This window comes from Mesorhizobium sp. WSM3859 (assembly GCF_002295065.1).
Classification (GTDB): Bacteria; Pseudomonadota; Alphaproteobacteria; order Rhizobiales; family Rhizobiaceae; genus Mesorhizobium.
The window spans coordinates 1-115,343 of the sequence record NZ_NSGG01000013.1 but is presented as its reverse complement, the minus strand read 5'-3'; the positions used below and the strand labels follow the sequence as shown (position 1 = coordinate 115,343).

The 115,343-nt window shown below is 64.2% G+C and carries 99 protein-coding genes, 1 tRNA gene, 1 pseudogene and 1 riboswitch (1 of these 102 running past the window's edge); of the genes and pseudogenes, 47 read left to right on the top strand and 54 right to left on the bottom strand.

Annotated elements, in window-relative coordinates; all coding sequences use genetic code 11:
- The 9 genes and pseudogenes from CK230_RS24260 to CK230_RS24220 all read right to left on the bottom strand — a co-directional run.
- On the bottom strand, nt 1-1,642 hold the 5' portion of the coding sequence (locus CK230_RS24260) for a YaiO family outer membrane beta-barrel protein (protein ID WP_095819663.1). Its footprint begins 110 nt before the window's first position; the window shows 1,642 of its 1,752 coding nt (coding positions 1-1,642); it begins with the start codon at nt 1,640-1,642; its stop codon lies off the left edge, out of view.
- Entirely contained in the window at nt 1,642-2,034 is a 393-nt protein-coding gene (locus CK230_RS24255; protein WP_095819662.1) for a response regulator, read from the bottom strand. Before CK230_RS24255 ends, CK230_RS24260 begins: the two co-directional genes overlap by 1 nt.
- Before the next feature lie 225 nt (nt 2,035-2,259).
- Complete coding sequence (locus CK230_RS24250; protein WP_095819758.1) at nt 2,260-2,652, bottom strand: response regulator; 393 nt, start codon at nt 2,650-2,652, stop codon at nt 2,260-2,262.
- Nucleotides 2,653-2,657: 5 nt separating this feature from the next.
- Nucleotides 2,658-5,096, bottom strand: coding sequence for an ATP-binding protein (locus tag CK230_RS24245; RefSeq protein ID WP_095819661.1), 2,439 nt, complete (start codon nt 5,094-5,096; stop codon nt 2,658-2,660).
- Nucleotides 5,097-5,344: 248 nt separating this feature from the next.
- A pseudogene (locus tag CK230_RS24240) lies at nt 5,345-5,473 on the bottom strand (short-chain fatty acyl-CoA regulator family protein); the annotation flags it as partial.
- A 69-nt stretch (nt 5,474-5,542) separates the two neighbouring features.
- Complete coding sequence (locus CK230_RS24235; RefSeq protein ID WP_095819659.1) at nt 5,543-6,643, bottom strand: alcohol dehydrogenase family protein; 1,101 nt, start codon at nt 6,641-6,643, stop codon at nt 5,543-5,545.
- A gap of 22 nt (nt 6,644-6,665) precedes the next feature.
- Nucleotides 6,666-8,045, bottom strand: a complete 1,380-nt coding sequence (locus CK230_RS24230; protein WP_095819658.1) for an aspartate aminotransferase family protein — start codon at nt 8,043-8,045, stop codon at nt 6,666-6,668.
- Nucleotides 8,046-8,081: 36 nt separating this feature from the next.
- A complete protein-coding gene (locus CK230_RS24225) occupies nt 8,082-9,575 on the bottom strand; it encodes an NAD-dependent succinate-semialdehyde dehydrogenase (protein ID WP_095819657.1) in 1,494 nt (497 codons plus the stop codon).
- A gap of 418 nt (nt 9,576-9,993) precedes the next feature.
- Nucleotides 9,994-10,485 (bottom strand): Lrp/AsnC family transcriptional regulator, encoded by a 492-nt coding sequence (locus CK230_RS24220; RefSeq protein WP_095819656.1) that lies wholly within the window; start codon nt 10,483-10,485, stop codon nt 9,994-9,996.
- A gap of 83 nt (nt 10,486-10,568) precedes the next feature.
- Here CK230_RS24220 and CK230_RS24215 point away from each other — a divergent pair, with 83 nt between their 5' ends.
- The 10 genes from CK230_RS24215 (at nt 10,569) to doeB (ending at nt 20,480) form a co-directional block, all read left to right on the top strand.
- On the top strand, nt 10,569-11,954 hold the full coding sequence (locus CK230_RS24215; RefSeq protein ID WP_095819655.1) for a PLP-dependent aminotransferase family protein: 1,386 nt from the start codon (nt 10,569-10,571) through the stop codon (nt 11,952-11,954).
- A gap of 136 nt (nt 11,955-12,090) precedes the next feature.
- Nucleotides 12,091-12,876: an ectoine/hydroxyectoine ABC transporter ATP-binding protein EhuA gene (gene ehuA / locus CK230_RS24210; RefSeq protein WP_095819654.1), complete on the top strand. Its 786-nt coding sequence runs from the start codon at nt 12,091-12,093 to the stop codon at nt 12,874-12,876.
- 75 nt (nt 12,877-12,951) lie between these two features.
- Nucleotides 12,952-13,803, top strand: coding sequence for an ectoine/hydroxyectoine ABC transporter substrate-binding protein EhuB (ehuB, locus tag CK230_RS24205; protein WP_095819653.1), 852 nt, complete (start codon nt 12,952-12,954; stop codon nt 13,801-13,803).
- Nucleotides 13,804-13,993: 190 nt separating this feature from the next.
- Entirely contained in the window at nt 13,994-14,653 is a 660-nt protein-coding gene (ehuC, locus tag CK230_RS24200; protein WP_095819652.1) for an ectoine/hydroxyectoine ABC transporter permease subunit EhuC, read from the top strand.
- Nucleotides 14,653-15,312: an ectoine/hydroxyectoine ABC transporter permease subunit EhuD gene (ehuD, locus tag CK230_RS24195; protein ID WP_095819651.1), complete on the top strand. Its 660-nt coding sequence runs from the start codon at nt 14,653-14,655 to the stop codon at nt 15,310-15,312. The genes ehuC and ehuD overlap by 1 nt, the downstream gene beginning before the upstream one ends.
- Before the next feature lie 5 nt (nt 15,313-15,317).
- Nucleotides 15,318-16,094, top strand: a complete 777-nt coding sequence (gene eutA / locus CK230_RS24190) for an ectoine utilization protein EutA (protein ID WP_095819757.1) — start codon at nt 15,318-15,320, stop codon at nt 16,092-16,094.
- Nucleotides 16,095-16,278: 184 nt separating this feature from the next.
- Entirely contained in the window at nt 16,279-17,271 is a 993-nt protein-coding gene (gene eutB, locus CK230_RS24185) for a hydroxyectoine utilization dehydratase EutB (protein ID WP_095819650.1), read from the top strand.
- Nucleotides 17,268-18,260, top strand: coding sequence for a cyclodeaminase (locus CK230_RS24180; RefSeq protein WP_095819649.1), 993 nt, complete (start codon nt 17,268-17,270; stop codon nt 18,258-18,260). Before eutB ends, CK230_RS24180 begins: the two co-directional genes overlap by 4 nt.
- 36 nt (nt 18,261-18,296) lie before the next feature.
- On the top strand, nt 18,297-19,475 hold the full coding sequence (gene doeA, locus CK230_RS24175) for an ectoine hydrolase DoeA (RefSeq protein ID WP_095819648.1): 1,179 nt from the start codon (nt 18,297-18,299) through the stop codon (nt 19,473-19,475).
- A gap of 3 nt (nt 19,476-19,478) precedes the next feature.
- Nucleotides 19,479-20,480 carry a N(2)-acetyl-L-2,4-diaminobutanoate deacetylase DoeB gene (gene doeB, locus CK230_RS24170; protein ID WP_095819647.1) on the top strand — a complete coding sequence of 334 codons (1,002 nt, stop codon included), beginning with the start codon at nt 19,479-19,481 and terminating at the stop codon, nt 20,478-20,480.
- Here doeB and CK230_RS24165 read toward each other — a convergent pair whose 3' ends face one another.
- From CK230_RS24165 to cyoA, 7 genes are read right to left on the bottom strand one after another with little or no spacing between them, the layout of a single operon-like run.
- Complete coding sequence (locus tag CK230_RS24165; protein ID WP_176480191.1) at nt 20,481-21,014, bottom strand: response regulator transcription factor; 534 nt, start codon at nt 21,012-21,014, stop codon at nt 20,481-20,483.
- Nucleotides 21,004-22,353, bottom strand: coding sequence for an ATP-binding protein (locus tag CK230_RS24160; RefSeq protein WP_095819645.1), 1,350 nt, complete (start codon nt 22,351-22,353; stop codon nt 21,004-21,006). The genes CK230_RS24165 and CK230_RS24160 overlap by 11 nt, the downstream gene beginning before the upstream one ends.
- Nucleotides 22,350-23,156, bottom strand: coding sequence for an SURF1 family protein (locus CK230_RS24155; protein ID WP_095819644.1), 807 nt, complete (start codon nt 23,154-23,156; stop codon nt 22,350-22,352). Before CK230_RS24155 ends, CK230_RS24160 begins: the two co-directional genes overlap by 4 nt.
- A complete protein-coding gene (gene cyoD, locus CK230_RS24150) occupies nt 23,153-23,527 on the bottom strand; it encodes a cytochrome o ubiquinol oxidase subunit IV (protein ID WP_095819643.1) in 375 nt (124 codons plus the stop codon). The genes CK230_RS24155 and cyoD overlap by 4 nt, the downstream gene beginning before the upstream one ends.
- The gene (gene cyoC / locus CK230_RS24145) at nt 23,524-24,150 is read right to left on the bottom strand and encodes a cytochrome o ubiquinol oxidase subunit III (protein WP_167498534.1); all 627 of its coding nucleotides are present in this window, start codon (nt 24,148-24,150) and stop codon (nt 23,524-23,526) included. Before cyoC ends, cyoD begins: the two co-directional genes overlap by 4 nt.
- A 2-nt stretch (nt 24,151-24,152) precedes the next feature.
- Nucleotides 24,153-26,159 (bottom strand): cytochrome o ubiquinol oxidase subunit I, encoded by a 2,007-nt coding sequence (cyoB, locus tag CK230_RS24140; RefSeq protein ID WP_095819641.1) that lies wholly within the window; start codon nt 26,157-26,159, stop codon nt 24,153-24,155.
- Between the two features lie 10 nt (nt 26,160-26,169).
- The gene (gene cyoA / locus CK230_RS24135) at nt 26,170-27,351 is read right to left on the bottom strand and encodes a ubiquinol oxidase subunit II (protein ID WP_095819640.1); all 1,182 of its coding nucleotides are present in this window, start codon (nt 27,349-27,351) and stop codon (nt 26,170-26,172) included.
- A gap of 212 nt (nt 27,352-27,563) precedes the next feature.
- Between cyoA and CK230_RS24130 the strand changes: the two genes are divergently transcribed.
- Nucleotides 27,564-28,877, top strand: coding sequence for an MFS transporter (locus CK230_RS24130; RefSeq protein ID WP_095819639.1), 1,314 nt, complete (start codon nt 27,564-27,566; stop codon nt 28,875-28,877).
- Between the two features lie 136 nt (nt 28,878-29,013).
- Here the strand turns inward: CK230_RS24130 and CK230_RS24125 are convergent, their stop codons facing one another.
- On the bottom strand, nt 29,014-30,033 hold the full coding sequence (locus tag CK230_RS24125; RefSeq protein WP_141246081.1) for an NAD-dependent epimerase: 1,020 nt from the start codon (nt 30,031-30,033) through the stop codon (nt 29,014-29,016).
- Nucleotides 30,034-30,408: 375 nt separating this feature from the next.
- Between CK230_RS24125 and CK230_RS24115 the strand changes: the two genes are divergently transcribed.
- From CK230_RS24115 to CK230_RS24105, 3 genes are all read left to right on the top strand, one after another.
- A complete protein-coding gene (locus CK230_RS24115) occupies nt 30,409-30,849 on the top strand; it encodes a hypothetical protein (protein WP_095819637.1) in 441 nt (146 codons plus the stop codon).
- Between the two features lie 131 nt (nt 30,850-30,980).
- Complete coding sequence (locus CK230_RS24110) at nt 30,981-31,466, top strand: hypothetical protein (protein WP_245430043.1); 486 nt, start codon at nt 30,981-30,983, stop codon at nt 31,464-31,466.
- 90 nt (nt 31,467-31,556) lie between these two features.
- On the top strand, nt 31,557-32,321 hold the full coding sequence (locus CK230_RS24105) for a pseudouridine synthase (protein WP_095819636.1): 765 nt from the start codon (nt 31,557-31,559) through the stop codon (nt 32,319-32,321).
- A gap of 171 nt (nt 32,322-32,492) precedes the next feature.
- On the opposite strand, the gene CK230_RS24100 is transcribed toward CK230_RS24105, so the two are convergent.
- Together CK230_RS24100 and CK230_RS24095 are read right to left on the bottom strand one after the other, a co-directional pair.
- Nucleotides 32,493-33,074, bottom strand: coding sequence for a histidine phosphatase family protein (locus tag CK230_RS24100; RefSeq protein WP_095819635.1), 582 nt, complete (start codon nt 33,072-33,074; stop codon nt 32,493-32,495).
- 130 nt (nt 33,075-33,204) lie between these two features.
- On the bottom strand, nt 33,205-34,542 hold the full coding sequence (locus CK230_RS24095; protein ID WP_095819634.1) for a dicarboxylate/amino acid:cation symporter: 1,338 nt from the start codon (nt 34,540-34,542) through the stop codon (nt 33,205-33,207).
- Between the two features lie 237 nt (nt 34,543-34,779).
- Here CK230_RS24095 and CK230_RS24090 point away from each other — a divergent pair, with 237 nt between their 5' ends.
- The 3 genes from CK230_RS24090 to CK230_RS24080 all read left to right on the top strand — a co-directional run bounded on the left by CK230_RS24090 (nt 34,780) and on the right by CK230_RS24080 (nt 38,504).
- The gene (locus tag CK230_RS24090; RefSeq protein WP_095819754.1) at nt 34,780-36,645 is read left to right on the top strand and encodes an ATP-binding protein; all 1,866 of its coding nucleotides are present in this window, start codon (nt 34,780-34,782) and stop codon (nt 36,643-36,645) included.
- A complete protein-coding gene (locus CK230_RS24085; RefSeq protein ID WP_095819633.1) occupies nt 36,642-37,997 on the top strand; it encodes a sigma-54 dependent transcriptional regulator in 1,356 nt (451 codons plus the stop codon). Before CK230_RS24090 ends, CK230_RS24085 begins: the two co-directional genes overlap by 4 nt.
- Before the next feature lie 159 nt (nt 37,998-38,156).
- Complete coding sequence (locus CK230_RS24080) at nt 38,157-38,504, top strand: hypothetical protein (protein ID WP_245430042.1); 348 nt, start codon at nt 38,157-38,159, stop codon at nt 38,502-38,504.
- Here CK230_RS24080 and ggt read toward each other — a convergent pair.
- Both ggt and CK230_RS24070 read right to left on the bottom strand, forming a co-directional pair.
- The gene (ggt, locus tag CK230_RS24075; RefSeq protein ID WP_095819632.1) at nt 38,501-40,240 is read right to left on the bottom strand and encodes a gamma-glutamyltransferase; all 1,740 of its coding nucleotides are present in this window, start codon (nt 40,238-40,240) and stop codon (nt 38,501-38,503) included. The two genes, CK230_RS24080 and ggt, sit on opposite strands and share 4 nt — an antisense overlap.
- Before the next feature lie 139 nt (nt 40,241-40,379).
- Complete coding sequence (locus tag CK230_RS24070) at nt 40,380-41,075, bottom strand: alpha/beta hydrolase (protein ID WP_095819631.1); 696 nt, start codon at nt 41,073-41,075, stop codon at nt 40,380-40,382.
- A gap of 107 nt (nt 41,076-41,182) precedes the next feature.
- Between CK230_RS24070 and CK230_RS24065 the strand changes: the two genes are divergently transcribed.
- Nucleotides 41,183-42,109: a LysR family transcriptional regulator gene (locus tag CK230_RS24065; protein WP_095819752.1), complete on the top strand. Its 927-nt coding sequence runs from the start codon at nt 41,183-41,185 to the stop codon at nt 42,107-42,109.
- A 182-nt stretch (nt 42,110-42,291) separates the two neighbouring features.
- Here the strand turns inward: CK230_RS24065 and rhaI are convergent, their stop codons facing one another.
- A complete protein-coding gene (rhaI, locus tag CK230_RS24060; RefSeq protein ID WP_095819630.1) occupies nt 42,292-43,584 on the bottom strand; it encodes an L-rhamnose catabolism isomerase in 1,293 nt (430 codons plus the stop codon).
- Nucleotides 43,585-43,672: 88 nt separating this feature from the next.
- The gene (locus CK230_RS24055; protein WP_095819629.1) at nt 43,673-45,775 is read right to left on the bottom strand and encodes a bifunctional rhamnulose-1-phosphate aldolase/short-chain dehydrogenase; all 2,103 of its coding nucleotides are present in this window, start codon (nt 45,773-45,775) and stop codon (nt 43,673-43,675) included.
- Between the two features lie 189 nt (nt 45,776-45,964).
- On the opposite strand from CK230_RS24055, the gene CK230_RS24050 reads away from it, so the two are divergent.
- The 7 genes from CK230_RS24050 to CK230_RS24020 all read left to right on the top strand — a co-directional run bounded on the left by CK230_RS24050 (nt 45,965) and on the right by CK230_RS24020 (nt 53,194).
- Entirely contained in the window at nt 45,965-46,774 is an 810-nt protein-coding gene (locus tag CK230_RS24050) for a DeoR/GlpR family DNA-binding transcription regulator (RefSeq protein WP_095819628.1), read from the top strand.
- A gap of 55 nt (nt 46,775-46,829) precedes the next feature.
- Nucleotides 46,830-47,825: a rhamnose ABC transporter substrate-binding protein gene (rhaS, locus tag CK230_RS24045; protein WP_042637283.1), complete on the top strand. Its 996-nt coding sequence runs from the start codon at nt 46,830-46,832 to the stop codon at nt 47,823-47,825.
- 180 nt (nt 47,826-48,005) lie between these two features.
- The gene (locus CK230_RS24040) at nt 48,006-49,547 is read left to right on the top strand and encodes a sugar ABC transporter ATP-binding protein (RefSeq protein WP_095819627.1); all 1,542 of its coding nucleotides are present in this window, start codon (nt 48,006-48,008) and stop codon (nt 49,545-49,547) included.
- The gene (locus CK230_RS24035) at nt 49,544-50,521 is read left to right on the top strand and encodes an ABC transporter permease (RefSeq protein WP_095819626.1); all 978 of its coding nucleotides are present in this window, start codon (nt 49,544-49,546) and stop codon (nt 50,519-50,521) included. The genes CK230_RS24040 and CK230_RS24035 overlap by 4 nt, the downstream gene beginning before the upstream one ends.
- Nucleotides 50,518-51,519, top strand: a complete 1,002-nt coding sequence (locus CK230_RS24030) for an ABC transporter permease (RefSeq protein ID WP_095819625.1) — start codon at nt 50,518-50,520, stop codon at nt 51,517-51,519. Before CK230_RS24035 ends, CK230_RS24030 begins: the two co-directional genes overlap by 4 nt.
- Nucleotides 51,519-51,833: an L-rhamnose mutarotase gene (rhaM, locus tag CK230_RS24025; RefSeq protein WP_176480190.1), complete on the top strand. Its 315-nt coding sequence runs from the start codon at nt 51,519-51,521 to the stop codon at nt 51,831-51,833. The genes CK230_RS24030 and rhaM overlap by 1 nt, the downstream gene beginning before the upstream one ends.
- Nucleotides 51,830-53,194, top strand: coding sequence for an FGGY-family carbohydrate kinase (locus tag CK230_RS24020; RefSeq protein ID WP_095819623.1), 1,365 nt, complete (start codon nt 51,830-51,832; stop codon nt 53,192-53,194). Before rhaM ends, CK230_RS24020 begins: the two co-directional genes overlap by 4 nt.
- 230 nt (nt 53,195-53,424) lie before the next feature.
- Here the strand turns inward: CK230_RS24020 and CK230_RS24010 are convergent, their stop codons facing one another.
- Both CK230_RS24010 and galE read right to left on the bottom strand, forming a co-directional pair.
- Nucleotides 53,425-54,681, bottom strand: a complete 1,257-nt coding sequence (locus CK230_RS24010) for a D-amino acid dehydrogenase (protein WP_095819621.1) — start codon at nt 54,679-54,681, stop codon at nt 53,425-53,427.
- A 100-nt stretch (nt 54,682-54,781) separates the two neighbouring features.
- On the bottom strand, nt 54,782-55,777 hold the full coding sequence (galE, locus tag CK230_RS24005; RefSeq protein ID WP_095819620.1) for a UDP-glucose 4-epimerase GalE: 996 nt from the start codon (nt 55,775-55,777) through the stop codon (nt 54,782-54,784).
- Nucleotides 55,778-56,114: 337 nt separating this feature from the next.
- On the opposite strand from galE, the gene hemA reads away from it, so the two are divergent.
- Nucleotides 56,115-57,392: a 5-aminolevulinate synthase gene (gene hemA / locus CK230_RS24000; protein ID WP_095819751.1), complete on the top strand. Its 1,278-nt coding sequence runs from the start codon at nt 56,115-56,117 to the stop codon at nt 57,390-57,392.
- A gap of 59 nt (nt 57,393-57,451) precedes the next feature.
- On the opposite strand, the gene CK230_RS23995 is transcribed toward hemA, so the two are convergent.
- Both CK230_RS23995 and mscL read right to left on the bottom strand, forming a co-directional pair.
- On the bottom strand, nt 57,452-58,618 hold the full coding sequence (locus CK230_RS23995; protein ID WP_095819619.1) for a pyridoxal phosphate-dependent aminotransferase: 1,167 nt from the start codon (nt 58,616-58,618) through the stop codon (nt 57,452-57,454).
- Nucleotides 58,619-58,719: 101 nt separating this feature from the next.
- Nucleotides 58,720-59,142, bottom strand: coding sequence for a large conductance mechanosensitive channel protein MscL (gene mscL / locus CK230_RS23990; RefSeq protein WP_095819618.1), 423 nt, complete (start codon nt 59,140-59,142; stop codon nt 58,720-58,722).
- Nucleotides 59,143-59,385: 243 nt separating this feature from the next.
- On the opposite strand from mscL, the gene CK230_RS23985 reads away from it, so the two are divergent.
- Nucleotides 59,386-62,871, top strand: a complete 3,486-nt coding sequence (locus tag CK230_RS23985; RefSeq protein WP_095819750.1) for a PAS domain-containing hybrid sensor histidine kinase/response regulator — start codon at nt 59,386-59,388, stop codon at nt 62,869-62,871.
- A gap of 15 nt (nt 62,872-62,886) precedes the next feature.
- Here CK230_RS23985 and CK230_RS23980 read toward each other — a convergent pair whose 3' ends face one another.
- The gene (locus CK230_RS23980; protein ID WP_095819617.1) at nt 62,887-63,522 is read right to left on the bottom strand and encodes a TetR family transcriptional regulator; all 636 of its coding nucleotides are present in this window, start codon (nt 63,520-63,522) and stop codon (nt 62,887-62,889) included.
- A gap of 84 nt (nt 63,523-63,606) precedes the next feature.
- Here CK230_RS23980 and CK230_RS23975 point away from each other — a divergent pair, with 84 nt between their 5' ends.
- Nucleotides 63,607-64,263 carry an O-methyltransferase gene (locus tag CK230_RS23975; protein WP_095819616.1) on the top strand — a complete coding sequence of 219 codons (657 nt, stop codon included), beginning with the start codon at nt 63,607-63,609 and terminating at the stop codon, nt 64,261-64,263.
- Between the two features lie 121 nt (nt 64,264-64,384).
- Nucleotides 64,385-65,641: an MFS transporter gene (locus CK230_RS23970; RefSeq protein ID WP_095819615.1), complete on the top strand. Its 1,257-nt coding sequence runs from the start codon at nt 64,385-64,387 to the stop codon at nt 65,639-65,641.
- A gap of 178 nt (nt 65,642-65,819) precedes the next feature.
- Here the strand turns inward: CK230_RS23970 and CK230_RS23965 are convergent, their stop codons facing one another.
- On the bottom strand, nt 65,820-66,479 hold the full coding sequence (locus tag CK230_RS23965) for a response regulator transcription factor (protein ID WP_095819749.1): 660 nt from the start codon (nt 66,477-66,479) through the stop codon (nt 65,820-65,822).
- 137 nt (nt 66,480-66,616) lie between these two features.
- The gene (locus tag CK230_RS23960; RefSeq protein ID WP_095819748.1) at nt 66,617-67,054 is read right to left on the bottom strand and encodes a hypothetical protein; all 438 of its coding nucleotides are present in this window, start codon (nt 67,052-67,054) and stop codon (nt 66,617-66,619) included.
- A 110-nt stretch (nt 67,055-67,164) separates the two neighbouring features.
- Here CK230_RS23960 and CK230_RS23955 point away from each other — a divergent pair, with 110 nt between their 5' ends.
- The 3 genes from CK230_RS23955 to CK230_RS23945 are packed head-to-tail and all read left to right on the top strand — an operon-like array spanning nt 67,165 to nt 69,574.
- Nucleotides 67,165-67,512 carry a DUF952 domain-containing protein gene (locus CK230_RS23955; protein ID WP_095819614.1) on the top strand — a complete coding sequence of 116 codons (348 nt, stop codon included), beginning with the start codon at nt 67,165-67,167 and terminating at the stop codon, nt 67,510-67,512.
- Nucleotides 67,509-68,582, top strand: coding sequence for a quinone-dependent dihydroorotate dehydrogenase (locus tag CK230_RS23950; protein WP_095819613.1), 1,074 nt, complete (start codon nt 67,509-67,511; stop codon nt 68,580-68,582). The genes CK230_RS23955 and CK230_RS23950 overlap by 4 nt, the downstream gene beginning before the upstream one ends.
- Nucleotides 68,583-68,611: 29 nt before the next feature.
- Complete coding sequence (locus CK230_RS23945) at nt 68,612-69,574, top strand: cysteine synthase family protein (RefSeq protein WP_095819612.1); 963 nt, start codon at nt 68,612-68,614, stop codon at nt 69,572-69,574.
- A 30-nt stretch (nt 69,575-69,604) separates the two neighbouring features.
- Here CK230_RS23945 and CK230_RS23940 read toward each other — a convergent pair whose 3' ends face one another.
- The gene (locus CK230_RS23940; protein WP_176480201.1) at nt 69,605-70,942 is read right to left on the bottom strand and encodes an MATE family efflux transporter; all 1,338 of its coding nucleotides are present in this window, start codon (nt 70,940-70,942) and stop codon (nt 69,605-69,607) included.
- A gap of 117 nt (nt 70,943-71,059) precedes the next feature.
- Between CK230_RS23940 and CK230_RS23935 the strand changes: the two genes are divergently transcribed.
- The gene (locus CK230_RS23935) at nt 71,060-72,013 is read left to right on the top strand and encodes a histone deacetylase (protein ID WP_095819611.1); all 954 of its coding nucleotides are present in this window, start codon (nt 71,060-71,062) and stop codon (nt 72,011-72,013) included.
- On the opposite strand, the gene CK230_RS23930 is transcribed toward CK230_RS23935, so the two are convergent.
- Nucleotides 71,998-72,264: a DUF6460 domain-containing protein gene (locus CK230_RS23930; protein ID WP_095819610.1), complete on the bottom strand. Its 267-nt coding sequence runs from the start codon at nt 72,262-72,264 to the stop codon at nt 71,998-72,000. The genes CK230_RS23935 and CK230_RS23930 overlap by 16 nt on opposite strands.
- Before the next feature lie 312 nt (nt 72,265-72,576).
- Between CK230_RS23930 and CK230_RS23925 the strand changes: the two genes are divergently transcribed.
- The gene (locus CK230_RS23925) at nt 72,577-74,457 is read left to right on the top strand and encodes an acyltransferase family protein (protein ID WP_095819609.1); all 1,881 of its coding nucleotides are present in this window, start codon (nt 72,577-72,579) and stop codon (nt 74,455-74,457) included.
- A 207-nt stretch (nt 74,458-74,664) separates the two neighbouring features.
- Nucleotides 74,665-74,738 (top strand) — tRNA-Gly (locus CK230_RS23920).
- 99 nt (nt 74,739-74,837) lie between these two features.
- On the opposite strand, the gene CK230_RS23915 is transcribed toward CK230_RS23920, so the two are convergent.
- Nucleotides 74,838-75,170, bottom strand: a complete 333-nt coding sequence (locus CK230_RS23915) for a protamine-2 (modular protein) (RefSeq protein ID WP_095819608.1) — start codon at nt 75,168-75,170, stop codon at nt 74,838-74,840.
- Nucleotides 75,171-75,275: 105 nt separating this feature from the next.
- The gene (locus CK230_RS23910) at nt 75,276-76,265 is read right to left on the bottom strand and encodes a LysR family transcriptional regulator (protein ID WP_095819607.1); all 990 of its coding nucleotides are present in this window, start codon (nt 76,263-76,265) and stop codon (nt 75,276-75,278) included.
- A gap of 291 nt (nt 76,266-76,556) precedes the next feature.
- Here CK230_RS23910 and chvE point away from each other — a divergent pair, with 291 nt between their 5' ends.
- The 5 genes from chvE (at nt 76,557) to CK230_RS23885 (ending at nt 82,296) form a co-directional block, all read left to right on the top strand.
- On the top strand, nt 76,557-77,627 hold the full coding sequence (chvE, locus tag CK230_RS23905) for a multiple monosaccharide ABC transporter substrate-binding protein (protein ID WP_095819606.1): 1,071 nt from the start codon (nt 76,557-76,559) through the stop codon (nt 77,625-77,627).
- A gap of 171 nt (nt 77,628-77,798) precedes the next feature.
- Nucleotides 77,799-79,334: a multiple monosaccharide ABC transporter ATP-binding protein gene (mmsA, locus tag CK230_RS23900; protein WP_095819605.1), complete on the top strand. Its 1,536-nt coding sequence runs from the start codon at nt 77,799-77,801 to the stop codon at nt 79,332-79,334.
- On the top strand, nt 79,331-80,623 hold the full coding sequence (mmsB, locus tag CK230_RS23895; RefSeq protein WP_095819604.1) for a multiple monosaccharide ABC transporter permease: 1,293 nt from the start codon (nt 79,331-79,333) through the stop codon (nt 80,621-80,623). Before mmsA ends, mmsB begins: the two co-directional genes overlap by 4 nt.
- Before the next feature lie 200 nt (nt 80,624-80,823).
- On the top strand, nt 80,824-81,819 hold the full coding sequence (gene araD1, locus CK230_RS23890) for an AraD1 family protein (protein ID WP_095819746.1): 996 nt from the start codon (nt 80,824-80,826) through the stop codon (nt 81,817-81,819).
- A 24-nt stretch (nt 81,820-81,843) separates the two neighbouring features.
- Nucleotides 81,844-82,296, top strand: coding sequence for a hypothetical protein (locus CK230_RS23885; RefSeq protein ID WP_095819603.1), 453 nt, complete (start codon nt 81,844-81,846; stop codon nt 82,294-82,296).
- Nucleotides 82,297-82,311: 15 nt separating this feature from the next.
- On the opposite strand, the gene CK230_RS23880 is transcribed toward CK230_RS23885, so the two are convergent.
- Nucleotides 82,312-83,406, bottom strand: a complete 1,095-nt coding sequence (locus tag CK230_RS23880) for a 2'-deoxycytidine 5'-triphosphate deaminase (protein ID WP_095819602.1) — start codon at nt 83,404-83,406, stop codon at nt 82,312-82,314.
- 116 nt (nt 83,407-83,522) lie between these two features.
- A riboswitch (SAM riboswitch) is annotated at nt 83,523-83,600 on the top strand.
- A 56-nt stretch (nt 83,601-83,656) separates the two neighbouring features.
- On the opposite strand from CK230_RS23880, the gene CK230_RS23875 reads away from it, so the two are divergent.
- Nucleotides 83,657-84,847, top strand: a complete 1,191-nt coding sequence (locus CK230_RS23875; RefSeq protein WP_095819601.1) for an O-succinylhomoserine sulfhydrylase — start codon at nt 83,657-83,659, stop codon at nt 84,845-84,847.
- A gap of 17 nt (nt 84,848-84,864) precedes the next feature.
- Here the strand turns inward: CK230_RS23875 and CK230_RS23870 are convergent, their stop codons facing one another.
- Complete coding sequence (locus CK230_RS23870) at nt 84,865-86,010, bottom strand: ceramide glucosyltransferase (protein ID WP_095819600.1); 1,146 nt, start codon at nt 86,008-86,010, stop codon at nt 84,865-84,867.
- Nucleotides 86,011-86,228: 218 nt separating this feature from the next.
- Here CK230_RS23870 and apaG point away from each other — a divergent pair, with 218 nt between their 5' ends.
- Nucleotides 86,229-86,621 carry a Co2+/Mg2+ efflux protein ApaG gene (gene apaG, locus CK230_RS23865; RefSeq protein ID WP_042641259.1) on the top strand — a complete coding sequence of 131 codons (393 nt, stop codon included), beginning with the start codon at nt 86,229-86,231 and terminating at the stop codon, nt 86,619-86,621.
- A gap of 200 nt (nt 86,622-86,821) precedes the next feature.
- On the opposite strand, the gene CK230_RS23860 is transcribed toward apaG, so the two are convergent.
- From CK230_RS23860 to CK230_RS23850, 3 genes are all read right to left on the bottom strand, one after another.
- Nucleotides 86,822-87,853 (bottom strand): Hsp33 family molecular chaperone, encoded by a 1,032-nt coding sequence (locus tag CK230_RS23860; RefSeq protein ID WP_095819599.1) that lies wholly within the window; start codon nt 87,851-87,853, stop codon nt 86,822-86,824.
- A gap of 123 nt (nt 87,854-87,976) precedes the next feature.
- Nucleotides 87,977-88,888, bottom strand: a complete 912-nt coding sequence (argF, locus tag CK230_RS23855) for an ornithine carbamoyltransferase (protein WP_095819598.1) — start codon at nt 88,886-88,888, stop codon at nt 87,977-87,979.
- Between the two features lie 16 nt (nt 88,889-88,904).
- Nucleotides 88,905-90,104, bottom strand: coding sequence for an aspartate aminotransferase family protein (locus tag CK230_RS23850; protein WP_095819597.1), 1,200 nt, complete (start codon nt 90,102-90,104; stop codon nt 88,905-88,907).
- Nucleotides 90,105-90,461: 357 nt separating this feature from the next.
- Between CK230_RS23850 and CK230_RS23845 the strand changes: the two genes are divergently transcribed.
- Nucleotides 90,462-90,980: a GcrA family cell cycle regulator gene (locus CK230_RS23845; protein WP_095819596.1), complete on the top strand. Its 519-nt coding sequence runs from the start codon at nt 90,462-90,464 to the stop codon at nt 90,978-90,980.
- Between the two features lie 142 nt (nt 90,981-91,122).
- Here the strand turns inward: CK230_RS23845 and CK230_RS23840 are convergent, their stop codons facing one another.
- The 3 genes from CK230_RS23840 to CK230_RS23830 all read right to left on the bottom strand — a co-directional run bounded on the left by CK230_RS23840 (nt 91,123) and on the right by CK230_RS23830 (nt 94,311).
- Nucleotides 91,123-92,127 (bottom strand): magnesium and cobalt transport protein CorA, encoded by a 1,005-nt coding sequence (locus tag CK230_RS23840; RefSeq protein WP_095819595.1) that lies wholly within the window; start codon nt 92,125-92,127, stop codon nt 91,123-91,125.
- A gap of 87 nt (nt 92,128-92,214) precedes the next feature.
- Complete coding sequence (phoU, locus tag CK230_RS23835) at nt 92,215-92,937, bottom strand: phosphate signaling complex protein PhoU (protein ID WP_095819594.1); 723 nt, start codon at nt 92,935-92,937, stop codon at nt 92,215-92,217.
- A gap of 108 nt (nt 92,938-93,045) precedes the next feature.
- Complete coding sequence (locus CK230_RS23830) at nt 93,046-94,311, bottom strand: ATP-binding protein (RefSeq protein WP_095819593.1); 1,266 nt, start codon at nt 94,309-94,311, stop codon at nt 93,046-93,048.
- Nucleotides 94,312-94,508: 197 nt separating this feature from the next.
- Between CK230_RS23830 and ppk2 the strand changes: the two genes are divergently transcribed.
- Entirely contained in the window at nt 94,509-95,414 is a 906-nt protein-coding gene (gene ppk2 / locus CK230_RS23825) for a polyphosphate kinase 2 (RefSeq protein ID WP_095819592.1), read from the top strand.
- A gap of 120 nt (nt 95,415-95,534) precedes the next feature.
- Here the strand turns inward: ppk2 and CK230_RS23820 are convergent, their stop codons facing one another.
- The 3 genes from CK230_RS23820 to CK230_RS23810 form a co-directional block, all read right to left on the bottom strand.
- A complete protein-coding gene (locus tag CK230_RS23820; protein WP_095819591.1) occupies nt 95,535-96,284 on the bottom strand; it encodes an enoyl-CoA hydratase-related protein in 750 nt (249 codons plus the stop codon).
- 10 nt (nt 96,285-96,294) lie between these two features.
- Nucleotides 96,295-96,933 (bottom strand): acyl-homoserine-lactone synthase, encoded by a 639-nt coding sequence (locus CK230_RS23815; protein ID WP_095819590.1) that lies wholly within the window; start codon nt 96,931-96,933, stop codon nt 96,295-96,297.
- 272 nt (nt 96,934-97,205) lie between these two features.
- Complete coding sequence (locus CK230_RS23810) at nt 97,206-97,937, bottom strand: LuxR family transcriptional regulator (RefSeq protein ID WP_095819589.1); 732 nt, start codon at nt 97,935-97,937, stop codon at nt 97,206-97,208.
- A 344-nt stretch (nt 97,938-98,281) separates the two neighbouring features.
- Between CK230_RS23810 and CK230_RS23805 the strand changes: the two genes are divergently transcribed.
- Entirely contained in the window at nt 98,282-99,037 is a 756-nt protein-coding gene (locus CK230_RS23805) for a transporter substrate-binding domain-containing protein (protein ID WP_095819745.1), read from the top strand.
- Between the two features lie 34 nt (nt 99,038-99,071).
- Here CK230_RS23805 and CK230_RS23800 read toward each other — a convergent pair whose 3' ends face one another.
- Nucleotides 99,072-99,485: a tellurite resistance TerB family protein gene (locus CK230_RS23800; protein ID WP_095819588.1), complete on the bottom strand. Its 414-nt coding sequence runs from the start codon at nt 99,483-99,485 to the stop codon at nt 99,072-99,074.
- Nucleotides 99,486-99,639: 154 nt separating this feature from the next.
- On the opposite strand from CK230_RS23800, the gene CK230_RS23795 reads away from it, so the two are divergent.
- Nucleotides 99,640-101,289: a lysine--tRNA ligase gene (locus CK230_RS23795; protein ID WP_095819587.1), complete on the top strand. Its 1,650-nt coding sequence runs from the start codon at nt 99,640-99,642 to the stop codon at nt 101,287-101,289.
- Here CK230_RS23795 and CK230_RS23790 read toward each other — a convergent pair.
- The 8 genes from CK230_RS23790 to CK230_RS23755 form a co-directional block, all read right to left on the bottom strand.
- A complete protein-coding gene (locus tag CK230_RS23790; RefSeq protein ID WP_245430040.1) occupies nt 101,252-102,148 on the bottom strand; it encodes a thermonuclease family protein in 897 nt (298 codons plus the stop codon). The genes CK230_RS23795 and CK230_RS23790 overlap by 38 nt on opposite strands.
- 10 nt (nt 102,149-102,158) lie before the next feature.
- Nucleotides 102,159-102,797, bottom strand: a complete 639-nt coding sequence (locus tag CK230_RS23785; RefSeq protein WP_095819586.1) for a helix-turn-helix transcriptional regulator — start codon at nt 102,795-102,797, stop codon at nt 102,159-102,161.
- A gap of 95 nt (nt 102,798-102,892) precedes the next feature.
- Nucleotides 102,893-103,435, bottom strand: a complete 543-nt coding sequence (locus CK230_RS23780; protein WP_095819585.1) for a thioesterase family protein — start codon at nt 103,433-103,435, stop codon at nt 102,893-102,895.
- Between the two features lie 9 nt (nt 103,436-103,444).
- The gene (locus CK230_RS23775) at nt 103,445-105,664 is read right to left on the bottom strand and encodes a 3-hydroxyacyl-CoA dehydrogenase NAD-binding domain-containing protein (RefSeq protein ID WP_095819584.1); all 2,220 of its coding nucleotides are present in this window, start codon (nt 105,662-105,664) and stop codon (nt 103,445-103,447) included.
- 12 nt (nt 105,665-105,676) lie between these two features.
- Nucleotides 105,677-106,885, bottom strand: a complete 1,209-nt coding sequence (locus CK230_RS23770; RefSeq protein ID WP_095819583.1) for an acetyl-CoA C-acetyltransferase — start codon at nt 106,883-106,885, stop codon at nt 105,677-105,679.
- A 33-nt stretch (nt 106,886-106,918) separates the two neighbouring features.
- Nucleotides 106,919-108,091, bottom strand: a complete 1,173-nt coding sequence (locus CK230_RS23765) for an acyl-CoA dehydrogenase family protein (RefSeq protein ID WP_095819582.1) — start codon at nt 108,089-108,091, stop codon at nt 106,919-106,921.
- Between the two features lie 52 nt (nt 108,092-108,143).
- The gene (locus CK230_RS23760) at nt 108,144-109,940 is read right to left on the bottom strand and encodes an acyl-CoA dehydrogenase (RefSeq protein ID WP_095819581.1); all 1,797 of its coding nucleotides are present in this window, start codon (nt 109,938-109,940) and stop codon (nt 108,144-108,146) included.
- A 240-nt stretch (nt 109,941-110,180) separates the two neighbouring features.
- A complete protein-coding gene (locus CK230_RS23755; protein ID WP_095819743.1) occupies nt 110,181-110,645 on the bottom strand; it encodes a MerR family DNA-binding transcriptional regulator in 465 nt (154 codons plus the stop codon).
- A gap of 463 nt (nt 110,646-111,108) precedes the next feature.
- Here CK230_RS23755 and CK230_RS23750 point away from each other — a divergent pair, with 463 nt between their 5' ends.
- Nucleotides 111,109-115,164, top strand: a complete 4,056-nt coding sequence (locus tag CK230_RS23750; RefSeq protein ID WP_095819580.1) for an SEL1-like repeat protein — start codon at nt 111,109-111,111, stop codon at nt 115,162-115,164.
- Nucleotides 115,165-115,343: the final 179 nt, after the last annotated feature.

The following is a 115,343-nucleotide window of genomic DNA, read 5'->3' as shown; positions in this document are numbered from 1 at the left end:
TGCCGCCGAAGACGGTGCGCGTCGGCACCAGCGCGCCGTCGTCGATCTCGGGAGCGTCGGCATAGCCGGCGAAGACGTTGAAGCGAGGCGTCACCGCAAGGTCGGCGCGGAGCACATAGCCGTCGGCGCGGGTGCCGATATCGTCCTCGGCATGCACCCAGCGGGCGGAGAGACCCAGGCGGCCGTCGAGGATATAGGCCTGCACCCAAGGCTGGATGCTGGTCACGCTTGTATCGGCGAAATTGTCGTAGCGGGTGTCGATGTTGAGCGAGAGCGGGCCGAACGCCTTTGCCGGCGTCACGACCTGCCAGGACGCGCCGGCGCCGATCGAATAGCGCGCCAGGAAGTCGGCATCCGGCGTCACTGCCGCGAGCGCATAGGCGGAGAAGGCCGGTGTGAAGGCCTGGTCGATGCGGCCTTCGATCTGGATATCGGTGCGGCCGAAGCGAGTCGCCACGCGGGTGTGGCCGGAAATCGTCGTGCGCGGCGACAGCCGGTAGGCAAGCCCGGCCGAACTGTCGGTCCAGTCGCCCAGCCCATTGGTGAGATCGCTGACCTCGCTGCCGAGGTCGAGCCGCCATTTGCGCGGTGGCGCGACGGCCAGCCTCTGCTCGATGTCGGCGGAGCCGGGCTCGATGGCCAGCGCCTGATGATAGGCCTGCCGCGCGGCCTCGTCGTCGCCCTCGGCCCGGCGCACATCGCCGATCCCCACCAGTGCCTCGGCATCGTTCGGCTCAACCGCCAGCGCGCGCTGGAATGACTGGGCGCCCCGCGTGTAGTCGCTCTCCAGCAGGGCGATCCTTCCGTCGAGATCGAGCGCCTCGACATTGTCAGGCGCGCTCGCCAGCACGCCGTCGATCAGCGCTCGGGCGCGCGGCGTATCGCCTTGCCAGATCGCCAGGCGCACCTTGCCCAGCCTGGCATCGAGAAGGCCGGGCTCGATGGCCAGCGCCCGGTCGAAGAAGTGCCCGGCTTCGTCGAAGCGCCGGCTGGAGCCGACGACAAGGCCAAGCGCGACCAGGATGTCGGTGTTTTTCGGCGACAGCTTCAGGGCGCGGCGATAGACCTTTTCCGCCTCGGGCAGCTTTCCTTCTGTCCGCAAGCGCCTGCCCTCTTCCATCAGGCCAAGAACGGGATCGGGCCGGCGATGCGGTTTCTTCACCGCCGCCGGTACTGCGGCAACCGCTTTAGGTTTGCTGACGGCTGCCTGCTTCGCCTTGCGGATGTTCTCGACAAGGGCTGCGGCGTCGGTATTGGCCGGATCGACCTTTGCGACGGTTTCGGCCAGCGGCAGCGCGACATCCAGATTACCGGAGCGGTATTCGACCTCGGCCATGCCGAAGGTGGCATCCCTGTAGTTCGGAGCCAGCGAAAGCGCCTTGGAAAAAGCATCGCGCGCCGCCGGAAGGTCGTTGCGGCCGAGCTCGGCGAAGCCCAGCTGGACCAGCGCGTCGGTATTGTCGGGTTTCAGCGCCAGCACACGCTTCAAGAGGTCGGCGGCCTCATCGAAATGCTGCGCTTGCCTCGCCTTGACGGCCGAGGCGTAGAGCTCGTCGACCGTCTGCGCCAGCGCCCCGCGCGGAACGGCGGCGACAGCCAGGATCAGGCATGCGGCGAAGCTGAGGCGCCGGCCACGCCGCATCAGCGCTTCCCGCTCTTGCGGGCGATGAGACGCGCCAGCCGGGCCAAAAGCTCCTCGGGAATGAACGGCTTCACCAGATAGTCGTCGGCGCCCTTGTCCAAGGCCGAGACAATGTCCTTTTGGGCCTTACGGGCAGTCAGCATGACGACCGGCGTATCGGACAAAGCCGGGTCGCCCTTGATGCGCGCCAGCACTTCAAGGCCGTCGGCCTTCGGCATCATCGCGTCGAGCACGACGACGTCGGGGGCGTCCTGCTGCGCCTTCTCCAGCGCCTCCGCCCCGTCGACCGCCTTGATGACCTCGTATCCCTTCGCCCTCAGCCTGAATTCCATCAGCTCGAGCAGCAACGGGTCATCATCGCAGATCAGAACTCTTGCCTTCGCTCCATCCACCAGTCCTGCTCCGGTTCCGTCGCCCCCCGGAGTGATCACCCATGGACCTGCATCCGCCAAATGCGTTCCATGCGAACGAGACCGCGCAAATCATAGATAAAGCCGATTCGCGCCAGTCGCATTTCGATGCAATCAGTAGATGAATATCGGCGCATGGTATAGGAGGGGTAAACACCAGGCAGGGGCTTGCCGACAGGCTTTTTGCCTCTGGCGGCGCTCTCCCGGCTAGGCCACCGGACCGCCGGCGCGCGAAGCAAGCAGCTTCTTCACGTCACCGGCAAGCGCCATTGGGTCGAAGGGCTTGGCGATGACGCCCACCGCGCCCATGGCGAGATAGCGTTCGACCTCATGCGTCTGGGTGCGCGCGGTGATGAACACCACGGGTATCGACGCCGTCGGCGGCGAAGCGGCCAGGCGCTTGAGCGTCTCCGGCCCGTCCATGTCCGGCATCATCACGTCGAGCAGAATGAGGTCGGGCCGCCATGCTGCCGCATCGACCAACGCCGCTGAGCCCGAAGCGCAGGACCGCACCTCGAACTCCGGCTCAAGCTCCAGCGACATCTGAGCGATTTCGCGGATGTCGTCCTCGTCGTCCACATAGAGGATTCTTGCCGGCATGAGGGTCACTCCTTGGCTTGCGCGCTGGCTCCCGCGCCGTCGAGGGCCGAAGCCAACATGTTCCTGACCAGCTTCGCGACGTCGATCTCCGACGCTTTGGTCTTGGTCATGATCGCCTGGACCCGATCCCCCAGCTTGTCGTCCAGTTCCGCCGCCGAGAACACGATGACCCCTGTTTCGAGCGGCAGATTGGCAAGCAGGTCCAGCCCCGATCCGTCTGGCAGCGCGATGTCCAGGATGACCAGATCGAAGCGATGGTTCGCGATCGCCTGCTGCGCGTCCTTCAGCGTTTTCGCCGAGGTGATCGAGACGCCGGAACCCAGCCCCTCCGACATCACCGCAAGCACACCCTCGTCGTCCTCGACATGCAGAATCCGCGGCTTCGGCTCGACCCGGCGGCCGGCGATCTTGGCGAGAGCGGCGTGAAGCCGTTTCGGATCCACCGGCTTCTCCAGCCAGTCGACGATGCCGATGGCGCTGCCGTTCAGCGAACGCCTGGCCTCATCCGCGACGGCCGAGATGACGATGACCGAAATGTCGGAATTCACCGGCGACGCCCTGATGTCGTGGAAGAGCTTGATGCCGGATTCCCCCGCCAGCTTGATGTCGAGCGTCAGCGCCACGTAATCGCGCGAGCCCAGCAGCGCCTTGGCGGTGTCGATGTCGGGGGCGACGTCGCTGGAAAAGCCTTCCGCGTCCAGAAGCGCCGCGATCACCGCGGCGACATCGGGCTCGTCCTCGCAGATCAGGACACGCAGGCGGCCATCGCGCTTGCGCGCCCGACGCTCGACAAAGACCGGTTTCGCCTCTTGCCTCTGCGCTTCGGCGAGGTCGACATGAAACGAAGTGCCCTTGCCTTCCTCTGTCTCGAAGGAAACGGCGCCACCCAGCTTCTCGACAATGGCCCTGACGATGCTCAAGCCGAGGCCGGTGCCGCCCTTCCTGCGGGTGCTGGACGCGTCGGCCTGCTCGAACTTGCCGAATATGCGGCTGCGGAACGCTTCGGGAATGCCCGCGCCCTGGTCGATCACGGAGATGCGCAGCATGCCGCTGTCGCGGCGCTGCAGCTTCACCATGACGGTGCCGCCGTGATCGGAGAACTTGATCGCGTTCGACAGGAGGTTCGCCATCACCTGGTGCAGGCGGTCCGGGTCGATATTGGCCTCGGCGCGCGGCGCATCGTCGACCAGGACGATGCGGATCCTGCTCTCGGCCATGTAGTTGGAACTGGCGGCGATGGCCTGCTCCAGGACGGGCCGCAGGGGCATCTGCTTGATCTTGAAGCTGATGACGCCCGATTCGATCTTCTCCATATCGAGGATGTCGTTGATGAGAAGAACCAGCCTTTCGCTGTTGTTGTGGGCGATGTTGACGAGATTGGCGGCCTTGGCCGGCAATTCGCCCACGACGCCGGCCGCGATCAGGCCGAGCGAGCCGCGGATCGACGTCAGCGGCGTGCGCAGCTCATGGCTGACCGTCGAGATGAAGTCGTTCTTGAGCTGGGCGTTCCGCTTCTGCTCGGTGATGTCGCGGTTATAGGTGATGACGCCGACGATCTTGCCGGTCTCGTCGCGGAAGGGGGCCTTCAAGGTGTAAAGCCAGCCCTGCCTGCCGTCCGGGAATTGCGTGGGCTGGTCGATGCGCAACGTCTGCCCGGCTTCAAGCGCACCCATTTCGTCCTGCCTGTAGCGCTCCGCCACGTCCTTGGGATAGAAATCGAAATCCGTCTTGCCGACGAGGTCCTCGACCGAGGCGGCGCTCACCATTTCGGCGGTGGCGGGATTGGCGGCGATGAAGCGGCCCTCGACATCCTTTATGTTCAGGCAATCCGGCAGCGCGCGAACCATGGCCCCGTAGATCATATTGGACATGGCGAGATCGCGCCGCCGCTGCTGCCGGTCCAGCAGCACGGCGATGATGAAGGTGCCGACGAAGCGGAACACGAGGGACGGGAGCGTGCTCTGCTGCGCCAGCCCGGCGAATTGCGCGGGAATGATCACGAGCACGATCAGCCCGGCGAGCGACACCGACACGCCGAGGCCGAGTATGTCGAACATGGTGCGCGAGCGGACCGCGACGATGTGGTGCCAGGCCAGGCCGACGACGGCGGTGATCAGAATGCCCATGACGCCGGCGGCCGCACCTTGCCCGCCGAGATAGAGCCGATAGGCGATGGAGCCGGCGGTGGCGATGACCATTGCCGGCCATCCGCCGAAGAACGCGGCAGCGCCAATAAAGGCGGCGCGCAGATCAATGACGAAGCCGGAGATCGACAGGGCGGTCGCCATGGACATGATGGAGCCCATGCACATGACCAGGCCGAGAAGCAGCGACTGTATCCGCCGCGGCAGACGCCCGGTGAAATCCGCCACAAGGTCCCAGGCGACGACCAGGATGGAGACAAGGGCAAGATTGGCGAGAAGTGAGTGCCAGATCTCGGTCATGACTTTCCGGCTCCTTTTTCAGACCAATACCGGCAAAACCTATCCGAGGTCTAAACGCCGCGCGCCTGCCTAATGCGTGTCGCCAGAAGTGTGCTGCGGTTCTGGGACAACGACATGCATCAAAACAAAGACTTAAAGCGCGTCGCCTGAATCCGGTTCAGCGCGACGCGCCTTAAGGCCTCCATGGGAGACCTCGGCTCACCAACGTGGTTAATCACCGTCCTTCTCTTCCGGCGCAGGTTCGGCGCCTACGTTATCGCGTATCGCAGGACGGTACGCATGTCGGGATCGGCGCGCAGGCGCCGCTTGAGCGGTGGCACGGCGCGCTGACCCCAATTCAACCGCTCGCAGATGCGGCAGGAGATGCCGATCGGCTGGAAGGCGACCCGACCAGGTTCGAGGGCGGCGCGATCGACGGCTGACCGTGCCGGGCGCTCCTTCCAGGGTCAGGCGCCACTCCACATTGCGTCCGGCACCACCACCAGCTTGCCGACGAAGTCCTTGCCCATGAAGTCGGTCTGGGCGCGGTGGAAGTCGGACAGCTTGTAGACGCCGCCGACCAGCGGCTTGATCTTCTTTTCCTCGATGTAGCGGACGATGCGGCGGAAGTCGGCACGCGTGCCCTGGCTGGAGCCGTGGAGCTCGAGTTGCTTCAGATACATGGTGCGAAGATCGAGCTGTACGACCGGGCCGGCGATCGCTCCTGCTGTTGTGTAGCGGCCCTCGGGCCGCAGGACGCGCAAAAGATCGTTGAAGATGGCGCCGCCGACGAGGTCGGCCACCACGTCGATGGGCTGGCCGCCGGTCGCTTCGTTGACGGCGGCGGGCAGGTCGGCCACGCCGCGCGTGATCACCTTCTCGGCGCCGATGTCGAGCACGGCCTGTTCCTTGCCCTTGCCGACGAGGGCATAGGGGATGGCGCCGCGCGCCCGTGCCAGTTGCACAATGCCCGAGCCGACGCCGCCCGAGGCGCCGGTGATCAGGACGCGCTCGCCCGCCTTCAGCTCCGCGCGTTCAAGCATCTGCTCGCCGGTAAGGTAGGCGCAGCAGAAAGTGGCGAGCTCGACATCCGTCAACCCGGTGTCGACGACATGCGCGTTCTCGGCCGGCAGCGCCTGGTACTCGGCATAACCGCCGTCGCGGCCATGGCCCATATAGTCGATGTCGGCCAGAGAATCGTCGTCGCGGTTGTAGATCGAGAAGTCGACCATGACGCGCTCACCGATGCGATTGGAGGACACGCCGTCGCCGACGGCGACGATGGTGCCAACGGTGTCGCTGCCCTGAATGCGCGGGAAGGTCAGCGTGTTGCCTTGCCGGCGCCAGGTCGACACGGCGGCCGCGTCTTCCTCCGTGCCATAGGCGCCCTGACGCACCCAGACATCGGTGTTGTTCATGCCGCAAGCGCTGACCTTGACCAGCACCTCGCCGGCGGCAGGTGCGGGCACTTTCACATCGGTGCGGTAGACGAGCTTCTCCAGGCCGCCATGGCCGGTAAGCTGCACGGCGGCCATGGTGGCGGGGATGGTTCTGGTCATGGCATTCATGTCGCTTCTCAGATGTCGCTTCTCAGATGCTGGCACACACGCCGTTCACCGCGTCGGCGGTCTTGGCGACGATGATGTCGGCCTCCTCACGCGTCAGGCAGAGCGGGGGCGCGAAGCCGAGGATGTCGCCCTGCGGCATGGCGCGGCCGATGACGCCGCTGGCGGCCAGCACGGTCGCGATCTGCGGCCCGACCTTCAGCGCCGGATCGAAGAAGACGCGGTCGTCGCGGTCCTTGACGAACTCGACTGCGGCCAGCATGCCGTCGCCGCGCACCTCGCCGACATTTTTGTGGCCGCCGACGGCCTTGGCGAGCTCTGCGCGAAAGTAAGCGCCGGTCTCGCCGGCGTTCTTCACCAGGTCCATCTCGTCGATCAGTTCGAGATTGGCCACACCCGCGGCAACGCAGATCGGGTGCGCCGAATAGGTCCAGCCGTGGCCAAGCGAGCCCAGCTTGTCGGAGCCCTTGACCAGCACCTGCCAGACCTTGTCGGAGACGATGACGCCGGAGAGCGGCGCGTAAGCCGAGGTCAGGCCCTTGGCGATGGTAATCAGGTCCGGCTTGATGCCGTAATGGTCGGAACCGAACATGGTGCCGAGACGGCCGAAACCAGTCACCACCTCGTCGGCGACGAGCAGCACGTCATATTTGTTCAGCACGGCCTGGATTTTTTGCCAGTAGCCGGCCGGCGGCGGCACGATGCCGCCGGTGCCGAGGATCGGCTCGCCGATGAAGGCCGCCACCGTGTCCGGGCCTTCGACGAGGATCATCTCCTCGAGCTTGTCGGCGCAATATTGCGAGAACTGCTCCTCGCTCATCGAACGGTCGGCGCGGCGGAAGTAATAGGGCGCCTCGGTGTGCAGGATCGGCGCGCGCGGCAGGTCGAAGGCGTTGTGGAACAGCTCCAGCCCGGTCAGCGAGCCGGTCATCACGCCTGAGCCGTGATAGCCGCGCCAGCGCGAGATGATCTTCTTCTTCTCCGGCCGTCCAAGGACGTTGTTGTAATACCAGATCAGCTTGATGTTGGTCTCGTTGGCATCGGAGCCGGAGAGGCCGAAATAGACACGGCTCATGCCCTTCGGCGCGCGGTCGATGATCATCTTGGCAAGCGTGATCGAGGCCTCGGTGCCGTGGCCCACATAGGCGTGGTAGTAGGCGAGGTTCTTCGCTTGGCTTGCGATGGCGTCGGCGATCTTCTGGCGGCCATAGCCGACATTGACGCAATAGAGGCCGGCGAAGGCGTCGATGCTCTTCCTGCCGGTGCTGTCCCACACGGTGACGCCTTCGCCGCCGGCCATGATCCTGGCTGGTGACTCACCCCGCGCGTGCGTGCCCATATGCGTCGAGGGATGGAAGAAGTGATCGCGGTCCCAGGCGGAGAGTTCGTTGGACTGTTCGAGCATTTTTTGACTCCTGACGAGAATGAGGGCCTGCGCAGCTTAGGCTACATCGAGGCAGAGGTATTTGAGATCGGTGAAAGCTTCGAGTCCGTGGCGCGAGCCCTCGCGGCCGATGCCGGACTGCTTGACGCCGCCGAACGGGATCGGCGCGCCGGTGATCTTGACCCGGTTGATCGCGACCATGCCGTAGTCGAGCGCGCGGCCCATGCGCGCTTGCCGGGCGCCGTTCTCGGTCACGACATAGGCGACGAGGCCATATTCGGTGGAATTGGCGCGGGCGACGACCTCCGCCTCGTCGTCGAACGGCGTGACGGCTGCGACCGGGCCGAAGGTCTCTTCGCGCATCATCAGTGTTTCATCCGGCACATCGACGAGCAGCGTCGGCTGGTAGAACAGCGGGCCGGCGGCGTGACGCTTGCCGCCGGTCAGGCAACGGGCGCCGTGGGCGAGCGCATCGGCCACCTGCTCCTCCACCTTCTTGAGCGCGCGCTCATGCATCAGCGGCCCGATCTCGGCGTCCGCGGATAGCCCATTGCCAACGCGAAGCTTCTCGATGCGGCGCGCGAAAGCGGCGCAGAAGCGGTCGTAGATCGGCCGCTGGACATAGATGCGATTGGCGGCGAGACAATCCTGGCCGGAGGTGGCGAATTTGGCGTCGAGCGCGATGGTCACCGCCTTCTCGACGTCGGCGTCGTCGAAGACGATCAGCGGCGCGTGGCCGCCGAGCTCCATCACCAGCCGCTTCATGGTCGCAGCACTTTGCGCGGCGATCAGCCGGCCGACCTCGGTCGAGCCGGTGAAGCTCATCGCGCGGACCCTGGCGTCGGCGCACATCGCGCCGACGATCGTTCTCGCATCGCCGGTGACGACGTTGAAGACGCCGGCCGGCAGCCCGGCGCGCTCGCCGAGCTCGGCCAGCGCCAGAGCCGAGAGCGGCGTTTCGGAGGATGGATGCGCCACCACCGTGCAGCCGGCCGCCAAAGCTGCCGCGGCCTTGCGCGTGAGCATGGCCGACGGGAAATTCCAAGGCGTGACGATGCCAACCACACCGAGCGGCTCGCGGCGCACCGACATCTCGGCATTCGGCAGATGGCTGGTGACGCTCTCGGCGTTGAGGCGTTTTGCCTCCTCGGCATACCACTCGACGAAGGAAGCTGCGTAGTCGATCTCGCCCAGCGATTCCTTCAGCGGCTTGCCTTGTTCCAGGGTCATCAGCAGCGCCAGATCGTCCTTGGCGGCGATGATCAGATCGAACCATTTTCTTAAGGTTTTCGAGCGCTCCTGCGGTAGCAGCGCCCGCCAGGCGGTGAACGCGCGGGACGCGGCATCGATCGCCTTCGTCGTCTGGGCGGCGTCGAGCGCTGCCACAAAGGCGACAGTGGCGCCGGTCGCCGTATCGGTGACTTCAAAACTTGCGGCCGCCTCGCTCGCCGTCCAGTGGCCGTCGACATAGGCAAGCGCGCGAAGCAGGCGGCGATCGGCAAGGCGGTCGAGCGCTTCATGGTGGTTGGTGCGGGCAAAATGCGCGGACATCAGTCAGGTCTCCGGGTGCCAAGGCGATAGGGAGAGACTAGTCGCGCGATCGAGACAAAGAGGCTGTTTCGGCAAGCTGATAGAGAGAGATTGTCTCTATTCGACCGCAGACGTGGATGATCTCTCTAGCTCGACCGCCGACGGATGCCGCTAAGCCGCGAAAATTGGCCGAGTCACCTGAACTTCGTCATCCACGGGCGTAGCGACGCGAAGCGGAGCGAAGACCCGAGGATCCATTCCGTTACCTTGGCCGAAGGGTGTAGCGGTGCAGAATTCTGCACCGTAGAGGAGCTTTGATGTCACGGAATGGATCCTCGGGTCTGCGCCGCGTCGCTTCGCTCCTTGCTTCGCCCGTGGATGACGATGGCAGGGGCGTTTTCGCCCCATCTGCGGCCACACGATGTCGCTCGCATTCCGACTAGGACTGCTCCGGCAGCAGATCGGCCACCGGCAGCACAGTCTCATCCTTGACCGTCTTGGTGACGATGTAGGTGAAGTAGCGGTCGATGCCGATCTCGCGTTCGAGCAGGCTGTCGACCAGCCGCTGATAGGCATCGATGTCGCGCGCCATCACCTTCAGCACGTAGTCGACGCCGCCGCCGACCGACCAGCAGGCGACGATCTCCGGGATATCGCGCACCACCCGCTCGAAGCGGTCGAAATCCGCCTGACGGTGATTGGCCAGGGTCACCTCCATCAGCACGGTCGCCACCGGCGCGATGGCGCGCATGGCGATCGCGGCGTGATAGCCGGACACGATGCCGGCCTTTTCCATCTTGCGCAGCCGCATCCAGCACGGCGTTGGCGACAGGCCGACCTTCTCGGCCAGCGCCAGCTTGGTGATGCGCCCGTCGCGCTGGATGGCGTCGAGAATCCTGAGATCAATCGGGTCGAGCTTCGCTGCCGCCATGCGGTATCCGCCTTTCGTTCAGGACACCATGACGATGCATTATTTCGATTGTCAATTGCACTGATTTCGATCTCTAATAAGTCATGACATTATGGCAGCCTGATCCTGCTCTCATCCGCCGCCCGGCCTATCTCTCGCTGGCCGATCAGTTCGCGCGCGCGATCCATGACGGGCGGCTGGCCAATGGCACGCGGTTGCCGACGCATCGCCGGCTGGCGGACGACCTGAAACTTTCGGTGCAGACCGTCAGCCGCGCCTATGAGGAATTGATCCGCCGCGGGTTGATTTCCGGCGAGGTCGGCCGCGGCAGCTTCGTGCAGACGCAGCGCCGCGAGCCGGAGCCGCCCTACATCCCGGAGCGGCTGGGCGAGGTTATCGACCTCTCCATCCTGAAGCCGGTCTGCGAGCCGATGCATCTGGAGAAGATGAAGCAGGCGCTGGGGTGGCTCGCCGAGAACCTGCCGTCGAGCTCGGCGCTGTCGTTCCGGCCGAACATGGTTTTCCCTCGTCACCGCGCGGTGGCGGTCGAGTGGCTGAAGCTGTGCGGGCTGGAAGCATCGCCACAGAACATCAACCTAACCAACGGCGCCACCGCCGGCATGACGGTGGCGCTGATGAGCGTGGCGCCGCCCGGCTCGACGGTCGCCACCGAGGCGATCGGCCACCACACGCTGGTGCCGTTGGCCCGCTATCTCGGCTTCAACCTCGAAGGCCTGCCAATCGACGGCAACGGGCTGATCCCAGAGGCGCTCGACGAGGCCTGCCGCCTCTCGGACATCCGCGCCGTGTTTTTGCAGCCGTCGGTGATCAACCCGACGGCGACATTGATGGACGCTACCCGCCGCGAGCAGATCGCGGCGGTCGCCCGCAAGCACGACATCGCCATCATCGAGAACGACGTGCTCGGGCCGCTGGTCGAAGGCCGGCCGCCGGCGGTCGCCGCCTTTGCGCCGGAGCGCACGCTCTACGTCACCTCGTTCACCAAGATCACCGTGCCCGGCCTGCGCATCGGTTATCTGGCGGTGCCGGACCGCTATGTGGCCGCCGTCGCCAACCGCCACCTCGTCTCGAACTGGATGGCGACGCCGATGGTGGCGGAGATCGCCACGCGCTGGGTGAATGACGGCACGGCGATGGAACTGGTCAACTGGCAGCGCCAGGCGTTGAGGCGGCGCCAGGAGATCGCGGCGGAAGTCCTGGCGGGGGTCGATTATCGCATGCACCGCGACGGGCTGCATCTGTGGCTCGAGCTGCCGGGCGACCGCGCCGAGGAGAGTTTTGTTTCGCAAGCGCGCCTGCGCGGCGTGGCGATCGCGCCGGGCACCTCGTTCCGCATCGCCGACACGCCGTGGCGCCCTGCGGTGCGGATCTCGCTCGGATCGACCACCGAGGGGGAACTGCGGGCGGGCCTGAGCGTTGTCGCCAAGCTATTGCTCGGCGATCCGGAGCATCTGCTGCTCGCGATCTGATGCACAAGCCGAGCGCAGATTGCCCTGAAATTGTGCCGCGCCGGAAATATTGTCATGATATTATTTTCCTAATTGACATGATTTGACGCGTTTCGCATCGTTAAGGGCATAGGCCTCTCCAGAACGGGGAAATGGATTGCCCGCACCCATCATCAAGGTCGATGCGATTTCGAAGAGCTTCGGCACCTTCAAGGTGCTGGACGGGTTGTCGATGCAGGTGATGCCGGGCGAGAAGCTGGCGCTGATCGGTCCGTCCGGCTCGGGCAAGACGACGATCCTGCGCATCCTGATGACGCTGGAGAAGATCGACGGCGGCCATATCCAGGTCGATGGCGAGCAGCTCTACCACATGGAGCGCAACGGCCAGCTGCTGCCGGCCGACGAGCGGCACCTGGCCAGGATGCGCCAGAAGATCGGCATGGTCTTCCAGCTCTTCAATCTCTTCCCGCACAAATGCGTCATCGACAATGTGACGCTGGCGCCGATGCTGACCAAGGGCGTTGCCCGCGCCGCCGCCGAAAAGCGGGCGATGGAGCTGCTCGACATGGTGGGCCTCGCCGACAAGGCGAAGGCGATGCCGGCGCAGCTCTCCGGCGGCCAGAAGCAGCGCGTGGCGATCGCGCGCGCCCTGGCGCTGTCGCCCAAGATCATGCTGTTCGATGAGGTCACCTCGGCGCTCGATCCGGAGCTGGTCGAAGAAGTGCTCAACGTCATGCGCAAGCTGGCGGCCGAGACCGACATGACGATGCTTCTGGTCACCCACGAGATGGGCTTCGCCCACGACTTCGCCGACCGCGTGCTGTTCTTCGACCGCGGCAGGATCGTCGAGGAAGGCAAGCCCGACGAGATTTTCCGCCATCCCAAACAGGAAAGAACGCAGAGCTTCCTGAAGAAGATCATCGCGGCCGGACATCGCGTCTGACCGCAATGTAAAGCGGGCGGCCAAAGGTCGTCCCGGACCGAACAAACCAATAACAGAAACAAGGAGTTGGGAACGATGAAGAAACTTGGCATTCTGGCTGGCGTCGCCGGCCTCGCAGTGAGCACGATGTTGCTCGCCTCCGGCGCGCGTTCGGCCGACGATGCAAAGCTGGAGCAGCTCAAGCAGCAGGGCTTTGCCCGCGTCGCCATCGCCAACGAGCCGCCCTATACGGCGGTGGCCGCCGACGGCAAGGTTTCGGGCGCGGCGCCTGACGTGGCGCGCGAGATCTTCAAGCGCCTCGGCGTCAACGACATCGTCGCTTCCATCTCCGAATATGGCGCCATGATCCCCGGCCTGCAGGCCGGCCGCTTCGACGTCGTCACCGCCGGCCTGTTCATGAAGCCGGAGCGCTGTGCGGCGGTGGCCTATTCCGAGCCGGTGCTGTGCGATGCCGAGGCGATGCTGGTGAAGAAGGGCAATCCGAAGGGCTTCAAGAGCTACGAGGATATCGCCAAGGACAGTTCCGCGACGATCGGCGCGCCGGGCGGCGGTACCGAAGAGAAGCTGGCGCTGAACGCCGGCGTGCCGCGCGACCGCGTCATCGTCGTGCCGGACGGCCAGAGCGGCCTGAAGATGGTGCAGGACGGCCGCATCGACGCCTATTCGCTGCCGGTTCTGTCGATCAATGACCTGGTCAAGAAGGCCAACGACCCGAACCTCGAAGTGATCGCACCGGTGCAGGGTGCCCCGGTTTATTGCGACGGCGCCGCCTTCAAGAAGGGCGACGAGGCGCTGCGCGACGCCTATGACGTCGAGCTCGCCAAGCTGAAGAAGTCCGGCGAGTTCGCCAAGATCATCGAGCCCTACGGCTTCTCCGCCAAGGCGGCGATGTCGACGACCCGCGAGAAGCTCTGCGCGGCGAAGTAGGCGCACTTTTTCCTTCTCCCCGTTCACGGGGAGAAGGTGTCACGAAGTGACGGATGAGGGGCGGCGATAGCATTTGCAAGGTTCGCGCTGCCCCTCATCTGCCTGCCGGCATCTTCTCCCCGTTGAACGGGGAGAAGGGGCTGTGGCGGCCGCCTCGCTTAACGGCAAACGTAAGGACACTTCTAGTTTCATGACCCAGTGGTCCGGCTATCTCGGCCTGATATTGCAGGGAGCGCTTGTCACCATCGAGCTGACGCTGATGGGGTCGGTGCTTGCGCTGATCATGGCCTTCCTTGCCGGCATGGGGCGCGTGTCGCGCTTCTTCATCGTGCGGGCGATCGCCACGGCCTATATCGAGTTCTTCCGCGGCACGTCGATCTTCGTGCAGCTGTTCTGGGCCTATTTCGTGCTGCCTTTCGCCGGCCTGTCGCTGACGCCGTTGCAGGCTGGCGTGCTGGCGCTGGGCTTGAATGTCGGCGCCTATGCGGCGGAAGTGGTGCGCGGCGCCATCCTGTCGGTCGGCCGCGAGCAATATGAGGCCTGCACGGCGCTCAATCTCGGCCGCTGGCAAGGCATGCGCCACGTCATCCTGCCGCAGGCGCTGCTCGTCATGCTGCCGACCTTCGGCAACAATGCCATCGAGTTGCTCAAGGCGACGTCGGTCGTGTCGCTGATCTCGCTCGCCGACTTGACCTTCCAGGCGCAGGTGGTGCGCTCGCAGACCGGCAGCACGCTGATGCCCTTCCTGTCCGTGCTGATCATCTATTTCGCGCTGGCGCTGATCATCTCCTGGCGCGTGCGCACGCTGGAGCGCCGCATGGCGCGCGGCCTTGATGGAGTGCGCGTCTGATGGACTGGGATTGGAACTTCGTCTGGGAGATCATGCCGACCCTGATCCAGGGCGTGAAGATCACCATCCTGGCGACCATTCTGGGCTCGATCCTGGCGGCGATCGTAGGACTGGCCATCGCGTTGGCGCGGCGCTCGGAGAACCGGATCGTCGCGCGCAGCATCGGCTGGTTCGCCGAATTCATCCGCGGCACGCCGCTGCTGGTGCAACTCTATTTCATCTTCTACGTGCTGCCCGATATCGGCATCCTGTTGCCGCCGCTGGTGGCTGGCGTGATCGGGCTTGGCCTACACTACGGCACCTACACGGCCGAGGTCTATCGCGCCGGCATCGACAACGTCCCGCGCGGCCAGTGGGAGGCGGCCAAGGCCTGCAATCTCAATGGCCGCCACACCTGGACGCATATCATCCTGCCGCAGGCGATCCCGCCGATGATCCCTGCCCTGGCCAATTATTTCATCGCCATGTTCAAGGAGACGCCGCTGCTTTCGGCGATCACGGTGCTGGAATTGATGAACCAGGCGAAGAGCGTCGCCAACACCTACTACCGCTATATCGAGCCGATGACGCTGGTCGGCGTCTTCTTCCTCGTCATCAGCCTCTGCTCCGTCGTGCTGTTGCGCTGGCTGGAGCATCGCTACGGCAGGATCGAAAGATGAAAGTCATGAAAGCATTGCCCGAGATCCGCCTCGAAACGGTGCGCCCCGCGCTTGACGCGCGCGCGCTGCAAAAGCGCGTCGGGCTGATAGCGCTTGCGACCGACCACACCAGCGAGGTCGACTTCCGCCGCATGGTGGCGAGCGAGCGGATCGGTGTCTATGTCGCGCGCATTCCCTACGCCAATCCGACGACGCCGGCGAATCTGCGCAAGATGCAGCCGTCGCTCTCGGCGGGCGCGGCGCTGATCCTCCCGGACGAGACGCTCGACGCCATCTGTTATTCCTGCACCTCGGCCTCCGTGGTGATCGGCGACGCCGAGATCGAAACAGCCATCCAGGCGGCCAAGCCCGGTGTGCCCGTGGTCACGCCGCCGATGGCCGGCATGCGCGGGCTCAATGCTTTTGGGGTGAAGCGCATCAGCATTCTCACCCCCTACACCGTCGAGACCAGCCGGCCGATGGCCGCCTATTTCGCGGCGCATGGCTTCGACATCCAGAGCTTCACCTGCCTCGGCTTCGAGGACGACCGCGAGATGGCGCGCATCACCCCCGCTTCCCTCGTCGAGATGGCGCGCAAGGTCACGCATCCACAGGCCGATGCGCTGTTCGTCTCCTGCACCGCGCTACGCGCCGCGCTCGCGGTGCCGAGCATGGAAGAGGCGATCGGGCGTCCGGTCGTCACCAGCAACCAGGCCAGCGCCTGGAACTGCCTGCGGCTCTGCGGCGACGAGACGCCGCGACCGGAGTTCGGCCGGCTGTGGACGAAGCCGCTGGCGCAGTAAAAATTATGTCCTGCGTACAAAAGCGACCCCTTCTGGCCTGCCGGCCATCTCCCCCTCAAGGGGGGAGATTAGCTGCTCTTACGCTTTCGCCAATCGTCGACGTTGCAGGAAGAGTGACAGTGTCGAAGCCGCGGATCTCCCCCCTTGAGGGGGAGATGGCCGGCAGGCCAGAAGGGGTCGCCCGATGACGCGCGCCATCGCCCTCGCGGACATCCGTGCCGCCCGCGAGCGTATCGCCAACAAGATCGAACGGACGCCAACCGTGTTGTCGCAAAGCCTGTCGGACCGCGCAGGCCACCCTGTTCACCTCAAGCTTGAGCACCACCAGACCACCGGCGCGTTCAAGCTGCGCGGCGCCTCCAACGCTATCGCCGCTTTGAGCCCCGAAGAAAAATCGCGCGGGGTCGTCGCCGCCTCGACCGGCAATCACGGCCGCGCGCTGGCGCATGCGGCGAAGCTCGAAGGCATGCGCGCGGTGATCTGCATGTCGAAGCTGGTGCCGAAGAACAAGCTCGATGCCATCCGCCGGCTCGGCGCGGATGTGCGCGTCGTCGGCGACAGCCAGGACGACGCCCAGCATGACGTCGACAGGCTGGTGGCGGAAGAAGGACTGGTCATGCTGCCGCCCTTCGACCATCCCGATATCGTCGCCGGGCAAGGCACGCTCGGGCTCGAAATCATGGAGCAGGTTCCGAACGCGGCATGCGTGCTGGTGCCGCTCTCCGGCGGCGGGCTCGCGGCCGGCGTGGCGGCGGCCGTCAAAGGCGTGAGCCCGGGCACCAAAATCATCGGCATCTCGATGGCGCGGGGCGCGGCTATGAAAGCCAGCCTCGACGCCGGCCGGCCGGTGCAGGTCGAGGAGTTGCCGACCTTGGCGGATTCGCTCGGCGGCGGTATCGGCCTCGACAACCGGCTGACCTTCGCCATGTGCCGCGAACTGCTCGACGATGTGATCCTCCTTTCCGAGGACGAGATCGCCGGCGGTATCCGCCATGCCTATGAGCAGGAGCGCGAGATCGTCGAGGGTGCCGGTGCGGTCGCCATCGGCGCGCTGCTTGCCGGGAAGGTCAAGACGAGCGGCCCGACTGTGCTCATCCTCTCCGGCCGCAACATCGACATGAGTCTGCACCGCCGCATCGTCTGCGGCGAATCCTCCGGAAGGGAGCGTGCCGCATGAGCCGGATGACCATTCTCACCGAAGCAGAACTGCGCAAGATCGTGACGCTCGACCTGGACGCCGTCGCCTGCGTCGAAAACGCTTTTCGCGCCCTGGCCACGCTGCCAGTGGCGATGCCGCCAATCTTGAGGCTCGACATCCACGAGCATCGCGGCGAGGTCGACGTGAAGTCGGCCTATGTGCCCGGCATAGAAGGCTTCGCCGTCAAGATAAGCTCCGGTTTCTTCGACAATCCGAAGCTCGGCCTGCCGAGCGGCGGCGGCATGATGGTGCTGCTTTCGGCAAAGACCGGCGTGGTCGAGGCTCTGCTGCTCGACAATGGCTATCTGACCGATGTGCGAACCGCCGCCGCCGGCGCGGTCGCGGCCAAGCATCTGTCGCGCGAAGACTCCAAGGTAGCGGCGATCCTCGGCGCCGGTTTGCAGGCAGGTTTGCAATTGGAAGCGCTGCGGCTCGTGCGGCCGATCGAACAGGCGCGCATCTGGGCGCGCGACGCCGCCAAGGCGGAGGCAACCGCCGCCCGCCTTGGCGAGAAGCTGGGCATTCTGGTGCGGGCCGAACCGGATGCGGCGAACGCGGCGGCTGGCGCCGACATCATCGTCACCACCACGCCTTCGACCGAACCGCTGATCAAGCCCGGCTTCGTTTCCGCCGGACAGCACATCACCGCCATGGGCTCGGATGCCGAGCACAAGAACGAGATCGCGCCGGCGATCCTGCGCATGGCCGATCTCTATGTCGCCGATAGCGCCAAGCAGACGCGGCGCTTGGGCGAACTGCACCACGCCATCGAGGCCGCTGTCTTTGCCGCCGACGCCGAGGTCACCGAACTCGGCCAGATCATTGCCGGCAGCAAGCCCGGCCGGCGCTCGGCCAGCGACATCACCATCGCCGACCTCACCGGCACCGGCGTGCAGGACACCGCGATCGCTACCTTGGCTCGCGACCGTGCGCGGGCGGCGAACGCCGGGGCGATTTTCGAAAGCTGATACCGGCCGTAAGGCCCAACAAACGAGGACAACAAAATGCAGCCAAATTTGAAATTCTCGCGGAGCGAATTTGCCGATCGCCTCGCCAAGACGCGCAAAGCCATGGAGGCCAAAGGGGTCGATCTGCTGATCGTCAGCGATCCCTCCAACATGGCCTGGCTGACGGGGTATGACGGCTGGTCCTTCTATGTGCATCAAGCGGTCATCGTGCCGCCCTCGGGCGAGCCGGTCTGGTACGGTCGTGGCCAGGATGCCAACGGCGCCAAGCGCACCGCTTATCTCGCGCATGACAACATCATCGGCTACGCGGACCACTATGTGCAGTCGACCGAGCGACACCCGATGGACTATCTCGCCAGCGTGCTGGCCGAGCGCGGCTGGGACAAGCTCAGAATCGGCGTCGAGATGGACAATTACTGGTTCTCGGCTGCCGCCTTCGCGGCGCTGCGGAAGCACCTGCCCAATGCCCGCTTCGCCGACGCCACCGCGCTGGTGAACTGGCAGCGCGCGGTGAAGAGCCCGACCGAGATCGAATATATGCGCAATGCCGCCCGCATCGTCGAGGCGATGCACCAGCGCATCGTCGACAAAATAGAGGTCGGCATGCGCAAATGCGATCTCGTCGCCGAGATCTACGATGCCGGCACGCGCGGCGTTGAGGGCATCGGCGGCGACTATCCGGCGATCGTGCCGCTGCTGCCTTCGGGTGCGGATGCCTCGGCGCCGCATCTCACCTGGGACGACAAGCCGATGAAGGTGAACGAGGGCACGTTCTTCGAGATCGCCGGCTGCTACAATCGTTATCATTGCCCGCTGTCGCGCACCGTGTTTCTCGGCAAGCCGACGCAGGCCTTTCTCGACGCCGAGAAGGCGACGCTGGAAGGCATGGAGGCCGGCCTCGCGGCGGCGAAGCCAGGCAACACCTGCGAGGACATCGCCAATGCCTTCTTCGCCGTCCTGAAGAAATACGGCATCGTCAAGGACAACCGCACCGGCTACCCAATCGGTATCTCCTATCCGCCGGACTGGGGCGAGCGCACCATGAGCCTGCGCCCCGGCGACCGCACCGAGCTCAAGCCCGGCATGACCTTCCATTTCATGACCGGGCTGTGGCTGGAGACGATGGGGCTGGAGATCACCGAGTCGATCCTGATCACCGACACCGGCGTCGAATGCCTGGCCAACGTGCCGCGCAAGCTCTTCGTGAAGGACTGAACAATGTCCGCTTTGCGTCCATCGCCGATAGCGCCGACCGTCGACTTCGAGCGCGACGGCGTCCAGCACGGTTTCTTGCGCCTGCCCTACAGCCGCGACGATTCCGCATGGGGCTCGGTGATGATCCCGGTCTGTGTCGTGCGCAACGGCAAAGGCTCGACGGCGTTGCTCACCGGCGGCAATCACGGCGACGAGTATGAGGGGCCATTGGCGCTCTACGAACTCGCCCGGACTCTCGATCCGAAAGACGTGTCCGGCACTGTGATCATCGTGCCGGCGATGAACTATCCGGCATTCCGGGCCGGCACACGCACCTCGCCGATCGACAAGGGCAACATGAACCGCTCCTTCCCCGGCCGCCCCGACGGCACGGTGACGGAGAAGATCGCCGACTATTTCCAGCGCGAATTGCTTCCCCGGGCGGACATCGTCTTCGACTTTCATTCCGGCGGCAAGACGCTGGACTTCGTGCCGTTCTGCGCGGCTCATACGCTGCCCGACAAGGCGCAGGAAAAAAAGGCCTTCGCCGCGGTCGAGGCTTTCTCGGCGCCGTTCTCGATGCACATGACCGAGATCGACGCCGTCGGCATGTACGACACGGCGGCCGAGGAGATGGGCAAGGTCTTCGTCACCACCGAGCTCGGCGGCGGCGGAACCTCTCGCGCCGAGACAGTGCGAATTGCCCGGCGCGGTATCCTCAACGTGCTTCGCCATGCCGGCATTGTGTCTGGTTCGGTCGAGAAGAGCAGAACCCAGTGGCTCGACATGCCGTCGGGCGATTGCTTCGCCTTCGCCGAGGAGGACGGCATGATCGAGACCATGGTCGATCTCTGCGAACCGGTGGAGGACGGCCAGGTGGTCGCGCGCATCCATCCGGTCGGCCGCACCGGCCAGGCGCCGCAGGAGATCAGGGCCCGGATGTCGGGGCTGCTCGCCGCGCGTCACTTCCCCGGCCTGGTCAAAGCGGGCGATTGCGTCTCGGTGCTGGCCGTGGCGGTCGGGTAGTCATTGCACCACGCGCTTCTCGAGCTTGCGGGCAAGTGTGCGCCGGTGCAGGCCGAGCCGGCGCGCGGTTTCGGAGATGTTGAAGCCGGTCTCGACCAGCGTCTCGTGGATAAGCTCCCATTCGAGGTTCTTGATCGAAGTGGGGCGGCCGGTGAGCGGCACCGAAACGTCGCCCTCGGCGCGGCCGAAGGCGGCTTCGATGTCGTCGGTGTTGGCGGGCTTGGCCAGATAATGGCACGCGCCGAGCTTGATCGCCTCGACCGCGGTGGCGATGCTGGCAAAGCCCGTAAGCACGACGATGCGCATCGACGGGTCACGGGCGCTGAGCAGCTTGACGCATTCGAGGCCCGATCCCGCTCCGAGCTTGAGATCGACGACAGCATAGGCCGGGACGGCTTTTTCAAGCGCGACAAGCAGCGCCTCACGGTCGTGGCAAACCACGACGTCATAGTCGCGCTTCTCAAACGAGCGTTTGAGCGTGCGCGCGAAAGTCACGTCGTCCTCGACGACGAACAGGGATCGATCAGGCTTCACGATCGCCTCCATCGGTCAGCGCCGCCAGCGGCAGCGAAAGGGTAACGCAGGCGCCCTCGCCAGTATTGCACGCCGAAACGTCGCCGCCGAGCTTGCGCACGACATTGAACACCAGGAAGAGGCCCAGGCCGCCGCCGGGGCGCCCCTTGCTCGACATATAGGGCTGACCGAGCCCTGCCAGAATATCCTTGTCGAAACCCGGTCCGCGATCCTTGACGGTGAACACCAGCTTCTCATCCTGCCGCTCGGCGGTAATGCCGACCCAATCGTGCGATGCTTCCAGCGCATTGTCGAGCACGTTGAAGATCACTTGCCGCAGCGCCGTGTCGGACACGATCGGCTCGTCCGGCTCGAAACCGTTGCTGAAGTCCAGCCTGGAAGGCTGGCGGCTGACGCGCCATTCCTGGACGAGGTCGTCGAGGAAGTGGCGGATCGTGGTGCGGATCGTGCCCTCGCCCCTTGCCTGCCCGGATGACATGAGGATGCCGGTGACGATGCTTTTGCAGCGCTCGATCTGCGCCTGCATCTCCGCCACGTCCTCGGAAAGCTCGCGGTTGCGCTTGACGCCCTGCATCTGGCGCCAGTCGGACAGGATGACCGATATGGTCGAGAGCGGTGTGCCCAGTTCATGCGCAGCACCTGAGGCCAGCAGACCCATGCGCACGATGTGGTCCTCCTCGGCCGAACGCTGGCGCAGGCCGGCGAGGTAGGCATCGCGTTCGCGCAGGTTGCGGTTGATGCGCGTCATGAAGATCACGATCAGCCCGGCCGCCAGCACGAAGCAGATGAACATGCCGCGCAGATGCAGCGCCAGAAGGTCGCTGCCGCCGTGATACGGGAGCGCGATCGGCTGGAAGACGAAGATGAGGAAGACGAAGCAGGCCGAGGCAGCCACGACCAGGATCCAGGTCGACCATGGCGCCAGCAGCGCCGCGCCCAGCGTGATCTGCAGCAGATAGAGCGATACGAACGGGTTCGAGGCGCCGCCGCTCAGGTAAAGCTGCGTGGTCAGCGCCGCCATGTCGAAGATCAGCGCGACGAAGAGCTGCGCGTTGCTAATGCGGCGATTGCCGCGCAGCGCCAGCAGGCTGAAGATGTTCAACCCGACAAGGAACAGCACCACGCCGGCCATCTCGGTGAGCGGCAGCGGGATGGCAAACCAGTATTGCGTCACCAGGATCGTCAGCACCTGCCCGGCCACCGCCAGCCAGCGCAAGTGGATGAGGAGCAGCAGGTTCTTCCTGTTCGTCACATCGGCGTTCGAGACGGCGCCCTGGCCGGCAAGAGGAGCCGCTGGGAACGGCTTCCCGTGATGAAGCCGCGCGATCGAAATGTTCATCTTGCCGCGTCCCGCTTCCGACGCCCGGCAAAAATCGGCCTGGCCATGGCGATCGCCAGCATCGCTGCCAGGGCAAACCAGGTCAGAGCATAGACGAGATGGCTATTGGGGAAGGTGACGACGGTGAGGCCGCCGCGCGGCCAGCCATCCGCGCCGGACGTCGCGGCATCGATGAAATAGGGCGCGACATCGGTCATGCCGCGCGCCTTGGCGATTGCCGCGACGTCGCGCGAATACCAGCGGTTGGCAGCCGGGTCATTGCTGCGCAGGAAACCGCCGCCGGGCTCGCTGATCCTCAGCAGCCCGTCAATCGTCTCAGGCGACCTCGGGGCGCCGCTCTCTTGTTGAAATTCGGCCTTGCGCTCCTGCGGGATGAAGCCGCGGTTGACGAGAACCGTCAAGTCATTGTCGCTGCTCATTGGCGTCAGCACCCAATAGCCGCCACCAAGCTCGGTCACCGCCTGCACCAGCGTGTTGGCGCCGCCGGAAAAACTGCCGGTGAGGCGTACATGGCGATATTCATAGCCGGCCGCGTCGATATCAGCCCATGTCGCGGGTCCTGGCGCATCGACGACCGGAGCATGGATGCGCTGGTCGACGCGGGCGATCAGGTCGAGCTTCCAGACCCGCCTTTCCAGCTGCCATATGCCGAGCCCGGCAAAGACCAAGACGCCGAGAAACCCGAGCAGCAGCAGGAACCATCGCGACGCCAGGCCGACACCCTGCGGCGATGCGACGAAGGAGCCGGCGCGGCCGGCGATGTCGTCCGCCCTTGTCCTCCCCGCGCCCGATACATGGCTCATGGCATCTGCTGCATCTCGTGGAGGCCTGGCATCATGTTGGCGTTGAGGTGGTACATCACCCAGAGCGAGCCGCTGAGCACGATGACGACGAGGACCACCGTGAAGATGAGCGCCAGCATCGACCAACCGCCTTCCGAGGCCGGGTTCATGTGCAGGAAGAAGATCATGTGCACCACGATCTGCACCACCGCGAAGGCCATGACGATGACGGCCGTGGCCTGCTTGTTGTCGATGGCGCCGGTCATGACCATCCAGAACGGGATGGCGGTCAGGATCACCGACAGGAAGAAACCGATCAGGTAGCCCTTCAGCGAGCCGTGCGCGGCGCCGCCATGTGCGTGGTCGTCACCGGCATGATCGTGAGCGCTCATCGCAACGTTCCCATCAGATAGACGAAGGTGAAGACGCCGATCCAGACGACGTCGAGGAAGTGCCAGAACATCGAAAGGCACATCAGCCGGCGGCGATTGGCCTCGATGAGGCCGTGTCGCGCGACCTGCACCATCAGCGTCACCATCCAGACGATGCCGAAGGTGACGTGCAGGCCGTGCGTGCCGACCAGGGTAAAGAAGGACGACAGGAAGGCGCTGCGCTGCGGCGTCGCTCCCTCATGAATCATATGCGCGAATTCGGAGAGCTCGATCGACAGGAAGGCGAGACCGAACAGCATGGTCACGGCAAGCCAGCCTTGTGTCGCGCCGACACGGCCCTTGTCCATGGTCAGCATGGCAAAGCCATAGGTGATCGAGGACAAGAGCAGCATGGTGGTGTTGACCGCCACCAGGCCGAGATCGAACAAGTCCTTCGGCGCCGGACCCGCCGCGTAATTGCCGCCGAGCACGCCAAAGGCCGCAAACAGCATGGCGAAGATCAGGCAATCACTCATCAGATAGAGCCAGAAGCCGAGCATGGTGCTACCGCCTTCGGCGTGCGCATGCTCCTCTTCCAGGTGGAAGACCGCTGCGGTATCAGCCGTGATCGCCGTGGATGCCATGCTCAAGCCCTAGCCCCCTCAGCGACGAGGAGCGCCGTCCTCGCCTCCTCCGTTTGCGCGACCTCGGCCGCCGGGATGTCGAAGTCGCGATGATAGTTGAAGGTGTGGCCGATCGCGGTGGCGATGAGGCTGACGAAGCTCAGCGCCGCCAGCCACCACATGTACCAGATCAGCCCGAAGCCGAGCGCGACGCTGAACACCGCCAGGATGACGCCGGTGCCGGTGTTCTTCGGCATGTGGATCGGCTTGAAGCCGGAGAGCGGACGCCGGTAGCCGGCCTTCTTCATGTCCCACCAGGCGTCGTTGTCGCGGATGATGGGGGTGAAGGCGAAATTGTAGGCCGGCGGCGGCGAGGAGGTCGACCATTCGAGCGTACGGCCGTCCCACGGATCGCCGGTGACGTCGACCAGCTCGGCGCGCTTGCGGATGGAGACGAAGATCTGGACCAGGAAGGCGGCGATGCCGCAGGCGATCAGCACCGCGCCGAAGGCGGCGATGACGAACCATATCTGCAGCGAGGGGTCGTCGAACACCCGCATGCGGCGCGTCACGCCCATCAGGCCGAGGATATAGAGCGGCATGAAGGCGAACCAGAAGCCGAGCACCCAGCACCAGAACGATACCTTGCCCCAGAACGGATCGAGCCTGAAGCCGAAGGCCTTGGGCCACCAGTAAGCGATGCCGGCGAACAGGCCGAACAGCACGCCGCCGATGATGACGTTGTGGAAATGCGCGATCAGGAACAGGCTGTTGTGCAGCACGAAGTCGGCCGGCGGCACCGCAAGCAGCACGCCGGTCATGCCGCCGACGACGAAGGTGAGCATGAAGGCCACCGTCCACATCATCGGCAGCTCGAAGCGGATACGGCCGCGATACATGGTGAACAGCCAGTTGAACATCTTCGCCCCGGTCGGGATCGAGATGATCATCGTGGTGATGCCGAAGAAGGAATTGACGCTGGCGCCGGAGCCCATGGTGAAGAAGTGATGCAGCCAAACCAGATAGGACAGGATGGTGATGACCACCGTGGCGTAGACCATGGACGTGTAGCCGAACAGGCGCTTGCCGGAGAAGGTCGAGGTGACCTCGGAGAAGACGCCGAACAGCGGCAGGATGAGGATGTAGACCTCCGGGTGACCCCATATCCAAATGAGGTTCACATACATCATCGGGTTGCCGCCGAAGTCATTGGTGAAGAAGTTGGTGCCGACATAGCGGTCGAGCGCGAGAAGCGTCAGCACCGCCGTCAGTACCGGGAAGGACGCCACGATCAGCACGTTGGTGCAAAGCGAGGTCCAGGTGAAGACGGGCATGCGCATCATCGTCATGCCGGGCGCGCGCATCTTGATGATGGTGCAGATCAGGTTGATGCCAGATAAGGTCGTGCCGACGCCGGCGACCTGCAGCGCCCATATGTAATAATCGACGCCTACATCGGGACTGTAGTTGATGCCCGAGAGCGGCGGATAGGCCAGCCAGCCGGTCCGGGCGAACTCGCCGACGAACAGCGAGGCCATCACCAGGATGGCGCCGCCCACCGTCATCCAGAAGCTGAAATTGTTGAGGAAGGGGAAGGAGACGTCGCGCGCGCCGATCTGAAGCGGCACGACGAAGTTCATCAGCCCGGTGACGAAGGGCATTGCCACGAAGAAGATCATGATCACGCCGTGGGCGGTGAAGATCTGGTCGTAGTGGTGGGCGTTGAGATAGCCTTCCGAACCGTTGAAGGCGATCGCCTGCTGCAGGCGCATCATGATGGCGTCGGAGAAGCCGCGCAAAAGCATGACGAGGCCGAGCACCATGTACATGACGCCGATCTTCTTATGGTCGACGCTGGTGAACCACTCGCGCCAGAGATAACCCCAGAGTTTGAAGTAGGTGACGGCGCCGAGGAGCGCCAAACCGCCGAGCGCCACGACGATGAAGGTGCCGACGACGATCGGCTCGTGCAGCGGCAGCGACTCCAGAGTGAGGCGGCCGAAGATGAATTTGGTCAGCGTCTCAGGCATCCGCCATTCCTCACAATTCGAAGCGCAGCAGGCCGAGCGACGGCGTTCCGGCGTCGGCGCGGCGGCTGCCGGCGCCGGGCGCGTGCAGGCCGACGCCGCGCAGCGGAGACAGGTCCCTGAGCGGCCAATCCCTGTCATCATCGTTACGGGCCGCGCGCGCGGCGGCGGCGGCCTCCTCGGCCGTGCAGATGCTTGCGACATAGGACGGATCGCTGCCGAACACCGCCCCGCGCCGGGCGACCTTGTCATATTGCAGCGGCAGGGTGTTGCGGACGCCGGCGAGCCCCAGGCCGCCCTTGGCGTCGATCGACATCATCTCGTTCATGCACATCTTGCCGGGCTCGACGCACAGATTGAGGATGGCGCCGAAGAGATCGGGATCGACGGAGGCATAATGGCGGACCGGCTCATTCTCGCTCGGCCGTTCGAGCTCGAGATAGCTTTCGCGGGTGAGCGCGGCCTGCGCGCTCTTGGTCTGATTTACCCAGTCGGCGAAGGCCTGGTCGGACAGGCCGTGGAAGGCAAAGCGCATGCCGGAGAAGCCGGCGCCGCTGTAGTTGGCCGAGAAGCCGGTATAGGTGCCCGGCCTGTTGACGACGGCGTGCAGCTTGGTCTCCATGGCAGGCATGGCGTAGATCTGCCCGGCAAGGGCCGGAATATAGAAGGAGTTCATCACCGTCGACGAGGTGATGCGGAAGTCGATCGGCTGGTTCACCGGCGCCGCCAGTTCGTTGACGGAGGCGATGCCGTAATCCGGATAGATGAAGAGCCACTTCCAATCCAGTGCGACGACCTCGACCTTGAGCGGCTTGTGGTTCTGCGTCACCGGCTGTCCCGGCTCGATCCGGTCGATGCGCCGGTAGGGGTCGAGCAGATGCGTGCCAAGCCAGGTGAGCGCGCCCAGACAGATGATGACGAGGAGGGGCGCCGCCCAGATCACCAGCTCCAGCTTGGTCGAATGGTCCCAGTCGGGCGTATAGGTCGCCGTGGTGCTGGATTGCCGGTAGCGCCAGGCAAAGAGCACGGTCAGCGCCATGACCGGCACGATGATCAGCAGCATCAAGAGGGTCGAAACGACGAGCAGGTCGCGCTGCTGCGCCGCCACGTCGCCCGCGGGCGCCAGCACCACCAGGTCGCAGCCGCTCAGCAGAACGGCCAGGGGGAACAGAAGCAAGGCTCCGGATCGTTTCATCAAATGCTGCTCTCGATGGTCCGGCGCAACTGGCCTATCATGTTGCAATGCGGTATCAACCAACGGCTACCGCTGACAAGCCCGAGACGACATTGGACAATTTGTCCAATGCCCAGTCGGCGCGGCTTTGGCGAAAGTGTGCAACGCACAATGGGATGACAATCATGGGATCACAATCGCGTCCCGCATCCAACTCGGTGGCGACGGAATAGATGGCTGAAACTTCGACTGCCGAAACTGACAGCAGACTGATCGGCTCGCATCACGGCCAGGTCAGCGCCGGCGATATCGCGGTCGGCGTGATCATCGGCCGGACGTCGGAATTCTTCGATTTCTTCGTCTATGCGATCGCTTCCGTGATCGTGTTCCCCAAGCTTGTCTTTCCGACGCATGACCCGCTAGTCGGGACGCTTTACTCTTTTGCCATTTTCGCGCTGGCCTTCATCGCGCGTCCGTTCGGCACGGTGCTGTTCATGGCGATCGACCGCGCCTATGGCCGCGGCGCCAAGCTGACCATCGCGCTTTTCCTGCTCGGCACCTCGACCGTCGCGATGGCGTTCCTGCCGTCCTATGACGACGTCGGCGCGGTCGCCGCCTGGCTGCTGGCGCTGACCCGGTTCCTGCAAGGCCTTGCGCTTGGCGGGACATGGGACGGATTACCCTCGCTGCTGGCGCTGAACGCGCCGCAGAACCGGCGCGGCATCTATGCGATGATCCCGCAACTCGGCGCGCCGATCGGGCTTATCGTGGCGAGCTCGCTGTTCGCCTTCTTCGTCGCCAACCTCTCGGCCGACGATTTCTTCAGCTGGGGCTGGCGCTATCCGTTCTTCGTCGCTTTCGCCATCAATGTCGTGGCGCTGTTTGCCAGGCTGCGCATCGTCGTCACGCCCGAATTCTCGAAGCTCTACGAGAGCGGGGACCTGCAGCCGACCCGCATCAGGGACATGATCAGCACGGAAGGCCGCAACGTCGTCGTCGGTGCCTTCGCGCCGCTGGCAAGCTTCGCACTGTTCCACATGGTAACGGTGTTTCCGCTGTCCTGGGTGTTCCTGTTCACCAATGAAGGGCCGGAGCGCTTCCTGGTGATCGAGGCGGTGAGCGCGCTGTTCGGCATCGCCGCGATCGTCGCCTCGGGGCCGCTGGCCGACCGCGTCGGGCGTCGCGCCCTGCTCGGCGGCGGCGCCGTCGCCATCGCCGCATTCAGCGGCTTTGCCCCGCAGCTCCTCAATGGCGGCACCATCGGCGAGACCGTGTTCATGGTGCTGGGCTTCATCCTGCTGGGCTTGAGCTTCGGACAATCCTCGGGCGTCGTCGCGTCAAGCTTCTCGCGCCAGCACCGCTATACCGGCTCGGCGGTGACGTCGGACCTCGCCTGGATGTTCGGCGCCGGCTTCGCGCCGCTTGCCGCGCTGCTGCTGGCCGGCACGTTCGGCCTCATCGCCGCCGGCGCCTATCTGCTTTCAGGCGCGGCCTGCACGCTGATCGCGCTGTGGATCGACAGGCAGGCCTCGACGACCGGCCGCTAGAGCGTTTCACCGTTTCACGGAAACGGCGAACCGCTCTATCTCTTTGTTTTTACGCAATTCCGGACGGAAAACCGCTCACACTTTTCCTGGAATTGCTCTGGTACCCGACCGCTAGCACATTGTGGCAGGCGCCCAATCAGACCTGGTAGAAATCCCGGTACCATTCCACGAAGCGCGGAACGCCGACCTCGATCGGGATCGTGGGCTTGAAGCCGGTCACGTCCTCGAGCGAGGTGACGTCGGCATAGGTCGCCAGCACGTCGCCCGGCTGGAGCGGCATCAGGTTGCGGATTGCCTTGCGCCCGAGCGCGTCTTCCAGCACGTCGATCAGCCGGCTCAGCTGGACGGGTGAACTGTCGCCGATGTTGTGGATCCTGTAGGGCGCATTGCTTGTCGCCGGGTCCGAGGCCGCGCTTGTCCAATCGGGGTCGGGCGTCGCGGGATGCTCCATGACGCGGATTACACCTTCGACGATGTCGTCGATGTAAGTGAAGTCCCGCTGCATGTTGCCATGGTTGAAAACGTCGATCGGCTGGCCGGCGAGGATCGCCTTGGTGAAGATGAACAAGGCCATGTCGGGCCGCCCCCACGGACCGTAGACGGTGAAGAAGCGCAAGCCCGTGGTCGGCAGCCCGAACAGATGGCTGTAGGTGTGGGCCATCAGCTCGTTCGCCTTCTTGCTGGCGGCGTAGAGGCTCAAGGGGTGATCGGCGGAATCATGCACCGAGAACGGCATGCGCGTGCTGCCGCCATAGATCGAGCTCGACGATGCATAGACGAGATGACCGACCGAAGCCTGACGGCACCCTTCCAGGATGTTGAGGAAGCCGTTGAGGTTGCTCCGCGCATAGACGTGCGGATTGATCAGCGAATAGCGGACGCCCGCCTGCGCGGCGAGATTGACGACGATCTCCGGCGTTGCCGATGCAAAGAGCGCCGACATGCGGTCGCGGTCGGCGAGATCGACCTGTTCGAAGCGAAAGTTCGCGAACCCTTTCAGCCGCTCGAGCCGGGCCTGTTTCAGGGCAATGTCGTAATACTCGTTCATGGAATCGAGGCCGACAACCTGCCGGCCTTCGGCGAGCAGCCTGTGGCAGAGGTGAAAGCCGATGAAACCGGCCGCGCCGGTGATCAGTATGGGCCTGCTCGACGTCAATCCATCCCCCCAACATTGCGGCCAGACCACTCACGGACCAATTGTTCGCCGATAGCTCTGCGCCTTGTATTTCAGGCTATCGGCGAATTCAACGATACGCCGTCTTGCGCCGCCGAGACACGGACCTCGTAGTTGGTCCCTATCCGGTCGATGATTGCCCACCATTAAGACGATGTGCGCCTGCAAGTCCGGAATGCCGCCGATATCCGGAAGCGCAAGTTGGATCTCAAAGCGGACACCGATATACCAGCTAGGCATGGGATCGGGCGGGTTTTCGTGGAATGAGATTGCTCGCATTCGGCAAATTGGGGATTTTGATTTCTTGGTGATCCTCGTTCCCTGGGGCAAACTGCTACAGGGCGGTCAGGAGGAGAAATGAGAGCACGCGCGGCGACGGTCGGAGACCTGGAGGATGTTTTCCGCGGCCTGTCCAAGCGGATGTCGGACGAATATGTTGCGGCCGGCAAGGACAGCAAAAGCGCCTACGACAATCTGATGATGAATTTGAAGGAAGGCCGGGCGCATGCGCTCGTGCAGGACGACAGGACGGTGGCGATCATCGCCTGGCACGAGCATGCGGACGCCGCCGATACGCTGTTCGCCGCGCGAGAGGATTTCTTCAACGCCGCGACGGTCCGCTTCTGCAAGCGGCACATCCGCCATGTCCAGGGGCTTGCCGGCAATCTTCCCATCCATTCGCGCAGTTGGCTGGACAGGCCGGACGTGGCGAAATGGTTCCGCGTGATCGGCTATATCGACCGTGGGCGGGAGAACGGCGCCCACCTGTTCGAGCTGCCGCCGGCCGCCAATAGCTGACCAAAGCGAGGCCATTCCTCGCAGCTCTTGAATACAGGACGGCTTGCGCGAAAATCCGATTGGAAAGATTGTAGGCGCAGGCAGCCGGGCAACCTGGCACGCCGGACGGGGTATGGCTGCTGGAAATGGGGATGTTGCGCGTCTGCCTGGCGGTTGTCGCCATCGCTGCCCTGATGAGACCGTCAGGGGCGGAACCGCGTGCGTCCCATCTTTTCGACCGAGCTGACCTGACGGCAGCCTATTCGGGGCAACCCGATCTTGTCACCGCGTATGCGACCGGCATGGCGCGCTACCGGTTTCAATATTCGGGCCCCGCAACCCAGGCCGGTTTGGCCCCGCCGATCGAGCCTCGCCTGCTGCGGCCTGAATTCCAGCAACGGACATGGCGCTCCGCGGACGGCAGCCTGCTTCAGGGATTTGCCGGCAAGGGCGGCTTTCGCCTGACCACGGGCAACTGCGTGAGCCGCCTCTGCGTGGCCAGCGAGTGCAGCGAAGCCGGCTGGCCGCTCTATGCCTGCAGCGACGGACACAAGCGCAAGATGTCGGTCCAGAGCTTCGTGACGGCAACATTCGACGGCGTCCCCTACAGGCGGCTGAGCGCGCCGAAGGATCAATGATTTCGCTGCGCGCTGACCGGTCCCCAAAAATCCATCTTGCTTCACCCGAAGGTTGCGCATTCGTCGCGCCGCGTGGCATCTGTCGGGCAAATGACACGCAAGCCTCCACGACAACCTCTGGAGCCTGCGCGGCGACCCGCCGCCGGGAAGGTCAGCCTCAACCGGGCACTGTCGAAGCTCGGGCTCTGCTCGCGCAAGCAGGCCGAGTTGATGATCGCCGAAGGGCGCGTGAACGTGGCGGGCAAGGTGGCGCGCGACCCTGCGCTGTGGGTCGATCTCGAGCGCGAAAGCATCACGGTCGACGGCGAGCGCGTCGTTGCCGAGCGCAAGGTCTATCTGATGCTCAACAAGCCGCGCGGGCTGGTCACCACCCGCGACGATCCCGAAGGCCGCGGCACCGTCCATGACTGCCTGGAAGGGCTCGACCTGCCGTTCGTGTCGCCGGTCGGCCGGCTCGACAAGGCAAGCGAAGGGCTGCTGTTGATGAGCAACGACACGCGCTGGGCGAACGGTTTGCTCGACCCCGCCTCGCATGTCGCCAAGACCTATCACGTGCAGATCGCGGCCGCGCCAGACGAGGCGATGCTGGCGCGCTTTCGTCAGGGCGCGGTCGTCGATGGGGACTTGCTCACGGCAAGCTCGATCGGGTTGTTGCGTAGCGGCGGGCGGACGGCCTGGCTGGAGATCGTGCTCGACGAAGGCCGCAACCGGCAGATCCGCCGGCTGCTCGGCGCTTTCGATATCGAGGTGCTGCGGCTGGTGCGCGTGGCGATCGGCGGTCTTCAGCTCGGCGAGCTTGCCAAAGGCAAGGCTCGGCATCTGACGGACGAAGAGCTGGCGATCTTGGCGACTTGACGCGCCAGGCACTGCCCCTCACCCGGATTGCCAGCCGAATTGCCATGGGCAATTCGGGGTAATCCGACCTCTCCCCGAGGGGAGAGGAGTTCGTCAGCGCCAGCGCCAATCTCTTCTCCCCTCGGGCAGAAGGTGGCCGGGAAGCGGCCAGATGAGGGGGAGTAGCGCTCGCTATTTCTGGTTCCACCGCCGGATGACCGGCTCCGTCAGGTCGTGCTCGTAGCCGAGGATGCTGAGGCTGGCGGTGTCGAGCACGAAATGCTCGCCGCCCTCGGGCGGCAGGCCAACCCAGCGCGCCGCGAAGACACGCAGGAAATGCGAACTGGAGAAGATGAGCACGTTGCCGGCAATCGCCCGCAGTCCGGCGATGATCGCATCGGCGCGGGCGCCGACATCGGCCGCCGTCTCGCCGTCGGGACAGCCCTCGCGAAACAATTGCCAGCCGGGGCGCTTCGCGAGGATTTCCTTGGTCGTCACGCCTTCATAGGCGCCATAATCCCATTCCTGCAGGTCCGGCTTCTTGACGGCGCGCTTGCCGAAGCCGGCGAGCCGGCAGGTATCGAAGGCGCGCTGCGATGGGCTCGACCAGACCGCCTGGAAGGTCAGGCCCTTGAGCCGATCGGCGACGCCGCGCGCGGCCTCCTCGCCTTTGGCGGTCAACGGGATGTCGGTGCGGCCCGTGTGCCTGCCCGAGGCGCTCCACTCCGTCTCGCCGTGGCGAACGACGTAGATTTCGGGATATGCGCTGCTCATAGACCGCCCTCATCCTTGAATGCACCGGTTGGAGAGCCGGCGGCGTCACCCTATGCGGCGGCCGGCAAAAAGAACAGGCCGCGGCTGAGCCGCGGCCTGCTAGGCTCGGGAGGGATGCTGAAGTCGTCCGTCACTCCGCGAGCAGCAAGCCGCCGGACAGCGCGAGGTCGGCCTCCTCCGGCAACTGGCCGGCCATGGCGGCGGCGAATTGCTTCTGGTCGAGCTCGCCTTCCCAGCGCGCTACGACGATGGTCGCGACCGCATTGCCGACGAAGTTGGTGAGCGCGCGGCATTCCGACATGAAGCGGTCGACGCCGAGGATCAGCGCCATGCCGGCCACCGGCACGGTCGGCACCACCGAGAGCGTTGCGGCCAAGGTGATGAAGCCGGCGCCGGTGATGCCGGCGGCACCCTTGGAGCTCAGCATGGCGACGAGCAAGAGCAGGATCTGGTCGCCGAAGGTGAGCGGCGTGTCGGTCGCCTGGGCGATGAACAACGCCGCCAGCGTCATGTAGATGTTAGTGCCGTCGAGATTGAAGGAATAGCCGGTCGGGATGACCAGGCCGACCACCGAGCGGTTGCAGCCTGCGCGCTCCATCTTGGCCATCAGGCCGGGAAGTGCCGCTTCCGACGACGAGGTGCCGAGCACCAGCAGCAGCTCTTCCTTGATGTAGCGGATCAGCGCCAGGATGGAGAAGCCGTTGTACCATGCCACGGCGCCCAACACGACGAGCACGAAGAGCAGCGACGTCAGGTAGAAAGTGCCGATCAGGAAGGCGAGATTGGCGATGGTGCCGATGCCGTATTTGCCGACGGTGAAGGCCATGGCGCCGAAAGCGCCGATCGGGGCTGCCTTCATCAGGATGGCGACGAGGCGGAAGATCGGCGCGGTCAGCGCCTGCAGGAAATCGACCACGGGGCGGCCACGCTCACCGACCAGCGCCAGCGCGACGCCGAACAGCACCGAGAAGAACAGCACCTGCAGGATGTCGCCCTGCGCGAAGGCGCCGGTGATGGTGTCGGGGATGATGTTCATCAGGAAGCCGACGATGGTCGTGTCATGCGCCTTCTCGGTGAAGGTCGAGACCTTCGAAGCATCGAGGGTCGCGGCATTGATGTGCATGCCGGCGCCGGGCTGGATGACGTTCGATACAACGAGGCCGACGATCAGCGCCAATGTCGAGAAGACCAGGAAATAGATCATCGCCTTGCCGGCGACGCGGCCGACCTTATGCAGGTCGGAGACGCCCGCGATGCCGGTCGCCACGGTGAGGAAGATCACCGGCGCGATGACCATCTTGACCAGCTTGATGAAGGCGTCGCCAAGCGGCTTCAGCGAAGCGCCCAGATCGGGATAGAAATGGCCAAGCAGGATGCCGGCGGCGATCGCCACCAGGACCTGCACATAGAGATGCCGGTAAAAGGGAACCTTGCCGCGCGGTTCGGCGGCAGCGATTGCTGTCTGCATGATATCCTCCGTTCGGCCCCCGATCGAGACGCTCGACCTCCCAGGGGGCAGTTGACCTCCGCAGCCTCGCGGCTGCTGTGGAGGCGTTTGCAACACGCGTGCCAGATCGCGCCCGGAACCTCGAGCTATTGATCTTGCTGCCTTTTTCGGTCAGACGAGCGGCATTTTCGAGAACTCCCGTGCGGTTATCCGCATAGGTCGAATTGCGCCTTGTGCGAAAACATGCACAAATGCGCCATGCTGCAACGCCCTGCCGCTGCTCTGACCCCGACGCCCGAACTGCTTGCCGGGCGGGCGCGGCGCGCCTGGCTGCTGTTTACGGCGGTGGCGCTGGCGATCATCGCGGCGGCGCTCTACGGCGCCGGCCTCTATGGCCGCTCGACGGAGATCGAGGCTCTAGCCACGCAGGGGCGCACGGACGCCAACCTCAAGGTGGCGCTGCTGCGGGCGGTGCTGGAAAATCCGCGCGCGCTGCCGCTGCTCCTGTCGGAGGACCAGCAGGTGCATGACGCGCTGAGCGCGCGTAGCTCCGCCGCGATCGACGTGCTCAACCGCAAGCTGGAGGGACTGGTTTCCGGCACCAAGGCCTCGGTGCTCTACGTTACCGGCACGGACGGTCTGGCGATCGCCTCTAGCAACTGGCGCGAACCGGAAAGCTTCGTCGGCAGCGACTACAGTTTCCGCGCCTATTTTTCAGGCGCTATGCAGACCGGCACCGCGGAATATTTCGCGCTCGGCAATGTCAGCAAACGCCCCGGGCTCTACATCTCGCGGCGCGTCGACGGCGCCTCGGGACCCCTCGGCGTCGTCGTGGTCAAGATGGAATTCGACCAGCTCGAGTCCGACTGGCACGAGGCGAGCCGACCGGCCTATGTCAGCGACGCGCATGGCGTGGTGCTGATCACGAGCGTGCCGTCCTGGCGTTTCCTGACGACGGAGCCGCTTAGCCGGCCGATGCTCGCCGGGATTCGGGCCAGCCGGCAATTCGGCGATGCGCCGCTGGTGCCTTTGCCGGTCACGAGGCCGGAGGCGCTCTCCGACGACGTCGCATTGGTTCATGCCCTTACGCCTGGAAGCAGCGACGCCGAGTATCTGCGGCTTTCAACCGCGATCCCGTCGACGCCGTGGCGGCTCGACTATCTCGTTCCGGCCGAAGCGCCGATCGCGGCGGCACAGCGCGAGATGCGGCTCCTGGTGCTGGGCGTCCTTGTCCCACTCATCGCCTTTGCCGCCTATCTGTTGTGGCGCCGGCAATCCGCCCAGATGCGGATCGCCGCCGAACAGGCGGCACGCGCCGAGCTGGAGCGCCGCGTCGTGGAGCGCACGCAGGATCTCAGCCTGGCGCGTGACCGGCTGCAGGCCGAGATCGCCGATCATCGCAGCACCGAGGCGAAGCTGCAGGTGATGCAACAGGAGTTGGTCCAAGCCAACCGGCTGGCGACGCTTGGCCAGGTCGCCGCCGGCGTCGCGCATGAGATCAACCAGCCGTTGGCGACCATCCGCGCCTATGCCGACAATGCGCGTGTGTTCCTCGAACGCAAGCAGAGCGCCTCAGCCGAGGAGAATCTTGGCGCCATCGCCGCGCTGACCGAGCGCATCGGCTCGATCACCGAGGAGCTGAAAGCCTTCGCCCGCAAGGGTCGCACCGCAGCCGAGCCGGTCGAATTGCGCAGCGTGATCGAGGGCGCCGTCGTCTTGCTCAGGAGCCGGTTCGCCGGCCGGTTGGACGCGCTGGCGATCACGCTGCCGCCGCCGGCGCTGAAAGTAATGGGCAACCGGCTGCGGCTGGAACAGGTGCTGATCAACCTTTTCCAGAACGCGCTGGAGGCGCTCGAAGGCCGTGATGGCGCGCGGGTCGAGGTCAGCGCCGCCGAAACCGCCGAAGACGTGGCGCTGGTCGTTTCCGACAACGGGCCAGGAATCCCGCCCGCGATCCTGAAGTCGCTGTTCACGCCCTTCAACACCTCGAAGGAAAAGGGCCTGGGCCTCGGCCTCGTCATCTCCAAGGACATCGTCGCCGACTATGGCGGGCGTATCGACGTTTCGAGCAGCAGCCAGGGCACACGCTTCACCATCCATCTGTCGAAGGCCGGCGCAGCATGACCACGAACGATCCCGCACCGGTGATCCTCATCGATGACGACATCGACCTGCTCAAGGCGACAAGGCAGACGCTGGAGCTTGCCGGCTTTGCGGTGTCGGCCTTTCCGGTGGCGAGCGAGGCGCTGGCGGCTCTCGACAGGAATTTCGGCGGCGTGGTGGTGTCGGACATCCGCATGCCGCAGATCGACGGGCTGCAGCTTTTCGACCGCGTGCTGCAGCTCGACCCCGATATCCCCGTCATCCTGGTCACGGGGCACGGCGATATCGCGATGGCCGTCAAGGCGATCAAGGACGGCGCCTACGACTTCATCACCAAGCCTTTTGCCACTGAGCGGCTGGCGCAAAGCGTTGCCCGCGCGGCCGAAAAACGCCGGCTGGTGATGGAAAACCGCGCCTTGCGCGAAGCGGCCGAGCAGGCGCAGGAAGGCTTGCCGCTGATCGGCCAGACGCAGGCGATGGAGCGGCTGCGCCGCACGCTGAGGCAGATCGCCGACACCGATGTCGACGTGCTGGTGACCGGCGAGACCGGCTCGGGCAAGGAGGTGGTGGCGAACCTGCTGCATCGCTGGAGCCGCCGCGCCAAGGGCAATTTCGTCGCGCTCAATTGCGGCACGCTGCCGGAAACGGTGATCGAAAGCGAGCTGTTCGGCCATGAAGCCGGCGCCTTCACCGGCGCGCAGAAGAAGCGCGTCGGCCGCATCGAGCATTCGAGCGGCGGCACGCTGTTCCTCGACGAGATCGAAAGCATGCCGGCTGCGACGCAGGTGCATATGCTGCGCGTGCTCGAAATGCGCGAGGTGACGCCGCTCGGCACCAATGAGGTCCGCCCAGTCGACCTGAGGGTGGTCGCGGCGGCCAAGGTCGATCTCGGCGATGCCAGCCAGCGCGGCGCTTTCCGCGAGGACCTTTATTACCGGCTCAATGTGGTGACGCTCTCCATTCCGCCGCTGCGCGAACGGCGAGACGACGTGCCGTTGCTGTTCGGCTATTTCGCCGAGCGGGCCGCCGCACGCTTCCGCCGCGCTGTGCCGGCGACATCGGCGGCGGTCCAGCGCCATCTCAGGGAGCATGACTGGCCGGGCAATGTACGCGAACTCGCCCATTTCGCCGAACGCTTCGTGCTCGGGCTGGAAGACATCGCCAAAGCGCCTTCCGCTGCGGCAGCACAGAACGATTCTTCCGCGCCCTTGCCGGAGCGGCTCGATCGCTACGAGGCCGAGATCATCCGCGAGACACTTGGTCGCAATGACGGCGACGTGCGCCGCACCATCGAGGCGCTCGGCATTCCGCGCAAGACTTTCTACGACAAGCTGCAGCGGCACGGCATCGTGCGAAGCGATTTTTCCAGATAGATCAAGTGTGTGGAACCCAATCCAATCCCCGCCCGTTGAGCTTGCCCGGCAAACCGTGGCACGCGGGCATCAGCCGGGCGGCGAACGCATCGCCGTGGCTGTGTTGCCGGGTTGCGCTCGGCAGGCGTTGATGGTTTGTTGCCGCTCAGCGGAGAACGAATGATGCGCGAATCCCTCGGTCAAGACGAATATGGCTCGACCAGCCCCTTCGACCCGGACGACCTGCCCAATCTCAATGCGATGGGGCCGGTCATGGGGGGCGGCAATGATTTCGAGAAATATGCTGTCGCCGTCATCATCGTCTTCGGCGCGCTGATCATCGGCGGCCTGATGGCCGCCTCGATGTCCTTCGGCCACCGCAACGGCTTCCTGTTCGCGCTTGGCGGCGCCACCGCGGCATGGATTTCGGGCAATGCGCTGCTGCTCGACCGGCCGCGCATCTACGCGCTGTTCGTCGCCATCGCCGCCGTGATGCTGATCGCCTCGACCATCACGCTGGTTGTCTAATATCCCAGCGCCTCGCCGGCAGCCGCGCGGCTGTCCATGGCGCCGTTGTAGCGTGCGCCGCCGCCCTTCTCGATTTCCGCCAGGCTTTTGCCGCCGACCAGAATGCCGGCGGCCCGGCCCCAGGTCTCGTCGCTCAGGTCGAGATGGTAGCCCATGCCGGCAAGCAGCTTCTCCGTGTCCGGCGACAGCCCGAACGGCTCGACATAGACTGTGTCCGGCAACCATTGATGGTGAATGCGCGGCGCGTCGATCGCTTGCTGGATGTCCATGCCGTGGTCGATGACGTTGACGATCGCCTCCAGCGTGACGGTGATGATGCGCGAGCCGCCCGGACTGCCGATGACCATGAAGGGCTTGTCGTCTTTGGTGAGGATTGTTGGGCTCATTGAGGACAAAGGCGTCTTCTTCGGATGGATGGCGTTGGCCTCGCCCTGGACCAGCCCGTAGAGGTTGGGCACGCCGGGCTTCTGGGTGAAATCGTCCATCTCGTTGTTGAGCAGGATGCCGGTGCCGTCGGCAACGACGCCGGCGCCGTAGGAGCCGTTCAGCGTGTAGGTGACCGCGACCGCGTTGCCCTCCTTGTCGATGATCGAATAGTGAGTGGTCTCCTTCGACTCGCCGAGGCCTTTCGGCATCAGATCCTTCGATACGCCGGCTCGAAACGGATCTATCTTGTCGCGGATGTCTTTCGCGTAGCCCTTGTCGAGCAGCTTCGAGACCGGATTGTCGACGAAATCAGGGTCGCCGAGCGCCGAGTTGCGGTCGACATAGGCATGGCGCATGGCCTCGACCATGACATGGACCGTTTCGGCCGATCCGGCGCCGAGATAGGACAGCGGATAGCCTTCGAGCACATTGAGGATTTCGCAGATGATGACGCCGCCCGAACTCGGCGGCGGCGAGGAGATGATCTCGTAGCCGCGATAGGAACAGGTCACCGGCTTCAGCTCGCGCACCGCATATTGCTCGAAATCGCCCTTGGCGAGGATGCCGCCCTTGGCGCCGCTCGCCCTGACGATGGCGTCGGCGATCGCGCCCTTGTAGAAGGCGTCCGGTCCCTTTTGCGAGATCGCCGACAGCGCGGCGGCGAGGTCCGGCTGAACGAGGTTCTCGCCCGCGTTGTAGGGCTTGCCGTCCGGCTTCAGGAAGATGGCGGCCGCTGCCGGATCTTTCGCCAGCCGGTCGGCGCTGTCGGCGAACCAAGCCGCGTCGCCTTGGTTGAGCACGAAGCCGTCCTTGGCATAGGCGATTGCCGGCGCCATCAGATCCTGCCTGGACAGCGTGCCGTATTTTTCGCGCGCCATCTCGAAGCCGGCGACGGAGCCCGGCACGCCGACGGCGAGATAGCCGTCGAGACTGGCGCCCTTCACCGGCTTGCCGTCCTTGTCGAGATACATTGTCCTGGTGGCGGCGAGCGGCGCGCGCTCGCGGAAATCGATGAAGGTGGTGCGGCCGTCCTTCAGCCGGATGGTCATGAACCCTCCGCCGCCGATATTGCCGGCTTCGGGAAAGACGACGGCAAGCGCGTAGCCGACCGCGACAGCGGCATCGACGGCGTTGCCGCCTTTCTTCAGCACGTCGACACCGACTTCGGTTGCCAGATGCTGCTCCGTGACCACCATGCCATGCTCGCCCCTGGCGGGAGCCGGCGAGGCGGCGAAAGCAGTGACCGGCGGCGTGAGGGCAATCGCGAGCGAAAGGGTGACGCCGATCAGCGTCCGACGGGTCAAGGGCATGGCGGTGCTCCTGGCGTTGGGGACGCCTAGGAAAGGCCTTTGGGGTCGGTTCGTCCAGCCAATAATGACACTTCGCACGGGCAAGAGAGACCGCCTCGCGGCGGTCTCCCCGCATCTATCGGACGGCTGCCGGCCACTCTCAGCCGTTTTGAACAGCGGCCGCGGCTTTCCGGATTACGTCGATCACGATGGAGGGCTGGGAGAGCATCGGCACATGGCTACTCGCCACTTCGATGACGGTCGCTCCCATGCGTTTCGAGACCCAGCGCTGCAGATCGGGATGAACGGTTTGGTCTTGCAGACACAGGATGTACCAGCTTGGCTTCGACTTCCAAGGCGTGCTCTGGAGTTTCTGCTGCGTGAAGATCTCGGCATGCGGCGGAAAATGCGTGGCCCAGACGAGCTTCTGCTCTTCCTCGGAAAGGTCTCCGCAGAAAAACTCGGTGGCATTCGGAAGCATCCAAGCGTACCCGTCAGCGACCTCAACACGAGAGAAGACATCCGAAGGATACCTGGAGAGCTGGTCCTGAACTGTCTCGCCAACATCCGGCGCAACTGCGCCGATGTAGACGAGCCCAGCCACTCGATCGTCGATCCCCGAAGCGGTGATGGTCGCACCGCCATAGGAGTGCCCGACGAGGAGCACAGGGCTGCTGACTCGACCGAGCGTGCGCTTCACCATGGCCACGTCCTCTTCGAACGATTCCAGGCTGTATTGAACCGCAATAACCTCGTGCCCGTCCGCCTGCAACGCGGGGATCACCTTGCTGAAGCACGAGCCATCGGCCCAGACGCCGTGGCAGAACACGATAGTAAGCTTGGACGCTGTCGACATTTTGCATTCTCCTTCTTTGATCACAGCGCGACGGTAAATCTGGCTTCTATCGGCGACAAAGACCTTGTATGTTCGACCTATGCCTCGAAGGCATAGCGAGCGGATCCATGGAACTGCGGCATCTGCGCTATTTCATTGCGGTCGCGGAGGAAGGCGGCGTGTTGAACGCTGCGCAGCGGAGGCTCAACACCTCGCAGCCGTCCTTGAGCCGGCAGATACGCGATCTGGAAGCCGAAGTCGGTGTGAAGCTGTTGGAGCGGCAGGCGCGCGGCGTGGCGCTCACCCCTGCTGGGCGTGTCTTCCTCGATCACGCGCGGTTGGCGCTGCTGCAGGTCGATGCTGCGACTGATGCCGCCCGGCGGGCCGCGCAGCCGGAAAGGCCCGTACTTGCAATGGGGTTTCTGGTTGGGCTGGAAATCATGTGGCTACCCCACCTGTTGCGCATAATCCGCCAGGAAGCACCGGAGACCGAAGTCACGCTGTGTAGTCTGTCCTCTCCGGAGCTCGCCCTGGCGATAATACGTGGGAAGCTGGACTTGGCCTTCCTTCGCCCCGAGAAACAGAGCTTAGGCGTATCCTTCAAATTGTTGGCGAAGGAGCCTCTGATCGCTGTGCTGCCGGCAGGCCACCGCTTGGCATCGCACAGGAAAATTCGACCACAGGATCTGGCTCACGAAGTTTACGTCAGCTCCTCGAGAACGTCACCGGTGTTACATTCCGTGATCCAGGATTACGCTTCAAAGTCCGGGATCACGCTCAAGGCAAAGTACGAAGGCGAGAACATATCGTCGGCAATGTCGCTCGTCGCATCCACGGGCGGTTTCACCCTTGTGCCGCTTTATGCGCAAAATATGCTGGCCCCGAACGTTGTTGCCAGGGCGCTGGAGGGCGAGCCTCCGACCGTTGATCTCACCTTGGGATACAACGAGGCAAATCCGTCACCCTTGCTTCGCCGACTAATATCTCGTGCGGATGAACTGGTCGAAAGCGTTCGAAATCAGAGCATCATCCAATACGCTGAGGCTCTTTCATAGAGCCCCCATGCAACCACCGGCCCATGAATGCCTCCGTTCTCGGAAGCTAGAATGGGACCCTCAATGGAATATCTTGAGGGCGTTGACCGGCATCAGCTATGCCTTCTCCCTCCGGCCATCGACGACAATGTCGACCGGGACGAACCGGCTCTGGTTGTCAATGCATTCGCTACAAGCAGGCCTCAAACAATCCCGCCGCCACCACTGGCAACGGCCGGCCGTTCCGCCGCGACCTTCGCCCGGTAACCCGCTTCGCGATAGGCCGCGACCGGATCGATGGCGCCGCCGGTCCTCAGCCGCGCCATGGCGAGGATCGGCTCGACATCTGTGCGGTAGGCGCTTTTGAGCGTCTGCGTCGCCATCAGCGCATCGTTGGCCTCCTGGAGGCCCTCGAGCGCCTTGCGGTCGACCAGCAGCGCCTGCGCGTAGGCGCGCTGGACCTCGACCGCCGACAGCATCAGGCTCTCGATCGGATCGGTGACGTTGTGGCTCTGGTCGAGCACATGCGCGGGATGAAAATCCTTGGCGCCGGAGAGCTCCGCATCGACCAGCTCGTTGAAGACCAGGAACAGCCGGTAGGGATCGATCGAGCCGGCGTCTAGGTCGTCGTCGCCATATTTGGAATCGTTGAAGTGGAAGCCGCCCAGCTTGCCGAACTGGATCAGCCGCGACACGATCATCTCGATGTTGACGTTGGGCGCGTGGTGGCCGAGGTCGACAAGGCAGAAGGCCTTGTCGCCGAGCTCCTTGGCGATGATGTAGTTGGTGCCCCAGTCCTGCACGACGGTCGAATAGAAGGCCGGCTCATACATCTTGTGCTCAGTGAACAGCCGCCAGTCGTCCGGCAGGCCGGCATAGATCTCGCGCATCGCGTCCAGGTAGCGCTCGAAGGCTTTTGCGAAATTGACCTGGCCGGGGAAGTTGGAGCCGTCGCCGATCCACACCGTAAGCGCCTTGGAGCCCAGCGTCTTGCCGATCTCGATGCATTCGAGATTGTGCTCGACCGCCTGGCGACGTGTGCCGGCATCGGCATGGGAGAGCGAGCCGAATTTGTAGGAGAGCTTCTGGTCCTTGGCGTCGGAGAAGGTGTTGGAATTCATGGCGTCGAAGCCGAGGCCGAAGCGCGAGGCCGCCTGCTTCAGCCGGTTCGGATCGGCTTTGTCCCAAGGGATGTGCAGCGAGACGGTCGGCGTCGCCTGCGTCAGTTGGGCAATGACGGCGCAGTCCTCGATCTTATCGAAGATGTCACGCGGCTCGCCGGGACCGGGAAAGCGGGCAAAGCGCGTGCCGCCGGTGCCGACGCCCCAGGACGGGATCGCCACGCCGAATTTCTCGACCTTGTCGAGGATGGCGTCAATGGCAATGCCGCGGCGGTCGAGGCGCTCGCCGAGCGAGGCGTAGTCGCGCTCGAGGTCGGGTTTGCGCGCGGCGTTGTGGCTGGCGACGAGGTCGGCGCGGATAATCGTTTCTGACAATGCTGTTCCTCCCAAGAATGTGTTCGGCCGGCGCCGCCCCTCATCCGCCTGCCGGCACCTTCTCCCCGTGAACGGGGAGAAAGAAGACCTAGCGCGTAAAACTCTGCGCGTTGCCAGCGTCGACGTTGACGATGTTGCCGGTCGACTTGGCCGACATGTCCGAGGCGAAGAAATAGATCGCCTCGGCGATGTCTTCCGGGAACACCGAGCGCTTCAGCATCGAGCGCGCGCGGTAATGCTCCTCAAGATCGTCGGTCGACATCTTGTAGGCGGCGGCGCGCTGTTCCTTCCACTCGCCGGTCCAGATTTTTGAACCGCGCAGCACGGCGTCGGGATTGACGACGTTGACCCTTATCTGCGCTTCGGCGCCTTCGAGCGCCAGGCAGCGGGCAAGATGGATCTCGGCGGCCTTGGCGGTGCAATAGGCAGCGGCATTGGGTGAGGCGGCGAGCCCGTTCTTGGAGGCGACGAAGACGACGTTGCCGCCGATCTTCTGGGCGCGGAACAGCCGAAAAGCCTCGCGCGAGACGAGGAAATAGCCGGTGGACAGGATGTCCATGTTCCGGTTCCACAAGGCCAGCGTCGTCTCCTCGATCGGCGCCGAGGAGGCCAGGCCGGCATTGGAAACCAGGATGTCGATACCGCCGAACTCGACCGCCGTTTCGGCGAAGCCCGAAAGCACCTGGTCCTCGGAGGTGACATCGATGCGCACCGGACGGACGAAATCCTTGCCATAGGCCTTCGACAGCTCATCATTGGCGCTGGCGAGCGCCGCTTCATCTATGTCGGCGAGCACGATGCAGGCGCCTTCGCGCAGCAGCCGGTTGGCCGTGGCGCGGCCGATGCCGCCGGCGCCGCCGGTGACCAGCGCGATTTGCCCGGCCAGAGCCTTCGGCTTCGGCAGGCGCTGGAGCTTGGCTTCCTCGAGCTGCCAATATTCGATGTCGAAGGCTTCCTGCGCCGGCAGGCCGACATAGGACGAGACCGTCGATGCGCCGCGCATGACGTTGATGGCGTTGACGTAGAATTCGCCGGAGATGCGGGCCGTCGCCTTGTCACCGGCGAAGGTGAACATGCCGACGCCGGGCATCAGGTACACCACGGCATTGGGACCGCGGATGGCGGGCGAATCCGGATGCTTGCAGGCGTCGTAATAGGCCTGGTAACCGGCACGATAGGCGGCAATGTCGTCGGCGAGCCGCGCGATGACGGCGTCGATATCGGGCTTTGCCGGATCGAACTCGATCACCAGCGGCCGAATCTTGGTGCGCAGGAAATGGTCCGGGCACGAGGTGCCAAGCGCCGCCAGCGGCCGCAAATCCTTCGAATTGACGAATTCGAGCACCGCCGGTTGGTCGTCGAAATGGCCGATTTTATGGCTCTTTTCGGAGATCAGACCTCGGATTCTCGGCATCAGCTTGGCCGCGATGGCGCGGCGTGCAGGCGCATCGAGCGCCTTGACCGCTTGGCCACCGAAGACAGCCACGCCTTCCGACCGGCGCTCGAACCACTCGATTGCCTGGTTGATCACCGAGATCGTGGTCTCGTAGCATTCCTTGGGCGTGTCGCCCCAGGTGAACAGGCCGTGGCTTTCAAGCACCACGCCCTTGGCGTCGGGGTTGTCGAGGCAGAATTTCTCCAGCCACAGGCCAAGCTCGAAGCCCGGCCGCTTCCAGGGCAGCCAGCCGATGGCGTCGCCGAAGATCTCCTTGGTGATCGCCTTGGAATCCTTGGCAGCGGCGACGGCGATGATGGCGTCGGGATGCATGTGGTCGACGCAAGCCTTCGGCACGTAAGCGTGCAGCGGCGTGTCGATCGAGGCCGCGCGCGGATTAAGGTTGAAGGTGCAGTGGGGCAGATAGCCCACCATCTCATCCTCGTGCTCGACGCCGCGGTAGAGCCCCTTAATGGCGCGCAGCTTGTCCATGTAGAGGGTCGCGAACCCATCCAGCTTGATCGAGGCGCTGTCGCCGCCCGAGCCCTTCACCCACAGGACTTGCACTTCCTCGCCGGTCAGCGGGTCCTTCTGCCAGACCTTGGACGAGGTGTTGCCGCCGCCGTAATTGGTGACGCGCTTGTCCGAGCCCAGCGTGTTCGAACGATAGACCAGGAGCTCGGGACCGCTCATCCCTTCGGCTTTTGCATCGTCCCACAGATTGGCGAGGCGCGAGCCGGAGCGCTTGTCGAGCATTGGTATCCTCCCTTGGAGCGCGAACGTCGCGCTCCTCATTTCTTGCTCGGGAATGTCTACGCTAGCGACCTGCTTGTCAATCATAAACGATCAATATCGCTCATATTGCACTGCACAATGAAAATATATGATCGGAAATGATTGACACTGCGCGTTTTCTAAGGCCTGATGCTTGGGCAGGGAGGAACCATGCACGAAAAAGAGCGCCACAGGATCATTCTGTCCGCCGTCCAGGAAAAGCCTGTCGTGACGGTGCAGGAGATGGTCGAGTTGACGGACTCCTCCGAGGCGACGATCCGGCGCGACATCGCGGCGCTGCATGTGCAAAAGCGGCTGCGCCGTGTGCGCGGCGGCGCCGAGGCGATCTCGCCGCCGCAGTTCATCGGCCTTGCCGGCCGGCCGTTCTCCGTCAACGAGACGCTGAATGCCGCGCAGAAGCGGGCGATCGCCCGGGAAGCGGTGAACATGTGCGCCGACGGCGAGCCGATCATCATCAATGGCGGCACCACCACCTTCCAGATGGTGCATTTCCTGACCGGGCGCCGCATGCCGATCTTCACCAACTCCTTCCCGATCGCCGAGCATCTGCTCAAGCACTCGAAGAACACGGTGATGCTGTCGGGCGGCACGATCTACCGCGAGCAGAACATCATCCTGTCGCCCTTCGACAATGACGTGACGCGCAACTTCTATGCCCGGCGCATGTTCATGGGCGCGCAAGGCCTGGGACCGCTCGGGCTGATGGAGGGCGATCCGCTGCTGATCCAGGCCGAGCAGAAGCTGATCGACCAGGCCGACGAACTGGTGGTGCTGGTCGATTCCTCGAAATTCCGCATGCGCTCCAGCCTGATCCTGTGCGGGCTGTCGCGCATCGCAACCGTGATCACCGACGACGGCATCGAGGACCGCGAGGCCAAGATGCTGGAAACGGCGGGCGTGGCGCTGATCGTCGCCCGCAAGCCGTCAAGCGACAAGGAAGAATCTTCACTGCAGGCCTGAGGGAAACTCGCGCCCGCAGCGGCGATGGTATGCAACGCTCAAGGGAGGATATTCGATGAGCTTTTTGAAGAAACTGCTGGTTACGGCGGCCTTTTCCGCCGCAATGTTCGTGAATGCCGCCTATGCCGAGAACGTCAAGATCGCGCTGGTGGTGAAGTCGCTCGGCAACGGCTTCTTCGACGCCGCCAACAAGGGCGCAGAGGAAGCCGCCAAGGAACTGGGCGATGTCGATGTCATCTACACCGGCCCGACCAAGGCGACCGCCGAAGCGCAGATCGAAGTGATCAACTCGCTGATTGCGCAGAAGGTCAACGCGATCGCCGTTTCGGCCAATGACGCCGACGCGCTGGTGCCGGTGCTGAAGAAGGCGATGGATCGCGGCATCACCGTGATCTCCTGGGACTCGGGCGTCGCCAAGGAAGGCCGCCAGCTCCATCTCAACCCGTCCGACACCGGCCTGATCGGCGAGACCATCATCAAGCTCGCCGCCGACTACCTTCCGGAAGGCGGCGACGTCGCCATCCTCTCGGCCTCCTCGACCGCCACCAACCAGAATGCCTGGATCGAGGCGGCCAAGAAGGTGCTGCCGGAGAAGTTCCCGAAGATCAAGCTGGTCGCCACCGTCTATGGCGATGACGACTCGGCCAAGAGCACCGACGAAGCCAAGGGTCTCTTGAAGTCCTATCCCAACCTCAAGGCGATCATCGCGCCGACCACCGTCGGCGTCGTTGCGGCCGCGCAGGTCGTCACCGACGAGAACCTGATCGGCAAGGTGAATGTCACGGGTCTTGCGCTGCCCTCCGAGTTCAAGAAGTTCATCGACAACGGCGCTTCGCAGGCTGTTGCTCTCTGGAACCCGATCGATCTCGGCTACTCGGCGATCTACCTCGCCCATGATCTGGCGGTGAAGAAGGAAGAAGCCAAGCCCGGCGCCACCCTGTCGATCGGCCGCGTCGGCAAGGTGACGCTCGACGACACCAACTCGGCCGCGATGGCTCCGCCCTTCCAGTTCGACAAGACCAACATCGAGAAGTTCTCCAAGATCTATTGATCTCGGACTGACGGCGCTGCCCCCTCATCCGGCCGCTTCGCGGCCACCTTCTCCCGCTGCGGAGAAGAGCCAGGCGCCAAGCTCGCAAACCTCCTCTCCCCTCGGGGAGAGGTCGACCGAGCGAAGCGGAGGTCGGGTGAGGGGGAGTCAATACGGAACATAGACGGGCTTGATACGACTATGGATACGACGGCCCATCACGGCACGATAAAGGAACTCCCCCCAGCCTCGGCTCCCCGCCTGACGCTCTCCGGGATCTCCAAAAGTTTCCCGGGCGTCCGCGCTCTGCACAATGTCAGCCTGTCGCTCTACCCCGGGCAGGTGACGGCGCTGATCGGCGAGAACGGCGCCGGCAAGTCGACGCTAGTCAAGATCATGACCGGCATCTACCAGCCCGATGCCGGCGAGATCGGCATCGACGGCGAGGTGACGACACTGCCCAGCGCGCATGCAGCCTTCGGCCACGGCATCACCGCCATCCATCAGGAAACCGTGCTGTTCGACGACCTGTCGGTGGCCGAAAACATCTTTCTCGGCCACGCGCCGCGCACCCGCTTCGGCACCATCGACTGGCGCACGATGCGCAACAATGCGCGCGAAGTGCTGGAGACGATGCGCGCCGGCCATATCGACGCCGATGCGCGGCTGAGGGACCTCGGCATCGCCAACAAGCATCTGGTTGCCGTCGCCCGCGCGATGTCCATCGACGCGCGCATCGTCATCATGGACGAGCCGACGGCGGCGCTTTCGATGAAGGAGATCGAGGAGCTTTTCCTGCTGATCGAATTCCTGAAGAGCGACGGCAAGGCGGTGCTCTTCATCAGCCACAAGTTCGACGAGATCTACCGCATCGCCGACCGCTACACCGTCTTCCGCGACGGCGAGATGGTTGGCGAGGGCCTGCTGAAAGACACCGGCCAGAACGAGATCGTGCGCATGATGGTCGGCCGCAACGTCGACCACATCTTCCCGCAGCGCGCGCCGAAGATCGGCGCGCCGGTGCTGTCGGTTTCGGGCCTGTCGCATCCGACCGAATTCGACGACATCGGCTTCGAATTGCGCAAGGGCGAGATCCTCGGCTTCTACGGGCTGGTCGGCGCCGGGCGCAGCGAGGTGATGCAGGCCATCGCCGGCATCACCCGCACCAGCCGAGGCACTATTTCGCTCGAAGGCAACTCCATCGCGCCGAAATCGGCGGCGGATTCGATCGAGGCCGGCATCGTCTATGTGCCGGAGGAACGCGGCAAGCAGGGTGTGGTGATCGGCCTGCCGATCTTCCAGAACGTGTCGCTGCCCTCGCTCGCGCGCACCTCGAAATCCGGCGTGCTCAAGCTCGCCGAAGAGTTCGCGCTCGCCCGCTCCTACACCGAGCGGCTCGATCTGCGCGCCTCATCGCTCAGCCAGGATGTCGGCACGCTTTCCGGCGGCAACCAGCAGAAGGTGGTGATCGCCAAATGGCTGGCGACGGCGCCTAAGGTGATCATCCTCGACGAGCCGACCAAGGGCATCGACATCGGCTCCAAGGCCGCCGTGCATGGCTTCATGGCCGAGCTGGTAGCGCAAGGGCTTTCGGTGATCATGGTGTCGTCCGAACTGCCCGAGATCCTCGGCATGTCCGACCGGGTTGTCGTCATGCGCGAAGGCCGCATCGCCGCGACCTACGACAACAAGGGGCTCGATGCCGAAACGCTGGTTCGGACGGCAGCGGGGATCGCGGCATGAAGAATTTCCTCAAATACCGCGAGATCTGGCTGCTTGCCGGCATCGTCGTGCTGATCGGCCTGATTTCCACCCGCTTCCCCGGCTTCGCAGACCCGGCCAACCTGCGCCAGGTGTTCAACGACACCTCGATCCTGATGATCCTGGCGCTGGGCCAGATGGTGGTGATCCTGACGCGCTCGATCGACTTGTCGATGGCATCCAATCTCTGTTTCACCGGCATGGTAGTGGCGATGCTCAACGCCACGCATCCGGCGATCCCGATCCCGGTGCTGATCGTCGTTGCGGTGCTCGTCGGGCTGGTGCTCGGCGCCATCAACGGTTTCCTGGTATGGCGGCTGAACATCCCCTCGATCGTCGTGACGCTCGGCACGCTCACCATCTATCGCGGCGCCACCTTCGTTGTTTCCGGCGGCGCCTGGGTCAATGCCGACCAGATGAGCCCCGACTTCATCAATTTCCAGCGCGCTGCCTTCCTCGGCCTGCCGGTGCTGTCCTGGATCGCGATCCTGGTGATCGCGCTGTTCTTCCTGGTGATGACGCGCACGCAAATCGGCCGCTCGATGTACGCCATCGGCGTCAACCCGACCGCCTCGGTCTATGCCGGCATCGATGTCGGCCGCACGAAATTCATCGTCTTCTGCATTTCCGGCATGATCGGCGGGCTCGCCGGCTATCTCTGGATCTCGCGCTACGTGATCGCCTCGGTCGAGGTCGCCAACGGCTATGAGCTCAACATCATCGCCGCCTGCGTCATCGGCGGCATCTCCATCGCCGGCGGCATCGGCTCGGTCGGCGGCGCGGTGCTGGGGGCGCTGTTCCTCGGCATCATCTCAAACGCCCTGCCGGTCATCAACATCTCGCCCTTCTGGCAGATGGCGATCTCTGGCAGCGCCATCATCCTGGCCGTGGTGCTCAACGCGCGCGGCGAGCGGCGGCAGGGCCGCATCATCCTGAGAAAGGCGGAAGCGGCATGACCGACACCCCTGCCCCGCGCCATATCCCCGACCGGCTCGACAAGCCGCTTTCCTCGGCGATCTTCTCCTGGGAGGCGCTGCTGGTCGTCATCGCGGTCGCCATCTTCGCGGTGAACAGTTTTGCTTCGCCCTATTTCCTCGATCCATGGTCGCTGTCGGACCTGACCTTCAACTTCACGGAAAAAGGGCTGATCGCGCTTGCGATGGCACTGCTGATCATCTCCGGCGAGATCGATCTCTCCGTCGCCGCCATCGTGGCTTTGGCTTCGACGATGATGGGCATGGCCGTGCAGACCGGCGCCGGAACGCCGGTGCTGGTGCTGATCGGCATCGCCGTCGGCCTTGCCTGCGGCGCCTTCAACGGGCTGCTGGTCACGCGGCTCGGCCTGCCGTCCATCGTCGTCACCATCGGCACGATGAGCCTGTTCCGCGGCATCGCCTTCATCATCCTCGGCGACCAGGCCTACAAAGGCTATCCGGAAAGTTTTGCGTTCTTCGGCCAGGGTTATGTCTGGTGGGTCTTCTCGTTCGAGCTGGCGCTGTTCCTCTTCGCGGCGCTGATCTACTGGTTCGTGCTGCACCGCACGAGCTTCGGCCGGCGGGTCTTTGCCATCGGCAACAATCCGGTCGCCTGCCAGTTTTCCGGCGTGCGTGTCGACCGTATAAAATTCATCCTGTTCTGCCTGACCGGACTGATGTCGGGAATAGCCTCGGTGCTGATCACCTCGCGGCTTGGCTCGACACGACCGTCGATCGCGCAGGGCTACGAGCTTGAAGCCATCACCATGGTAGTGCTTGGGGGTGTGTCGATCCTCGGTGGCGCCGGCAGCATCCTGGGCGTCGTGCTCGCTGCCTTCATCATGGGGCTGGTGACTTTTGGGCTTGGGTTGCTCAACGTGCCGGGCATCGTCATGTCGATCTTCATCGGCCTGTTGCTGATCATCGTTATTGCACTGCCGATCGTCTGGCGGCGGCTGCGTCAAGGACGCTTCGCCTGATGGATAAATACGCCTTCAAGATGAAGCTCAACCCCGGCATGAAGGCCGAGTACAAGCGCCGCCATGACGAGATCTGGCCCGAGCTGGTTGCTCTGCTGAGAGAGGCCGGGGTCTCGGACTATTCGATCCATCTCGACGGGGAGACCAATATCCTGTTCGGGGTGCTGTGGCGGCGCGATCACCATGGCATGGCCGACCTGCCCAAGCATCCGGTGATGCAGCGCTGGTGGGCGCATATGGCCGATGTCATGGAAACCAAACCCGACAACGAGCCGGTGGCGGTGCCGCTGGAAACAATGTTCCATATGGCATGATCCGCGACGTCGCCGTCATCGACATCGGCAAGACCAACGCCAAGGTGGCGCTGGTCGATCTCGACACGATGCAGGAAGTGGCGCTGCGCCGAATGGCCAACGCGCCGGTGCGGCAAGGGCCCTACCCGCATCACGATGTCGAGGCGCTCTGGACGTTCATCCTGAACAGTCTCGCTTATCTCAACGGCGAAAGGCGGATCGATGCGATATCAATCACCACGCATGGCGCGACGGGCGCGCTGGTCGATCAATCGGGCGAATTGGCGCTGCCGGTTCTCGATTATGAATTCGACGGCCCCGATTGGCTGGCGCAAGAGTATGACGCCATCCGTCCACCCTTTGCCGAGACCGGCACGCCGCGGCTGCCGACCGGGCTCAATCTCGGCGCGCAGTTCTTCTGGCAGCAGAGGCGCTTCCCGGCGGAATTCGCCAGGGCCGCCGCGATGCTGATGTATCCGCAATACTGGGCGCTGCGGTTGACCGGCGTCGCCGCCAACGAGGTGACCTCGCTCGGCTGCCACACCGATCTGTGGAACCCCTGGACGTCCCACTTTTCCTCGCTGGCGGACAGGATGGGCTGGCGCCGGTTGATGGCGCCGGTGCGGCCGGCCAAGGACCGGCTCGGTCCGATCCTGCCGGTGTTCGCGCGACGCACCGGGCTCGATCTGCAAACGCCGGTATTCTGCGGCCTGCACGATTCCAACGCCTCGCTGCTGCCGCATCTGTTGTCCGACCAGCCGCCCTTCTCAGTCGTCTCGACCGGCACTTGGGTGGTGTCGATGGCGGTCGGCGGCAGGAAGGTGGAACTCGACCCGGCGCGCGACACTCTGGTCAACGTCAATGCGCTGGGCGATCCCGTGCCGTCGGCGCGGTTCATGGGTGGGCGGGAATTTTCGCTGCTGACCGACGGCCAGCCGCAGGAATGGAGCGATGACGATGTCGCCGCCGTGCTGGCGCGGCAGATCCTACTTCTGCCTTCGACGCGGCAGGGCTCCGGACCCTTTCCGCATCGCGACGCGCAGTGGGTCAATGCCGGGGGCTTGAGCCCCGGGCAGCGTTTCGCCGCCATCTCGTTTTATCTGGCGCTGATGACCGCGACCTGCCTGGAATTGATCGACGGCGATGGGCCGACGACCGTCGAGGGACCGTTCGCGCGCAACCCGCTTTTCATCCGCATGCTGGCGACAGCGACAGGGCGGCCGGTCGTCGCGTCGGAGACCTCGACCGGGACCAGCATTGGCGCGGCGTTGTTGGCGTCGGAGGGCGAACCCGGAATGAGCAAGGGCGAGCGGACCGAACCGCCGGCTGATCCGGCGTGGGGCGACTATGCAAAGGCGTGGCGGCTGGCCATTCAGACTTAGTTCCAGCGAAGCCACTGCCTGAATCGTCAGCGCTGCCCCTCATTGCCCTGCCGGGCATTTCTCCCCGTATAGTGGCGGGGAGAAAGACGCTCTCCTCGGCGGTTTCGCCAATCACCAGCGTTACAGAATGGGTGCCGGCATCGCAGCCAGCTCTCTTCTCCCCGTTGAACGGGGAGAAGGTGCCGGCAGGCGGATGAGGGGCAGCGCCGACCTCAGAGATTAGGGAGGTTTCAGCGTGCCGTCCCGTACAGCAATCCTTTGGGATCGATCTGTGGCTTTCTGCCGGCGACGACATCGGCCAGGAACTGCCCCGAGCCGCAGGCCATGGTCCAGCCGACATGGCCGTGGCCGGTGTCGAGATAAAGATTGCGGTATCTCGCCTGGCCGATGACCGGTACCGAGTTCGGCATCATCGGCCGCAGGCCGGCCCAGAACACGGCCTTCTTCTCATCGAAGGCACCCGGGAAAAGATCCTTGCCGGTTTCGAGGATGGTCCTGAAATCACTCGGCTTGAAGCTGCGGTCGAAACCGGTGAATTCGGCCGTCGAGGACATGCGCAGGCGATTGCCGAGCCTCGAATAGCCGATCAGCCGGTCCTCGTCGGCGCCGCCCATGGTCGGCCCCTTGCTTTCGTCGTCCAAGGGGATTGTCGCGGTGTAGCCCTTCACCGGATAGACCGGCAGGTCGATGCCGTAGCGGCGTCCGAGCAGGCCGCTTTCCGGCCCCATCGAGATGACGACGGCGTCGCCGGTTACCGGGCCGGCCGAGGTGACGACCGCGCGCACGCGATCGCCCTCGATGTCGAGGCCCTCGACCGTCGTGCCGAACAGGAATTTGACGCCGAGCTTCTCGGCGGCATAGGCGGCGAGCCCGTCGGTGAACTGCTTGGAATCGCCGGTCTGGTCGATCGGCGAATAGATGCCGCCGGCGATCTTCTCCTTGACGCCGGCCAGGCCCGGCTCCAGCTCGACCAGACGCTCGCGGCCGACGATCTCGATCGGCAGGCCGTGCTCGCCGAGATAGCGATAATTGTCGGTGCCGGTGTCGAGGCTCTTCTGCGAGCGGAAGAAATAGAGGATGCCCTTCCTGCGCTCGTCGTAATGGATGCCGGTGTCCTCCGACAGTTGATTGATGCAGTCGCGGGAATGGAGCGCCAATCTCAGCTTGATGTCGGTGTTTGCGCGCAGCCGCGTCACCGTGCATTCGCGCAGGAAGCGCAGGCTCCAGACATAGAAATAGGGATCGAGGCGGAGTCTCACCTTGATGCCGAGATCGTGGTTCCAAAGCGCGCGCAGGAAGGTCTTCAGCGCGGCGGGCGAAGCCCAGGCGGTGGCGTCACCGGGCGACACCAGGCCGGCATTCGACTGGCTGGTGCCGCGCGCCGCCGCCTCATGGCGCTCGATCACCGTCACCTCGTGACCGTCCCTAGCCAGATAATAGGCGGCCGCCGTGCCAACCACGCCGGCGCCGAGAACCAGGATCTTCATGCCGTCCCCTCAAGCATCATGGCGGCGGCGCGCCCGCGCGCCGCTGCATGAGGCTCAATATCGCTTCTAAAAGCGCCGGACGAGCCCTTGGCCCAACAGGTCAGCTTCTCACGGAATTCTTGCCCGTCAGGATGCGTTCCCAGGCCAGCGCGTCGTTGACGATCAGGTCGAGATCGTCGCGTTGCGGCGTCCAGCCGAGCTCCTTGCGGGCAAGCTCGGAATTGGCGACCACGGCGGCGGCGTCGCCGGGCCGGCGATCGCCCATGCGGACATCGAAATCATGACCGAAGGCGCGGCGCACGCTGTCGATCACTTCGAGCACCGAATAGCCGTGGCTGTAACCGCAATTGGCGACGAGGCTGGTGCCCCCGGCGCGCAGCCGCTGCAGCGCCAGACGGTGCGCGGCGGCCAAATCGCTGACATGGATATAGTCGCGCATGCAGGTGCCGTCCGGCGTCGGGTAGTCGGTGCCGAAGACCTGCATGAAGGGGCGCTTGCCGAGCGCGGTCTCGCAGGCAACCTTGATGAGATGCGTGGCGCCGGGCGTCGACTGCCCGGTGCGGCCCTTGGGATCGGCGCCGGCGACGTTGAAATAGCGCAGCGCCGTATAGCGGATGTCATGCGCCAGCGCCGCGTCGCGCAGCATCCATTCGCTCATCAGCTTGGAGAGGCCATAGGGCGATTCCGGCGCGAGCCGCGCATCCTCGCGCACCGGCTCCAGCCCGGCGCCGCCATAGACGGCAGCGGTGGAGGAGAAGATGAAATGCGGCACGCCCTCGCGCACGGCTGTCTCGATCAGCGTGCGGGTCTTGCAGGTGTTGTTCTCGTAATAGCCGAGCGGATCGGCGACCGATTCCGGCACCACGATCGAGCCGGCGAAGTGGATGATGGCGTCGACCTTGTTTTCGCGGATGATCCGGCCGACCAGGTCACGGTCGGCGACGTCGCCGACAACGAGCTTTGCTTCCGGGGCGACCGCCCATTCGAAACCGGTGGAAAGCCGGTCGAGCACCACGACGCTCTCGCCGGCGTCCAGCAACTCCCAGACCATATGGCTGCCGATATAACCGGCACCACCCGTCACCAAAACCGTCATCTTCTACCTCGTGATCAAGATTTATCGGAAACTGTCTCAACAGCCCCCATGCTGGAAACCCCGCCGCAAGCCTGTATTGTTTCATGCATGTCGTTCCTCCCAAAACCGCTGCGCACTTTTGGGCGACATGCACTATCCTCCCCCTAAATGTTAAACCCGTAACAGTTCCTCCCGCCCGAGGCATCTTACTGAAACAAAGCTCGTTCACACCCCGGGGAATAGGCCACGATCCGGCATCGTTAGGAACAGGGCAAAGGCGTGGCATTTTGACCGGTGGGGTCCGGTGGACGCGGCATGGGGCAGTGACTATGATCCGCCGCAAAATTGGGAAGTCGACATGAATTACCAGCGGTTCTTCGAGGATGCGATCGACCAGCTCCATGCCGAGCGGCGCTACCGCGTCTTCGCCGACCTCGAGCGCATGGTGGGCAAGTTCCCGCGCGCCATCTGGCGTTCCAACGGCCGCGCCCAGGAAATCACCGTATGGTGCTCCAACGACTATCTCGGCATGGGCCAGAACGAGGATGTGATAGCCGCCTTCCAGACCGCGGCCGGCAAGATGGGCTCGGGCGCCGGCGGCACCCGCAACATCTCGGGCACCTCCAACCCGCTGGTCGAGCTCGAGCAGGAGCTTGCCGACCTGCATGACAAGGAGGCAGGGCTCGTCTTCACCTCCGGCTTCGTCTCCAACGAGGCCTCGATCTCGACCATCGCACGGCTTTTGCCCAACTGCCTGGTGCTCTCCGACGAGCTCAACCATGCCTCGATGATCGAGGGCGTGCGGCGCTCCGGCGCGGAAAAGAAGATCTTCCGCCACAACGACGTCGCGCATTTGGAAAGCTTGCTTCAGGCTGCGGGGCGCGAGCGGGCCAAGCTGATCGTGTTCGAAAGCGTCTATTCGATGGACGGCGACATCGCGCCGATCAGGCAAATCGTCGAGCTGGCCGAGCGCTACAACGCCATGACCTACATCGACGAGGTGCATGCGGTGGGCATGTACGGACCGCGCGGCGGCGGCATCACCGAACGCGAGGGCCTGGCCGACCGCATCGACGTCATCCAGGGCACGCTTGCCAAGGCCTTCGGCACGCTCGGCGGCTACATCACCGGCACCATTGCCGTGATCGACGCGGTGCGCTCCTATGCGCCGGGCTTCATCTTCACCACCGCGCTGCCGCCGGCGATCGCCGCCGCCACCACCGCCTCGATCCGCCACCTCAAGCGCTCGCGGGCCGAGCGCGACGCGCAGCAGCGCCAGGCGACGCGCACCAAGCAGGTGCTTGCCGCCGCAGGCCTGCCGGTGATGGAATCGGCCACTCACATCGTGCCGGTTCTGGTCGGCGACCCCGAGCTCTGCAAGATGGCGAGCGACCGGCTGCTTGGCGTGCACGGCATCTATATCCAGCCGATCAACTATCCAACGGTGCCGCGCGGCACCGAGCGGCTGCGCATCACGCCGACGCCGTTCCATTCGGACGCGCTGATTGCCGAACTGCAGGACGCGCTGGTCGAGACCTGGGATGCGCTGGGCATCCCCTATGCCGGCTCCGGCCGGCCAGCCGTCGCCAAGACCGACCGCATCATTCCGCTCCTGGTGCCGAAGTCAGGCGGGTGAAGCCCGTTTTGAACTCTACTCCGGCGGCCATCCGCAGCGAGTTTCGGCTTCAGTGCAGTTCAAACAGTCTTCATCCATTTCGCCAGGCGATGCGCCGCTTCCTCGAGCTGATCGAGGCGGCGGTGGAAGCATAGTCTTAGGAAGGCTTCGCCGCCGGGACCGAAGGCGGTGCCGGGCGCCAGGCCGACATTAGCATTGTCGACGATGTCGAAGGCAGCTTTTCGGGAATCGGTGAGGCCGTCGACCCTGAAGAACAGATAGAAGGCGCCCTGCGGCACGGTGAACCGCGCCTTGCCGGTTTCGCCGAGGATGCCGCAGACGAGGTCGCGCGCGGCATGCGCGCGCTCCACCTGTTCGGCGATGAAGCCGTCACCCTCGTCGAGGGCGGCGACAGCGCCGCGCTGCATGAACTGCGCGACGCCGGAGGTCGAGTACTGGATCAGGTTTTCGAACACCTGCTGCAAGGCCGGATGGGTTTTGATCCAGCCCACGCGCCAGCCGGTCATCGCCCAATTCTTGGAAAAACTGTTGACGAACAGGATGCGGTCGTCGGCCGTGGCGATGTCGAGGAAGGACGGCGCGCGGCCATGGCCGTAGTGGAACAACGAATAGATCTCGTCGGCGATGATCCATAGGCCTCTTGCGCGGGCAAGATCGAGGATCGCCTGGAGCGTTTCCTTGTCGGCCGTCCAGCCGGTCGGGTTGGACGGCGTGTTGATGAACAGCAGCTTGGTGCGCGGCGTGATTGCGGAGGCGATCTTGTCGACGTCGCAGGACCAGCCATTGCCGGACTGGTCGAGCGTGACCGGCACCGGCACGGCGCCCGCCACGCCTGCGGCCGCGGCGAAGTTCGGCCAGGCGGGAGAGAGGTAAATCACCTCGTCGCCGCTGCCGGCGATGGCGTCGATCGCCAGCTGGATGGCATGCATGCCGGATCCGGTGACGATGAACTCCTCCTCGGCGAAGGTCTTGCCGAAATGCCTGGCATAGTAACGCGCGAGCGCCTGCCGTAGCTCGGGGATGCCCTTCTGCCAGGTATAGAAGGTCTCGCCACTGGCGAGCCCGCGGGCGGCGGCATCGCTGACGAAGGAAGGCGTCGGCAGATCGCCCTCTCCGGCCCAGAGCGGGATCAGGCCTTCGCGCAGGCGGCCATGGTTGATGACGGCGACGATGCCGCTTTCGGGTGCGGCGCGGGCTTCGGCGCGCAAGGTCTCAATGAGGGTCATGACAAATCCGTTCTTATCCCGGCATCGCTCATAGCAGATAGAAAAACAGAAAACCCCGGCCGCCAGCGGCCGGGGTTTTGGTCCAGAGCGCCCGCTCTGCGTTACTTCTTGGCGAGGAGGTCGCGTATTTCGGTCAGGAGCTGCACGTCGGCCGGCGGCGGGGCCGCAGCGGGAGCCGGCTTCTCGCGCTCAAGCCGCTTGCGCAGATTGTTCACCGCCTTGACCATTAGGAAAATGATGAAGGCAAGGATCAGGAAGTTCAGCACGACGGTTATGAAGCTGCCATAGGCGAATACCGCGCCCTCTTTCTTGGCGTCGGCCAGCGTTGCCGAATGGACGTTCGAGGACAGCCCGAAGAAGTAATTGTTGAAGTCCAGCCCGCCGAAGATCGCACCGATGATCGGCATAATGATGTCGTTGACCAAGGAATCGACGATCTTGCCGAAGGCAGCGCCGATGATGACGCCGACGGCCAGGTCCATCACATTGCCCTTGGAAATGAATTCCTGGAATTCTTTCAGCATCCGACCCTCCTTGCCGTGACGGGCCGCGCTGCCGCCTCACCAGTTGTCCTTCGGCGCTGGCCCGCGCCCACCATAACAAAAACCCCCGGTTGCAAAACCGGAAAAAAGGCCAGAGCACCGGTTTGTGTTTACGCGGCGTCATCAAAGACATATGCCCCGAAAGCCGCGATGGACTTGGGCGCCAAGCTGTGATTGCGTCATGACGGCCGGAGGAGAAAGACGGCCAGGGAGGAAGTGCGGACCGTGCAGGGCTGGTTCGTCGTTATCATCGCGATCGCGTATGTGACGCTGCTTTTCGCCATCGCCAGCGTCGGCGACCGGCGTTCGGTGGCAGCGAGGCTCGGGCGGGCACGGCCCTTCATCTATGCGCTCAGCCTCGCCATCTACTGCACCTCCTGGACTTTTTTCGGCTCGGTCGGCCTTTCCTCCGAGCGCGGCCTCGAATTCCTCGGCATCTATACCGGTCCGGTGCTGGTCTTCGTGTTCGGCTTCCCGCTGCTCAGCCGGCTGGTCCGGCTGGCGAAGAGCGAGAAGATCACCTCGATCGCCGACTTTCTCGGCGCCCGCTACGGCAAGAGCTTCACCGTCGCGGCGATCGCGACGCTGATCGCCACGATCGGCGCCGTGCCCTATATCGCGCTGCAGCTCAAGGCGATCTCGGGCTCGGTCAGCCTGATGATCGAGCACTATACCGGCTCGCCGCCCTCTTTCGATCCGTTTGTCAGCGATATCTCGCTGGTGGTGGCGATGCTTTTGGCGCTGTTCGCGGTGCTGTTCGGCACCCGCCACGCCGACGCCACGGAACATCAGGACGGGCTGGTTCTGGCGGTTGCGGTCGAGACCGTGGTGAAGCTTGCCGCATTCATAGCCATCGGCCTGATAGTGACGTTCCTGATCTTCGGCGGCCCCGGCGATATGTTCGCCAAGCTCGCTGCGAACAGCCAGGTACGCCAGGCGATGAGCTACAACACCTCGCTGGTAACCTGGCTGGTGCTGACCACCTTGAGCGGCTTTGCCATCCTGATGCTGCCGCGGCAATTCTATGTCACCATCGTCGAGAACCGCAGCGAGGCGGAGCTGCGCACGGCGACCTGGCTGTTCCCGCTCTATCTCGTGGCGATCAACCTCTTCGTGCTGCCGATCGCCTTTGCCGGCCTGTCGCTGGTCGGCGCCAAGACCAGCAGCGACCTTTATGTGCTGTCGCTGCCTCTGCTCGGCGGCCATGACGTGCTCGCCATGGCAGCCTTCATCGGCGGCCTGTCGGCGGCGACCGCCATGGTGATCGTGGAAAGCGTAGCGCTGTCGATCATGATCTCCAACGATCTCGTCATCCCACTGTTCGTGCGCCGCGTGATCAAGACCAGCACCTCGGAGAACGAGGACTGGTCGACGCTGATCCTCAATGTGCGGCGCGCGTCGATCTTCATCATGCTGTTCATCGCGTTCCTCTATTACCGGGAGAGCACCAACAGCGCGCGGCTGTCCTCGATCGGGCTGATGTCGTTCGCGGCGATAGCGCAATTCGCGCCGGCACTGATCGGCGGCCTGATCTGGCGCCGCGCCAACGGCCGGGGCGCCGCGCTCGGCATGGTCGCGGGCATCGCTGTCTGGGGTTACACGCTTCTTCTGCCTTCGCTCGCCGGCCCCGGTTCCGACATCGTCGTCCATGGGCTGTTCAGCTTCGAGGCGCTGAGGCCACAGGCGCTGTTCGGCACCGTCGGCGAGCCGCTGAACCACGGCGTGCTGTGGAGCCTCTCGGTCAACGCCCTGTTCTTCGTGCTGGGGTCACTGTCGCGCGCATCCGTGCCGCTTGAGCGCATCCAGGCGGCGATCTTCGTGCCGCGCGAGGCGGGCCCGATGCCAAGCCTCAGGCGCTTCCGCACCGCCGTCACCGTCAACGACCTCAAGGATACGATCTCGCGCTATCTGGGCGTCGAGCGCACCGAGCGCTCGTTCCAGTCCTTCGAGAAGGACAATGCCGTTTCGCTCCACGGCAAGGAGCAGGCGAGCATGGACGTCATCCGATTCTCCGAGCAATTGCTGGCAAGCGCGGTCGGCTCGTCCTCGGCGCGGCTGATCCTGTCGCTGCTCTTCCGCCGCAACGACCGCGATTCCAGGGATGCGTTCAAGCTGCTCGACGACGCCACCGAAGCGCTGCAGCACAATCGCGACCTCTTACAGATCGCGCTCGACCAGATGGAGCAGGGCATCACCGTCTTCGACCGCGATTTCCGGCTGATCTGCTGGAACCGGCAATACCGGCTGCTGTTCGACCTGCCGGACGAGATGGGCCAGGTCGGCGTGTCGCTCGACCGGATCCTGCGCCATCTTGCCGAACGCGGCGATATTCCGGCAGACCAGCGCGTGACGATGCTCAACCGGCTGACCAGCTTCGCCGGACCATGGCAGATGGAACTGAAGACCAGCGGCCGCATCCTGGAGCTGCGCTCCAACCCGATGCCCGACGGCGGCATCGTCGCCACCTATGCCGACATCTCCGGCCGCGTCGAGCAGGACCTGGCGCTGAAGCGGGCCAATGAATCGCTGGAGCAGCGGGTCAAGACCCGCACCATCGAACTCACCCGGGTCAACGAGGAGCTGGCGCAGGCGCAGATGCTGGCCGAGGAGGCCAATCTCGGCAAGACGCGCTTCCTGGCCGCCGCCGGCCACGACATCCTGCAACCGCTCAATGCTGCCCGGCTCTATTGCTCGTCGCTGATCGAGAAGGCCGGCAAGGGGCCGGCCGGCAAGGCGGCGGTCAACATCGAATCCTCGCTGGAATCCGTCGAAACCATCCTCGGCGCCGTGCTCGATATCTCGCGGCTCGACGCCGGCGCCATGAAACCGGAAGACACCGCCTTCAGTCTCGGCGGGCTGCTCGGCCAGATCGGCAATGATTTTCGCCCTTTGGCCGCCGAAAAGAAGCTGGAACTCAAGATCATGCCGTCCTCGCTCGGCGTCATGACCGACCGCAACCTCTTGCGCCGGCTGATCCAGAACCTGGTCTCGAACGCGATCAAATACACGCGCGAGGGCCGCATCCTTGTGGGTGTGCGGCGCCGGGGTGAACTGGCCGAGATCCAGGTGATCGACACCGGCATCGGCATTGCCGGCGACAAGCTCAACACCGTCTTCCACGAGTTCACGCGCCTCGACGAAGGCGCGCGCGAAGCAGAGGGCCTTGGCCTGGGGCTCTCCATCGTCGACCGCATCGCGCGGGTGCTGCGGCTCGAAATCCGCATTTTCTCCAACCCGGGCAAAGGCACGCGCTTTTCCGTCATCCTGCCGGTCGCGGAGGTCGCGGCGCCGCCGCGCGAGATCGGCAGGGCGCCGGCCCGCGCCGCCTCGACGCTTGCCGGGCTCAATGTGCTCTGCATCGACAATGACGCGCGCATCCTCGACGGTATGCGGCTGCTGCTTGAAGGCTGGGGCTGCCATGTCGAGACGGGTTCGGGATCGGAAGAACTCGTGCGCTCCGGCGCGGCGAGGCCGGACGTCGTGCTTGCGGACTATCATCTCGACGGCGGCACCGGGCTCGACGCGATCGCCAGGCTGCGAGCCGCCTACGGCCAGGACCTGCCCTGCGTGCTGGTCACCGCCGATCGCTCCAGCGAGGTGCGCGCCGCCGCAAGCCAGCTCGACATTCCGGTCGTCAACAAGCCGGTGAAGCCCGCCGTGCTGCGCTCGATGATGGCGCGCGTCAGGCCGCTGGCGCCGGCGGCGGAGTGATTTTATGGACTGCTCTCAGCCGCGATGGCCGAGACTTTTGAGATAGGCGCAGAACATGTCGGCGAGCGCGTCGGAATAGGCTTCGATCTCGCCGGCCGTCCGCTCCTTTTCCGAGAAATCCGCTCCCACGGCGCTCAGCGTCCTCATCATCAGTTCGCCGGCCAGAGTGCGGTCGGAATCCGGCGCGTCAGGAAGCGTCTCGCGCATGAAGGCCTCGACGGTCCGGTTCGCCGTCGCCCTCACCTCCTGCGCCTCCGGCGCATCCCGATAGAACGGAGCCGCGTCGTTCAGCGCGCCGCGCACCGCTGCCTCCTCGCATTCCGAACGGATGAAGGCATGGACCAGCGTTCTTATCCGCTCGAGCGGCGATAGCTCGACGTTTTCGAGGATGCCGCACAAGAGCTCGGTCGTCTGGCGCCATTCGTCGCTCTGCAGCCGGAACAGCAGCGCCGCCTTGTTCGGGAAATACTGGTAGAGCGAGCCGACGCTGACGCCGGCCTTTTCGGCGACGCGCGTGGTGGTGAAACGCTGGGCGCCTTCGCTCGCCAAAACCTGAGCAGCCGCCTGGAGAATGGCCGCGACAAGCTCTGTCGCGCGCGCCTGTTTGGGCTGTTTTCGGGTGGAAATTGAAGGGCTTGGGCGAATGATCACGGACGCGCTCGGAAATGCGAATTGGAAACCTGAAGGATTATTCGTATTTTTCGATGCAACACAAGAACCCGCCCGGAGACAGTCATGACCACCTTGACCGGAACCCCTTTGGCCCCGCTGCTCGCCCGCCTGTTCAAGGAAGCCGATGCGGCGACCAGCCCGGCGATCGCCCGGTACTCGCGCGAGGAACGGACGCGCCTCATTCACAGCAAGACCGAATACCGCCAGTTCTACGGCAGCCTGAAGGACCTGTGGCTCGCGGTCTCGCCGGAGACCGGCACGCTGCTCTACATGCTGGCGCGCAGCAGCGGCGCACGCATCATCGTCGAGTTCGGCACCTCGTTCGGCATCTCGACGCTCTATCTCGCCGCCGCGCTCAGGGACAATGGCGGCGGCCGCCTGATCACGACGGAATTCGAGCCGTCCAAGGTGGTGCGGGCCAAATCCAACCTGACGGAAGGCGGTCTGATCGATCTGGTGGAGATCCGCGAGGGCGACGCGCTGGAAACGCTGAGCAAGGACCTGCCGGACCGGATAGACCTGCTGCTGCTCGACGGCGCCAAGGCGCTCTATCCGGAAATATTGAGCCTGGTCGAGAGCCGGCTCCGGCCCGGCGCGCTGGTCATCGCCGACAATGCGGATTTCTCGCCCGAATATCTGGAACGGGTGCGCGCACCGGCCGGCGGTTACATGTCGACGCCGTTCGGCGACGACGTGGAACTGTCGATGCGGCTGAACTGAATACGCTCCAACAATAAACCCATGCTGTCCGTCGGGCAGCCGTAGGCGTTTACGTCAACCAACGCGCAATCCCGGCCTTCGGGCCTCCTGGCTTTCGAGCCTTCGACGCGTAGGTGACATCATGACCATCGTCCCATCGGCCTGGCGGGGGCTGCCGCGCCCGGCCCTGCTCGGCCTCTTCCTGTTCTTCTGCGCCGGTTTCGCCGACGGTGCGCTGGTGCCCTTCTTCCCGCTGTGGGCGAGCAGCGAGGCGAACATCCCGATCGGCGCCATCGGCCTCTTGTTTGCCTGCTACGCCGGCGGCGAACTCGTCGCCGCGCCGCTGATCGGCGGCATCGCCGACCGGATCGGCCGGCGGCCGGTGCTGATCCTGTCGTCGCTCGGTGTCGGTTGCGGCTTCATCGCGCTGTTCTTCGTCCATGGCGTCATCGCGACGGCGATCGTGCTGCTCTTGACCGGCATGTGCGAGTCGGTGCTGCATCCGACAATCCTCGCGGCAATCGCCGACGTGACCGAGCCGTCAGCGCATCCGCGCTGGTTCGGCATGGCAAGGGTGAGCTCGAGCGCCGGGCAGATCATCGGCCCGACCTGCGGCGCGCTGCTGGCGCTCGTTTCGCTGGGTAGCGTGTTCCTGGCCGGTGGCGGCATGCTAATCCTTGGCGGCATCGTTATGCTCGTCGCATTCGCCGAAACGCATGGCAGCGGTCACGCCGAAGACGAAGCGGAGGAAGAGGACGGCCTGTCGGCGCTGCTGCCGGCTTTCCGCGACGGCCGAATGGCGAAGTTGCTCGCCTGGGTCGTGCTGTTCGAGATTTCCGGCAACTGGATCGAGGCCGTCATCCCGCTCTACGCGCAGGATGCGGGCACGCTCACCCCGTCCGGTGTCGGCGCGCTGTTTGCCTATGCGGCCGCCCTGACGGTCGCTTTGCAGATGTTGGTCAGCCGGTTTGCCGAGACACGATCGGCCCTCGGGCTGGCAGCCGGCGCCGGCATCTCGACCATCGCCGCTTTTGCCCTGCTGGCGACCTCGCCGGCGATACTGTCGCTGATCGCGGCGGTCAGCCTTTGCGCGGTGGGGCAGATGCTGGTCGGGCCGCTGGTGCCGACAGCCGTCAACGCGCTGGCGCCGTCGGCGCGGCGCGCCTCCTATATGGCGGCTTCGTCGGTGGCGGTCGACCTCAAGGACTCGCTCGGACCATCGATCGGCACCGCACTCTATGCGCTGGCGCCGCGCCTGCCCTGGATCGCCGGCATTCCGCTGGTGGCCATCGCTTCGCTGGGTCTCGGCGCCGCGATCGGGCACGCTCGACATCCTTCAGGCCCGACCGAGGATGATGCCTCGTCGCAATTGGGTTCCGCCGTCGAAAACTATCGCTGACGGGCGCAGGCCACCGACCCGACGCGAAGCGACCGCATCATCGCTTCGCGCTGGTCAGTTATTGCATGTCGCCCAGACAACGACATGCATCAAAACAAAGACTTAAAGCGCGTCGCCTGAATTCGGTTCAGCGCGACGCGCTTTAGGGTGAAAAGCTTCGCCTGAGGGGTGCCTGCGGTCAGCCAACCGGCTGCACCGGGTCATTGCCGATCTTGGAGAGCTGGATGACCGCCTGGGTGCGGCTGTCGACGCCCAGCTTCTGCAGGATCGCCGAGACATGCGCCTTGATGGTGGCCTCGGAAACGCCGAGCTCGTAAGCGATCTGCTTGTTGAGCAGGCCTTCCGCCAGCATGCCGAGCACGCGCGTCTGCTGCGGCGTCAGCGCCTGCAGGCGCTTGATCAGGTCGGAGATCTCCGGGTCGGGCTCGACGCCGAGCTCGATGCCGGCGGGTGCCGCGATATCGCCGGCGAGCACCGCCTGCACCGCGGCACGGATTTCTTCCATGCTGGCCGATTTGGAGATGAAGCCGGAAGCGCCGAGATCGAGGGCGCGGCGGATGGTGACGGGATCGTCATGCGCCGACACCACCACCAGCGGCACCGCCGGATGGATGCCGCGCAGCGCAATCAGGCCGGAGAGGCCGCTGGCGCCCGGCATCGACAGGTCGAGCAGCACCATGTCGATATCCTCATTGGCCAGCACCAGGGCCTTGGCGCTTTCGAAATCCCCAGCCTCATGGATGGCGGCGACGTCGCCGATGCCGGCCAGTGCCTCCTTCAGCGCGCCGCGAAAAAGCGGATGGTCGTCGGCAATGACGAAAGTGTGGCCCGACGGCAAATATTCCTCCCCCGATCCCATCATCATTTTCGTGCTTCTTGCGGGGACCGGAATGATTATGCGGCGGCGCGGCGCTTTTTCAAGCGGCAAAGGCCGCGCGTCGGGTTTTCCCCAGGGGGCGGCCCGGTCGCGCCGGCTCAGGTCTTCTGCTGGTTCAGCTTGCCGCTGCCGTCGCCGTCTTCCTTGTCCATGTCCTTGACGATGTCCTTGAAGGTCCGGAAGAAGCGCTCCATGTAACCCATCGTCTTGTTGAAATCCTCTTCGCTGGGCAGTTGCGATTCCAGCCGGGCGGAGAGCGAATTCTCGAGCTTGGCGACGCGCGCGTCGAGCGCCTTGACCGAATTGTCCAAGCGGTCGATCTCGTCCTGGTAGGCGGCGCGCTCGTCCGCCGCCATCTTGCAGACGAGCTGACCGGTGCGCTCCTCGCAGATCGACATGGCGCCGGTCCTCGTGTCCATGCGGACATAGCCGTTGGCCGACTTCTCCAAACGGTAGTGGTCGGTCTCCTCGGAATAGGCGGAAGCGGCAACCAATGAGCAAAGCGCCGCGGGGATCAGGATGTGCTGCAGACGCATATCGTCCTCCATGAGCCAGTGAAGGCGGGCTATCACAGGTTTGCGCCGGAAATGGGGAAGAGTCGAGCTCAAGCCTTCCCCCCTCCTTCGGTTCAGACTATAGCGCGGGAATGTCTCAGATTATCTACAAGATCGCCCCCGAGGCGCTTTGGCGCGAAGCCGAAAAGAACGGGCGCTTCACCGGCGCGCCGATCGACCGCGCCGACGGCTTCATCCATTTCTCCACCGCTGCGCAGGTGCGCGAGACGGCGGCCAAACATTTCGCCGGCCAGACGGGTCTGCTGCTGATCGCCATCGATGGGAAGAAGCTGGGTGACGCGCTGAAATACGAGGTGTCGCGCGGTGGCGCGTTATTCCCGCATCTCTACGCTCCGCTCGGCCTCGATGCCGTCCTTTGGGTCAAGCCGCTGCCGCTCTGCGCCGGCGGCCACGAATTCCCGGCGCTGGAGGGCGAATGAGCGTGCTCGACCGGATCGGCCAAAAGCTGCTTTTCTCCTTCGATCCGGAAACAGCACATGGCCTGTCGATCGCGGCACTGCGCTGCGGGCTTCCGGTCGGTGCAATGGCGCCGCGCGACGCGCGGCTCAAGATCAATCTCTGCGGCCTCGACTTCCCCAACCCGCTCGGCATGGCCGCCGGCTACGACAAGAACGCCGAAGTGCCCGACGCGCTGCTTGCGCTTGGCTTCGGCTTTGCCGAGGTTGGCACCATCACGCCGCTGCCGCAGCCCGGCAATCCGAAGCCGCGCATTTTCCGGCTGACGGCGGACGAAGCGGTGATCAACCGGCTGGGCTTCAACAATGAAGGCCATGTGGCCGCCGAAAAGCGGCTTGCCGCGCGCAAGGGGCGGCCGGGCATTGTCGGCGTCAACATCGGCGCCAACAAGGACAGCGCCGACCGCGTCGGCGACTACGAGCGCGGCGTCGCCCGTTTCGCGGCCTATGCGAGCTATCTCACCGTCAACATCTCCTCGCCCAACACGCCGGGCCTGCGCAACATGCAGGCGCGCGAGCAGCTTGGCGAATTGTTGTCGCGGGTGATGGCCGCGCGCGCCGCGGCCGCCGCGCAGCCGCCGGTCTTCCTCAAGATCGCGCCGGATCTCGTCGAGGCGGAACTGGAAGACATCGCCGCCGAGGTCGTCGAGAAGAAGATCGACGGCGTCATCGTCTGCAACACAACGCTGGCGCGGACCGGATTGCGGAGCGGCGGCGTGGCCAATGAAACCGGCGGCCTCTCGGGAAAACCATTGTTCGAGCGTTCGACCGCGGTGCTGGCCCGGATGCGCAAGTTGCTTGGACCGCAGATGGCGATCATCGGTGTCGGCGGCGTCGACTCCACCGAGACGGCGCTGGAGAAAATCCGCGCTGGCGCGGATCTCGTCCAGCTCTACACCGGCATGATCTATGCCGGGCCGGCGTTGCCGGGGCGCATCGTTGCCGGCATGGCGCGCTTCGTGGAGCGGGAACGGCTCAAATCTATTGGCGAACTGCGCGATACCGGTTGCACAGACTGGTCCAAACGACTCTGATAAGCTCCCACGAAATCGGGAGGGCAGCCATGGCTGAGGTTCTGAACTCCGTCGTAGACTCGATCGGTCGAACTCCATTGGTCCGGCTCGAAAGGCTGACGGCGCAGGGGGGTGTCAAAGGCGCAATCCTCGCCAAGCTGGAATATCTTAATCCGGGCTTTTCCAAGAAGGATCGCGCGGCGCTTGGAATAATCGAGGAAGCTGAAAGATCCGGTGCCATCAAGCCGGGGCAAACGGTGGTCGAGCTTACCTCCGGAAATATGGGCACGGGCCTCGCGATCGTCTGTGCGGTCAGGGGCTATCCCTTCGTCGCGGTGATGTCGAAGGGCAACTCCGAAGAGCGCGCCCGCATGATGACGGCGCTCGGCGCGGAAGTAATCCTGGTGGACCAGTTGCCAGGGTCGGTGCCGGGGCAGGTCTCCGGTGGCGATCTGGCGCTTGTCGAGGAAGCCGCCAGAGCGGTGACGGCGGAAAGGGGCGCTTTTCGCGGCGATCAGTTCCACCGCGACGGGAACTGGCTTGCGCATTATCACGGGACCGGGCCGGAAATCTGGGACGCCAGCCATGGCGCCGTCGATGCATTCGTCGACTTCATCGGCTCGGGCGGCACCTATGCCGGGGTGGCGAGGGCGCTCAAGGAACGCAATCCCCTGATCAAGTGCTTTATCGTCGAGCCCGAGGGCGCCTCGGCCGCGGCGGGCGAGACGGTCACCCAGCCCGAACACCCCATTCAAGGCGGCGGCTACGCCATGCCGGATCTGCCGTTTCTGAAAAACGCGCCCGTCGATGGCTATCTTCAGGTTTCCGGCAACGAGGCACGCGAGACCGCGCGCCTGCTCGCGCGCAGCGAAGGTATCTTCGGCGGCTTCTCGTCTGGGGCGAATGTGGCCGCCGCGCTGAGCCTCCTACGCGGCGATCAAGCGGGCAAGACGATCGCTGTGGTGATTTGCGACTCCGGACTGAAGTACCTCTCGACCGACCTCTGGAGCTGAGAAACGCCGGCCGGAGCCGACCAATCGGGGCTAAAATGCCGTGCGCACCCTGAGTCTCAGCACCGCAAGCAAGCTCACTCCGCGCACCAGCAGGAAGACATGCAGCGACGCCCATAGGCCGTTGTTGCCGAAGGCCGGCGCCAGCGTGATGAGCGCGGCGCTGAAGGCGAGGAACGACAAGAGCATCATGTTGCGCATGTCGCGCGACCAGGTGGCGCCGATGAAGACGCCATCCATCTGGAAGGCCAGCACGCCGCTCAGCGCCGTGAAGGCCGCCCAGGGCAGATAAATGTCGGCAACTTCCCGGACCTCCGGCGAGGTCGTGACCAAAGCCACAAGACCAGCGCCGGCGGTCAGCAGGATAAGGCTGGCGAAGGCCGCAAGGCCAAAACCCCAAATCAGCGTCAGCCGTACCGCCTGCCGGAACGGGGCGGGCGCCTGCGCGCCGATGGCGCGACCGGCGAGCTGCTCCGCGGCGGTAGCGAAGCCGTCGAGGAAATAGCCGGCGAAGAGGAAGAAATTCATCAGGACGGCGTTGGCGGCAAGCGTCACCGTGCCGAACTGCGCGCCCTGCCTGGTGAACAACGCGAAGGCGGCGAGCAGCGAAAAGGAGCGGATCATGATGTCGCGGTTGAGCGACAGCATGCGCCGGTAGGCCGGCAAATCGAGGATGCTGCGGCGCGAGGGCCGCTCCAGCTTGCGGAAGCGGTTCAGCACGATGGCAAGGCCGAGCAGCATGGCCAGGAACTCGCCGGTGACCGTCGCCCAGGCGACGCCGGCAACACCCCAGCCGAGCTCGAGTCCGAGCAGGAAGCAAAGCACGATGTTGATGCCGTTGAGCACCGCCTGCAGCATCAAGCCGAGCCCGCCCTCGCCGCGCCCCAGCACGTAGCCCAGTATGGCGTAGTTGATCAGCGAGAAGGGCGCCGCCAACAGCCTGATGCGGGTATAGACTGACATCGCCGCGCTGACGCGCGGCTCGGCGCCCATGAACCATTGGCCGGCCTCGGCGAAGAGCGGCGAAAGGGCGGCAAGTATGACGCCCGCGACGACCGCGATCAGCACGGCGCGCCACAGCACCGCCTGCTCTTCCAGGGCATCGCCGCGCCCGAAGGCCTGAGCGACAAGGCCTGTGGTGCCGGAGCGCAGGAAGTTGAAGGTGGTGAAGACGACGTCGAAGACCAGCGATCCCGCCGCCAGGCCGCCGAGCAGGGCCGCGTCGCCGAACTGGCCGACGACCGCCGTGTCGACGATGCCGAGCAGCGGCGTCGTCAGATAGGCAAGCGTCATCGGCACGGCGATCGCCAGCACCGAGCGATTGGTGACGGCGAAGGACCTGGCGTTGGCTTGAGTCGCGTCCAAGGGGATTGCTGCCTTTTGATTGCGGCTTGATCGAGGACCCGATGTGCCCCAGTTTGCCGCCGTCACGCAACCACATCCGCCGGACTGCCAACCGAATTCCAAACCTGGCGCAGCCCCCGATCCATGCCGCTACAGATCGTCCATCACCCCGACTATGACGCCGGCTTCGCCGTCAACCATCGCTTTCCGATGAGCAAATATCCGCTTTTGATGGAGGCCTTGCGTATGCGCGGGCTGGCCGCGCCGGAAGCGCTCTCAATGCCCGAACCAGCGCCGGCATCATGGCTGAAGCTTGCCCACGCAGCCGACTTTGTCGACCAGGTGATCGCCTGCCAGGTGCCGGAGAAGATAGAACGCGAGATCGGCTTTCCAGTCGGCCCGCGTGTGTCGCTGAGGGCACAGCTCGCCACCGCCGGGACGGTGCTCGCCGCCAGGCTGGCGTTGAAACACGGCATCGCCTGCAACGCCGCCGGCGGCAGCCATCACGCCAGGCGGGCGCAAGGCGCCGGCTTCTGCACCTTCAACGATGTCGCCGTCGCGTCGCTGGCGCTGCTGGCCGAGGGCACCGTCGAAAATGTACTGATTGTCGATCTCGACGTGCATCAGGGCGACGGCACGGCCGACATTCTGAAGGACGAACCGCGCGCCTTCACCTTTTCCATGCATGGCGAGCGCAACTATCCGGTGCGCAAGATCGCCTCCGACCTCGACATCGCCTTGCCGGATGGCACCGGCGACGACGCCTATCTCGAGCGGCTCGCCGCCATCCTGCCGGAACTGTCCGGGCAAAGAAGCTGGGACATCGTCTTCTACAATGCCGGCGTGGATGTGCATGCCGAGGACAGGCTCGGCCGGCTGGCGCTGAGCGACGATGGCCTCAGCGCCCGCGAAGACATGGTCATCGGCCATTTCCGTAACCACGGCGTTCCGCTGTGCGGCGTGATCGGCGGCGGCTACTCGACCGATGTGCCGGCACTCGCCGCGCGCCACGCCATTCTCTTCGAGGTGGCCGCCCGACACTACTGCCTACTGCCTACTGCCTACTACCTACTACCTACTGCCTACCACTTCCTGTAGCTGGCGATCCGAAGCAGGATGAACACAGGAACGACGATCGCGGCGCCGAGCAGGATATAGCCGAGGAAGCGGTCGATGGCGTGGAAGCCGAGATTCCACAGATCCACGAAGAACTGGCGGATACCGTAGAAGACGTCCATCGGTGACCAGCCGAAGGCATGCATGACGAGGCCGACGAGGAAGGAGACCACGAGCAGCTTCAGGAGTACCCTGAGCGGCGTGTCGCCAAGAAAGCGCGTCAGTGCGGACAAGGCTTCTCTCCAGATTTTGACTGTCCGATTCGGACCGCAGGTCCAGAAATACGCAGTTGCCGACCCCGCTTCAAGTTTTGGCCGGGGAAGTTTGAGCCGTAGCCGGGCTGCTTACGTTTGACGCAGCTAATATTCGCTTGACACCGATGTTGCAGCGCAGCAACCTAGACGTGGGACTATCTTTGGAGATCCGCAAGCCAGACCCAAATCGTATCGCCGCACGCTTTCGGCACTTGCGCAGTAATCCCCATCGAGTTGCTCCATGGGACCGCGCAAGCGCCGCCGGATGTTGCCGATGGTTGGTTGTTGGATATGAATTACAGGCGTGACATCGACGGCCTCAGGGCTGTTGCCGTTCTTCCGGTAGTGCTCTTTCACTTTGGCGTCTCGGCTCTCCCGGGCGGCTTTACCGGCGTCGATATTTTCTTCGTCATATCGGGCTACCTGATTACCGGAAGCCTATTGGACGATATCGTGCGGGGGCAGTTTTCGATCGCCAGGTTCTACTGGCGCCGTTGCCGGCGCATCCTGCCGGCGCTGTTCTTTGTCTTGCTCCTCATATGCATCGCGGCCTGGTTCATCCTGCTGCCGTCGGACCTGCGCGAATTCAGCCTGAGCGTGATAGCCACCTCGACCTTCTGGTCGAACATCTATTTCTGGAAAACGACAAACTACTTCTCCATCGACGCGGTACTGCGACCGCTGCTGCACACGTGGTCGCTCTCCGTTGAGGAGCAATACTATATCTTTTTCCCGATCCTGGTGTTCCTGATCTATCGCTATTTCTCGAAGCGATGGATGACGGTGCTGGTGCCGATCATGCTTGCCAGCTTCGTTCTGGCGGTGTTGGCGACATCGATGGCGCCGACCGCGGGCTTCTACCTGTTGCCTACGCGGATGTGGGAACTCATGCTGGGCGCCGCGCTCATGCTGAAGAGACCGCCACCCCTGGCTAACGCATGGCTGATGGAACTGGTCGGCCTGGCCGGGTTCGGTTTGATCGCCTTCGCATTCTTCGCGATTGCCGAGAGCGATCCGTTTCCGGGCTACAACGCTTTGTTTCCGTGCGTCGGAACCGCCCTTCTGATCTACGCGGGCCAGGATGTGCCGGGCGCGACGAGACAGGCGACCCTTGCCACGCGCATACTCCAATTTGGCCCGCTGGTCTGGATCGGCCTGATTTCTTACTCGCTCTATCTCGTCCATTGGCCGATCAATTCGTTCGCCCACTATCTTTCGCTGCAGGCCATCGCCCCGACGACGACAATCGCATTGGTGGTTGCAAGCGTCGTGCTGGCCACATTCTCCTGGAAGTATGTCGAACAGCCATTTCGACAGAAGCGATCGTTCACCGCTCCGTTGCCGATCTTCGCCTTCTCGAGCGTGGCGATTGTCCTGGCTTGTGCTTTCGGCTTGGCCGGAGCCATGGGCAATGGCTTTGCACAGCGGTTTCCGGACTTCGAGCAGCAGCGCATCAGCGTCGGCGACTGGCGTAACGGCGTTTGCTTCAACGAGGGCGTGACCCGGATAGACAACTGGAACCTGGCCAATTGCACCCGTACGCACGGCTTTGCCACCAATGTCTTGCTGTGGGGGGATTCGTTTGCCGCGCACTATGTTTCCGGGCTCGATGCCAACATGGACAAGATTCAGGCGAACGTCATCGAGTACACCTATGCGGGCTGCCCGCCGGACCTGACTTACTTTTCCTACGCCCGCCCGGATTGCACACGCTTCAACGAGCGGGCCTTGAAACTCATCCACGATGCGGCAATCAAATCGGTGATCTTGAGCGGCCGATGGACCGACTACGAGGTCAGAGGTTTCGACGGTCTACAGAAAACGATCGACCGTCTCCGTGAGTTGGGCGTGCGTGTATATGTGATCGGCCAATCCCCGGAATTCATAGCCGACGTTCAGAAAATCGCCTTCTTCACCGGGCGAGGAAACACATCCTGGCCCATGGCCATGGACCCCAAGATCAACGAACGGGTGATGTCGTTCACCAAAGGCGCGACGTTCATCGATCCGCTGGCGTTCCTATGCGATGGGAAAGGCTGTTCTTACGCCGACGCCAGCAGCAGATTTCTTTACTTCGACTACGGTCATTTCTCCACCGCGGGGGCAGAGTTGGCGATTTCCAAATATTGGCCGCGTTTTACGACAACCGACGCGGTCGCGACAGCGAAGTGACAAACAGTAGACGTTTCCTTGAACGCCATCCGATCCGGCCTCCACCTCGCCCGGCAGATCGCCGGGCCGCATGGCGGCAGGGTCAGGATTCTGGACGGAAGCTGGCGAGATGCGCGCGTGCGCATCGAACTGCCCGCGCTACGATCATAAGAGCGCCGCTTTGCCGATTGCTTGCGGCGGCGGCATCATGGTAACGAGGTTGCCGACGCGGGTATGATGTAATGGTAGCCTGTCAGCTTCCCAAGCTGAACGCGCGGGTTCGATTCCCGCTACCCGCTCCAGATCATCGAGTTTGGCAGGCGGGCGGAGGGTCCTGCACGACCGCGCGAGACCCATCCGCCAATCATTCGACATTCGCGAGCTTCAGGCCCGCTTTCGCGCTACAGCCAGATGCTGATCCAGACGCGTTCGCGCCAGCAGCGGCGACGCCAGTAACCATGACGCCAGTAGCGGCGGCAGACCCTTCTCCAAACGCGCCGACGCCGGCGACGGTAGTACCGATCGCGGTAGTATCGACGGCGGTAGTACTGAGCCGGCTGCAGCAGATCTTGGTCATCCTCCTCGTGGATGGCCGGATCGGGCTTGTCCAATTCATCGAGAATTCCGTTGCCTTCGGGAATACCGGCAACCGCCTTGCTGGGTCCGGCCAGGCTTGCAAGTGCCGCCGCCCCCGCAACGCCAAGCATTCCAGTCAGAAATAACCGACGTTCCATCAAAAACCTCCCGAGCTGTTGAGCATCAGCAGCTCTTCCCTCACCCGCAACGGGCTCCAGCGAGCGACCGATCGGATTGAACGTAGAAGTAGCGTTCTCGTTCCATCACCCCACTTCGCGCAAGATGAAGTCATGCAGCATTTTCGCGGCGGGCGAGAGCACGCGATTCTTGACCGTGATCAGGCTGTAGGGCCGGACCTCGATATCGAACTCGGTCTGAACCACGTCGATAGCGCCGGCCAGCCCGTCGGCCCCCTGGATGAACCTGGCGACCTGGATCGAGACCGGCGCGATGGCGTCGGACTGCGCCACCATCACCAGCGTGAGCAACAGCGACGAGGTGTTGAGGATGCGGTCGGGCAGAGGAATGTCGCGGTTCAAAAAATTGCTTTCCATCGCCTGCCGCAGCGGCGAGCCGCCGGACTGGAACACCCAGTCATAGGCTGCCGTGTCTTCCAGCCGCACCATCTTGCCGCTCGCCAGCGGATGGCCGCGGCGCACGATGAGGCAGGCCTTCTCGACGCCGATGACGCGCGATTCGAAGAGCCGCGGATTAAGGTCGTCGGGAATGCGCGCGATGATGAAGTCGTGGCGCGAGGCGATCAGCTCGCGGGCAAGCACGTTGGAGGTCTCGACCTGCATGGTGATTTCGATGCGTGGATAGATGCGCCGGATTTCGCGAATCGCCGGCACGGCCAACTCGATTGCCGGAGCCGTCACGGCGCCGAGGAACACGGAGCCGCCCTTGCCGGCCTTGAGCTCGGCAATCTCGCGGTCGGCCTCCCGCATCTCGAGCAGGATCGAGCGGGCGCGCCGCGCGAGCGCCTTGCCATAAGGGGTCAGCGTCACGCCGCGCGGCAGCCGCTCGCACAATTTGACGTCGAGCACCGCCTCCATCTCGGCGATCATGCGCGAGGCGGCCGGCTGCGAGGTGTTCATGACCTGCGCTGCGGCGCTCACCCGTCCGTGATCATCCAGCGCGGTGATCATGCGCATGTGGCGGAGGCTCAGGCCGCTGCGCAGCAGCGTCTCGCCGTCTCCCGGCAATTTGTCGTAACCACCTGAAATCGCGCCGAAATCTTGCATTGCCGCCATGATCCTGAACCTCCGAAGCGGGTTTCCTTTCAACCCTCTAAGCCATATCAGTTTCGATATAGCAACCACCAAAGATCGCATTTGACAGTTATGTCAAAGGGACCCACCCTTCGCGCGTTCCAAGGCGCAGGGGTCGGTAACGAGCGAATTCGTATCGATTGAACTGCGTCGCGGGGCCGATTGGGAGGATACCGGAGATCGATAAAGCCGACAGAGGCGCGCCAGCGCATCTGCCCGGCTGCGCGGCCCGCGAAGCCCCGAGGTCGCGACCATCAACCAGGGAGAGTAATCGTGAAGATCATCAAGACGCTGGCCGCCGTGGCGGCCCTTGGCATTGCCGCCATGAGCTATTCGGCGCACGCGGCCGACAAGGGCCTCATCGGTGTGCTAATGCCGACCAAGACCTCGCAGCGCTGGATCAACGACGGCGATGCCGTCAAGTCCCAGCTCGAGAAGCTCGGCTACACCGTCGACCTGCAATACGCGCAGGACGATATCCCGAACCAGCTCAGCCAGCTGGAAAATGAAATCACCAAGGGCCCGAAGGCGCTGATCATCGCCTCGATCGACGGCACCACTATGGCGGACGCCCTGCAGAAGGCCAATGACGCGGGCGTCGTCGTCGTCGCCTATGACCGCCTGATCAAGAAGACCCCGAATGTCGACTACTACACCACTTTCGACAATTTCGGCGTCGGCGTGATCCAGGCGAACTCGCTGGTCAAGGGCCTCAAGGAGCGCTTCCCGAACACCAAGCCGTGGAACGTTGAGCTGTTCGGCGGCTCGCCGGACGACAACAACGCCTTCTTCTTCTACAACGGCGCGATGTCGGTCCTGCAGCCGCTGATCGATGACGGCTCGATCAAGATCAAGTCCGGCCAGATGGGCATGGACAAGGTCGGCACGCTGCGCTGGCTCGCCGCCACCGCTCAGGCCCGCATGGACAACCTGCTCTCGGCCAACTACTCGGACGGCAGCCGCGTCGACGGCGTTCTGTCGCCTTATGACGGCCTGTCGCGCGGCATCACCGCCTCGCTGCGCGCCGTCGGCTACGGCACGGACGCTCAGCCTTGGCCGATCGTGACCGGCCAGGACGCCGAGACCGCCTCGGTCAAGCTGATCATCTCGGGCGAGCAGTATTCGACGGTGTTCAAGGACACCCGCGACCTTGCCAAGTCGACCGTGGAGCTGGTCGACAAGGTGCTCTCCGGCGGCAAGCCTGAGGGCCTCGACACCAAGACCTACAACAACGACGTCAAGGTCGTTCCCTCGATCCTGCTGACGCCGGTTGAGGTCGACAAGTCGAACTACGAGAAGCTGGTCGTCGACTCCGGCTACATCAAGGCCGAAGAGCTGAAGTAATCCAGTCTTACAGGAAGGGGTCCTGCGCGGCCGCAGGACCCCTTTTCGTTCAAAAACGACCCCGGTATTGTTTTGCCGGCTTCTGTGGCGTCACGCGCCGCAGTATGTTGATTTCGCGCATGAGCCCTTCCGGAGTCCGATCCGGAGCCATGCGCCCAAGGAGCAGACCCGATGGCCTCGACGATTTTGGAGATGCGCGACATCACCAAGACGTTCCCCGGCGTGAAGGCGTTGTCGAACGTCAACCTCAGCGTCGAGGAAGGTGAGATCCACGCCATCGTGGGCGAGAATGGCGCCGGCAAGTCGACGCTGATGAAGGTGCTGTCAGGCGTCTACCCATCCGGGACCTATGATGGCCAGATCGTCTTTCGCGGCCAGGAATGCCATTTCAAAGGCATTCACGACAGCGAGCATATCGGCATCGTCATCATCCACCAGGAGCTTGCCCTGGTGCCGATGCTGTCGATCGCGGAAAACATCTTCCTCGGCAATGAGCACGCCAGCTATGGCGTCATCGACTGGGACGCCAACGAGACGCGCACGGCCGCCCTGCTCAAGAAGGTCGGGCTCAAGGAAGATCCCAAGACGCTGATCACCAATATCGGCGTCGGCAAGCAGCAGTTGGTCGAGATCGCCAAGGCGCTCAGCAAGGAAGTGAAACTCCTGATCCTGGACGAGCCGACGGCCTCGCTCTCAGAAAAGGACAGCCAGGCGCTGCTCGACCTCCTGCTCGAGTTCAAGCGCCAGGGCATGACCTCGATTCTGATCTCGCACAAGCTCAACGAGGTGAGCCGCGTCGCCGACAATGTGACGGTGATCCGCGACGGGCGCACCATCGAGACCTTGCCGAGGAAGGACATCTCGGAAGACCGCATCATCACCTCGATGGTCGGCCGTTCCCTCGACGACCGCTACCCGCCGCGCGAGCCGCAGATCGGCGAGGTCATCTTCGAGGTGAAGGACTGGTCGGTCTACCACCCGATCCACGCCGAGCGGCAGGTGATCAAGAACGTCAACCTCAATGTGCGCAAGGGCGAGGTGGTGGGCATTGCCGGGCTGATGGGCGCCGGCCGCACCGAATTCGCGATGAGCTTGTTCGGCCGCTCCTATGGCCGGCACATCACCGGCGAGGTGTCGCTCCACGGCAAGCCGCTCGACCTCTCATCGGTGAGCAAGGCGGTGGAGAACCGCATCGCCTATGTGACCGAGGACCGCAAGACCTACGGCCTCAACCTCATCGACCACATCAAGCACAATGTGACCTTGGCCAACCTTTCCGGCGTTTCCAGCCGCGGCGTCATCGACGACATGCGCGAGATGAGCGTCGCCAACGACTACCGCAAGAAAACCAACATCCGTGCCTCCAGCGTCTATCAGCTGACCGGCAACCTCTCGGGCGGCAACCAGCAGAAGGTGGTGCTGTCGAAATGGCTGTTCGCCGATCCGGAAGTGCTGATCCTCGACGAGCCGACCCGCGGCATTGACGTCGGCGCCAAGTACGAAATCTATACGATCATCGCCCGCCTCGCCGCCGAAGGCAAAGCGATCATCGTCATCTCGTCGGAAATGCCCGAATTGCTCGGCATCACCGACCGTATCTATGTGATGAACGAAGGGCGTATCGTCGGCGAAATGGCGGCAAGCGACGCCAGCCAGGAAAAAATCATGCGCGCCATCGTTCGCGGAGAAGGAAAAAAAGCATCATGAGCACAGAAAGCGCTCCCGCACCGCAAAGCGGCACAGCCGAGGACGTCAAGCAGGGCCAGCGCATCGCCGTCTCGGCGCTGACGACGAACCTGCGCGAATACGGCCTGATCATCGCGCTGATCGTGATCATGCTGTTCTTCCAGTACACGACGTCGGGCACGCTGTTCAAACCAGTGAACCTCTCGAACCTGGTGCAGCAGAACTCGTTCATCATCGTGATGGCGCTCGGCATGCTCTTGGTGATCGTCGCCGGCTATATCGACCTCAGCGTGGGCTCGGTGGCAGGCTTCATCGGCGCGCTGGCGGCGATGATGATGGTGATCTGGCCGCTGGGCATATTCTCGAATCCGCTGGTGGTCTCGATCGTCTGCCTGATCGTCGGCGCGCTGATCGGCGCGGCGCAAGGCTACTGGATCGCCTATCACAAGATACCAAGCTTCATCGTGACGCTGGCCGGCATGCTGATCTTCCGCGGCATCTGCCAGGCACTGCTTGGCGGCGGCTCGTCGGTCGGTCCGCTGCCGGCCAGCTTCAAGGCGCTGAGCTCCGGCTTCATTCCTGACGTGATCGGCCCGCTGACGCTGATCCCGCCGACGGTCAATGCCGCCGGCAAGACCATCGTCGGCAGCGGCTTGACGCTGCATATGACGACGATCGTGCTCGGCCTGGTCGCGGTGCTCGCCTATGCCTATTTCGGCTTCAGGACGCGGCGCAAGCGCGAGCGTCATGGCTATGAGGCGGAGCCCTTCCCGCTGTTCGTCATCAAGACGTTGGTCGGCAGCGCGCTGGCGCTGTTCCTGGTGTTCCAGTTCGCGAGCTACCGGGGCCTGCCGGTCGTGCTGCTGGTGATGGGCGTGCTCATCTCCCTGTTCGTCTTCGTCACCAAGCGCATGACCATCGGCCGCCGCATCTATGCCATGGGCGGCAACGCCAAGGCGGCGCAGCTGTCGGGCATCAACACCGAAAGGCTGACGCTGATGGTCTTCATCAACATGGGCGTGCTGTCGGCGCTCGGCGGCCTGATCATCGCGGCGCGCCTCGGCCAGGCCGTGCCGGCCGCTGGTCTCGGCTCAGAGCTCGACGTCATCGCGGCCGTCTTCATCGGCGGCGCCTCGGCAATGGGCGGCGTCGGCCAGGTGATCGGCGCCGTGGTCGGCGGCTTCATCATGGGCGTGATGAACAACGGCATGTCGATCATGGGCGTCAATGTCGACTGGCAGCAGGTGGTCAAGGGCCTGGTGCTGCTCGGCGCCGTCATCTTCGACGTCTACAACAAGAACAAGGCTTAAGGGCCGGAACAAAGTTCAGGAGGCATACGGGTTTCAGATCGCGAAGCTGCCGGCAACCCGTCGGCGCCAAGAAGTCCACACAAGGACCGAGCTCGCGAACGCAATCCGGACGAAGAGTTTCAACCGTGGCGGGGATCGCTCCACGCCGCGCCGGGTAAGGCTTGCTCGCGGGCGGCCGCTAAATGAGAGAGGATTCGAACATGCTGATCTCCCAGATCCTCGACGACGCCGAGACGATCCGCGTCGTCGCCCGCAATGGCGGCGGCAAGACCAGGGTCATCAATGGCGCACGCAGCGTCTATTCGCTGGCGATGGAGGCCGCGCGCACCGGTATCGGCCTCGAAGCGCTGATCGAGCGCAAGGGCTATGGCGAGACGGTTGATCTCGATGCCGTCTACAAGAGGGGCCGGCTTGTGTCGCCGATCAACCATCCGGACCCGGCGCATCTGCATCTCACCGGCACCGGGCTGACGCATCTCGGCTCCGCGGCGACGCGCGATTCCATGCACAAGAAGCTTAGCGAGGGCGGTGAGGAGGAACTCACCGATTCCATGAAGATGTTCCGCATGGGTCTCGAAGGCGGCAAGCCCGCCAAGGGACAGGTCGGCGTGCAGCCGGAATGGTTCTACAAGGGCAACGGCACGATGGCGGTGGCGCCGGGCGCGCCGCTGATGTCGCCGGCCTTCGCGCAGGACGGCGGCGAGGAGCCCGAGATCGCCGGCATCTATGTGATCGGCGACGACGGCGCGCCGTTCCGTGTCGGCTTTACGCTGTCGAACGAGTTTTCCGACCACGTGACGGAGCGGGTGAACTACCTGTTCCTCGCCCATTCCAAGCTGCGCAACGCCTCGTTCGGCCCCGAGATCCTGATCGGCGACCTGCCGGCGGACGTCCGCGGCGCATCGCGCATCTGGCGCGACGGCAAGCTCCTCTGGGAAAAACCGTTCCTGTCGGGCGAGGCGAACATGTCGCACACCATCGCCAATCTCGAGCACCACCACTTCAAATATTCGGCCTTCCGCCAGCCGGGCGACGTGCATGTGCACATGTTCGGCACCGCGACGCTCTCCTTCGCCGACGGCATCAGGACCGAGGCCGGCGACACGTTCGAGATCGAGGCGCCGGATTTCGGCCTGCCGCTGCGCAATCCGCTGGAGATCGAAAAGCCGGTGAAGGTGGCGGTGAAGGCGCTGTAGGACAGGATCGAGATTGGGGGAGAAATGAAACGCATCCGGCTGAGTTTGGCGTTCACAGGCTTGGTACTGGCGCTCGCCTGCTCCTCCTCGACCGCTTTCGCTGCCGGAAAATGCAATCCAAAAACCTACCGTGAAGCCCGTTCGGCAATGTCGAGCCGTCTTCTGGCCACCGGATACTCAAGGACGCAGGCGGACTTTCTCATGCGCAATGCGGATCGCATGACATCCGCGCTGCCCGCAACCGCGCTGAACGACAGCGGCCAGGCTTGCGGCATCGACTCCGCCAGAGCCCATGTCCTTGGATGCCTCGACAGGCAACTGTTCCCATTGGGCGCGGGCTCAAGCTCTCCGCTTGATGAAACGAAGCAGACCAAGGGATTTTGGGGCAGGAAGCGTCTGACCGTTCGAGAGCTACTCTTTATCGGCCATTTCCATGCCTGCCTCGGCGCGGCGGAAGAATATCTCTTTCGCCACTGACAGGGCCAGCGAGGATCATCGCGCGGCGCGGAAATGCTTGGAGAGCTTGAGGCCCTGCGCCTGATAATTCGAGCCGAGATCGGTGCCGTAGAGCGCCTGCGGACGCTTCAGCATGTGCTCGTAGACGAGGCGGCCGACGATCTGGCCGTGGTCGAGGATGAAAGGCACTTCGTGGCTGCGCACTTCGAGCACCGCGCGGCTGCCGCTGCCGCCGGCGGCGGAGTGGCCGAAGCCCGGATCGAAGAAGCCGGCATAGTGGACGCGGAACTCGCCGACCAGCGGATCGAAGGGCGTCATCTCGGCGGCATAGAGCGGCGGCACGTGCACCGCTTCGCGGCTGACCAGGATATAGAATTCGTCAGGATCGAGCACGATCTCGCCGGCGCCGCTCTTGTAGATCGGCTCCCAGAAATCGACGACATCCTGCGCGGCGCGCTTGTCGACGTCGACAAGGCCGGTGTGATGCTTGCCGCGATAGCCGACAAGCCCGTCCTTGTCGCCGTCGAGGTCGATGGAGAGCGCAATGCCGCCGCCGGAAATATTGGGTGGCTCGGTGGCGACCAGCATCTCGGCACGGTGAAGGTCACGCAACTCGCTTTCCGAAAGCACGGCATTGCCGATGCGGAAACGGATCTGCGACAGCCGCGAGCCGGCGCGCACGACAATCGGGAAGGTGCGCGGGCTGACTTCGAGATAGAGCGGCCCGTGATAACCGGCGGCGATCTTGTCGAACTCGTGGCCGCGATCGGTCATGACCCGCGTGAAGATGTCGAGGCGGCCGGTCGAGCTCTTCGGGTTGGCCGAGGCCGAAACCTCGGCCGGCAATGCCAGACTTTCCAGCAAAGGCACGATGTAGACGCAGCCGGTTTCCAGCACCGCGCCCCCGGTGAGGTCTATCTCGTGCAGCTTCAGCCGTTCGAGCTTGTCGGCGACCAGATGATCGGGACCCGGCAGAAAGGAGGCGCGCACGCGATAGGCCTTGTCGCCGAGCCTGAGATCGAGGCTGGCCGGCTGGATCTGGTTGGTGTCCAGCGCGCGCGGCGACTTAAGCGCGTTCGCCTCGAACAACGCCGCGATGTCCTGATCCGGAAGAATGCCTGTCTGCCGCAAAGGCTGGCTCCGTTCACAAGGCCGGGCGAGGATCTTAGCAGGCTCTTGCCGCCCGGCTGGTACAAACCTCTTAATGAAGCCGGCAATTGACGCAAGCGCGGCGCTCATTTAAAGGGTCGTTATCCCGTGGTGATTTGGCCGGTCGGCTTGCAGCCACGTTAAACAAGTCGCTAAAGGACCGTCGAGCCGCAAGGCTATATGGACCGGTTGCGACTTCGCGGCCGGTTTTTTTGTGTCTGGAAGCAGGGCTATGAGCACCAAGAAGCGCAACTGGAAACCTCAAACGGCACTCGTGCATGGCGGAACATTGCGTTCCCAGTTCGGCGAGACGGCCGAGGCGATGTATCTCACGCAGGGCTATGTCTACGAGACGGCGCAGGCGGCGGAAGCCCGCTTCAAGGGCGAGGAGCCGGGCTTCATCTATTCGCGCTACGCCAACCCGACCGTCGACATGTTCGAAAAGCGCATATGCGCGCTGGAAGGGGCCGAGGATGCGCGCGCCACGGCCTCCGGCATGGCCGCCGTTTCCGCCGCCCTCCTCTGCAGCGTGAAAGCCGGCGACCACATCGTTGCGGCGCGCGCCCTGTTCGGTTCCTGTCGTTGGGTGGTGGAGACACTGGCGCCGCGCTACGGCATCCAGTCGACGCTGATTGACGGCACCGACATCGCCAACTGGGAAAAGGCGGTCAGGCCGAACACCAAGCTGTTCTTCCTGGAAAGCCCGACCAATCCGACGCTGGAAGTGGTCGACATCGCCGCAGTCGCCAAGCTTGCCAACTCGATCGGCGCGCGCGTGGTCGTCGACAACGTCTTTGCCACGCCGCTGCAGCAGAAGCCGCTGCAGCTCGGCGCCCATATCGTGGTCTATTCGGCGACCAAGCATATAGACGGCCAGGGCCGCTGCCTTGGCGGCGTCATCCTGTCGGATAAGAAATGGATCGACGAGAACCTGCACGACTATTTCCGCCACACTGGCCCCAGCCTGTCACCCTTCAATGCCTGGACGCTGCTCAAAGGCCTGGAGACACTGCCGCTGCGCGTGCGCCAGCAGACAGAGAGCGCCGGCAAGATCGCCGATTTCCTGGCCAGGCGGCCGGAGATCGCCCGTCTCATCTATCCGGGCCGCGCCGACCATCCGCAGGCCGATGTCGTCAAGAAGCAGATGTCGGGCGGCTCGACATTGATCTGCCTCGACGTCAAGGGCGGCAAGCAGGCGGCCTTCGCCTTCCAGAACGCGCTCGACATCGTGCTGATCTCGAACAATCTCGGTGACGCGAAGAGCCTGATCACCCATCCGGCGACGACGACGCACAAGAACCTGAGCGACGAGGCACGGGCCGAACTCGGCATAGGAGCGGGTACACTCCGGCTTTCCGTCGGTCTGGAAGACACCGACGATCTGCTGGAGGACATCGAGCAGGCGCTGAAGGCAGCCAGATAAGCCTGTAATACCGCGCCTCAGGCGATCTCCTCGAGCTCCGTCAACTCGCGGGTGTGAATAGTCATGGCGTTGCCCCGCCATTCGACGGCGCCGCCGAACCAGGCGCGCGCCCAGATGGCGGGCAGCATGACGTCGCGCACGATCATCGCGGTGATGCTGCGCAGCGACAGGTACCAGCCCTTGGCCAAGGCCAGCAGGCATTCCGGCAGATAGGCAATCGCCAGCACGCACAAGGCCGTGGTGGGAAGGCTGACGCCGGCGCTTGCCGCGGCAATCAGCGCCAGCAGCAGCGGCACCGCGCCGCCCGTCAGGATCTCCGGCGCGAAGAACAGCGGGAACGTGACCCGGCGCAGCCGCGCCCAGCGCGTCTGTCGCGACCAGATCTCGGCGAAGCTGCGCTGTCCGAGCGGCTGCTCGAAAGGCGAGGCGACGAGATTGACGCGCAAGCCCAGGCCGTTGACCAGCTTGGTGGCGGCGGCGTCCTCGGCGATCTCGGCCGCCAAGGCCTGGATGCCGCCATTGGCGTCCAGCATCGGCTTGTTCCACAGCATGCTCTTGCCCTGGGCGAAGCCGAGGCCGATCGCCTCGCCGGCATATTGCCAGCGCGCCTGCAACGTGTTGAGGAAGGCACATTCGACTTCGGCCCAAAAGCCGTCCGGCCGCGAGCCGATCGGCGTCGAGCAGACCAGGCCGGTGTCCGGCCGCCATGCCGCCATCAGGTGCTGGACATAATCCCTCGGCATCAGCACGTTGGAATCGGCGAGGATCACCCAATCGTGCCTGGCCGCCTGCCAGCCCTTGACGCAGTTGTTGAGCTTGGGATTGGCGCTGATACGGTCGTCACCGACCAGGAGTCGCGCCGCCACCTTCGGGTGGCGTGCGACCGCCGCATCGATGAGCCTGACCACCGGGTCCTCGGCATGCGCGACGCAGAAGATCAGCTCGTAGCGCGGCCAGTCGAGCGAGAAGGCGCGCAGCAAGGTCTCTTCGGTGAACGGCTCGACACCGCGAGACGGCACGATGATCGAGACCGGCGGCCGCGCGGCGGCGGGCGGCGCAATGACATACCGCCGCCTCAGCCGTGACGCGGCGAGCAGGATGCTGGCGAGATTGGAGAGAAGAAGGGCTGACGAAGCCAGGCCAGCTGCGATAGTCAGTTCCATCGAGATCTGGTCACTCCCGAAAGGCCAAACGCGGCCGTTTCATCAGTCACAGAGCGCCCGAGTCGCCCGGCACGGTTTGTGCACACCAACATTGTCATGTGTCACTTAAATGACATTGTTTTTCGGCACGTGCGCTACAAGGCTGGCAGGATGGTCGGTGCTGCGCGTCTAACAGCGAAGCGCGACGAAATGTTCCGCTGCGGCAACTGGAGTGGCCCATGTATCGCGCCGTGACGCGCAACATCGAAGTGCTGGTCAGGCCCTTCTATCTGGAGGATCGATCCGATCCGTCGGAGAACCGCTATGTCTGGGGCTATCAGGTGACGATCGACAACCGCTCCGACGATTTCGTGCAGCTTTTGTCGCGCTATTGGCACATCACCGACGGCCAGGGCCGTGTCGAGGAGGTGCGCGGCGCCGGCGTCGTCGGCGACCAGCCGGAGCTCAATCCCGGCGACAGCTATCAGTACACGTCAGGCTGCCCGCTCTCGACACCGTCCGGCATCATGGTCGGCCACTACACGATGCGCAACGGCCGCGGCGAGACGTTCGACATCGCCATTCCGGCATTTTCGCTCGACATGCCGGGGACAAGGCGGACGGTGAATTAGACGATTGGCTCTTTCTCCCCGTTTACGGGGAGAAATGCCCGGCAGGGCAATGAGGGGCAGCGCCAGCTTTCCGAGAATTTCGTCGAGGCTCACGACAGCGGCGCCCACGGCAGACGCTATGATCGCCTGCGTTGGGCGCGCCGCCCCTCATCCGCCCTTCGGGAACCTTCTCCCCGTAGAACGGGGAGAAGGAACGGGCGTCACTGCGCCGCGAACTCGGCCGGGTCGAAGTCGTATTGCGTCGAGCAGAACTCGCAGGCGACATGGATGCCGCCCTCCTCGGTCGAGTCCTTGATCTCCTCGGCCGAGAAGCCCTGGAGGATGCCGTGGATCTTCTCGCGCGAGCAGGAGCATTGGTCGTCGACCGGCACGCTACGGAAGACGCGCACGCCGTGCTCGTGGAACAGCCGGTAGAGCAGCCGCTCGGCGCCCACCGTCGGGTCGATCAACTCCGTCGGCTCGATGGTGCCGAGCAGCGCCAGCAATTCCTGCCAGGAATTGTCGGCCGGGTGGTCCGTCAGCTCGCGGTCGTCGCCGTCGCCGCCCGAAATATCGGGAATGCGCATGCGCTCCGGTGCCTGAGGCAGGAACTGCGCCAGGATGCCGCCTGCCCGCCACTGCTCGCGCGCGCCGGCGGGGCCGGGCGTCACCAGCTTGGCGACCGACATCTTGATATCGGTCGGGATCTGCTCCGACTGACGGAAATAGGTGCGCGCGGCGTCCTCGAGCGAGGTACCGTCGAGCTGGACGATGCCCTGATAGCGCTGCGTGTGCGCGCCCTGGTCGATGGTCAGAGCCAGCACGCCGTTGCCGAGCAGTGCCTGCTGCGAGGTCTCGCCGGCGGCGGTCAGAGCCTGCAGCCGGTCGGCGTCGAAGCGCGCATAGGCGCGCAGCGCATGCGGCGTGGTGAAATCAGCCACCAGCATATCGACCGGCCCGTTGGTGCGGGTTTGCAGGATGAACTTGCCTTCAAATTTCAGCGAGGTGCCGAGCAGCACTGTAAGCACGCAGGCTTCCGCCAGCAGGCGGGCCACGGGCTCGGGATAATTGTGGCGGCTCAAAATAGCGTCGAGCATCGGCCCGAGCTGCACGGTGCGGCCGCGCACATCGAGCGGCGCGACCTCGTAAGGCACGACGTGGTCGTCGCCGGCGAAGCCGAATTCACCGAGTTGGGGTTTATGCTCAGCCAAGGTCTGGGTTTCCAACATGACAAAACTCCGGGGCGCAGCCATGCAACCCGGTGAGCCGCATGCGTCGAAGCGCGTTCAATTTACGTGATGGCCCGCAGATAGGCATCACATATCCCCGGATCAAGTCGACCCCGATCGGGCCGGAAGCGGGCAGGTCCGCCCCTCTCAAGCGCCCAGGCACCAAGCCAGCACCGCCTTTTGGGCGTGCAGCCGGTTCTCGGCCTCGTCGAACACCACCGAATTCGGCCCGTCGATCACATCGTCGGTGACCTCTTCGCCGCGATGCGCCGGCAGGCAGTGCATGAACAACGCATCGGGCTTGGCCTTGGCCATAAGCGCCGCGTTGACCTGATAGGGCAGGAAGACGTTGTGACCGCGGGCGCGGTGCTCCTGGCCCATCGAGACCCAGCTGTCGGTGACGACGCAATCGGCCTGGTCGACGGCTTCCTCGGCGGACCTGGAAAACCGGACCTTGCCGCCATTGGCTTTAGACCAGTCGACATATTTCTCGAAAGGCTCGCTGCCTTCCGGCACCGCGACATTCAAGTTGAAACGGAACCGCGCCGAGGCTTCGAGCAGCGAGTGCAGCACATTGTTGCCGTCGCCGGTCCAGGCAAATGTCTTGCCGGCCACCGGACCGCGATGCTCCTCGAAGGTCATGATGTCGGCCATGATCTGGCAAGGATGCGTGTCGTCGGTCAGCCCGTTGATGACGGGAACCGTGGCGTTCTCGGTGAGCTCCAGCAGCCGGTCGTGGGAGGTGGTGCGGATCATGATGGCGTCGACATAGCGCGACAGCACTTTTGCCGTGTCGGCGATGGTCTCGGAGCGTCCGAGTTGCATCTCGGTACCGGTCAGCATGACCGTCTCGCCGCCGAGCTGGCGCATGCCGACGTCGAAGGACACGCGCGTGCGTGTCGACGGCTTGTCGAAGATCATGGCCAGCACCTTGCCATCGAGCGGTTTGGAGCGCTCGCCCGCCTTGAGCCGGGTCTTTCGCGCCATCGCGTCGTCCAGCATGATGCGCAGGTCGCCCGCCGAAACGGCGGATAGATCGGTGAAGTGGCGGACGCTCATCGGCAGGTTCCAGAAACTATTTCGCGGCTTCGGCTGCTATCGCGTCGGTCAGGCCCTTGGCGCCGCCACGGATGCGCTTCAGCGCCTCGCCGATCTCCTCGTCGGTGACGGTGAGCGGCGGCAGGAGGCGGATCACATTGTCGCCCGCCGGCACGACGAGCAGGTGCTGGTCGCGCAGCGCCATGTTCACCTTGGTGTTGGGCATGGCGCATTTCAGGCCGAGCATCAGGCCAGTTCCCCTGATGCCCTCGATGACCTCGGGAAATTCGTCCGCGACCGCCGCAAGGCCCTGTTTCAACAACAGCGCCTTGCGCTGCACGTCCTCGAGGAAGCCGTCGGCCAGCACCACGTCGAGCACGGCATTGCCGACCGCCATCGCCAGCGGATTGCCGCCGAAGGTGGTGCCGTGCACGCCGGCGGTCATGCCGGTCGCCGCCTCGTCCGTGGCAAGGCAGGCGCCCATCGGGAAACCGCCGCCGATGCCCTTGGCGATCGCCATCAGGTCGGGCGTGACGCCGGCCCATTCATGCGCGAACAGCTTGCCGGTGCGGCCGATGCCGCACTGGACCTCGTCGAAGATCAGAAGCAGGCCGTGCTGGTCGCAAAGCTGGCGCAGCCGCTTCAGCGATTGCGTCGGCACCGGGCGTATGCCGCCCTCACCCTGCACCGGTTCGATCAGGATGGCCCCGGTCTCCGCCGTGATCGCCTTTTCCGCGGCGTCGATGTCGTCATAGGCCACCTGGTCGAAGCCCTCGACCTTGGGGCCAAAGCCTTCGAGATATTTGTACTGGCCGCCGGCGGCGATCGTCGCCAGCGTGCGGCCGTGGAAGGCGCCCTCGAAAGTGATGATGCGAAAACGCTCGGGATGGCCCTTGACGAACTGATAGCGCCTGGCCGTCTTGATGGCGCATTCCAGCGCCTCGGCGCCCGAATTGGTGAAGAACACCTTGTCGGCAAAGGTGGCATCGACCAGCCGCTCGCCCAGCCGGCGTTGTTCCGGGATCTCGTAGAGATTGGAAACGTGCCAGAGCTTGGCGGCCTGTTCGGTGAGCGCCGCGACCAGATGCGGATGGCTGTGGCCCAGCGAGTTCACGGCGATGCCGCCCGCGAAGTCGAGATATCGCTCGCCCTTGTCGGTGACCAGCCAGGTCCCCTCCCCACGGTCGAAAGCCAGGGATGCGCGGGCAAAGGTCTCGTAAAGCGCCGAACCGCTCATTATATGCGTCTCCGGAACCGGAAATCAAAAAAGCCGCCAATGCGGCGGCCTTTGCGGCTTATCATGTTTTTCGGCCATGAAGTCAACGAAAACGTCACGCAGAAGCGCGTGGCAAGCCCCGACGCCACGCCGGCTCATGAGCAGGCCGGCAAGTTGGGGAAAACCGTAAAAACCGAATCGGTGTTGCCTTTGGGACTCTTGTCACCGAGTCAGCGCATAAGGTATTTGTAGTCGAGAAATAACTATATTTCGTGCGGCGGACCTAAATCACCCGGTACATGTGGTGTCGTTTGCCCGGCGAGAGCCGGCTCGGGAAAGGATTCTGGCCGCCGCACGCATTAGCAGGAGCGCGGTCTCATGAACTGGACTGACGAGCGGGTAGAACTTCTGAGGAAATTGTGGTCGGAGGGTCTGAGCGCAAGCCAGATTGCCGCACAGCTTGGCGGAGTGAGCCGCAATGCCGTCATCGGCAAGGTGCATCGCCTGAAGCTGTCGGGCCGCGGCCGCGCGACGGCTGCCCCGGCACGCCAGAAGAAGGTGACGCAAGGCGCCTCGATGCAGAAGTCGGTGGCCCGCGCCGCGAGCCCGGCGCGCCATGTGACGGCGACTATCGGCGCCACCGCGCTGCAGGTGCAGTTCGACGCCGAGCCGGTCGCTCGCCACTACATCCGCCCGGTTGAGAACGTCGTGGTGCCGATCTCGCGCAACCTGCAGCTTGTCGAGCTGACCGAACGCACCTGCAAATGGCCGAACGGCGATCCGCTGTCGGAAGACTTCAGCTTCTGCGGCAACGACGCCGCCGAAACGGGGCCGTATTGCAAGTATCACTCCCGGGTTGCGTTCCAGCCGGCGGCGGAACGGCGCCGCGCTCGCTGAATAGCGAATAGCGAATAGCGAATAGCGAATAGCGAATAGCGAATAGCGAATAGCGAATAGAACGGCTTGGCTTCGGTGATAGGGAGCAAGCCGTTTTTTCCGTTGTTCCCTACTCGCTACTCCCTATTCGCTATTCACTTTTTCACAGCCACCCGTTCTTCTTGAACCGCCAATACAGGAACGCGCAGATCGAGGCCATCACCAGCAGAATGACGGGATAGCCATATTCCATCCTCAGTTCCGGCATGTCGGAGAAGTTCATGCCGTAGATGCCGGCGAAGGCCGTTGGCACCGCCAGGATGGCGGCCCAGGAGGCGAGCTTCTTGGAGATCGCGGTTTCCTGGCTCTGGCCGACCAGCAGACTCGCTTCGAACGCAAAGGCGAGGACCTCCCGCAGGCTGTCGATCTTTTCCTGCACGGTGCGGATGTGGTCGGTCACGTCGCGAAACAGCGGATGCATGGCGGCATGGATCTGCGGCAGGTCGGCGCTGGTCAGCCGGCGGCAGACCTCGACCAGCGGCAAGGCCGCATTGCGCAGCCGCAGCAGGTCGCGGCGCAGCATGTAGAGGCGCTCGATATCCGAACCAGTCATCGGCTTCAGAAGCACCTTGTCCTCGATCGCCTCGACCTCGTCCTCGATCTGCTCCAGCACCGGCATGTAGTTGTCGACGATGAAATCGAGGATGGCGTAAAGGACGAAATCTTCGCCCTTGGCCAGCGAGTGCGGGCAGCTTTCCCAATGCTGGCGCACGGCGGCGTAGGAGGTCGACGGGCCGTGCCGGACGCTGACAATGTAGCCAGTGCCGACGAACAGATGCGTCTCGCCGAAGGTGACGCGACCGTCGATCAATTGTGCGGTGCGCGCGACGATGAACAGGGCATCGCCATATTGCTCGATCTTCGGGCGCGCATGCGGGTGCTCGGCGTCCTCGATCGCGAGGTCATGCAGGTGGAATTGCGCTTGCACCCTGAGCAGAAGGTTGCGGTCGGGCTCGAGCAGGCCAATCCAGACGACATGGCCGGGCTTTGCCGCCCATTCGCCGGCCTGTTCTATGGCGATGTCGGCGACACGCTTGCCGCCCAAATAGACGCTGGATGCAATGATGCCCGACGTTAGGGCCGGGGTCAGGTTCCGAACTTGTTCCATCGCAAACCTCCCGAGACTGCGACTGACAAAATCGCTCTGCCTGGAAGAGCTTAGCCTAAATCAGAAAACCGTTCGAGAGGCGCCCGTTCACTTAGCCGGCACCGCGCCGGGCAGCACCACCTTGTCGGTCTTGTCGCCCTTCGGCCGGTCGGCGGGCATCTGGTCGCCGGTGACGATGTAGTAGATGGTCTCGGCGATGTTGGTCGCATGGTCGCCGATACGTTCGATATTCTTGGCGCAGAACAGAAGATGCGTGCAGGGCGTGATGTTGCGCGGATCCTCCATCATGTAGGTCAAAAGCTCGCGGAACAGCGAGGTGTACATGGCGTCGATCTGGTCGTCCCGGTCGCGCACGAAGCCGATCCTCTCGACCGAGCGCGAGGCGTACACGTCGAGCACTTCCTTAAGCTGCGTCAGCGCCAGGTTGGCAAGCGCCTCGATACCGCGGAAAAGACGGTTCGGCTGGCGGCCGTCGACCGAGGCGACCCGCTTGGCGACGTTCTTGCCAAGATCGCCGACACGCTCGATATCGGCCGAAATGCGGATCGCGCCGACGATCTCACGCAAATCCGTCGCCATCGGCTGGCGCCTGGCGATGATGACGATGGCCTTGTCGTCGATCTCGCGCTGTCCCTCGTCGAGGACGACGTCGTCCTGGATGACCTTCTGGGCAAGGCCATGGTCGACATTGACAAGGGCCGCGACAGCCTGCTCGACCATGCGCTCGGCATGGCCACCCATCGCCGCAATGCGCTTGGACAGGAATTTCAGCTCTTCATCGTAGGCACTGACAGTATGGACGGACTGCATCGATATGCCTTCCCGGTTTTTGCCGGCTGGTGCGTTCCCTCAATCTGTCGCTGATACGCGAACCGCATGACAGAAAGAAGAAAATCCCGGTTGGCAACCGGTACACGATCAGCGAGCCGGCAAATGAACCGTGAACGCCGCACCCTTGCCGACTTCCGACTTGATCGACAATCTTGCGTTATGACGGGTCAATATATGCTTGACGATCGAAAGGCCAAGCCCGGTGCCTTTATGGGTGCGGCTGTTTTCGACATCGACGCGGTAGAAGCGCTCGGTTATGCGCGGGATGTGTTCTTCGGCGATGCCCGGGCCGTAGTCTCTTATGGTGACGTCGATACCTGGGTCCTGACCGTCCTCGACGCGTGCCATGGAGACGGTCACGCGTCCGCCTGACTGGCCGTATTTGCAGGCATTCTCCAGGAGATTCTCGAAAACCTGGAAGAGTTCGTCGCGGTCGCCGGGGACGGAAACCGAGCCATCGATGAAGTCCCGCTCGATGACGATGCCGTTTTCCGCGGCCAGCGGCCCGAGCGAATCGATGACGCTGTCGATCGTCTGGCGAAGATCGACCTCCGTGCCCGGCCGCAGATAAGGCTTCATCTCCAGCCGCGAGAGCGAGAGCAGATCATCGATCAGACGGGCCATGCGTCCCGTCTGGTTCTGCATGATCTGCAGGAACTGGTCGCGCGCCGCCGGATCGTTGCGGGCCGGCCCGCGCAGCGTCTCGATGAAGCCGGCGATCGAGGCGAGCGGCGTGCGCAATTCATGGCTGGCATTGGCGATGAAGTCGGCCCGCATGCGATCGATGCGGCGCGTCTCGCTCTGATCCTTGAACACCAGCACATAGAGGCCCGTAGCGTGGCCGACCGTCGACGCGCTGACCCGGTATGTCCGCTCCACCGGCAGCTTTTCGGTGTAGTCGACGGCATCGGCGGCGACTTGTCCCGACAGGATGCCGTCCAGCAGCGCCTGCATTTCCGGCGCGCGGAATTTCAACGACAACGACATGCCCGGCGCCAGCCCGCCGAAGGCGGCGAAGGCGGCTGCGTTGGCGTGGACGATGGTGGCGGAATGGTCGAGGATGATCAGCGGGTCGGCGACAGCCGCGGCCAGATATTCGCCGGAGAGCCGCTGCAGCCCGCTGGCCTCGATCGCGGCCGCCGCATCAGCCGACTGACGCTCAGCGTCGGCGGGCAGCATCGCAGCGGATACCAACAGGGCCAAAGCCAGCAACAGCACCAAGGTGGAGGCGCCTGCGAATGAATAAGCCACAAGGACCGCGACAAGGCCCGCGCCAAGCAGCCAGCGATTGCGCCACAACCGCGCCGCCAGGGCTTGTCCCTTACTGTCTTGCTCCGCGCCCGTCTCAGCCATAGGCCCGCGCCATCCCGCATCCCGTCGACCGGTCAGCAGTCTGCCGGACCGGCCTGGCGCATGGCCTGAAAATCAGGATCGATTTTCGCGAAGGTTCATGCGCAAAATCAACATGCTACAGCGTCTTTGCGCCCGGAAGGGCGCTTTGCTGCACAGGCTCCATAGCATGAGTCCGCAAACTGGAAAGGTTCGTCTGGATGAAAAAAGCCAAGCAAACGGCTGAAGCGGTGCCGGCCACGGCACCGATCGCGATCAAGATCGGCGGCAAGGAGCGCGAGTTCGACATCGACAATCCGGTGCTGCCGGACTGGATCGAGGACAACAAGCTGACTGCCGGCGGCTATCCTTACGACAAGAAGATGAAAGGCGAAGATTACGAAAAGGAACTCGAGCGGCTGCAGATCGAACTGGTCAAGGCGCAAGCCTGGCTGCAGGCGGCCGGGAAGCGGGTGATGGCGCTGTTCGAAGGCAGAGACGCGGCCGGCAAGGGCGGCACGATCTTCGTGGTGCGGCAATATATGAACCCGCGCACGGCGCGCAACGTCGCGCTGACCAAGCCGACGCCGACCGAGGCCGGACAATGGTACTACCAGCGCTATGTCGACCATTTCCCGACAGCCGGAGAATTCGTGACCTTCGACCGCTCCTGGTACAATCGCGCCGGTGTCGAGCCGGTCATGGGGTTCTGCACGCCGGAGCAGCACGAGAAATTCCTCGACGAGACGCCGCATTTCGAGCGGATGATCTGCAACGAGGGCATCCATTTCTTCAAATTCTGGTTGAACATCGGCCGCGAAACACAGCTGGAGCGGTTTCATGACCGCCGCTGGTCGCCGCTGAAGAACTGGAAGTTCTCACCGATGGACGTCGCAGGCATCGGCAAATGGGACGACTACACCAAGGCGCGCGACCAGATGATCGAGCGCACGCACAAGGAATTCTCGCCCTGGATCATTGTGCGGGCCAACGACAAGCGCCGTGCCCGGCTTGCGGTGATCCAGCGCATCCTGCTGTCGCTGCCCTATGACGGAAGGGATCTCGACGCCATCGGCAAGCCCGACAAGAAGATCATCGGCGAAGGGCCTGGGTTCCTGAAGGACTGACGCAATGTCGCCCGGAAGTGCGCGGCGGTCCCGGAAAAACGGATACACCAATCAACAGCATGAATTACAGCGCCGCGCGGCTTTCGGCTTGCGCGGCGCTGAGACTTTCATGCCGGCCGCTCAGGCGGCCAGGCGGGCTATCCGCTGCAGCCGCTTCAGCGTGGTGTCATCCTGAAGCGCCTGCTGGAACAGCGTGATCTCGTGGTCGATACGATCGCACAACACCGCCGTATCGCCCTTGAGAAGGCTCCGCGTCTGCAGCAATGCCGCCACCGGCTTCTTGGCGAGCTGTTTCGCCCTCGTCAGCGTTGCTTCTTCGGCGCTGCCTTGCGTCACGATCTCGCCGACCAGGCCGAGCGCCTTGGCATCCTCGACGCCGAGCGTGTCGCCGAGGCAGAAGAAGCGGAAGGCGCCGGCATAGCCGAGCTTCTGGGGCGCCAGGATGCTGGTCGCCGCGTCCGGCACCAGGCCGAAATCGACGAACGGCACCCTGAAGGTGCTGCCCCTCGAGGCGATCACCATATCGCAGTGGAACAGGATGGTGCAGCCGACGCCGACGGCATCGCCGTCGACGCAGGCAAGCACCGGCTTGGGGAAGGTCGCCAGCATGCGGAACATGTCGGTGACGGCGGCGATCAGTTCCCGGTGCTTGGTGGCATCGAGGAATTCCGAGAAATCGCCGCCGAGGCAGAAACAGCCGGCAAGGCCACGCAGCATGACGACACGGACCTCATCATTGACCGCCGCCTCGCGCAAGGTTCTGGCAAGGCTCGCATAGGCGTGCCGGTCGAGCACCGGCCTTCCGTCATGCGAGGACACGGTGACGACCAGCGTGTGGCCGCGCAGTTCCGGTTCGGGATGGAAGCTCATGACCGCCTCCTCACGAAGCCTGCTTCAGGCCGAGCAGGCCGGGATAACCCCGGTTCAGCACCGGCAGGAAGTGGTTGCGGCGCTGGCGCACGATATCGAGCGTATGCTCGGTGAAGGTGAGCAACGTCGCCACGACCTGCTGGTTGCCATAGGTGCGCTGGTAGCCGAGCGGCTTTGCCAGGAAGTGCAGCTGCAGCGCCCTGAGCACCCACATCGGCTCGAACTCGATGATGACCTGGTTGACGTTGCGCTTCAGTCCCCATTCGACGAAGCCGGCGATCAATTCGGTGCCGACCGTCGAGACGCCGCGCTTGCCGTCGCGAAAGCCCGGCGCCACCGCGTAGCGGGTCAACTCCCAGACATTCGGTCCCGAGGGGGACTGCCCCTCGCAGAGATCGGACAGCACGTCGGTCAGAAGATGCGGTCGAGTGGTCGGCAGCATGCGCTGGTAGCCGGCCAGTTCGCCATTGCGGATCACAAGGTGATGTTCGGCCTCGTCATGGTCGAACTGGTCGATCTCGAGCTGGTCCGAACGATCGAGATCGGTCCATCCCATCTCCTCGACGAAGATCTTGTAGCGCAGGCGATGCACAGCCTCCCAAAGGTCGGGGCGTTCCATCAATTCCTGAGTGGTAAGGGCGAAAAGCATTAGCCGTCTCCTGGGCTTAAGAGGATGATACGGCCGGGCTTTCCCGAAAATATTACGCGAACGCGTAGGCAAGAATTTTAGGCCAGCACGGCCGACCTGGCTAATATAGCCACGCCTAATGGCGTCCGCGACTGCCCGCACACGGTTGGGGATGCCCAGTTTGATTTGGCGTTAAGAAATCATTAGCTCTCTCCCAAGAGGGAGATTCGGCTGCGTTTTTCTGAAATATCACGTGATCGATAAGCTGACATTTCTAGGTCGGCACGGCCGACCTAGCTGATATAGCCACGCCTAATCGCCTCCGCGACCGCCTGAACCCGGTTGGCTGCCCCGAGTTTGCTCTTGGCGTTAAGAAGATGTTTCTCGGAAGTGTGTTCCGAGATGCCTAAAATTTGAGATATCTCCCATTCGGACTTGCCAACGGCCGCCCATTGCAGGCATTCCCGCTCACGTGCCGTCAATTCTATATGGTCGACGAGCTTGTCGGCCTTGGTGTGCAGTTGCATGGCGCGGCCGATTGCATAGGTCGACGCCAGCGACACCATTCCGAATTCGGCATCCGACAATTCAACGGATTCGCCTCCCAGCGAGACCATGACGATCTGGCCGTCGAGCGTCACCAACGGAAACGCAAGGCCGTCGCGCAGCTTGAACTGGCGAGCGTCGCCCATGACCTCATCGCTGCTCTTGTCGATCACGGCGTTCTTGGACGCGTCCCGCCATTGGAACGGCGCCTGAAGCTGCTTCATGTGACTGACGACCGGATCGTGGTCGACATAGTTGCGCGCCACGTAGCGCTCCAGCCATTCGCCGGGCCAATCGCAAAGCATCACATGCTGTTTCTGCCGGCCGCGTGGCGTGCCGGGCTGCGGCACAGTTCCCGCCATCAGGGCGGTCAGGCCAAAATTCGAAGTGACGGCCAGCAGCCTCTCGCAAACCGCCGCCGCGGTGCCAGCATTCTGCAACTGGTCTATATATTCCAGAGTTCTGTCAAACAGGCCCATCGCAACATCTACCCCATGTTGCTTCTGCTTCTTCGTTACCGACAGTAGACGCTCGAAAACCCCTTCGCCATCAACCACGGGTCGCAATGGTCTCCGCAAAACCGGTAGCTTCCCCCTTCCGGCACGGAGGTTCATTTGCAACGGACTGAACCATACGCTGAATTTAGCCGCTTGAAATCAAAAACCGTTGTGCCTGCATCATTTTCATAGGAAAAGCCTCCGAACGGGGACGAGGTCGGAGCCATATCGTGATCTTGCGGTGGATAACTCTGGTCCTGATATCCGCACTTGCCGGCGTATTGCCCTTTGCCGGCGCGACTCAAGGCGCGGAGCCGCAGGTGCCGATGCTGTGGGACGCCAAGGAGCGGTTGCCGAAGCCCGATCTCTCCGCGCTGCCGCGGCTGAGATTCCTCACAACCACCGATTTTCCGCCCTTCAACTTCCTCGACGGCTCGGGGCGCCTGTCCGGTTTCCACATCGACCTGGCGCGGGCGATCTGCGCCGAACTGGACGTCGTTGACAAATGCCAGGTCCAGGCCCTGCCGTGGAACGAGTTGGAGGATGCCCTGCAGAAAGGCGAAGGCGAGGCAATCATCGCCGGCATCGCCGCGACGCCGGAGAGCCGCGAGAAATATGCCTTCTCGCGCTCCTATATGCAGTTCCCGGCGCGCTTCATCATGCCGAAGGCGAAAGCCTTCGCCGAGCCGGTCCTCGACAAGCTGCGCAGCAAGCGGGTCGGCGTCGTCGCCGGCTCGGCGCATGAGAAAATGCTGCGCGACTATTTCGCCACCGTGCAGGTGGTGACCTTCGGCACACCGGAAGACCTTTATGCCGGTCTCAAGGCCGGCAAGATCGACGCCGCCTTCGGCGACGGCATGCGCTTCGCCTTCTGGCTGGGCGGCTCCGACGCGGCCGGCTGTTGCCGCTTTGCCGGCGGCCCGTATCTGGCACCAGAGTATCTGGGCTCAGGCATGGCGATCGCCACCAGGGCGGGCGATCCGGCACTGGCCGCCGCCTTCGACTATGCGCTGCAGGAAATCTCGATCAAGGGCGCCTTTGCCGAGTTTTATCTGCGCTATTTCCCTGTCAGCTTCTTCTGACGCATCTCGCCCGAGGGCGCGCGGCGAGGCGCTTTCAGGTCAGCGTGCGCAGCCGCGCCTTGGCCGCTCGGGCAATTGCCGCAACCGTCAGCGTGTCGAGATCGAGCTTGAGGCGGATGAGTTGCAGCACCCTGACCTCCTCCATGCGCATTTCGAGATCGACGGCGGCGACCTCGAAAGCGGCGGCGTAAGCGGTGTCGCGCAGCCGCTCGGGCAGCGCTTCGGCAACGCGCGCCAGCACGCCTTCCAGCCCACCCTTCTCATGCAGCGCCTTCTGGCAGGCTTGCGCCACCGGAATCAGCCTGTCCTGGTTGAAGTCGACGAAGACCGGCCAGGAACGAATGACGTCGCCGATCCGCGCCAGCTCGACATCGGTCATGTCACGATCGGAAGCCGATGTGATGACCATCAGGTAGATCAAGGCTTCGTGCGTCGTCAGCAAAGGCATTCGAAACTCCTTGAGTGTGCGGCTCGAACGTAGGAGCGCAATTGTGGCGCCGCAAGGAAAACCGCCGCAAATCGTTGACGCTCCGGCCTGTCGCGCCTAGAGACCGGTCGACAAATCTCATCCGCCGCAAGACGGCCATGACTGGAACTTCGACATGACGGGATCAAACATCATCGATCTCACCCCCGAGATGCTTGCCGCGGCGGCCGAGACCAAGGCCTGGCCGTTCGAGGAAGCGAAGAAAATCATCGCCCGCTACAAGGGCAAAGAGTTTCCCGAGACCGTCCTGTTCGAGACCGGCTACGGCCCGTCCGGCCTGCCGCATATCGGCACCTTCGGCGAGGTGGCGCGCACCACCATGGTACGGCATGCCTTCCGGGTGCTGACCCAGGACAAGGTCAAGACCAAGCTTCTGTGCTTCTCCGACGATATGGACGGCATGCGCAAAATCCCGGACAACGTGCCGGACCGCGCCGCGCTCGAACCCTATCTGCACATGCCGCTGACCTCGGTGCCCAACCCATTCGGCGGCGACTATGCCAGCTTCGCCGACCACAACAACGCGATGCTGTGCCGCTTCCTCGACACGTTCGGCTTCGATTACGAATTCGCCAGCGCGACGCAGTACTACAAGGCCGGCCGTTTCGACGAGGTGCTGCTGCGCGCCGCCGAACGCTATGACGAGATCATGGGCGTGATGCTGCCGACGCTTGGGCCGGAGCGTCAGGCGACCTACAGCCCGTTCCTGCCGATCTCGCCGAAGAGCGGACGCGTGCTCTACGTGCCGATGATCAATGTCGACGCCAAGGCCGGCACCATCACTTTCGACGACGAAGGCACCGAGACCACGCTGCCGGTCACCGGCGGCCATGTGAAGCTGCAGTGGAAGCCGGATTTCGGCATGCGCTGGGCGTCGCTCGGCGTCGATTTCGAGATGTTCGGCAAGGACCACCAGACCAATGCGGTGATCTACGACCGCATCTGCAACATCCTCGGCGGGCGCGCGCCGGAGCATTTCGTCTACGAGCTGTTCCTCGACGAGGAAGGCCAGAAGATCTCGAAGTCGAAGGGCAATGGCCTGACCATCGATGAATGGCTGACCTACGCGCCGACCGAGAGCCTCGGCCTCTATATGTATCAGCGGCCGCGGCAGGCGAAGAAGCTCTATTTCGACGTCATCCCGAAGGCGGTGGACGAATATTACGCCTTCCTTGGCGCCTATCCGCGCCAGGACTGGAAGGAGCGGCTCGGCAATCCGGTCTGGCACATGCATGACGGCAACCCGCCGGCCATCGACCTGCCGGTGCCGTTCGCGCTGCTGCTCAACCTGGTGAGCGCCTCAAACGCGCATGACAAGGCGGTGCTGTGGGGCTTCATCTCGCGCCACGCGCCGGGCGTGACGCCGAAGACGCACCCGGAGCTTGACCGGCTGACCGGCTACGCGATCCGCTATTTCGACGACTTCGTGAAGCCGACCAAGGTTTACCGTGCCGCCGACGAGGTGGAGCGCGAGGCGCTGGCGAGGCTTTCCGAGGCGCTCGGCGCGCTGCCGCAAGGCGCCGACAGCGAAGCGATCCAGAATGCCGCGCTCAATGTGGCGCGCAAGATCGAACGCTACCAGGACCATTCCAAGCAGAGCCCGGAAGGCGGACCCGGCGTGTCGGTCGCCTTCTTCCAGATGATCTACCAGGTGCTGATTGGGCAGGAACGCGGCCCGCGCTTCGGTTCCTTCGCGGCGCTCTACGGCGTCGCCGAGACGCGCGCGCTTATTGAGCGGGCGCTGGCTGGTCAGCTGGCGGCGTAACGGCGCCGCTATCGGCCGGCAGGATCGAATCCGGCGCCACCGGCGCCGGACCTGACATGGCTGGCACCGCCGGCAGGCCGTCAAGCTTCGGCGCCGGGCCGAAAATACCTTTCCTGGCCGTGCGGGCCTTGTTCTCGGCCTCGACATAGGGGCCGCCTTGCGCGGCGCGCGCCCAGCCGTTCTCGACCAGCCACTGGCCGATGTCCTGGTTGCCGATATGGCATTCGGCGGAAATGGTGTCGCGGCCGCCCTCCGGCGGCACCGCGCAGGCGACCGCGCGGCCGCGCAGGAAGGCACGGAAGGCTGTTCTGGCGCGCGCGCCGCAGGCCCAGCTCTGGCCCTCGTCGCTGCAGGTTTCGTCTGCCTTGACCGCGTCCACGCCGGACACGGCGACCGCATAGCCCTTCGCCTCGATCAGCCCGGCGGCGATGGCGACCGGCTGGAAGAGCTTGGTGCCGTTCCAGTCGCCCGGCATCTTCGTTTTGGGCGGCTTGGGCGGCCCGGCCAGCGCCAGATCGCTGAGCGGCGCACGCGGTTCCACCCGTTCGAGTTCCTCGTCCGACAGTTCGGGCGGGGCCACGACGTCGGGATCGATGGCCCTCGAGTGAACAACGGGGTTCGGTGCCTGCGGAGCGGCCGGCGCGGGAATGGCCGAAGTCATCGGCTCTTCCGGGGGCATATCCGCGCCGGAAGCGGAGAGCGTATCGTTGCCGGCGGTGGAGAGCGCTTCGGCGATGGGATCGATCTGATCGACCGTGATGACGCTCTCATGCCCCTTGACCACGCGGCCGCCTGCCGCGACGAGCGCGACCATCACCGGAACCGCCAGAACCGTCAGGACGATCTGAAGAAGCCGCACCAGCCCGGACCTACTGGCTCGCCCAGACGATGCGCGCCACCCATTCGATTTCGCGCGTCGGGATGTCACGGTCCGGGTGGGCGGGGTTGAGCGAAACCAGCACGATCGATTTAACCGTTTGCCGGTCGAGCACCTTAGCCATCACCTCCCCGGCGGTGGTCTTGACGACGACGCGGTCGCCCTTGCGCGTCGGCGCGCCCGGTTCGACGATCAGCACATCGCCATTGCGGTAGAGCGGCAGCATGGAATCGCCTTGTACCTGCAGCGCGTAGGACGTCTCGGTCGCCCGCGCGGGAAGCTCGACCAGATCCCAGCCCTGCCCCGCCGGATAGCCGGCATCATCGAAGAAGCCTCCCGCGCCGGCCTGCGCAAAGCCGAGCAGCGGAACCGCGCTGCGATGTAGGGCGACGGAGGCAGCGCGCCCTTCGACAAGTCCGGTGAATTCCTCGAGCGACGCGCCGGTGGCCTCGATGATCTTGGCCAGCGACTCGGTCGAGGGCCAGCGCGGCCTTCCGTCGGAAGACAGGCGCTTCGACTTGTTGAAGGCCGTCGAATCGAGGCCCGCGCGCCGGGCAAGGCCGGAAGCCGACAGCGAATAGCGCTCGGCGAGAGCGTCGATTGCGGCCCAGACGCGATCGTGTGAGAGCAAGTCCGCTCTCCTTCGAAAACAGGAAAAAATGCCTCAAGCCTGTCTAGCGCGCGACCATCTGATTGTCCACTGGCGAAGCGTCGGATCACCGACAATCAGACGTGCTTGGCCTGTTCGCGCAGATTCCTGTGCGAGGCCATGAACGCCCGCTCGGCTTCGGTCGGCGGGCGTGAACTGGCGGCGTGGCCGAGCGCCGCGACGACCTCGTCGATGTCGAGGAAGCGGCGACTGCTGCGGTCATAGACGCCGCCGGTGGTCAGGATCAGCGCCGCGGTCTCGCCGCCATCGAGAACGAAACGGTGCCGGCCGATGACGGACGTACCTTCCCAGGTTTCGATCGATGAGACCACCTCGAAGCGGCGCCACAACTTGATTTCACGCACATAGGCCACCTGCAGGCCGCCGATCATCGGCGCCCAGCCATTCTTGCGCGCGAGCGCGATCAGACCGACGCGCAGGAAGATGTCGATGCGGCCGAGATCGGCCAGCATCATGTAGCGCGCATTGTTGAGGTGAAGGTTGAAATCGATGTCGGTCGGCAGGCAGCGAAAGGCCAGCCGGCTCTCATCGCCGACAACATAAGGGCCACGGCTCGACGCCGTGGCCATGGTGCGCGCCATTCGCCCCCAGACATACATGCTGGTTGGTCAGGCCGCTTCTCTGACCTCACCCTTTTGGTAGGGGTCGAAGCGCTGGTAGAAGGTCTCGCCCTTCTCGGCCATGTCGAGCAGCAGCTTCGGCGCCTTGAACTCGGCGCCATACTTCTTCTGCAGGCCCTTGGCGATCTTGACGAAACGCTTGGCGCTGATGCCGTCGATGTAGGACAGCGCGCCGCCGGTGAAGGGCGCGAAACCGAAGGCGAGGATCGAGCCGACATCGGCCTCGCGCGGATCGGTGACGATGCCTTCTTCCATCACCCGCGCCGCTTCCAGCGAGATGGTGACCAGCAGGCGCTGTTTCAGCTCCTCATAGTCGACCGTCTCGGGCTTCAATTGCGGGTAAAGATCCTTGAGGCCCGGCCACAGCTTCTTCTTCGCGGGCTTCGCCGGATAGTCGTAGAAGCCTTTGCCGTTCTTGCGGCCGAAACGGCCATGCGTGTCGACCATGGTGTTAATAAGCGCCATCTGCTTGGGATCGACGGCCTTCTCGCCCAGATCCCTGATGGTCTGCTTCATGATCTTCTGGGCAAGATCGACGGCGGTCTCGTCGGTCAGGGCCAGCGGGCCAACCGGCATGCCGGCGGCCTTGGCGGCATTCTCGATCATCGGCGCCGGGACGCCTTCGATCAGCATCTTGTAGGCTTCCGACATGTAGCGCAGCACGCAACGGTTGACGTAGAAGCCGCGCGTGTCGTTGACGACGATCGGCGTCTTCTTGATGGCGCGCACGAAGTCGAAGGCGACGGCCAGAGCCTTGTCGCCCGTCTTCTTGCCGAGGATGATCTCGACCAGCATCATCTTGTCGACCGGCGAGAAGAAGTGGATGCCGATGAAGTTCTTCGGCCGCGCCGAATTCTTGGCCAGAGCGGTGATCGGGATGGTGGACGTGTTCGACGCGAAGATCGCCGATGACTTCAGCACCGCTTCCGCCTTCTGTGTGGCGTCCTTCTTGACGGCTGAATCCTCGAAGACCGCCTCGACGACCAGATCGCAGCCGGCGAGGTCGGCATAGTCCGCCGTTGGCGTGATCAGCGACAGAAGCTTGTCCTTGTCTTCGGGCTTGGCGCGGCCCTTCTTGACCTGGTCGGCCATGAGGCTGTCGGAATGCGCCTTGCCCTTCTCGGCCGAAGGCAGGTCGCGGTCGAGCAGCACCACCGGAATGCCGGCTTTTGCCGTGACATAGGCGATGCCGGCGCCCATGAAGCCGGCGCCGAGAATGCCGATCTTCTTGAACTTGGTGTCCAGCACGCCTGCCGGACGGCGCGCGCCCTTGTTCAGTTCCTGCAGCGACAGGAACAGCGAGCGGATCATCGCCGCCGCCTCCTTGGTCTGCATGATCTCGGTGAAATAGCGCTGCTCGATCCTGAGCGCCGTGTCGAAGGGCACCAGCAGGCCTTCATAGACGCATTTCAAGATCGCGGCCGCCGCCGGATAATTGCCATAGGTCTCGCGGCGCAGGATGGCGATGGCCGGCGGCCAGAGATTGGCGCCGGCGGCCGAATAGATCGGACCGCCCGGCAGCTTGAAGCCCTTCTCATCCCAGGGCGCGACCGGCTTCAGGCCGTTCTTGATCATCGCCTTGGCTGTCTCGACGAGCTTTGCAGGCTCCGCGATCTCATGGATCAGGCCCATCTGCTTCGCTTTCTGCGGCGTGAGATTCTGGCCGGTGGTCAGCATCTGCAGTGCCTGCTGCTGATCGGTCAGCCGCGGCACGCGCTGGGTGCCGCCGGCGCCGGGGAAGATGCCGATCTTCACTTCGGGCAGCGCCATCTTGACCTTGTCGCTGTCAGCTGCGACGCGGCCGTGGCAGGCGAGCGACATCTCGAAGGCGCCGCCCATGCAGGTGCCGTTGATCGCCGACACAAACGGCTTGCCGCAGGTCTCGATCTTGCGGAACAGGCCGGTCATATAGCCGGCATTCTCGAACAGCGTCTTGGTCGCCTTCTCGAGATCCTTCTCCTTGTCGACGGCGAAGGTAGCCAGCATCTTCTGCAGCATGGTGATGTCCGCGCCGCCGGAGAAAGAGTCCTTGCCGGAGGTGATGACCGCACCCTTGATGGCGGCATCGCCGGCCACCTTGTCGACGATGGCGTTCAGTTCGCGCATCACCTCTTCGGTGAAGACGTTCATCGAGCGGTCCGGCATGTCCCAGGTGATCAAGGCAATGCCGTCGGCGTCCACGTCGAGGGTGAAATTGGTGTAGCTCATAATCTCTCTCCCTCAGACGCGTTCGATGATGGTGGCGGTGCCCATGCCGGCGCCGATGCACAGCGTGACCAGCGCGGTGTTGAGGTCGCGGCGCTCCAGCTCGTCCAGCACCGTGCCCAGGATCATGGCGCCGGTGGCGCCGAGCGGATGGCCCATGGCGATCGCGCCGCCATTGACGTTGATCTGGTCATGCGGAATGTCGAAAGCCTGCATGTAGCGCAGCACGACGGAGGCGAAGGCCTCGTTAAGCTCGAACAGGTCGATGTCCGACTGCTTCATCCTGGCGCGCTTCAAGAGCTTCTCGGTGACGTCGACCGGGCCGGTCAGCATCAACACCGGCTCGGAACCGATATTGGCGAAAGCACGGATGCGGGCGCGCGGCTTCAGGCCCATCGCCTTGCCGGCCTTCTTGGAGCCGAGCAGCACAGCGGCGGCGCCGTCGACGATGCCGGACGAATTGCCGGCGTGATGGACGTGGTTGACCTCCTCGACCTCCGGATGCTTCTGCACGGCGACCGCGTCGAAGCCGCCCATTTCGCCGGGCATGACGAAGGACGGGTTGAGGGAAGCCAGCGACTGCATGTCGGTCGAAGGCCGCATGTGCTCGTCATGGTCGAGGATGGTAAGGCCGTTCTGGTCCTTGATCGGGATCACCGAATTCTTGAAGCGGCCTTCGCTCCATGACTTGGCGGCGCGCTTCTGGCTCTCGACGGCATAGGCGTCGACGTCGTCGCGGGAAAAACCGTATTTCGTGGCGATCAGGTCGGCCGAGATACCCTGCGGCACGAACCAGCCGGGGAGACCGACGGAGGGGTCCATGAACCAGGAACCGCCGGACATGCCCATGCCGACGCGCGACATGGATTCCACGCCGCCGGCGATGACGATCTCGTCCGCGCCCTGCGCGATCTTGGCGGCGCCGAAATTAATGGCGTCGAGGCCGGAGGCGCAGAAGCGCGAAATCTGCATGCCGGGCGCCGAGGTCGCGTAGCCGGCCTCGAAGGCGGCGGCGCGCGGAATGACGGAGCCCGCCTCGCCGACCGGATCGACGCAGCCGAAGATGATGTCGTCGACAGTGCTGGTGTCGAGCCCGTTGCGATCGCGCAGCGCTTCCAGCGTCCTGGCCGCGAGCCGCACCGCCGGCACCTCGTGCAGCGAGCCGTCCTTCTTGCCCTTGCCGCGCGGCGTGCGCACGGCGTCATAGACGTAAGCCTCAGTCATTTTCGTGCTCCTTGGCTTTGCCAGTCGCCGCGCTCAGAGGGAGCGCCCGATCAGCAATTTCATGATCTCGTTGGTGCCGCCATAGATGCGCTGGACGCGGGCGTCGCGGTACATGCGGGCGATCGGATATTCATTCATGTAGCCATAGCCGCCATGCAATTGAAGGCATTCGTCGACGACTTTGCCCTGCAGATCGCTGAGCCAGTATTTGGCCATCGAGGCGGTCACTGGGTCGAGGCCGCGATCGATGTGGCGGGCGACGCAGTCATTGTAGAAGACACGGCCGATCGTGGCCTCCGTCTTCAGCTCGGCCAGCTTGAACTGGGTGTTCTGGAAATCGATGACGGCCTTGCCGAAGGCCTTGCGCTCCTTGACGTAGTCGATGGTGAGCGCCAGCGCCCGCTCGATCATGGCGATCGCGCCAGTGCCGATCTGCAGGCGCTCCTGCGGCAATTGCTGCATCAGTTGAACGAAGCCCTTGCCCTCCTCGTGGCCGAGCAGGTTGGAGGTCGGCACGCGAACGTCGTTGAAGAACAGCTCGGAGGTGTCGTTCGACTTCAGCCCGATCTTGTCGAGGTTGCGGCCGCGTTGAAAACCTTCGACCTCGTCGGTCTCGACGACGATCAGCGACGTGCCCTTGGCGCCCTTGTCCGGATCGGTCTTGGTGACGACGATGATCAGGTTGGCGAGCTGGCCATTGGTGATGAAGGTCTTGGAACCGCTGATCTTGTAGTGGTTGCCGTCCTTCTCGGCGCGGGTCTTGACGCCCTGCAGGTCGGAGCCGGCGCCAGGCTCGGTCATGGCGATGGCGCCGATCAACTCGCCGGTCGCGAGCCTGGGCAGCCATTTCTGTTTCTGCTCCTCGGAGCCATAATGCAGGATGTAAGGGGCGACGATCGAATTGTGCAGGCCGATGCCGAAGCCGTCGACGCCGACATGGCCGATGGCCTCGATGATGGCGCTCTCATGCGCGAAGCTGCCGCCAGAGCCGCCGTATTTCTCCGGCATGGAAGCGCAAAGCAGGCCCGCCGCTCCGGCCTTCAGCCAGCTCTCGCGGTCGAACATCTCGTTCTTCTCGAACTCGTCATAGCGCGGCGCGATCTCTTCGGCCATGAAGCGGGACGCCATGTCGTAGAGCATGCCGACCTCGTCCGCTGCCCAGGCGGGCTTCGGAAGACCAAGAATTTCGGCTGGATTTGTCGCCACGATTTCCTCCGCGTTCCGACAATTGTGGGCCGGCGGCGCCGGCCCGCCAAACCTAGAACGCTTCCGCCGGCAGCGCCATCAGGGTGTCCGCGCCGCAGGAAATGCGGGCAAGGCGCGTCGACGTTTCCGGCATGATACGATCCATGAAGAAGCGCGCCGTGACCAGCTTGGTGTCGTAGAACGACGCAGCGCCATTGGCGCCATCCGCGAGCTTCGTCTGCGCGGATTTCGCCATCTGCGCCCACATATAGCCCAGCGCGACAAGGCCGAAGAGATGCATGTAGTCGGTCGAGGCGGCGCCCGCATTGTCGGGCTTGGCCATGGCGTTCTGCACCAGCCACATGGTGGCGGCCTGGAGGTCGTTGAGGCCCTTCTTCAGCGCCTTGGTGAAGGGCGCCATCTTCTCATCAGTGCGGTTCTCCTCGCAGAACTCGCCGACCTCCTTGAAGTAGGCCTGCACGGCGCGGCCGCCGTTCTGCGCCAGCTTGCGGCCGACGAGGTCGAGCGCCTGGATGCCGTTGGCGCCTTCATAGATCATGGCGATGCGGGCATCGCGCACGAACTGGCTCATACCGTGTTCTTCGATATAGCCGTGGCCGCCGAACACCTGCTGCGCCATCACGGCGTGATCGAACCCCTTGTCGGTCAGCACGCCCTTGACCACCGGCGTCATCAGTCCGGTGTAATCGTCAGCGGCCTGGCGGTCCTTGTCGTCGCCGGAACGATGCGCGACGTCGGACTTGATCGCCGTCCACAGCGCCAGCGCGCGGCCCCCCTCGTTGAAGGCCTTCATTGTCATCAGCGAACGGCGGATGTCGGGATGGACGATGATCGGGTCGGCCTTCTTGTCCGGCGCCTTGGCGCCCGACAGCGAACGGCCCTGCAGCCGGTCCTTGGCGTAGGACACGGCGTTCTGATAGGCGATCTCGGAGACCGAAAGCCCCTGCAGGCCGACGCCAAGGCGGGCCTCGTTCATCATCGTGAACATGGCCTTCAGGCCGCCGTTCAACTCGCCGAGCAGCGTGCCCTCGGCCTCGTCATAATTCATGACGCAGGTCGAATTGCCATGGATGCCCATCTTCTCCTCGATCGAGCCGCAGGAGAGCGTGTTGCGTTCACCTGGATTGCCGGAGGCATCGGGCTTGAATTTCGGCACGATGAACAGCGAGATGCCCTTGACGCCTTCGGGCGCGCCCTCGACGCGGGCCAGCACCAGATGGACGATGTTGTCCGACATGTCGTGCTCGCCGGCGGAGATGAAGATCTTTTGGCCGGAAATCCTGTAGGTGCCGTCGCCGTTGGGAACGGCCTTGGTGCGCAGCAGGCCGAGATCGGTGCCGCAATGCGGCTCGGTGAGGTTCATGGTGCCGGTCCAGCCGCCCTCGATCAGCCGCGGCAGCCAGGTGGCCTTCTGCTCGTCGGTGCCATGGGTGACGATGGCAGCGATCGCGCCTTGCGTCAGGCCGGGATACATCATCAGCGCCATGTTGGCCGAGATCATATATTCGGAGACGGCGGTGTGGACGGCATAGGGCAGACCCTGGCCACCGAACTCGGCAGGTGCGGCAAGTCCCATCCAGCCGCCCTCACGATACTGGTCGTAGGCGTCCTTGAAGCCCTTGGGCGTCGTCACCGAGCCATCGTCATGACGCAGGCAGCCTTCCATGTCGCCGACGCGGTTCAGCGGATGCATGACGTTCTCGGCGAGCTTGGCGCCTTCGGCGAGGATCGCCTCGACCACATCGGGCGTCGCGTCCGAGAAGCCCGGAAGATTGGAATAGCGCTGATAGCCCAGCACGTCGTTGAGCACGAACAGCGTGTCCTGGATCGGCGCCCTGTAGATCGTCATGCCTTCCTCCACCCTTACAGCCCCGGCTCCGACCAGCAAGTCGCCTGTCCGCGTCCTGGACAGGAGGCCGAGCCAATGTCGATGCTCCGATAGCAAATATTGACGTTTGCGTAAACGTCAACTTCGTCGCAGCCAAAAATTTTTGTGAGGGGTCCGGCATTGCGACGACAAAAAAGCCGCGCGGCCGTAGCCACGCGGCTTTCCATTTCCGGGGTTTTCGCCGTTGAAGGCGAGGTGCGATCAGCCGGCGGCGCTGGCCTGAGGCGCCGCCGTGCGCTCGCTGAGCATCTGGCGCACGGTCTTCATCGAGTTGCTCAACTCGCCGATAGCATCGTCGATCAGCGCCCGCTGCTTCTGCAGGCGGGCGAGCTGCTTCTCGGACTTGTCGAGCGCCAGTCGCAACTGCTTGGTGTTGGTGCCGGTCGGATCATAGAGATCCATCATCTGCTTGACGTCGCGCAACGAGAACCCGACCTTGCGGCCGAGCAGGATCAGCTTCAGCCGAGCCTTGTCACGGCGCGTATAGAGACGGGTCGAACCGTCGCGGTGCGGATTGAGAAGGCCCTTGTCTTCATAGAAACGCAGCGTGCGCAGCGTCACGCCGTATTTCTTGGCCATCTCGCCGATGCGGACGAATTCCTCGCCGGCCTCGGCCGGAATGTCATTGGTATTGGCCGCGGCTTCGCCGGCCGAAACGAGTTTCATGGTCACTGGCTTTCCCCTGGTGGCGTCGCGGTCGCGGACCAAGCGTCGCCTGAATGGAAGCGGGGGCGTGCTTCCAATCGTGGTTGCAACAAATCAATCGCAAGAGGCACGGCTTCGCACCTTTTACGTTTACGTCAATCCTATACCGATAGCCGCAAGGTGACGCAAGGGCGTTGTCGGATCCGACCTTTATGCCGCACCCATGTGCCGGGCTTATCAGGCGGCTCACGAATTCTGCCCGTCTTCTTAAGCTTGGTTAACGCCTTGTTTACCACGTTGGGCGAAATGTGCGCATGTCGGTCACCCGTGGTTATCCTGTAGCGAATTTTTCACGGTTTTCGAAGCGCGGGTAAAACCCGGGAAGCTCGCCTTCCTCCGCAGCAAAACCGCTCGGCTCGCTTCGTATCCGGCAGGCTACTGGGAAACCGGTCTTTGGCCGGCCACTCTGAACACGGGCGCATCGATGAACAGCAAGCGGTCCTATCTCGATACACTCAACGCCGGCAGGCAGCGCCGGCCGCACGCCTCGCTCGAAGAGCTGAACCGCTCGCTCGAAACGCTGGAGCAGCGGCTGGACCGGACGCGCGCCGACATGCCCGATCGCCCCGACCCGCGGCGGCCGACCGCCGAGCCGCGTTACCCAAGCGCGCAGCCTTACGGCCAGGCGCCGCGCTGGTATGAGGATCCCTATTCCGCGCAAAGGCCCCTGGACCGGGCGCCGCAAAATCCGGCGCCGCAGAGCCCGCGGCCGCAGGAGCGGGCCCCGCAAAACCCCGCGCCCGCCTATCAGGCAATCGCGCGCGACATCGACCGGGTGCGCGGCCAGGAAGACAGCGTCGCCATGGTCGGCAAGATCGCCGTCGAGCTGCGCGGTCTGCGCGAGGAACTGCGCCACCAGATGACGGCAGGCCTGCAGCGCGAGTTCGAAGCCTTCCGCCAGGATATCGACCGCGCCCTGCAGTCCAACAGCCAGCGCGGCGAGGTGCCCGACAAGAGCAGCGCCGAGCTCGGCCTCGAGTTCGAGCGGCTTTCGGGAGCGATCCAGTCGCTCGCCGAAAAAAGCGACGACCGCAGCGTCAATCTGCTGCGGCTGGAACTGGAACAGGTGAAGGGCGCTCTGGACACGTTGGCGCGCGAGGAAAGCGTGCAGAAGGTCGACCGCCGCTGGGACGATTTCGACCGCCGCTGGAGTGCCTTCGAGGACCGCGTCGATGCGGACCAGCGCAAGCGCGCGGAAGGGCCGAGCCTCTCGGTGCTGACAGACCGGCTCGAGCAGATCAGCAGCGCCGTCAACAGCCTGCCTGAATCGCTTTCGCTGCGCTCGCTGGAGGAAAAGGTGCGCACGCTTGCCGGTGCGGTCGACCGTTTTGCCGGCCAGCAGACCGCGCGCGGCGGCGAAACCCTCGCCATGATCGACGAGCGGCTGGACGAAATTTCCCGCGCCATCGTCGCATCGACCGTCGCCGCGCAGGCCAATGCCTTCGACCCGGAGACCTTCGGCCGGATCGAGAAGCGCATGGCCTCGCTGGCGGTGCAAATCGAAGAAGTCGCGCAGTCGCAGCCCGGCGTCGAGGTCATCGATCGCCTCAATCTTCTTACCAGCCGCGTGGACCAGCTGGCCGGCCGCGCCGACCTGCCGGAGCAGGCCATGGAGCGGCTGGGCAAACAGATTGCTTCCATCACCGACAAGATGGACCGCGCGCCGGCCATGCCCGACGCCGACCAGATATTCCAGGGCCTGGAGCAGCGCTTCGACGCGCTGTCGACGCTGCTCGAGCGCCGCCAGGGAGACGCAATCGAACAAAGCAACGCATTGTTCCACGATCTCGAGCGTCGACTGGACGAGGTCGCGGACAGGCTCGACCAGCGCATGCGCGAGGACGATAGCACCGGCATCATGGAAGCGATCGACGCCCGCTTCACCGCTTTGGCCAACCGCCTCGAAACGCGCGCGCCGGATCCCGCCAGCGACATGGCGATCCGCGGGCTGGAAATCCGGCTCGAGGACATTTCCAGCCGGCTGGAATCGTCGGCGCAGCAGGTCGCCGGCATCGATCCGGCCCTGATCCGCAGCCTGGAAGCGCAGGTTGCCGGCCTGTCGGCGCATCTTTCCAAGCCTGGCACGCCGCTGCCCGAATTCGAGGACATCAGCCCGCGACTGAACGAGATCGAGAAGTCGCTGGCCGGCACGCGCGACTCGATCCTGAGCGTGGCGCGCGAGGCGGCCGAGAGTGCCGTCAAATCGCTCGCAGAGTCGACGTCCAGCACGGCCCAGACCAACGCGACCGCGGTGGCCGGCCTCGCCCAGGACCTGAAGACGCTCGAAGCGCTCACCCGCCGCTCGGACGAACGCAACTCGCGGACTTTCGAGGCAATCCACGACACGCTGCTCAAGATTGTGGACAGGCTGGGTTCGCTTGAATCGAGCGAGACCAGCGAAGCGGTCAGCGAACTGGTCGATCCGCAACCGGTCGGCAAGCGCGGCCGCGGCAGCAAGATCGCGGTGCAGGACGCGCCTTCGATGGATATCGACCAGCCGCTGCCGCTCACCGGAGACATGGGCAGCCTTGAAGGCCGCGCCGCGGCGATCATGCACGACGAACCAGACGCGCCACGCACGCCTGCCGAGGCCGCGGCAGCGGCCGCCATGGCAGCGCTCGGGCCGGATGCGATCGGCGACAAGAGCGAGAGGGCCAGCCGCAAGAAATCGATGTTCAGCGGCCTGGCGCGCGCTTTCAAAGGCAAGAAGGAAGCGGACACGCAGCCGCTTGCCGGCTCGGCGTCGGTCGGCGACGTGCCAAACGTCGACATCGACGAACCGCTCGACCCCAAGGCCGCCAACCGGCCGTTGGAACCCGGCTCCGGCGCGCCGGACCTCAACGCCATCATGAGGCGCGTGCGCGACGAGCGCGGCGGCCAGCCGGCCCGGCGCACCGACAGCGATGCCGCCAAGTCGGATTTTATCGCCGCGGCCCGCCGCGCGGCCCAGGCGGCAGCTGCGGAAGCCGATACGCTGAAGCGGCAATCGACCATGACCGGTCCGGTGAAGGCGCTGAGGATCGGCGACCTGCTCAAGGCGCGGCGCAAGCCGATTCTGATGGCGGCCGCCGCAATCATGCTGGCGCTGGCGGGCCTGCAGCTGGGCAAGGCCTTCTTGTCCGATCCCGTCGAGACGGCCAGCAACCAGCCCGCCCCGATCGTCTCGACGCAGACGGTCGACACGGCGTCGCTCAACGCCACCGCCGCGCCACAGGCCGACGCGCAAAAAACCGACACACCGAAGATTGATGCCGCAGCGGCACAGGCCGAAAGCGCGCCTGCCCGTCCCGTCAGACAGGCGGAGCCCGTCCAGGAGATGGCACCGGCCGCATCTGTCCCAGCAAGTCCCGAAAGCGCAGCTGCCATGCCGGCGGAACCGGCACCCGCGCCGGTGGCGCTTGCAACGCCTGCCGCACCGGCGCCGATGGCTTCAGCGACGCCATCCGAACCCGCCGCCGCGGCTGCCACCGCGACGGACACCGATGGCGACACGCAGCCGATGGTCAAGGAGCCAGTGGCGGCCAGTCCGGCAGCGAACGGCGCGGCAACAGGCGCGCCGGCGCCCACTTCAGCCGACACGACAGCCGCCGTGCCGGCGGCCGCAAGCCAGACGGCCGCGGCCAAATTCGACATTCCTTCCGAAATCAGCCCGGTGGCGCTGCATGACGCCGCCGCCGGCGGCGACGCCAAGGCGCTGTTCGAGGTCGGCTCGCGCTATGCGGAATCGCGCGGCGTGAGGGAAGACATGAAGGCCGCCGCCAAATGGTACGAGCAATCGGCCGAGCTCGGCTTCGCGCCGGCCGAATACCGCATCGGCAATTTGTACGAAAAGGGCATCGGCGTCGCGCGCGACATCAAGAAGGCCAAGACGTACTACCAGCTCGCCGCCGAACAAGGCAACGCCAGCGCCATGCACAATCTGGCGGTGCTGTTCGCCATGGCGGCGGACGGGGTGACAGACAATGAATCGGCCACGCACTGGTTCCAGGAAGCCGCCGACCTCGGCGTCAAGGACAGCCAATTCAACCTCGGCATCCTGGCGGCCAAGGGCGTCGGCATGAAACAGAACCTGGAAGAGTCCTACAAGTGGTTCGCGCTGGTCGCCAAGACCGGCGACAAGGACGCCGCCGCCAAGCGCGACGAAATCGCCAATGCACTGCGGCCCGAGCAGCTCGAGCGGGCGCGCGCCGCCGCGGAATTGTGGAAGGCCAAGCCGCTCAACGCCGCCGCCAACTCGGCCGACATTCCGGAGTCCTGGCAGGACAGCACGCCGCAGACAACCGCCGGCATCGACATGAAGAAGGCGGTGAAGAACATCCAGCTGATCCTCAACAAGAACGGCTACGATGCCGGCGGCGCCGACGGCGTGATGGGCGGCAAGACCAAGACCGCCATCATGGCGTTCCAGACCGACAACAAGATGACGCCGACCGGCGAGATCGACGCGCCGCTCGTCAAGGCGCTGTTGGCGAAGAAATAACGGCAGCGCGTCGCATACGCGACGCCCTGCCACACATTTGCCTGTTAACTGATTGAGATGGTTTTTGTTTCGGCGCGGGGGGGGGGTTTGTGGCCCCCCCCCGCCGCGGCGCGATAAAATTTGGATTTTGGGGGGTTTTTATGTAGGAGAACCCCGAAGGTCGCAAGCCGCACAAATGA

Coding starts and splice junctions, on each gene's coding strand:
- CK230_RS23960 (WP_095819748.1), bottom strand. CDS start 67,054: ATGCGTCTGCAGCACATCCTGATCCCCGCGGCGCTTTGCTCATTGGTT.
- eutA (WP_095819757.1), top strand. CDS start 15,318: ATGAAAGCATTGCCCGAGATCCGCCTCGAAACGGTGCGCCCCGCGCTT.
- CK230_RS23925 (WP_095819609.1), top strand. CDS start 72,577: ATGAATTACAGGCGTGACATCGACGGCCTCAGGGCTGTTGCCGTTCTT.
- apaG (WP_042641259.1), top strand. CDS start 86,229: ATGTATCGCGCCGTGACGCGCAACATCGAAGTGCTGGTCAGGCCCTTC.
- ggt (WP_095819632.1), bottom strand. CDS start 40,240: ATGCCCTTGACCCGTCGGACGCTGATCGGCGTCACCCTTTCGCTCGCG.
- CK230_RS23845 (WP_095819596.1), top strand. CDS start 90,462: ATGAACTGGACTGACGAGCGGGTAGAACTTCTGAGGAAATTGTGGTCG.
- CK230_RS24095 (WP_095819634.1), bottom strand. CDS start 34,542: ATGCAGACAGCAATCGCTGCCGCCGAACCGCGCGGCAAGGTTCCCTTT.
- CK230_RS24235 (WP_095819659.1), bottom strand. CDS start 6,643: ATGAATGCCATGACCAGAACCATCCCCGCCACCATGGCCGCCGTGCAG.
- doeB (WP_095819647.1), top strand. CDS start 19,479: ATGTCCGCTTTGCGTCCATCGCCGATAGCGCCGACCGTCGACTTCGAG.
- CK230_RS23935 (WP_095819611.1), top strand. CDS start 71,060: ATGCCGCTACAGATCGTCCATCACCCCGACTATGACGCCGGCTTCGCC.
- argF (WP_095819598.1), bottom strand. CDS start 88,888: ATGAGCGTCCGCCACTTCACCGATCTATCCGCCGTTTCGGCGGGCGAC.
- CK230_RS23970 (WP_095819615.1), top strand. CDS start 64,385: ATGACCATCGTCCCATCGGCCTGGCGGGGGCTGCCGCGCCCGGCCCTG.
- CK230_RS23885 (WP_095819603.1), top strand. CDS start 81,844: ATGAAACGCATCCGGCTGAGTTTGGCGTTCACAGGCTTGGTACTGGCG.
- CK230_RS24065 (WP_095819752.1), top strand. CDS start 41,183: ATGGAACTGCGGCATCTGCGCTATTTCATTGCGGTCGCGGAGGAAGGC.
- eutB (WP_095819650.1), top strand. CDS start 16,279: ATGACGCGCGCCATCGCCCTCGCGGACATCCGTGCCGCCCGCGAGCGT.
- CK230_RS23870 (WP_095819600.1), bottom strand. CDS start 86,010: ATGGAACTGACTATCGCAGCTGGCCTGGCTTCGTCAGCCCTTCTTCTC.
- CK230_RS23800 (WP_095819588.1), bottom strand. CDS start 99,485: ATGCCTTTGCTGACGACGCACGAAGCCTTGATCTACCTGATGGTCATC.
- ehuC (WP_095819652.1), top strand. CDS start 13,994: ATGACCCAGTGGTCCGGCTATCTCGGCCTGATATTGCAGGGAGCGCTT.
- CK230_RS23955 (WP_095819614.1), top strand. CDS start 67,165: ATGTCTCAGATTATCTACAAGATCGCCCCCGAGGCGCTTTGGCGCGAA.
- CK230_RS23875 (WP_095819601.1), top strand. CDS start 83,657: ATGAGCACCAAGAAGCGCAACTGGAAACCTCAAACGGCACTCGTGCAT.
- CK230_RS23810 (WP_095819589.1), bottom strand. CDS start 97,937: ATGGGCCTGTTTGACAGAACTCTGGAATATATAGACCAGTTGCAGAAT.
- CK230_RS23805 (WP_095819745.1), top strand. CDS start 98,282: ATGCTGTGGGACGCCAAGGAGCGGTTGCCGAAGCCCGATCTCTCCGCG.
- mmsB (WP_095819604.1), top strand. CDS start 79,331: ATGAGCACAGAAAGCGCTCCCGCACCGCAAAGCGGCACAGCCGAGGAC.
- doeA (WP_095819648.1), top strand. CDS start 18,297: ATGCAGCCAAATTTGAAATTCTCGCGGAGCGAATTTGCCGATCGCCTC.
- CK230_RS23755 (WP_095819743.1), bottom strand. CDS start 110,645: ATGAAACTCGTTTCGGCCGGCGAAGCCGCGGCCAATACCAATGACATT.
- CK230_RS23795 (WP_095819587.1), top strand. CDS start 99,640: ATGACGGGATCAAACATCATCGATCTCACCCCCGAGATGCTTGCCGCG.
- CK230_RS24090 (WP_095819754.1), top strand. CDS start 34,780: ATGCTGCAACGCCCTGCCGCTGCTCTGACCCCGACGCCCGAACTGCTT.
- CK230_RS23760 (WP_095819581.1), bottom strand. CDS start 109,940: ATGACGATCTACAGGGCGCCGATCCAGGACACGCTGTTCGTGCTCAAC.
- CK230_RS23995 (WP_095819619.1), bottom strand. CDS start 58,618: ATGACCCTCATTGAGACCTTGCGCGCCGAAGCCCGCGCCGCACCCGAA.
- CK230_RS24250 (WP_095819758.1), bottom strand. CDS start 2,652: ATGCCGGCAAGAATCCTCTATGTGGACGACGAGGACGACATCCGCGAA.
- cyoD (WP_095819643.1), bottom strand. CDS start 23,527: ATGAGCGCTCACGATCATGCCGGTGACGACCACGCACATGGCGGCGCC.
- CK230_RS23945 (WP_095819612.1), top strand. CDS start 68,612: ATGGCTGAGGTTCTGAACTCCGTCGTAGACTCGATCGGTCGAACTCCA.
- mscL (WP_095819618.1), bottom strand. CDS start 59,142: ATGCTGAAAGAATTCCAGGAATTCATTTCCAAGGGCAATGTGATGGAC.
- CK230_RS24105 (WP_095819636.1), top strand. CDS start 31,557: ATGACACGCAAGCCTCCACGACAACCTCTGGAGCCTGCGCGGCGACCC.
- ppk2 (WP_095819592.1), top strand. CDS start 94,509: ATGAAAAAAGCCAAGCAAACGGCTGAAGCGGTGCCGGCCACGGCACCG.
- CK230_RS23775 (WP_095819584.1), bottom strand. CDS start 105,664: ATGAGCTACACCAATTTCACCCTCGACGTGGACGCCGACGGCATTGCC.
- cyoB (WP_095819641.1), bottom strand. CDS start 26,159: ATGCCTGAGACGCTGACCAAATTCATCTTCGGCCGCCTCACTCTGGAG.
- CK230_RS23860 (WP_095819599.1), bottom strand. CDS start 87,853: ATGGCTGCGCCCCGGAGTTTTGTCATGTTGGAAACCCAGACCTTGGCT.
- CK230_RS24220 (WP_095819656.1), bottom strand. CDS start 10,485: ATGGCGGCAGCGAAGCTCGACCCGATTGATCTCAGGATTCTCGACGCC.
- CK230_RS24230 (WP_095819658.1), bottom strand. CDS start 8,045: ATGCTCGAACAGTCCAACGAACTCTCCGCCTGGGACCGCGATCACTTC.
- CK230_RS24215 (WP_095819655.1), top strand. CDS start 10,569: ATGACATTATGGCAGCCTGATCCTGCTCTCATCCGCCGCCCGGCCTAT.
- CK230_RS24080 (WP_245430042.1), top strand. CDS start 38,157: ATGATGCGCGAATCCCTCGGTCAAGACGAATATGGCTCGACCAGCCCC.
- CK230_RS23975 (WP_095819616.1), top strand. CDS start 63,607: ATGACCACCTTGACCGGAACCCCTTTGGCCCCGCTGCTCGCCCGCCTG.
- CK230_RS24160 (WP_095819645.1), bottom strand. CDS start 22,353: ATGAACATTTCGATCGCGCGGCTTCATCACGGGAAGCCGTTCCCAGCG.
- araD1 (WP_095819746.1), top strand. CDS start 80,824: ATGCTGATCTCCCAGATCCTCGACGACGCCGAGACGATCCGCGTCGTC.
- CK230_RS23915 (WP_095819608.1), bottom strand. CDS start 75,170: ATGGAACGTCGGTTATTTCTGACTGGAATGCTTGGCGTTGCGGGGGCG.
- CK230_RS23840 (WP_095819595.1), bottom strand. CDS start 92,127: ATGGAACAAGTTCGGAACCTGACCCCGGCCCTAACGTCGGGCATCATT.
- CK230_RS24020 (WP_095819623.1), top strand. CDS start 51,830: ATGATCCGCGACGTCGCCGTCATCGACATCGGCAAGACCAACGCCAAG.
- CK230_RS24225 (WP_095819657.1), bottom strand. CDS start 9,575: ATGTCCGCGCATTTTGCCCGCACCAACCACCATGAAGCGCTCGACCGC.
- CK230_RS23850 (WP_095819597.1), bottom strand. CDS start 90,104: ATGAGCGGTTCGGCGCTTTACGAGACCTTTGCCCGCGCATCCCTGGCT.
- CK230_RS23815 (WP_095819590.1), bottom strand. CDS start 96,933: ATGCTTTTCGCCCTTACCACTCAGGAATTGATGGAACGCCCCGACCTT.
- CK230_RS24130 (WP_095819639.1), top strand. CDS start 27,564: ATGGCTGAAACTTCGACTGCCGAAACTGACAGCAGACTGATCGGCTCG.
- CK230_RS23910 (WP_095819607.1), bottom strand. CDS start 76,265: ATGGCGGCAATGCAAGATTTCGGCGCGATTTCAGGTGGTTACGACAAA.
- CK230_RS24245 (WP_095819661.1), bottom strand. CDS start 5,096: ATGACCGAGATCTGGCACTCACTTCTCGCCAATCTTGCCCTTGTCTCC.
- CK230_RS24110 (WP_245430043.1), top strand. CDS start 30,981: ATGTTGCGCGTCTGCCTGGCGGTTGTCGCCATCGCTGCCCTGATGAGA.
- CK230_RS24035 (WP_095819626.1), top strand. CDS start 49,544: ATGAAGAATTTCCTCAAATACCGCGAGATCTGGCTGCTTGCCGGCATC.
- CK230_RS24040 (WP_095819627.1), top strand. CDS start 48,006: ATGGATACGACGGCCCATCACGGCACGATAAAGGAACTCCCCCCAGCC.
- CK230_RS24050 (WP_095819628.1), top strand. CDS start 45,965: ATGCACGAAAAAGAGCGCCACAGGATCATTCTGTCCGCCGTCCAGGAA.
- CK230_RS24010 (WP_095819621.1), bottom strand. CDS start 54,681: ATGAAGATCCTGGTTCTCGGCGCCGGCGTGGTTGGCACGGCGGCCGCC.
- CK230_RS24100 (WP_095819635.1), bottom strand. CDS start 33,074: ATGAGCAGCGCATATCCCGAAATCTACGTCGTTCGCCACGGCGAGACG.
- CK230_RS23830 (WP_095819593.1), bottom strand. CDS start 94,311: ATGGCTGAGACGGGCGCGGAGCAAGACAGTAAGGGACAAGCCCTGGCG.
- CK230_RS24070 (WP_095819631.1), bottom strand. CDS start 41,075: ATGTCGACAGCGTCCAAGCTTACTATCGTGTTCTGCCACGGCGTCTGG.
- CK230_RS23770 (WP_095819583.1), bottom strand. CDS start 106,885: ATGACTGAGGCTTACGTCTATGACGCCGTGCGCACGCCGCGCGGCAAG.
- cyoC (WP_167498534.1), bottom strand. CDS start 24,150: ATGGCATCCACGGCGATCACGGCTGATACCGCAGCGGTCTTCCACCTG.
- hemA (WP_095819751.1), top strand. CDS start 56,115: ATGAATTACCAGCGGTTCTTCGAGGATGCGATCGACCAGCTCCATGCC.
- mmsA (WP_095819605.1), top strand. CDS start 77,799: ATGGCCTCGACGATTTTGGAGATGCGCGACATCACCAAGACGTTCCCC.
- CK230_RS24115 (WP_095819637.1), top strand. CDS start 30,409: ATGAGAGCACGCGCGGCGACGGTCGGAGACCTGGAGGATGTTTTCCGC.
- rhaS (WP_042637283.1), top strand. CDS start 46,830: ATGAGCTTTTTGAAGAAACTGCTGGTTACGGCGGCCTTTTCCGCCGCA.
- galE (WP_095819620.1), bottom strand. CDS start 55,777: ATGACGGTTTTGGTGACGGGTGGTGCCGGTTATATCGGCAGCCATATG.
- CK230_RS24180 (WP_095819649.1), top strand. CDS start 17,268: ATGAGCCGGATGACCATTCTCACCGAAGCAGAACTGCGCAAGATCGTG.
- ehuB (WP_095819653.1), top strand. CDS start 12,952: ATGAAGAAACTTGGCATTCTGGCTGGCGTCGCCGGCCTCGCAGTGAGC.
- ehuD (WP_095819651.1), top strand. CDS start 14,653: ATGGACTGGGATTGGAACTTCGTCTGGGAGATCATGCCGACCCTGATC.
- CK230_RS24155 (WP_095819644.1), bottom strand. CDS start 23,156: ATGAGCCATGTATCGGGCGCGGGGAGGACAAGGGCGGACGACATCGCC.
- rhaM (WP_176480190.1), top strand. CDS start 51,519: ATGGATAAATACGCCTTCAAGATGAAGCTCAACCCCGGCATGAAGGCC.
- CK230_RS24055 (WP_095819629.1), bottom strand. CDS start 45,775: ATGCTCGACAAGCGCTCCGGCTCGCGCCTCGCCAATCTGTGGGACGAT.
- CK230_RS23950 (WP_095819613.1), top strand. CDS start 67,509: ATGAGCGTGCTCGACCGGATCGGCCAAAAGCTGCTTTTCTCCTTCGAT.
- phoU (WP_095819594.1), bottom strand. CDS start 92,937: ATGCAGTCCGTCCATACTGTCAGTGCCTACGATGAAGAGCTGAAATTC.
- CK230_RS23820 (WP_095819591.1), bottom strand. CDS start 96,284: ATGAGCTTCCATCCCGAACCGGAACTGCGCGGCCACACGCTGGTCGTC.
- cyoA (WP_095819640.1), bottom strand. CDS start 27,351: ATGAAACGATCCGGAGCCTTGCTTCTGTTCCCCCTGGCCGTTCTGCTG.
- CK230_RS23780 (WP_095819585.1), bottom strand. CDS start 103,435: ATGTATGTCTGGGGGCGAATGGCGCGCACCATGGCCACGGCGTCGAGC.
- CK230_RS23750 (WP_095819580.1), top strand. CDS start 111,109: ATGAACAGCAAGCGGTCCTATCTCGATACACTCAACGCCGGCAGGCAG.
- CK230_RS24030 (WP_095819625.1), top strand. CDS start 50,518: ATGACCGACACCCCTGCCCCGCGCCATATCCCCGACCGGCTCGACAAG.
- CK230_RS24085 (WP_095819633.1), top strand. CDS start 36,642: ATGACCACGAACGATCCCGCACCGGTGATCCTCATCGATGACGACATC.